Source organism: Acinetobacter lactucae (assembly GCF_013122135.1).
Lineage (GTDB): Bacteria > Pseudomonadota > Gammaproteobacteria > Pseudomonadales > Moraxellaceae > Acinetobacter > Acinetobacter lactucae.
This window is the reverse complement of record NZ_CP053391.1, coordinates 3,805,973-3,921,315: the sequence shown is the minus strand read 5'-3', so window position 1 is coordinate 3,921,315 and position 115,343 is coordinate 3,805,973. Positions and strand designations below refer to the sequence as shown.

Below are 115,343 nucleotides of genomic sequence, written 5' to 3'. Positions count from 1 at the left end.
CACCACGAGCCTTTAAAATAGGAAGGATGCCATATTTTTGATAGCCAATATTTAAAGTTGTGGTGGCTTGTTCCTCTTTTTTGGCACAACCACTTAACATCATCACTCCTGCAAGGCTGGCCGCGATGACTGAATATTTTGCCCATGAAGTGGTGTTGAAAAGTGCCATGAGATTTCGTGCTCCCCGAAAGAGAAAAAGAAAAAATAATTGGATGAGCAGATACCCTAAAGGGATTTTTATTTCAGAAAAAATAAGTATTCGGTCTTTATTTATGCGAAAAAAAGCTAAACACAATAGGTAATAAACTTAGGTGAAAAAATGGATTTATTTATTAGAAATATATTTAATAAATTTTGAGTAAGTTGATGTAAATAAAATAAAAAAAATATTAAAACACTAAAAATAAAAATTTAAAAAAAGTACAACCATAAATTAATCGTATTTATGGATGTACTTTTTTAACTAAGCTTATCTGAAATAAGAATATCTTAAAAAGAGCAAAGGCTAGGGAAGCAGTTTCTTAAAGACTAAAGAATTCCTTTGGTAGTTATAAAGCGCCTGACGAGCATTTGGTAAGTCATCAACACTCACCTGATGAAAACCATGTTCTAAAAACCAATGAGCAGTACGCGTTGTTAAAACAAATAATTGACGAATACCTTGTTCTTTGGCTTTTTCTTCAAGGAATTGCAAAATCTGGCTACCACGATTCGATTTACGATAACTTGGGTGTACTGCGACGCAGGCAATTTCTGCGGAACGTGTTTCATTAAATTCGGTCGGAATTGGATAAAGGGCGGCACACGCTAGAATTGTACCATCGCGTTCAATAACAGCGAACTGGCTAATTTCTTGCTCTAAACGTTCACGTGAGCGATACACCAAGATACCTTCTTCTTCTAGCGGACGTAATAAATTCATTAAACCGCCCACATCTTGAATGTTGGCCATGCGAACTTCTTCATAATGCGCATCGGTAATCATGGTACCAACACCATCACGTGTGAACAGCTCTTCAATTAGTGCACCATCATAAGCATAAGAAATGAGATGAACACGGTGTACGCCTGATAAAGACGCTTTTTTTGCTTGTTGCAGATGTAAAGTGAGTGTTGGGCTAATGGTTTGGTATTGTTGAATATAGTAGTCCAGTTGATGGGGGCTTAATTCACGTAATATTTGCTCATCTTCGTTCAGCAGCCCTTGTTGCTCACCTAGAAAAATGAGTTTATCTGCTTTTAAGTAAGTTGCGGTTTTAGTTGCGACTTCTTCCGCCCGCAAGTTAAATACTTCGCCTGTAGTGGAATAACCTGTTGGGCCTAATAGCACAATATTATGGTTATCGAGGTGTCGCTCAATTGCATCGGTATCAATAGAGCGAACTTCACCTGTAAGCTGGAAATCCATGCCCTCACGAATGCCATAAGGTTTAGCAGTCACAAAATTACCTGAGACCACATCTATTCGAGCACCGTACATGGGAGAGTTTGCCAAACCCATAGAAAGCAATGCTTCAATTTCTAGGCGAATAGAACCTACTGCACTCATGACGCAGCTTAAAGATTCACGTGTAGTAATACGGCTGTTGTCATAAAAAGGAGTTTCAATTCCTTTCTCTTTAAGATTTTGATTAATTTGCGGACGTGCGCCATGCACAAGAATTAAGCGAATACCTAGAGAATGCAATAAAGCAATATCATGAATGATATGTTCAAAATTAGGATGACGAACTGCTTCGCCGCCAAACATTAAGACAAAAGTTTTATCGCGATGCGCATTAATGTAGGGTGCTGAGTGTCGAAACCAGTGTACATAATGCTGGGTGTTATTATGCGACTTACTTTCAGGCTTACTTGGCATACCGATCTCGAATCAACAGCAAAAAGATATAAAGATGATTCTAAACAAAAAAGATTAAAGCCGCATGTTTTAGATAAAAAAACACCCAAATCTAAGTTTGGATGTTTAAAGAGTTCTAGAATTAGTGAACAACTCTAATGATTTTATGGCTCTGTTCATTTACCAGTACATAATTTCCGTTCACTTTGTACCATTTTTGATAGCGACCCGGTTTAGTCAATTTTTGATGTTGGCGATAGTCAATCACGTAACGTGAGTGTTGATATTCATGCGGTACAACCTGACCCACTCGCCATTCATTACGATGGTCATCTTTTTTAATCACTTTAACTGTTTTTACTTCATGGTTTTGATAGTTGCCATGGTGATTATGATCGTTAGGTGCTGCCATTGCTGTCGTTGCAACTAAACCTGTAAGTGAAAGAACAATTGCTGTTGTTAATTTTTTCATTATGAACCTCGAGTGATGAATTAAATTTCAATAACTAAAGGTTAGTGAACAATTGCAGATAAATCGTGGAGGCCAAGAAGAATAAATGTGAAAACCTAATATGAAATAAGAAGAAATTAAGAGAATACTTAATATGAAAATATAAAAAGTTTTTATTTTTAAAATAGATAAGACATAAAAAAAGGATAAAACTCGAAGGCTTTATCCTTTTTATTCAGCGATAGCGAGGTTCTATCGCTTTAAAAACCACGAATACTTACAATGCTATTAGAATCTGTGTCGACTAAAATATAGTCATTGTTAATTTTGTACCATTGCTGATTACGGCCCGGTTTAGGCAAGTTGCTGTCTTTATAGTCGACTTTATAACCATTGCCACGATAGTGCTGTGGCATAACATAACCCGGCTGCCAGCGATGTTGTTTTAAGCGTTCAAAGCCACGCTCTTCGCGCATACGGCGTTCATCACGGATACGATCATCATCATGATCACGTCCAAATCCTGGCCCACGATCATTCCACTCACCGCGTGGTCCTCCGCCTTTAGGACCTTTAGGGCCATGGCCTCGGTCAAAAGGGGGGGCAGCAAAGCTTGCCATACTGGTGGTCAGTACGGTTATGCATAGGGCTAAGATGGTGAACAACTTTTTCATGATGCATCCTCGTTTACATCTGATGTCTCTCATGTTGAATACTCTACGCGCAAAATGCAGAGAAACTGTGAAGATCATTTAATGGTTCAATTAAAATTACGGATAGATCAAGAGTTTTTATCAATCGTAAAAAAGGCTTGTATATAACTTTTCAGGTATAGGCAAGCCAGATTTGATGATTGGCCGTAATTTAATTTAGCTTTTCATCTTTAACTTTTTAATCCTGTGCATCAATACTCTGACCATTGAGCGCCAAGCTGTCTTCACCCATTAAATAGAGGTAGGCAGGCAAGATTGACTCAGGTGTAGGTAGTGTCTTCGGATCTTCTTGTGGGTAGGCTTTCGCACGCATTGCAGTACGTGTTGCGCCTGGATTAATACAGTTAAAGCGGATATTTGGATAAGTATTCTCTGCTGCAAAAATTTTGCTTACTGCTTCAATTGCAATTTTGGAGACAGAATATGCGCCCCACAAAGCACGTGCTTCACGGCCTACACCTGAACTGGTAAACACGACAGAGGCGTTTTCTGACTTTTGCAAAAGTGGTAATAAGGCTTGAGTGAGAGCAAAAGGCGCGCGTAAGTTAACTGCCATCACGTCATCCCATACTTCTGTAGGATAATGCGCCAGCTCCACACGCTCACCTAAAATACCCGCATTATGCAAAATACCGTCTAAACGTCCAAACTGCTTTTCGAGCGTATCGACTAAAAAGTCATAATCACGATCAGAGGCACTTGAAAGTTGTAGCGGTAAAATCGCGGGTTGAGGTGCACCTAGACTCTCAATTTCATCATAAATCACTTCAAGTTTATTTAAGGTTCTACCATGCAGGACAACGGTTGCACCATGTAGGGCATAACTTAGAGCCGCAGCTCGCCCAATTCCATCACCAGCACCAGTGATTAAAATAACACGATCTTTGAGTAGATCCGGACGAGGTTGATATTCTGAATATTTCATTGGTAAACCTCCTTCTTTTTATATTGATAAAACGAGTAACCGTTAAAAAAGTGTATAAAACTCTGATGTTAACTTATCATACGCTGATTTTCCTGTAGAGCAGGAAGCTTTTGACGTAACATATCGTGTAATTCTGTCACCGTATTTACAATCGAATCAGCCTGCCATGCAGCGAGATCATCACGGTGCTCAATAGGTAGATAGCCGTACGCAGCTAAAATAGTGTACATATTGGCATTGTGACCAGCATCGATATCGCGTGGATGGTCACCCACATAGATAATCTCATTTGCTGGGATATTTAACTGTTTAGCTGCCAAATACATAGGTTCTGGGTCTGGTTTTGTTTTACTGACATCTTCAGGACATACTAAAACCGCACAGCGTTCAGTCAGATTTAACTTTTCTAAAAGAGATTCACTTAATCCGCGTGGTTTATTGGTCACAATACCCCACGGGATTTGCGCAGCTTCTAACTCTTCTAGAAGTGGATACATACCTTCAAACAGATCTGTATCAACCACAATATTATTGCCGTAAATATCTAAAAAGTTTTGACGATGTCCCAAGAAAATTGGATTGGCCACATCCAGCTCTGGATAGACCAATTTCACCATCGCACGCGCACCTTCAGACACCTGAGTGCGAATTAAGTCTGCATCAACCACAGGACGTCTTTCATCACGGCACATTTGCTGAATAATACGAATGAAATCCGCAGCTGTATCGATAAGCGTACCGTCTAAATCAAATAAAACAGCTTTCATCATGCACCTGTATTAATCGTATGAACCATATAGTTAACGTCAACATTTGGCGCTAACCAGTAATGCTTGGTCAGTGGGTTGTAATGTAGTCCAGTCATTTCTTTTAACGTAAGGCCTGCATTACGAATATCATGTGCCATTTCAGATGGTCGAATAAATTTATGATAATCATGTGTACCTTTTGGCAACATGCGTAGTACGTACTCTGCGCCAATAATGGCAAATAAATAAGATTTTGGGTTACGGTTAATGGTCGAGAAGAACACATGGCCACCTGGTTTAACCAGAGCCTGACACGCTTTTACAATAGATGCCGGATCTGGAACGTGTTCCATCATTTCCATACAAGTCACCACGTCATATTGGCCTGCTTGTTCTTGTGCTAATTCTTCAACAGGAATTTGACGATATTCAATATTTTGAACATTCTCTTGCTGAGCATGTAAACGTCCAACAGCTAGAGGTGCTTCACCCATATCGATGCCGAGTACATCTGCGCCACGACGTGCCATACTTTCGGCCAAAATACCGCCACCACAGCCGACATCAAGTACTTTTTTACCAGCAAGACCGCCTACACGTTCATCAATCCAGTTTAAACGTAGTGGATTGATTTGATGAAGTGGGCGAAATTCAGAATGTTGATCCCACCATTTGGCAGCAAGTGCTTCAAACTTTGCGATTTCTTGTAAATCAACATTCAATTGCGACATGGTGCTACCTCTAAACTTGAGTTATCTTTTTGGATGTAGTTCGCCGTTAGTGTAGCGATTATTGGGAAAAAAGCGATAAACCCAATAAAAAACTTCACAGAAGCAAAACGAATTTAGCATATTTGTTTTATATTTAGAGCATAAGCTAATGCATAACAACTTAGAGGAAAAGCTGTAGCAATGAAAAAATTGGTTTTGGGTGGTTTGAGTGCAGCAATTATGGCCGTATCGGGTAGTGCAATGGCAGCAGATTTTGTTGCTGGTAAAGACTACACCGTGATTGCCAATCCAAGCAAAGTGGAAGTTCCGGGGAAAATCGAAGTTCGAGAGTTCTTTTGGTATGGCTGTCCGCACTGTTTTAAACTTGAACCGCATATGCAAACGTGGTTAAAACAGATTCCTAAAGATGTGCGTTTTGTACGTACACCTGCTGCAATGAATAAAATGTGGGAACAAGGGGCGCGTACATATTATACCTCTGAGGCATTAGGTGTACGTAAACGCACGCATTTACCACTATTCCATGCGATTCAGGTGAACGGTCAACAAATTTTTGATCAGGCTTCTGCTGCGAAGTTCTTTACTCGTTATGGCGTACCTGAGCAGAAATTTAATAGTACTTACAACTCATTTGCTGTGACGGCAAAAGTTGCCGAGTCAAATAAACTTGCTCAACAGTACCAATTAACAGGTGTACCTGCAGTTGTTGTGAATGGTAAATATGTTGTGCAGGGTGAAGATGGTAAAGTCACTCAAGTTCTTAATTATTTAATTGAGAAAGAACGTAAAGCAAAATAAGTTGTTTAGGCTTTACTTCAAAAAAAATGGGCTTCATGTGAAGCCCATTTTTATATTTAATTTATCGTTAATTATCACGAAATAATTCAATTAATTTTGCTGATTTTCATCTTCAATCTGAAAATTTAAAACATCAAAATTAGCTGTTTGAGTCGGCAGTGATAATGCCTGATTAATATATAAATTAATTAATTTTTGGCGAGAACCAATCGAACGCTGGTAATAGGTAGAATTTAAAAGCAGTGATGCACCATAAGTCAGTGACCAGATATAAGACAAATAGTCACGAATCGACATATCATAATTCAATGATTTTAAATAATTTTCGGTAATATCTTTAATTGCTAAAATACGCTGTTGGCGAATTTCATAAAGCTCTTCGAAAAGATGCTTCAACTTAGACTCTGTCATCGTCAGATTTTCTTCAAGTTGATGCAATAGAATCGTTTTCCCTGGTGCAAGTAAATGATGAAGCATGTAATGAGGAGCATATTCTTTGAAATCTGTATTATATTTTTTAGAAATTTCTAAAATTTGCTTTTCATTTTGAATAATGAGCTCAAGTAGAAGCTCATTTTTACTTCTAAAATGCTTATAAAGTGTGCCTTTAGCAATATCTAGCTCGGCCACTAACTCATCTAGAGTAATTTCCTGATTGTTTTCTAATAACAACTTTTCTGCCACGCTCAGAATTTTTTCTTTACGCATCAAAAACTGTGTATGACGATCAAGATTCATAGGTATTCCCACACCAGTTTGGCCTAACTAATAGTTTACTTCCTGTAAAAAAGAAAAAGACTTTTCTCGAAATTTTTAGCCTTTTTCTTTCTCTCTTTACGTATTACCACATAACCTGTTTTTTGTCATTTGCCGCTTCTATCGTTCCCAGTTTGCAATCCCTCTAAACAGTAAACGAACTTGTGTAGAAGCATTTTCAATAAAGGCTATTTGTTGCAGCTTGAGCTGTTCACCTTGATATTGTTTCGATAGGTTGAGCCACGTCATTGCCCATGTAAATGACATATTAGTCAAAATGGTAGATAAGACATTTAAGTCTTGAGGATTTTGAATATGTTTAAAATTTTCGAGTTTAGTAAGATCAGTTGTTAGATCTTCAATCAGAAATTCAATTTCTCTGGCAATTGCTGCACGAACCGTTTCTGAGCCTCCCCAACGTTCAGCAATCATAAATTGCCATTGCTTAGGGCTATGATTTACTGCCTGCACAAATAGCTCAATACTGGTTTGGGTTTTAGCAGATTTATGTTGTAAGTAACTTTGTCCAAGTTGATGTAAAACACTTTTTAAATGTAGGGCAACTTGATCGACCAATTCCTTGCCGAGCTCATCCATGTCCTGAAAATGGCGGTAGAACGCTGTCGGTACTAAACCTACTTCACGTGCAACTTCACGCAAACTGATACTACTGAACGAACGCCCAGACGTGCTTAGATGTAAGGCTGCATCGAGAAGTGCCTGACGACTTTGCTGTTTTCGTTCATCCCGTATCGACATTAAAAGAACCTATTTAAACCGTGAGCCAAAGTCTAACAAAAAAGAGCAAACTTTCATAAAAAAAATAGTGAACAAGTGTTGACTGAGTGAACGGTTATAAATATAGTGTACATATGTTCACTATACGAACATGTGTTCACTCAAATAAATAGCCAGATACAAAAGAGGAACGTATGAACGCAACACTTAGTTATCAGCCACATTGGGTTCGAGAAGATTTCGTTGATTTTGTCTTGCAGAAAATTAACGTGACTTGGGCGTGGAAAAGGGTACTTGCAGAAGTTACTGCAGTTCAGCCACTGCATACCGATATGGTGCTCATTAGACTTAAACCAAATCGTAATTTTAATTTCGATCAAGTTCGAGCGGGTCAAAGTATTTTGCTGACTTTGCTCATCGATGGCGTTTACCAACAGCGTAGTTATTCAATTATTGAAGTGACTACTCAGGGTGAAATCGCTTTAGGTATTAAAGTACAAGGTTTGGTGTCTCGTGCAGCTCAACTATTACATGTGGGTGAGTGTGTTGAGATTTCACAACCACAAGGTGATTTTATTTTGCACCAAGGTCAGCATCCTGCGATTTTGATTGCGTCAGGAAGCGGTATAACTGCAATTTATTCACTCTTGCAGCAAGCTTTAAAACAGCAACTTGAACAAATTCATGTCATTTATTTTAATCGTGCGGAAATTTTTCATGCCGAATTAAAAGCTTTGGCAGAACAGCACCCACAGCTTCAATATCATTTTTTTAATACCACCGAGCAAAAGCAGCATTTAACTGAAAGTTTACTGCAAAAGCTGGTTCCAGATTTCGAGCAGACAGCAACTTATGTTTGTGGTCATCATGGCATGATGCAGCAAGCCAATGAAATTTATGCACAAAAAGGTGCTCAGTCGCAGCTTCATCAAGAGTATTTTCAGCCACTTCAAGTGACTGGTACACATGCAGCACAGCCTGTTATTTTCCGCCGTGCTCAACACGAGTTTTTAGCTGAAACAAATTTACTGAGCAGTGCAGAGCAAGCTGGTTTACGCCCACAACATGGTTGCCGTATGGGTGTCTGTAATAAATGCAGCTGTACCAAGGTAAGCGGAGTTACTCAAAACCTGTTAACTGGTGAAATTGAAGATCAACCGAACCGCCCAATTAAACTATGCGTGAGCCAGGCATTAAGCCCAGTCACAATTGATCTATAAAAAGAATTAAAGAGGATTAACCTTATGAATATGGCATTAGAATTTTCTACTGTTTCTAAATCTGCTCATTTAACACCTGAACAGACTGAAGAGTTTGGCCGCCGTGTTGAGCAGATTCGTCAAGACGTTATGCAAAGTCTTGGTGAGCAAGATGCAAAATATATCTACAAAGTACGTAATTTTGTTCGCTACACCGAAATCGCATCGCGTGGCATGTTGATGTTTGGTGGTTGGATTCCGCCAGTCTGGCTACTAGGCACAGGCTTATTAGGTATTTCTAAAATTGTAGAAAACATGGAACTTGGTCATAACGTCATGCACGGTCAGTTTGACTGGTTAAATGAACCAAGCCTGAACGGTAATACTTACGATTGGGATACCATTGCCTCTGGCGATGACTGGCGTGAAACACATAACTATGTGCACCACACCTATACCAATATTGTCGGTAAAGATCATGATGTTGGTTATGGTATTTTGCGAGTAAGTGATCAACAGAAGTGGGAACCTCGCCACCTGTTTAATATTCCCCTCGGTCTACAGTTAATGTTTTTCTTTGAGTGGTATGTAGGCGTGCAAAACTTACATCTTGAAGATGCATTAGTTTATAAAACCAAGAGCTGGAAACAGGTGTGGAAAGATTCGGCTAAAGTCCGTAAAAAAGCCACACGCCAAGTTTTAAAAGACTATGTGTTTTTCCCTGTGATCTCTGGCCCTATGTTTTTACCGGTTTTTGCAGGAAATGTAGTTGCGAATATTATTCGTAACTTGTGGTCATCTGCGGTGATTTTTAATGGTCACTTTACTGAAGATGCAGAAACGTTTGAGCCTGATAATACCGATACTGAAACCAAGGCAGAGTGGTACTTACGCCAGATTCGTGGTTCAAGTAACTTTAGTGGTACAGAATGGCTGCATTTTATGAGTGGTAACTTAAGCCATCAAATTGAACACCATTTATTTCCAGATATGCCAGCTAATCGTTATAAAGAAGTAGCACCGAAAATTAAGGCACTTTGTGCAGAATATGGCATTAATTACAATGAAGCGAACTTTATGCGCCAGTTCTGGAGTGTATGGGTACGTTTAGCGAAATGTTCACTGCCAAACCATACCACTGGAAAAGTGATGCAGACATTAGAAAAGTTAAAAGCAAAATTTAAATTTGCATAATCTCAGTTAATTCAAAATAGCTCCTTTTTAGGGGCTATTTTTATTTTTGAGTTATGAAACTTGCAGACTTACATTTGAAAGTAGGGAATAAACTCAACCTGTCAAAATCCTTTGCTATACTATGCCCAAGTTCGTATTTAAGAGAAGTTAGGAAGGATTATGCGTATTGACCAACGTGCATTAGACCAATTACGTGAAGTGAAAATTACACGAAACTACACCCGTTATGCTGAAGGTTCTGTGCTGGTCGAATTTGGTCACACCAAAGTCCTTTGTACTGCAAGCATTGATAACTCAGTGCCACGCTTTTTAAAAGGCCAAGGCCAAGGCTGGGTAACGGCAGAATATGGCATGTTACCGCGTTCAACACATTCACGTTGTGACCGTGAAGCGGCTCGTGGTAAACAAACTGGTCGTACTCAAGAAATCCAACGTTTGATTGGCCGTAGCTTACGTGCAATGGTTGATTTGAAAAAGCTTGGTGAAAACACGATTACCATCGACTGTGACGTGATTCAGGCTGATGGTGGTACGCGTACTGCTTCAATCACTGGTGCTGCTGTAGCATTAGTTGATGCGATGAATGTTTTATTGTCTCAAAAGAAAATTAAGCATGATCCGCTTAAAGGGTTGGTTGCTGCAATTTCTGTCGGTATGTATCAAGATGAAGTGTTGCTTGATCTTTGCTATGAAGAAGACTCGAACTGTCAAACTGACTTAAATGTAGTAATGACACAAGCGGGCGAGTTTATTGAAATTCAAGGTACTGCCGAAGACAAACCGTTTACCCGTGCTCAAAGCAATGCCATGTTAGAGATGGCTGAAAAAGGGATTGCCGAGCTCATTAAAAAGCAACAAGAAGCTTTAGGCTGGTAATTTTACGCTTTCTAAAAAACGCATCTTCGGATGCGTTTTTTTATGCCTTCATCAAATCGACATAAAAACATCACTTGCCTGTCACTTTAACACTTTATTAGTAGTTCGCATTTAAACCGTTTGGAAAAAACCAATGCGAAAACTTTCACTTTTATTAATTACTTCTTTAGCACTCATGCTCAGTGCTTGTAACGATGATAATGACTCAGATAATTCATCGCCAACAACACCGCCCACCAGTAATTGCAAAATGCACTGTGCACCATAATAAGAACTCAGGATAGAACTAATGAACCGTCGCGAATTTCTTTTAAACTCTACAAAAACCATGTTTGGGACAGCTGCTTTAGCGAGTTTCCCGCTGAGTATTCAAAAAGCTTTAGCTATTGATGCCAAAGTTGAAAGTGGAACTATTCAAGATGTTAAACACATCGTGATTTTGACTCAGGAAAACCGTTCTTTCGATAATTATTTCGGAACATTAAAAGGTGTACGTGGTTTTGGTGATCGTTTTACGATTCCAATGACGGAAAGCCGAAAGGTTTGGGAACAATATGATGCGAATAAAAAGAAAGTATTGCCTTACCATTTAGATAGTCGTTTAGGAAATGCTCAGCGTGTTTCAGGTACACCTCACTCATGGTCTGATGGCCAAGCAGCTTGGGACAATGGTCGTATGAGTGATTGGGTCGCTTATAAAAAACCACAGTCGATGGGCTACTATAAAAAACAAGAAGTCGAATATCAATTTGCCTTAGCCAACGCTTTTACGATTTGTGATGCTTACCACTGTGCTATGCATGCTGGGACTAACCCAAACCGTAAGTTTATTTGGACTGGAACTAATGGTCCTACAGGTGCAGGTGTTGCAAGTGTTGTAAATGAATTTGATGGGATTGGGGTATCAACAGAAGGTTATGAGTGGACAACGTATCCTGAGCGCTTACAGCAAGCTGGCGTAACATGGAAAGTTTATCAAAATATGCCAGATAACTTTACCGATAACCCGTTAGCTGGCTTCAAACAGTATCGCCGTGCAAATGAGCAATCTGGTCAACCTGTCAGTAACGACACACTAACGTGTCCAGCATATGACGAAAAGATTGATGCGACTCAACCACTTTACAAAGGTATTGCCAATACCATGCCGGACGGTGGTTTTTTAGGAACTTTTAAAGCTGATATCGCACAAGGTAAATTACCGCAGGTGAGTTGGTTAGTTGCTCCCGCAACTTACAGTGAACATCCGGGGCCATCTAGTCCTGTACAAGGTGCTTGGTATATTCAGGAAGTATTAAATGCATTAACTGAAAACCCTGAGCTGTGGAGCCAAACCGTTTTATTGGTGAACTTCGATGAAAATGACGGTTTCTTTGACCATGTCCCTTCACCAAGTGCACCGTCTAAAGATGTAAACGGTGTTGTATATGGAAAAACGACTTTAAACGATCAGCAAGTGTCTTATGAGTACTTTAACCATCCAGCAGTAGTGACTTCAAAATCTCAACCTAAGCCAGATGGTCGAGTGTATGGACCAGGCGTACGCGTTCCCATGTATGTGATTTCGCCGTGGAGCCGTGGAGGATGGGTAAATTCTCAAGTCTTTGACCATACCTCTATTTTACAGTTCTTGGAAAAACGCTTTGGTGTGCAAGAACCTAACATTAGCCCTTACCGCCGTGCTGTATGTGGTGATTTAACGACGGCATTTAATTTTAAAACACCGAATGTTCTGCCTGTTGCTGAACTAGATGGGAAGAAAACCAAAGCCGAAGCCGATGCGATTCGTGTTGCTCAAGCTTTATTGCCACAAGTTCCTGTTCCGAGCCAGCAGCAATTTCCTCAGCAGGAAATGGGAATTAGGCCATCACGTGCTTTGCCATATATTTTGCACACCAGTGCCAAAGTCGATACCACTCAAAAAACGATTAAGCTGATGTTCTCTAATACAGGTAAACAAGCAGCCGTTTTCCATGTCTATAACCGATTAGATCTTACGGCAATTCCACGTCGTTATATGGTTGAAGCGGGTAAACAGCTTGATGATGTATGGAATACTGCAAATGGACAGTACGATTTATGGGTACTTGGACCAAATGGTTTCCACCGTGCGTTTAAAGGCGATTTGAGTCAAGTTAACCAAACTCAAGCATTACCGGAAATTAGAGTGTGTGTGGAAGAGTGTGATGCGAATTTGTATTTAAAAGTGCGTCATGATGGTAATAAGTCAGTCAAGCTCAACGTCGAAGCAAATGCTTATCTTCCAAACAAGACATGGACGATAGAAACCAATAGTTCTGAAAAAGAACTGGTTTGGGATATGTCTGAATTTGGTGGTTGGTATGACTTCACTGTGACTTTAGCTGATGATGCTACGTTTAGTCGTCGTTTTGCAGGACGCATTGAAACTCAAGAAGATTCAATTTCTGATCCTTATATGGGTTATCTAGAGTCTTAGGTTGGTAAGTTATTTCCCTTAATGTAGGTATTGAAATTTATTCCTCATTAACTGGTGCTAAAAGTCATCTGCAACCTGTCTATAATCTATAAGGATCTTATTTTTGCAACAAAATAGGATAGAGGATGAAAGTGGGCAGGTTTTGCAGATGACAATGCCTTTGGTTACTTTGGGCAAAACCAAAGTAACAGAATGGGCTGTTGGCAAAAAATTCTAAGCGATAAGACTCTGTCGCGTAGGAAAAGAGATATCCATGTCACGATAGTAAATAAAGGGAGTTATGCTGTTGATATAAAATACTATGTGGGAAGATGCTGTCGTATAGATGAATAATAAAAATAAAGGCTTACCTTTTGTAACAGAATCTCCTAAGCCTGGTCATATTTATCTTTTACATTGAAACCCTAAATTTTTAAAGTAATGGGGAAAATTTATGCTACAAGGTTTTATTGTATTATTAGCAGTAGTGACATTTGTTTTAATGGCTGCCGATCCACGTGATGGTGGGGCACAAGCGACTCAGTCAGCGTGGCAAAAAACACAAGCGGCAGACATGACCAAGTCGCAAAAAAATACCAATAATGACGCAGATTTTATCTAAGCATTAAAACGCATAGATAAATCAACTGCTCTAACATCTTTAGTCAGAACGCCCATAGAAATATAGTCAACGCCAGTAGTGGCAACTTCACGCAAGTTTTCAATGGTGATATTGCCAGAGGCTTCGAGTTTACAGCGGCCCGCCACATGTTTTACAGCATCAATCATTTGCTGTTGACTGAAGTTATCGAGCATAACAATATCTGCACCAGCTTCAAGTGCTTGGTTTAATTCATCCCAAGTTTCAACTTCGACTTCAACCGGTTTGCCGGGCGCAATTTGGTGTGCTTTGGCAATTGCTTGAGCAATACCGCCCGCTGCCATAATATGGTTTTCTTTAATTAAGAACGCATCAAATAAACCAAGACGATGGTTTTGTCCACCGCCAATAGCCACAGCATATTTTTGTGCAATACGTAAGCCCGGTAGGGTTTTACGTGTATCGAGAAGTTTTGTATTTAAACCTTCAAGATGCTGAACATATTCAGCAGTTTTTGTTGCAACAGCAGATAAAGTTTGAATAAAGTTTAAAGCAGGGCGCTCTACTGTTAGTAAGCTACGTGCAGAACCAGCAAGCTTTAAAAAGGCTTCGTTTGCAGCAACACGTTCACCTTCTTGTTTTAGCCAAGTCACTTGAACAGTATTGTCATAAGCTGAGATGAGTGCATTAACCCACGGTTGTCCAGCTAAGACCATATCTTCGCGGCTAATAATGGTTGCCGTGGCTTGCTCATCTTCAGGTGTGAGCATAGCGGTAATGTCACCGTCCCCAATATCTTCTTGTAATGCTTGTTGAATATTGATTTGAATTGATTGTTCAAGCAAAGACTGAGGTATGCTCATACGGTTTCCATTTTGTCGATGACCCTAAAACTTGCGATATATTAGCACCGTCGACCTGAAAAATAAGCTGTTTTATGAGATTAATCGCGATAAACAATCGCATTTACTACTTTGAAAAGCACATAACTGTTTTAAACTAAAACAATTGGCAAGCAATTTATTGGCGTCTCAATGAAGCAAATCACAGCGTATGAAGTTATAGATGGACAATTAAAAGGGGCGAGACAAATCCCTTCTCCAAATTTTAACCAGCGTCCGACTGGCACCGAAATTCAAATGATTGTGGTTCATAATATTAGTTTGCCACCGTCTCAGTTTGGAGGTGGCTATATTGAGCAGTTTTTTCAAAACAAGTTAGATTGGTCAGTTCATCCTTATTTTCAGACTATTGAAGGCATGCAAGTTTCTACACATCTGTTAATTTTACGAACAGGTGAAGTTCTGCAGTTTGTTAACTTTAACGAGAGAGCATGGCATGCAGGGCGTTCAAGTTATTTAGCTAAAGTTGAATGCAATGATTATTCAATTGGTATAGAACTTGAAGGAAGTGATGATTTACCTTTTGAAGACATACAATATGAAGTGCTAACTGACGTTGTTACTGCAATTCGCCAAGCTTATCCAGAAATTAAAAACCATATTGCAGGGCATTCAGATGTTGCTCCTGGCCGAAAAACTGATCCAGGCCCTTATTTTAAATGGCAGCACTTTAGACAATTGTTAGCTCAGAAAAAAACTTGAGTTTGTTCATCATTTCACAACGAAAAGATTTTCTAGTTTCATTACAATAGCGTCTTTCGAATATAGCTGTAGGTGAGTGCGATGGCATTGTGGCGATCGACTTTTATTGTCAGTGCAATGACGATGTTGTCACGAGTGTTAGGGCTCGTGCGTGACGTCGTATTGCTCAACGTGTTTGGTGCAGGTAAAGATTTTGATACCTTCGTCGTCGCTTTTCGTATTCCCAACTTCTTTCGACGACTATTTGCCGAAGGCGCCTTTTCTCAGGCCTTTATCCCAGTCTTAACTGAATATAAAACGGGTCGAGCACACGCTGAAGTACAGATCTTAATTAGTCGGGTATTTGGCTGTTTGCTAACAGTTATGACCTTACTCACTTTTGTGGCTATGGTTTTAGCACCTGCAATCATCTATATGTACGCACCGGGCTTCCACAGTGATCCAGAAAAGTTTGATTTAGCCGTCAGCATGTTCCGTTTGACTATTCCATATCTAATGTTTATGTCGCTCACGGCTTTTGCTAGCAGCATCTTAAATAGTTATGGTTCGTTTGCCTCACCAGCTTTTTCACCAGTTTTGTTAAATGTAGCGATGATCGCAGGAGCGTGGTGGCTTACGCCGTATATGGCTGAGCCAATCAAAGCACTAGGCTGGTCAGTTGTTGCGGCTGGGGTATTACAGTTAGCGATACAAATTCCTGAATTGTGGCGTAAAAACCTACTGATTCCACCTAAAGTTGATTTTAAACATGAGGGTGTAGAGCGTATTTTAAAATTAATGCTTCCAGCATTATTTGGTGTATCTGTGACTCAGATTAACCTATTGCTAAATACGATTTGGGCATCTTTCATGCAAGATGGTTCAGTGTCTTGGCTCTACAGTGCTGAGCGTATGACTGAGTTACCTTTAGGTTTAATTGGTGTTGCGATTGGTACAGTAATTTTGCCTTCACTTTCTGCCCGTCATGCAGAGCAGGATCAAGCAAAGTTCCGCGGCATGATCGACTGGGCTGCAAAAGTCATTGTATTGGTAGGGGTGCCGGCAAGTATTGCTTTATTTATGCTTTCAACACCGATTATTCAAGCATTATTCCAGCGTGGTGAGTTTGATCTACGTGATACACAAATGACAGCTCTAGCATTGCAATGTATGAGTGCTGGTGTAATTTCTTTCATGCTTATTAAAGTATTTGCACCCGGTTTCTATGCACAACAAGACACAAAAACACCAGTGCGTGTAGGTTTAATGTCAGTTGCAGCTAATGCGATTTTAAACGTTGTATTTATCGGCTTCTTTAAGCTTATTGATTGGCATGCAGAACATATGGCACTTGCACTAGCATCTTCAGGTTCAGCGTTAGTAAATGCCGGTTTACTCTACTTCTATTTGCATAAGCGTAATATTTTCCGATTTGGTCCGCATTGGAAGAAATTAGGACTTCAATATGGTTTAGCGAACCTTGCTATGATTGTAGCGCTTTGGTTTGGGCTCAATTGGTATAACGGAGAGCTTTCACAGTGGTTACGTGTTGCCGAAGTCGTAGGGCTGTGTTTAGTTGGGATAATTGCTTACCTGATCGGTTTAATCCTTACGGGTTTTCGACCTAGAGATTTAAAACACTAAAAATAAAAAAGCGATCTTAAAATGATCGCTTTTTTTATACTAATACATTTATTTTGGCAAAACTTGCAGCAGTTCAATATCGAAAATTAAAGTGCTATTCGGACCAATCGTGTCACCTGCACCAACTTCACCGTAAGCGAGATTTGCGGGGATAAAGAAACGAGTTTTACCACCTTCTTTCATGGTTTGCAGACCTTCAGTCCAGCCTGCAATCACTTGGCTGAGCTGAAACTCAACTGGATGATTACGTGCGATTGAGCTGTCAAACACAGTTCCGTCGAGTAAACGACCTTCATAATTTACTTTAACACGTGATACAGCTTTCGGTTTTTTACCTGTACCTTCTTTTAATACTTGGTATTGGAGACCTGATTTAGTCGTGATTACACCCGATTTTTTTGCATTATCAGCAAGAAATGCAGCACCTGCTTGAGCATTTTGTTGACCTACTTTTTGAAATTCAACAAGCTGCTTAGCTTCTAAAGTTTTTTTATAATCATTAATCGCTTTCGCCATTTCTTCGTCAGTTAAGCGTGCGGTTTTGTTCTGAGCACCTTCTTGTAAGCCTTGGTAAAAAATATCAAGATTTAAATCTGTTAATGCTTCAGTATTATTACGGCCCATTAAATAGCCATAGCTATAGCTAAATTGTTCTTTCGCCGGGCTTTTATTTGTAATAGGTGCAGCAGCAAAAACAGATAAACTCATCGTTGATGTTGCAATAATTAAACCGATTTTTTTCATGCCGTTTTCCAAAAAAAAGGAGAGTACTGTTTTACTCTCCTGAATGTTTTTATTTCACTGAAATGAGTTCTACATCAAAAATCAGTGTACTGTTTGCTGGAATACCAGGAAGTTCCTGAGGGCCATAAGCAAGATTAGATGGGATAAAGAACGTTGCTTTACCACCTTCTTTCATCAGTTGAAGTCCTTCAGTCCAGCCGGGAATCACTTGATTGAGTGGGAACTCAACTGGTTCACCGCGCTTATAAGAACTATCGAAAACCTGTCCATTAATTAAACGGCCTTCGTAATGTACTTTAACCATAGACTGCGCAGTTGGTTGTTTACCTGTGCCTTCTTTAGTGATGATATACTGCAAGCCAGATGCTGTAGTTTTTACACCAGCTTTTGTTTTATTTTCTGCAAGGAATTGAACATCTGCAGATTCAGACGCTGCTCCAGCGGCTTGCTGTGGTTTATTTTGTTGTTGCATTTTTTGCTGCAATTCTTTTTCATAAGCAGCAACAGCAGCTTTTAACTCTTCTTGAGTATAAGCACTTGGTTGCTTATTACGAGCATCATGAATCCCTTTCACAAATGATTTTGTGTCTAGTTCAGGTGGAGTTTGCTGAGCAACTTCGTACCCAAGAACATAACTGATTTTTTCAATTGGAGAGGCATTTTTATTTGCTTTGCTTCCGACTTCTGTGGTCGGATGTTGGCTTGCATAATAAACTGGTACAAGTGCAGCACCGCCTAAAACTACAGCGACAGCAATGGGTAAGGCTTTACTCATAAAAGGTTCCAAAAATAATCATTTGAGTCTAAAAAGGCTGCTTTTGATCTTAGCATGCTTAAGCATAGAATGTTTAAGAAAAAAAACGAGTGGTTTTTTATATATTTTAGTTAGTTTTAGTTGGAATAAACTTAAAAAATCTTAAATAAAAAACCGGATCATTTGATCCGGTTCTCTTATCACTTTTCGGTTAATCTTCTTTTTGTGCTTTATAAGCATAGGCATAGTTATAGCCATAACCATAGCCCGCGCTCGCACGTTGAATATCGTTAAGGATAAAGCCGTTGACTTTAACACCTGCTTGTTCAAAGCGATTAAGCGTTAATTCAAGCTCTTTCATTTGCGACTTAGCATAACGTGCAACAATTAAGTTCACACCAGTATATTGTGAAATAATAATACCATCGGTTACTGCAAGTACTGGTGGAGTATCGATAATGATGTGGTCATATTGACCTTGGAGCTGTTCAAGTAGTTCTTTAAATTGATTAGAACTTAAGATCTCAGAAGGATTTGTTGGGCTTTTACCACGAGTAATCACATCAAGGTTAGCAACTTGAGTTTTGTGTAATACTTTTTGTAGATCAGCTTGTCCACTTAACAATTCAGAAAGACCCGGTTTCACATCAACGTCGAAGTATTTATGCATATAACCACGGCGCATATCGGCATCAATGAGTAGTACGCGTTTATCACCTTGAGCGAAAATAGTTGCAAGATTGGTCGAAATAAACGATTTACCCACTTCTGGAGAAGGGCCAGCAATCATAATGATATTATTTTTTGCATTTGCTAAAGCAAAGTGAATCGCGGTACGGATACTACGTAAGCTTTCAATTGCAATATCATCACTATTTTTAACTGCAAGAATAGGAATACTCTTCTTTTTCTTTAAAATCTTAATGCGACTTTCTTGAATTGGAGAACGTGGAACCGTTGCATAAACTGGTAAATCCAGTTCATTTTCAATTTGGCCAGAATCTTTAATTCCTGTACGTAACATATTACGTAATAAGGCAATTAATGTTCCTATAAAACCGCCTAAGAATAAAGATAAAATAAGGATTTGTAACTTTTTAGGTTTAATCGGTTCAATTGGTTCAACTGCAGTGTCTACAATACGAACGTTACCAATTTCACCCGCTTTCGCAATACGCAGTTGTTGGTAAGAATTCAATAATGCAGTGTAGAGTTGTGTTTTAACCTCAACCTCACGATAAAGCTGTAAGTATTGGCGTTGTACATCTGGCAGTTGTTTTAATGTACTGTTTAACTCACCAATTTGCTTATTAATCGCACTCAATTGGCCATTAATTTCGCGCATTGCTGGGTGCTCAGCAGTATATTTTGCAGCCATTTCAGCTTGTTTTTGTTCAAGTTCAGCTTTTTTAGTTTCTAAAGTGATACTTTGAGTTAAATACAGCTCAGATTCTTTGGTAACATCAACAGTGTTATATTGTTGACGGAACTTGTTAAATTGACGTTCTGCATCGTCCAGTTGCTTTTTCAAATCTGGAAGCTGTTCATCCAAAAACTTTAAAGTCTGAGCAGACTCGGCTGAACGACGTTCAATATTTTGTGCACTATAGGTTGCCAAAATTGCATTTAAAACTTTAGTAATATGCTCTTTGTCTTGACCTTGATAGTTTAAACCTAAAACACCAGTAAGTTTACCACGTTCTGCCACTGAATAGTTTGAGCTAATTGCATTTACAGCAGCAGGTACAGATAGATTGGTAATATTATAAGTGGCATCAAATTGATCTTTGGTGAAGATAGCAACTTTCCAAGTACCATGGGGACCCACAAATTGATTCGCCTGATTAATTGGTATAGTTAATATAGTCTCATCAGTACTAGGGTCAGTTAAATGTAAAGACTGTTTGTCGAAATTAAGGTGTAAAGTTCTATCTAGATAATAAGTTGGAATTTCAAATTGGCGGATCTCAAAGCTTTTAAGTCCATCCTTAAAAAGGATAGATTTTTTATTATATTCACTTTTATATTCAGTATCACTTAATAAACGATGGATAAGCGTATTTTCTGTACTTGAAACTTGTATATTGAGATGTAAGTCTTTAATGACCGATCCTAAAACTAAACGTGACTTTAAAATCTCAATTTCTGCTTGAGCTGGTGATTTTTGCTCAATCATTTGTGATAAATCGCCTAAAAGAGCAGCAGAAGCCCCTTTGCTGTCTTCAACTTGAACCAAAGCATCAACCGAATAAGTATCAGGCGTTACACGTAAATAGAGTAGTGCACATACAAGGCTTAAAATAATGCAGAGGGCAATAAGTTTCCACTGAGCTATCAGGGAAAAAAATAATTCCTTTAGATCAATTGTATCTTCGGTATTAGTATTTTGGTTCATAAGCTTAAAATCTGAATGTTAAATATAAGGTTTCCAGTCATCAACACATTGCTGTATGAGTTGGCAAGTTTCATCAAAAATAGTTTGATCATGTTGATATGGATCTGGCACATTTTTGTTTTGCCAATGTCCTAAGCGATAGGTTTTACCTTTTGCAAAGGGCCAAGTTTGCTCAATATGTTTTTGCTGGTTGTGACTCATGACTAAAATCAGGTCAGCTCTTTTGATATGTTCTGCACTAAGTTTACGTGCAACATGAGGCTCCATATCAATGCCTAATCGTTGCATACAAAGTCGAGCTTTTTCATCAGCTTGATGACCAATAAGCCCTGAAATACCTGCTGACTCAATATTTAATTGGGGATATTGCTGTTTAAGGAAATACTCAGCCATTGGGCTTCGGCAGATATTTCCAATGCAGACCACCAAAATATTCTTAAATTGCATAATATTATTGTCCCAATCGATCTATATTATATAAAGCGCTTGAGAATGGAATAATTTGATTAACAACACGTTGCCAACGAGTCAAGCCAGTCGCATCAACATATACAATATCATTACTACGTAATTTAAACTGATTGGCTAATCCGAAATCACCAATACTCATTAAATTTAAATGATAAAGCTCAGTTGTATGGTCATTTGGATTGGTACGTAAAACATAAATACGACTAGCACTAGCAGATAAAGGATTTAGACCCAAGCTTTCACCTAGAGCATCACTTAGCGTCATACCCTGATCACGCATTGGTAAAGCTTGATTCTTGCCAGATTCACCCATGACATAAATTTTCTGGTTTTCTCGGGTACTGACATAGATTGTGTCATTTGGTTGTACTAAAAGTTTATGTAACGAATAACCCGCTTTTTCTAACTCAATCGTATTTAAGTTATATGTAATGCCATTACGAATGAGTTGAACGTAGGTATTGTCACCTTTATCGGTTACTCCTCCAGCAAGACCTAAAGCTGTGTATACACTTACTGGTTGATCGCTTAAGTAGAACTGACCACCTTTAAGTACGCTGCCTTGAACAGAAAAGCGTTGTCCCTCATAAGATAGTACGCGTACTATCACATCAGGATTTTTTAAAAAACGGGCCAGTTGGCTGTGAAGTTCACGGTTCACTTGAGAAAGAGTTTTGCCAGCTGCTTTATAACGCCCAACTAGAGGAAACTGGATGTAACCAGTTTGGTCGATTGGATAACCACTTGCTTGTACAGATTGTTCATTATTAACGTTGTTTACAGGTGGAGTAATTTCAGGATATGCCCAAAGTTGAATAGAAAGAACGTCTCCAGGGCTTAAACGATATATGGGTTGTTGGCTCTTAAAAAGAGTTGCATAGTCACGTTGATAGTCAACCTGTGCGGGCTGTATTGCGGGCAGAGTTTCTTGTGAAATTTTAACCACATTAACCGTAGTTCCAAGGTCGGTTTTATAAACGCCTTCACTTGGAACATCATAAGTTTGTAAACCAGAAGTAACTGCACAACTAGCAGCACTTAAACTTAAGGCAAGAACAGAAAAAAACTGGCAATACTTCACACGCGACCCTTTGTGTATTTATCTTTAATTGATATTGTCCACTGCATAGTAACAAGTGTCTATTAAACGCAGGCTGAACAGATTCTAGCTGAAAAGAAATGAAAAAACATCGAAAAATCGTATAGCTTTGTATGTTTAGTTTATCTGAATGGCTTATTTAGACTATGGTCATTGATCAGAAATATTAAAAATGTACTCTTTTAGCTAAACTAATAAATTGTACTTATAAGTACTGTAAACACATTTATACAATTGGTGTTCGGCGCTAACTTAAAATCTGATATAGTACGCTGCAATGTAAGTGCCAAAAGCATGATTTATTAGATATAAACTCTAAGGAAAAAGGCTCGTTTATATGCAAATTGCCAATTTAAAAATAGCAATTATTGGGTTGGGCTATGTAGGCTTGCCATTGGCAGTTGAGTTTGGCAAAAAAGTACCTGTAGTTGGTTTTGATATTTATCAAAAACGTATTGATGAGCTCAAAAACGGTAAAGATCATACTTTAGAAGTATCAACACAAGAATTACAACAGGCGTTGCAATTAAGTTATTCTGCTGATTTGGGTGATCTAAAAGACAGTAATTTTTTTATTGTTACCGTTCCAACACCAATTGATGATTTTAAACAACCAGATCTCACACCTTTAATCAAAGCATCGACCAGTATTGGCCAAGTGCTTAAAAAGGGGGATGTAGTAGTATATGAATCCACTGTATATCCAGGCGCAACCGAAGAAGTATGTATTCCGGTTTTGGAAAAAGTTTCAGGTTTAAAATTTAATCAGGACTTTTTTGCAGGTTATAGTCCAGAACGAATTAATCCTGGTGATAAGTTGCACCGTGTAACTAATATTCTAAAAATTACTTCCGGGTCGACTCCTGAGGTGGCTGATTATGTTGATGAGGTCTATAACCTGATTATTGAAGCAGGAACTCACAAGGCACCAAATATAAAAGTAGCAGAAGCTGCTAAAGTGATTGAAAATACCCAGCGTGATGTCAATATTGCTCTTATTAACGAATTAGCACTTATTTTTAATAAGTTAGGTATAGATACGGAAGATGTATTGAAAGCTGCAGGGACGAAATGGAATTTTTTGCCATTTCGACCAGGGTTGGTAGGCGGACACTGTATTGGCGTTGATCCTTATTATTTAACCCATAAGGCTCAATCTATTGGATTGCATCCGGAAATTATTTTAGCAGCTCGTCGCTTAAATGATCGTATGGGAGAATATGTGGCGACGCAACTCATTAAAGAAATGGTAAAGCGTCGAATTCAAGTAGTTGGTGCCCGCATTTTAGTAATGGGGCTCAGCTTTAAAGAAAACTGTCCAGATATTCGTAATACAAAAATTATTGACTTTATTAAAGCCCTTAAAGAATACGACTTAGATTTAGATATTTGTGATCCTTGGGTAGATGATACAGAAGTCCAACACGAATATGGTTTAGCACCAGTTAAAGAATTGAAGCAAGGTGTGTATGATGCGGTCGTTATTGCAGTCGCTCATGATCAGTTTAAAGCAATGACTGCGCAAGAGTTTCACGCATTAGGTAAAGCCAATCATGTACTTTATGATTTGAAATATGTATTAGATCAACAAGAATCATCTATACGGTTATAAGGAATTAGTTCAGGTGAAAAGAGTTTTATTGGTATTTGGAACAAGACCAGAAGCAATAAAAATGGCGCCATTAGCCTTAAAATTACAGCAAAATATTGAAGACTTCGAAACTAAAGTTTGTGTAACTGGTCAACATCGCCAAATGCTAGATCAAGTTTTAGAGCTCTTTAATTTAGAACCAGATTTTGATTTAAACTTAATGAAACCTGGACAAACATTATCTGATGTAACTTCTGGCGTTTTAAAAGGTTTAGAACAAGTTTTTGAGCAATGGTTACCAGACGTAATTCTTGTTCATGGAGATACAGCAACGACTTTTGCTGCTTCATTAGCAGGCTATTACCATAAAATTAAGATTGGTCACGTTGAAGCTGGTCTGCGAACAGGTGATCTTTATTCGCCGTGGCCTGAAGAAGCAAATCGTCAGCTTACAGGGGTTTTAGCAAACTATCATTTTGCACCTACAATATCTTCTTATGATAATTTAATAAAAGAGAATGTGAATCCTGAAACTATTATTGTGACTGGGAACACAGTTATTGATGCGCTTTTGCAAGTGAAAAATAAAGTTGAACAAGATCAAGAGTTAGTTCAAAAGTTTGAGCAAGAATTTAAATTTCTTGATAAAAGTAAAAAGCTAGTTTTAGTTACAGGTCATAGACGTGAAAATTTTGGTCAAGGTTTTTTAAATATTTGCACTGCATTAGCTAATCTTGCAAAAAAATATAGTGATATCCAAATTGTATATCCAGTTCATTTGAACCCTAATGTACAAAAACCTGTAAATGAGTTGCTATCAGGTATAGATAATATCTTTTTAATTCAACCCCAAGATTATTTGCCATTTGTGTATTTAATGAACCGTAGTTATCTCATCTTAACTGACTCAGGGGGGATTCAAGAAGAGGCTCCTTCTCTTGGAAAACCTGTCTTGGTTATGCGTGATACTACTGAACGACCAGAAGCTGTTGATGCAGGGACTGTGCGTTTAGTTGGTACTGATGTGAGTACAATTGAAAAATCAGTATCGGAGTTATTAGAAAATACCTCAGTATATAATGCTATGGCTGCTGCACATAATCCTTACGGCGATGGCACTTCTTGTCAGCAAATTATTGATTTCTTAAGAAGAAGTTAATTTTTTTATTATTTTATTTTAATTTAAAGTATTGAATATGAATAAGTCATTTAAACATATCTGTGTTATAGGTTTAGGTTATATTGGTTTACCAACAGCAGCAACTTTTGCAGCACATGGAATAAAAGTTACTGGTGTGGATGTTAATCAACATGCCGTAGATATGATTAACCAAGGAAAAGTGCACATTGTTGAACCTGACTTAGATGCGTTAGTGCGTGATGTGGTTGCACAAGGTAAGTTATCTGCTCAAACTACTCCATTAGAAGCTGATGCATATATAGTTGCAGTTCCTACTCCTTTTAAAGATGACTATCAACCTGATTTAAAATATATTGAAGCAGCTTCTAAAGCCTTAGCTCCTTTTTTGAAAAAAGGTAATCTCGTTATTCTTGAGTCTACCTCACCTGTAGAAGCAACCGAACAAATGTCAGCTTGGTTGAGCGAAGCTCGCCCCGACTTAAGTTTTCCTCAACAAAAAGGTGAAGAGGCAGATATTTTAGTAGCGCACTGCCCAGAACGAGTATTACCAGGTAAGGTTTTGCAAGAACTGATTAGCAATGACCGTATTATCGGTGGTATGACGCCGCGCTGTTCAAAAGCAGCTTGTGAGCTATACAAAACCTTTGTGAAAGGTGAGTGTATAGAAACAAATGCGCGTACTGCAGAAATGTGTAAATTAACAGAAAACTCTTTCCGAGATGTTAATATTGCCTTTGCAAATGAGCTTTCTATTATTTGTGATAAGTTAGATATTAATGTTTGGGAGTTAATCTCTCTCGCAAATCGTCATCCTCGGGTAAATATTTTACAACCAGGCCCTGGTGTAGGCGGACACTGTATTGCTGTTGATCCATGGTTTATTGTTGCTAAAACACCAGAGCAAGCGCGGTTGATTCGTACCGCACGTGAAGTAAATGATGCAAAACCTGAATGGGTTATCGATCAAGTTAAAATTAAAATTGCTGAATTTTTACAAGCGAATCCAACTAAGACTATTCAAGATGTAACGATTGCTTGCTATGGCTTGGCTTTTAAACCTGATATTGATGATCTTCGTGAGAGTCCAGCATTAGAGATCACTAAGAAATTGGCAGAACAAGGTTTAAATATTCTTGCAGTAGAACCGAATATCAATGAACTCCCAAGCCAGCTGCCTTCAAATATTAAACTGATTTCTGTTGAAGAGCATCAGCAAGCAGATATCCATTTAATTTTGGTCGATCATAAGCAATTTAAAAATATGGACTTCACTTTTTCTTACATTGTAGATACGAAAGGTATTTTATAAATGTATAACCTATTCAAATTTTTTTTTAGACTAGGTGATTACTATCGAGGCCTAAAATTATTTTTGTTAATTAATTTATGTGGTGGTATCTGTAAAGGAGTTCCCAAAGTTGGGAAAAATGTCATTTTCAAATATCCTCCACATAAAGGAATTAAGTTTGGTAAAAAATGCGACATAGGTTCTTTTATACAATTTGATGTACCGCCAGGTGGTGTACTAGAAATTGGAGATAACCTTAAACTAACGAATACAATAAATATTGCTGTGTCCAATAAAGTAAGAATAGGAAATAATGTACTTATTGCTGAAGGGGTTTCAATTAGAGACTCACAGCATAATTACTTAAACTCGGAAGAGTTAATATCACAGCAAGGTTTAGAGGTTGGTGAAATAGAAATAAAGGATGATGTGTGGATTGGTAAAAATAGTATGATTTTACTCAATACGGTCATTCATACAGGATGTGTTATTGGTGCTAGCTCTATAGTAAAAAGCAAAACAACAGATAATTACAGTGTATATGCTGGTCTTCCTTTGAAAAAAATTAAGGAAAGGACTAACAGATGAGAATTTTTATAAAGTTAATGAGCAGCGGCATTCTTGTTCAAGCATTGATGTTGTTGTCGACTTTAGTTTTTTCTCGTATTTATTTGGTGGATGATTTTGGTGAGCTTGCATTTTATGCAAGCTTTGGATCAATAATGGCAATTATAGGTGGATTGCGTTTTGATTATATTTTATTAAAAGAAAGTATATGGGATAAAGTTGGAGCATATTTTTTATCTAATATTTCGAGTTTTTTTTCTAATTTAATCATTTTTTTGTTTTTCTTTATTATTCAATATTTCTTTCATTTATTAAATTATAACTTATTTATTTTATTTTTATTTGGTTTTGGTTTTAGTCTTTTTAATAATCTCACACAATTTTTTGTGGCCCAAAAAAAATATAATTATTTTATAACTTTGAGATTTATACAAGTAATAACAGTATTTGTTATTGCTGCTTTAGCTTACGTTTCCCCATATGAATTAAAAGGATTGTTATGGGCTTATGGTGGGTCTCAATTTTTATTAGGATTAATGGGCTTCGTCTTTGTCTTAAAAAACAAATCGGTTGAGATTAATTTAGTATCTCTCCATAAGTTTTATAAAGAAAATATTTCTGAAGCTGCAAAAAACTCTTTAATAAGTTTCATGCAGTATAGTACACCCCTTATTCCGGTATTTGTTGGCGGTATGTTCTATGATAAAAAAATAATAGGGGCTTATTTTGTATTCTCTCAAATGATAAGTGCTCCTTTAAATGTAATAAGACGAAATTTACTTATATATTTCAATGGGGAATTTTCTTCCAAAGAAAAATTTTATAACGCTTTTTATAAAGTGTTTTCTCTAACCCGCTTTGTACTCTTTTTAAGTATTTTATCTGTCGTATTATTAATAACTTATTTCTTTAAAGATGAGTTAACAATTTTAGTTCTGGGAAGCCAGTGGTCGCCTTACGCTTATTTGTTGTTGCCTTTAGTATTTTATTTTGTTTTTGACAGCCTCTTACAACCTTTCACAACACTTTTGCCACTATGGAATAAAGTGAATATTTCTTTATTATACGAAGGGTGTAGATTCATCCTATTGGTAATTGTACTTCCAGTATTAATTCATATTTTTAAATTCGATTTTGTTATTTTTCTAACAATCTATATTTTTATTATGTTATGCGTTTATCTGATGATTTTTTATAAAATTTTTAGTCTTCCTTCAAGTTTGGGAGAGAAACTGGAGGCATCTAATGAAAATTAATAAAGAAACAATCATTATCGGTGGAATACCAAATCCAATTGGTGGAGTAACTACTTTCTTGAGTAGATTAATTAAGGCTTACTCTCAATATGTTGTAATGCTTTTTGACTTATATCCAAGTGAAGATAAAAAAATCCCTAAGAATTTTTCTGGTCATTATAAGTTAGCTAAAAATAAAATTATCGCTATTTTTCTGGTTTTTTTAGCTCAATTAAAATATAGAAATAAGAATTTTTTCTTTAATTTTTCCTCTGGGAATAGTTTGGTATTTTTTATTTTTCTACCAAAGATAAATAACGAATGGTCTTTAATGCTACATCATGGTCATTTGACGAGTGGATTACCCAAATTTTTATTAAAATTTATTTTGAATAAATTTGATACTATTTATACTTTAAGTGCTCGACAAGCAGATTTTTATAAAAGTATTAATCCTCAATATTCTTTAATTAGTGAAAGTTCGTATGTGCCTGCCAGTCTAGTAGATATAGATGAATCTGAAAAGTTACCTTTAAATATAGTAACAGATTCTAAACTTAAGGTTGTGGTTGGGTCAGGCTTTCCACGAGCACTTTATCAACATCATCTATTAATTGATTTGATTAATAAAAATCAAAATGCTTACTTATTTCTTTTTCTTTATGGTGAAGGTGAATTAAAACATCAACTTTTAAATTTAAATCATCCAAGAATTAAAGTGTTTATTGATAAGGAAGAGGATATTTTTAATTATTATCTTTCAAATGCAGATTTGTATGTTCGCCCTACTTTGGAAGACAGCTTCGGAATAGCCTGTGCTGATGCTATAGAATTTGGAGTTCCTGTAATTGCTTCAGATGTGTGTAAAAGGTACTCAGGTGTGCAAGTGTATAATACTGAAGAGTTTCTTTTTCTTAAAAGCAGAAATGTATTGGAGAAAGAGTAGATGTTTTATTATTATATATTTACTTTAGTTGCTAGTTGGCTATATTTTTTTAATAGGAAGGCTGGCTATTATATATTGCTTTTAGGCGTACCACTATTTTTATTAACTCTTCCTACTACAGGTTTAGATTATGATTATTATAAAGAATCATATGATAATGCTACCTTTATAAGTACGTTTCCATTTTTTGAAAGTATATCATCTTTAACAGCAGAACCTTTATATGTATGGTACACTTCTGTTATATCGGTACTTTCTCAATTAGAATTTCCTGCCTTTTTAGCATTAAATTTTATTTTTTCAGCTTTTTTATTTTCTTTTGCTCTTTCAAAGTTTCCAAATGATCTGAAAAAGTATTTTTTCCTTTTTATTCTACCAATTATTATACCTACCCTTTTTTACTTTTCTCCTCGCTCATCTATATCATTTGCATTTATATTGATTGGTTTTTTTAAACTATGCCATGATAGGAAAAATTTAGGTATCTTATTTTTATTTATTGGTTTCTCTTTCCATACACAATATTTTTTAATTGGGTTGTATATTTTAGTCTTATATTTTTTAAGTTCTAAAAAAGATTTGTTAAATATAAATAATATTGTATTAATAAATTTTGTATTGGCTTTATTACTGTTTTTATTTCTTCACTTTATTTCCTTTTTTGAAAACATTGTAGCTACAGTATTTTCTTTTCTTCCTAGTGCTTCAGTTGCATTGGCTAAATTACACTACGTATCTGATGAAGATGGTGGCGGTGGAGGGGGTTTTAGATTAACAGGATTATTGTCAGTATTGATTTATCCTGCTATTTTATTTTATTTCTTAAGGACTATTAAATTAAATAATTATCCAGTTAACACAAAGTTTTTGTTTTGTTTAGTGGGTGTTGTTTTTTTTGGCATAGCCGTTAATATTGCCTTTATTAGCGAACCACATGTAGCTGGGCGTTTATCGAGATTTAGTGATTATTTTTGTATGGGTTTTTTAATTCCATATGTTTTATATGTTAATAAACATTATTTAAGTATCAAGATTATATCATTAGTAATGTGTTTATTAACTCCTATTTTATTTAAAACTTTATATATTGGTGCATTTGAGATTTTCTAATGAAACAAATTCTTCAAGATATGGCAAATGGTGGTACGACTGTAACAGAAGCTCCTGTACCCCAATGTTCCAAAGGTCATTTACTTATTTCCACAACAACTTCGCTTATTTCTGCTGGAACAGAACGTATGTTAGTGGGCTTTGGTAAAGCTTCTTTAATTGATAAAGCTCGCCAACAACCTGAAAAAGTGAAAATGGTGCTTGAAAAAGTACAAACTGATGGACTGTTAACTACTTATGATGCGGTTAAATCAAAATTAGCTCAACCTTTAGCACTTGGTTACTGTAATGTAGGTGTTGTGCATGAAGTAGGTGCGGGAGTTGATGATTTTCAAGTAGGTGATCGTGTCGTTTCAAATGGTCCACATGCTGATATGGTAAAAGTACCTAAAAACCTTTGTGCCAAAATTCCAGATAATGTAAGCGATGAATCTGCTTCATTTGCTGTAGTTGCTAGCATTGGTTTACAAGGTATTCGTCTTGCTCAGCCTACCTTAGGCGAGAGTTTCGTAGTAACTGGTGCTGGTTTGATTGGTTTGTTAACCATTCAAATGTTAAGAGCTAATGGTTGTCGTGTTCTTGCGATTGACTTTGATCAAAGTAAACTTGAGCTAGCAAAACAATTTGGTGCAGAAGTATGTAATCCGGGTAAAGGTGAAGATCCGGTTGCTGTTGGTTTGGCATTCAGTCGTGGTGTTGGTGTGGATGGGGTCATTATTACCGCTTCAACTAAGGTAAGTGATCCTGTTATTCAAGCAGCTCGTATGAGCCGAAAGCGTGGCCGTATTATTCTAGTTGGTGTAACAGGTTTAGAGTTAAACCGTGCTGATTTTTATGAAAAAGAACTTAGTTTTCAAGTTTCTTGTTCATATGGTCCAGGTCGTTACGATACTGAATATGAAGACAAGGGTAATGACTATCCACTCGGCTTTGTGCGTTGGACTGAGCAACGCAACTTTGTTGCCGTTTTGGATATGATGGCTGCAGGTACCTTAAATGTAGAGCCTTTAATTACACAGCGTTTTGAATTTGAAGACGCACCCAAAGCTTATGAAGCATTGACGGAAGACAAATCAGGTCTGGGTTTGTTGCTTAAATATAACTCTCCAGTTGAAACTCGTTTAGAAAAACGAGTGGTTTTACGCCCAATTTCTATTGAGCCAAAGAATGCTGTTGTTGGTTTTATTGGTGCGGGTAATTATGCTTCTCGTATCTTGATTCCTGCTTTCAAAAAAGCATCTTCTCAATTACATACCATCGTAACTTCTGGTGGCATTAATGGGGTTATTCATGGAGAAAAAACAGGATTTGCCGAAGCTTCGACAGATCTGGATGGTTTATTAAATAATAAAGATATTAATACCGTCGCGATTGCGACACGTCATAATAGCCATGCTTACTTTGTTGAAAAAGTTTTATCAGCAGGTAAGAATGTTTTTGTTGAAAAGCCATTGGCTCTGACTGTCGAAGAAATTGAAAAAATTGAAGCGGTCTACAATCAAAATATCCAGAATAATCAATATGCACGAGTCATGGTGGGCTTCAACCGTCGTTTCTCACCACAAGTGCAAAAAATGAAAACTTTGCTGGATACAGTGAAAGAGCCGAAAAGCTTTATCATGACCATGAATGCAGGTGCGATACCAGCAGATCATTGGACACAAGATAATGCAGTTGGTGGAGGACGAATTATTGGGGAAGCATGTCACTTTATCGACTTGATGCGCTTCCTAGCAGGTTCAAAAATTGTTTCTATTCAGGCTCGACGTATGGGCGAAACTGATGCAGTACAGGTTCTAGAAGATAAGGCTTCAATTACGCTTGGTTTTGAAGATGGGTCATTTGGCACGATTTTCTACTTGGCAAATGGCGCTTCAAGCTTCCCTAAAGAGCGTGTAGAAGTCTTTACAGCAGGTCGAGTATTACAACTAGATAATTTCAGAAAGCTAAAAGCATTTGGCTGGCCTGGATTTAACAAGATGAATCTGTGGCGTCAAGATAAAGGTCAAGATGCTTGTGCTGCAGTCTTTGTAGACAGTATTCGAGATGGAAAAGAAGCACCAATTCCTGCCGATGAAATTTTTGAAGTTGCTAGAGTGACCATTCAGGTTGCCGAAATTTTAAGAGCACAAACATGAGTTTAGTCATTAAAGGTCAAACAGCGCTTGCATTAGGGCTGTTTAATTTGTTCAGAGTGTTTAAATATCGTGTGGGCGTAAAAACAGGTTTAAACCCTGTACAAAAGCTGTCTGCACAATTGCCAACGGGTTGCTTCTTTAGTCAGCGTGTTGCCACTGAAGCAAAGACGACTGTACCCGTAAACCCAACTTTAACAGCTTTTGGATACCTCAAGTATCCAGTGGCTGGACAGCTTCCCAATTGGTTCTATAGCCCTTTAACTCAGCATACTTTTCAAAATACAGAAAAGGCGTGGTATCAAATTCCAGATTTTGATGGAAATGTTGGTGATATTAAAGGCATCTGGGAGGCTTCTCGTTTTGACTGGCTAATCGACCTTGCACTACACGAGCGTCAAGTGAGAGATGGGCAAGCATTGCTTCAGCTTGATTTATGGTTGAATGATTGGTGTGAGAAGAACCCTGCTTATTTTGGGCCGAATTGGAAATGTGGGCAGGAAGCATCCATCCGTGTCATGCATATCATTACTGCACTCATCGGTTTAGAGCAAGAGCAGCATCCGCATGACAATGTCTGTGCATTTATCGAGGCACATTTAAAGCGTATTGAACCTACAATTGATTATGCGATTGCTCAGGATAATAATCATGGCACCTCTGAGGCTGCTGCACTTTATATAGGTGGAGCCTTCTTAAATGCAAATAAACCTTTGCCACAATATAAAAAATGGCAAGCTTTAGGCGAAAAATGGTTAGCTAATAGGGCAAACAAGCTTATCATGCAAGATGGCGGCTTTAGCCAATATTCAATTAATTATCATCGAGTGATGTTAGATTCTTATTGTTTAGCTGAAATAGTTCGCCGAAAATTAGTATTAAAGCCTTTTTCAGAACAGTTATATCGTCAATTGCAGAAAGCGACAGACTGGTTATATGTATTAACTCAAGCTGATGGAGATGTGCCCAATTTAGGTGCAAATGATGGTGCGCGACTCCTTCCAGTAAGTCAGACCGATTATCGTGATTTTAGACCAACAGTTCAGTTGGCAAGTACCTTATTCCATCAACATAGTTATTATCAAGATTTAGGAACTTATGATCAAAGTTTAAATTTTTTTCATATACATAAATTGGAAAAAGAAAACTTTAAATTACCTTCACGAAATCAAATTTTTAATGAAAGTGGTTTAATTACCTCTGAAAAAGATAATTTCTTTATTGCTTTTAAGTTGCCGAAATTTAAATTCCGTCCAAGTCAGTGTGATGGACTGCATTTAGATGTTTGGTTTAAAGGTCAGAATATACTAAGAGATGGTGGTACCTATAGTTATAATTCCTCACCAGAAGACTTAGAATATTTCTCTGGCGTTGCTAGCCACAATACAGTTGAGTTTGATAAACACCAACAAATGCCACGCTTAAGCCGCTTCTTGTTTGGTGCTTGGCTGACTCCAAAAAATTTAACTTATAAACCATATGAGTTTGGCTGTGGCTACCAAGACTATTGGCAGTGTGAACATCACCGTAAAGTTTTATTAACAGATAATCAAATAGAAGTAGTAGATAATATTTCTGGTTTTCAGCAACAAGCTATTTTACGTTGGCGTTTACAACCAGATCACTGGGTATTAAACAATAATATTTTAACCAATGGAAAAGTTGAGATAATTTTAGAAGCTGAGCATTCTATTTCTATTCATCTCACAGAGGGTGAAGAGTCGAGATATTATTATCAAAAGACTAAATTGCCTGTTCTGGAAATTACAGCGATACAACCGACTACGATTTTTACCGTAATTAAAGATATAACATGAAGATTCTATATTTCCATCAACATTTTTCTACACCAAAAGGGTCAGCTGGGATTCGTTCTTATGCCATGGCTCAATCATTGATACGTAATGGACATCAAGTCACTATGGTCTGCGGTTCTTTTGGTGCTGGTCAGACTGGTTTAACTCAACCTTTTAGTAAAGGGGTACGTCGGGGAGTAGTGGATGGTATAGATATTATTGAATTTGAATTGCCTTATTCAAATAGTTTATCGTTTTTAAAGCGAATTCTAATTTTTTTAAGTTTTGCATTTAAATCAATTAAAGTCGCTCTGACTGAGCAATATGATATTGTTTTTGCAACCACTACCCCTTTAACAGCAGGTATCCCAGGTATTTTTGCTAAATGGTTACGTCGGAAACCTTTTGTTTTTGAGGTGCGTGACTTATGGCCTGAGCTTCCGAAAGCTATGGGTGTAATAAAAAATCCTATTGTGTTATGGATGATGTCAGTACTTGAGTGGACTTCTTATCATTCTGCTGATCGTTTAGTTGGCTTATCACCTGGAATCGTGGATGGTATAATCAAACGGGGTATTGCACCTGAAAAAGTTGCCTCTATTCCTAATGGATGTGATTTAGATATTTTTGCTTCTGAACACCAACCATGGCGCCCAGCAGGTGTGAAAGAAACTGACTTGATGGCAATTTTTACAGGGACGCATGGCTTGGCAAATGGCTTGAATGCTGTGTTAGATGCAGCTGTAGAGTTGAAAGCCCGCCAAAGAACAGATATTAAACTTGTTCTTGTCGGTGATGGCATGCAGAAAAAAGCATTAATTGAACGAGCAGAAAAGCTTCAATTGGATAATGTAGTTTTTCATGATCCTGTTAACAAAGCAAAGTTAGCGGGTCTTATGTCAAGTGCAGATATTGGTTTGCAAATTTTAGCGAATGTCCCTGCTTTTTATTATGGTACATCTCCTAATAAATTCTTTGACTATATTTCTGCAGGTTTACCAGTTCTAAATAACTATCCAGGTTGGTTAGCTGAGTTAATTACAAAGGAACAATGCGGATTTGCTGTTCCTCCTGAAAATTCAAAAGCCTTTGCTGATGCATTGGAACAAGCTGCCGATCAACGTGAGCAGCTCAATCAGATGGGTAAAAATGGCCAGCAAGTGGCTAAAGAACAGTTTAACCGCTCCATTCTTTCTCAAAAGTTCTCTGACTGGGTAACAGGAGCATAATATGCTAAAGCGTTTATTGGATATTGTTATTGCTTCTATTGCCCTTACTTTACTCTCACCACTATATTTCTATGTTGCATATAAGGTGAAAAAAAATTTAGGCTCACCTGTATTGTTTCGCCAAGTTCGCCCTGGCTTACACGGGAAGCCTTTTGAAATGATTAAGTTTCGAACTATGAAAGATGCAACAGATGTACAGGGTAATCCTTTACCAGATAGTGAGCGCCTAACGCCATTTGGTAAAATGCTTCGTTCTACTAGTCTGGATGAAATGCCTGAGCTGTGGAATGTAATTAAAGGTGATATGAGTATTGTAGGTCCAAGGCCCTTATTGATGGAGTACTTGCCACTTTATAATAAAGAACAAGCAAAGCGTCATGATGTACGTCCAGGAATGACTGGCCACGCGCAAGTGAATGGACGTAATGCTATTGGCTGGGAAGAAAAATTTAAACTTGATACGTGGTACGTTGAAAATAGATCGCTTTGGTTAGACTTTAAAATAATGCTGCAAACCGTTAAAAAAGTAATTGCTAAAGATGATATTAATGAAGCGGGTGAGGCGACGATGACGAAGTTTACAGGTTCAAAGTCGGAAGCAGATAAATGAATAATCAGGTCTATGCTATTTATGGTGCTTCGGGCTGTGGCCGTAGTTTGATGCCAGTTGCAAGACAACAGCTTCAACGTCAGGGTATTTCAGCTGAAATTTATTTTATTGATGATAGTTTACAAGAAGAAAAATTAGTAAATGGCCATAGAGCTTTAAACTATCAATCTTTTAAATCAATAGATTGCTCTTATAAATACGTATTAATTGCGATTGCGAATAGTCAGATTCGTGAAAAAATCGCAAATCAATTGGTTGTTGATGGTATTAAACTTTGGTCCATACAAGCTGATAACACAGTAATTATGGATAACGTAGAAATTAGTGAAGGCGCAGCTCTAAGTCCTTTTGTTTCAATTACATCAAACATAAAAATTGGTAAATGTTTTCATGCTAATTTATACAGCTATGTTGAGCATGATTGTGTGATTGGTGACTATGTGACTTTTGCCCCTGGCGTTAAATGCAATGGTAATATTCACATTGAAGATCATGCATATATTGGTGCTGGAGCAGTTATTAAACAAGGCACACCTGATAACCCTTTAATAATTGGTGAAGGTGCTATTGTTGGAATGGGCGCTGTAGTGACTAAAAGCGTGCCAGCGGGTGTAACTGTTGTAGGTAATCCTGCAAGAATTTTAGAAAGAAAGTAAGTAAGAAATATTTTATTAGGAAGTTAAAATGTTAAACACTGCATTTGAACCATGGCCAAGTTTTACAATAGAAGAAGCTGACGCAGTCAAAAATGTATTACTATCAAATAAGGTAAATTATTGGACCGGTCAAGAGTGTAGAATTTTTGAAAAAGAATTCGCTGAGTTTTCTGGTACAAAATATGCGGTTGCTTTAGCAAATGGTACCGTGGCTCTAGATGTCGCATTAAAAGCTTTAGATATTGGCGCGGGTGATGATGTTATTGTGACGTCTCGTACTTTTTTAGCTTCAGCAAGTTCGATTGTAACAGCTGGCGCTAATCCTGTTTTTGCAGATGTCGAATTAGATTCTCAAAATATTTCACGTCGTACGATTGAGGCTGTACTTACACCAAATACTAAAGCCATTATTTGTGTACATTTAGCTGGTTGGATGTGTGATATGGATCCGATTATGCAACTTGCTGCCGAGCGCGGTATATATGTTATTGAAGACTGCGCCCAAGCTCATGGAGCAAAATATAAAGGTAAAGCAGCGGGCTCTATTGGTCATATTGCGGCATGGTCATTTTGCCAAGACAAAATTATGACAACTGGTGGTGAGGGTGGTATGGTCACCACGAATGATGAAACGCTTTGGAAAAAAATGTGGTCTTATAAAGATCATGGTAAAAGTTACGACAGTATTTATAATAAACAGCACCCACCAGGTTTCCGTTGGTTACATGACTCATTCGGAACTAACTGGCGTATGATGGAAATGCAAGCAGTGATTGGTCGAATTCAGCTAACTCGTATGGCTGAATGGACTAAAAAACGTACTGAAAATGCAGAAAAGATTTTAAAAGCCTTTAACGGCTCTCCTTTCTTTAGTGTTCATACTCCCTCTGTAGATTATGTCCATGCATATTATAAATGCTATGTCCAAGTGAATTTAGAAGCCTTGCCAGATGGTTGGTCACGAGATCGTATTATGCAAGAAATTAACTCTCAGGAAGTGCCTTGTTTTAGTGGGTCTTGTTCTGAAGTTTATTTAGAGCATGCATTTGATGGTACACCATGGCGTCCAGAAAAGCGTCTAGAAAATGCACAGAAATTAGGTGAAACCAGTTTAATGTTTTTGGTTCATCCGACTTTGAGTCAAGACAGTATAGAAAAAACGATTCTTGCAATTAATGCTGTTAATAGAGCTTTACAATCATAAAAAATGTGAAGCTATGCACATAGCTTTCTTTTGAATTATGATCTGACTTAAAGTTATGTAACCGCTGCGTAAATTTTATTTCTACTTATATAAGAAATGAGTATAAATATCGCACGGTTACTAGAACGATTAGAAGAGTATTGTGAAAAAGATTATTTATCAGTTTGCGTCAGCTCCTCGGCTTACAAAACAATGTTTTTTGGTTCTTATCGACCTGTTCGCTTTTCCTGTTATTTTGTGGCTATGTTATGCCATTCGATTATTTGATTTAGGTGCTGAGGTTATTCCAGGCATCAACTATGGTGTGGCATTTGTTACAATTTTAGCCATCCTAAGCTTAATGCTAACTGGAGTTTACCGGTTTATTGTCCGTACTTTTAATGAAGCCTTTATTGCTAAATTAGCGATTGCGGTTACATTGATGGTCATCGTTTTATATGGCATGAATGCTTTTTCACCTGCATTTGTTCCGACTTCAATTCCATTAATGTTCGGCTTCTTAATGTTTGGTTGGGTGTGGTGTAGTCGTGCATTTATTCGTTTTATCGTAAAAGCTACGTTACAAACTGGTGAAGAGCGTAAACGAATTGCGATTTACGGTGCTGGTGATGCAGGTCAGCAAATTGCAGCTGTGCTTTATCGTTCTGGTAATCATTTACCCGTTTTTTTCATTGACGATAATGCATCTTTACAAGACCATATGGTTGGCGGTTTAAAAGTATTATCTTTAGGAAAAGCTTTACAACGTTTTGAAAAATATAAAACTGATGAAATTTTGCTAGCATTACCTTCAGTAGGCCGTGTGCGTAAAACTGAAATTATTCAACAGCTAGAACCTGCACATCTTAAAATTACTGAGCTTCCTGGCCTTACACAACTTGTTGATGGTGAACTGAAAGTTGCAGATATTCGTGAAGTAGACATTATTGACTTACTGGGACGTGATCCTGTACCTCCTATAGATCATTTACTTGCAAAAAATATCCATAATAAGATCGTTATGGTCACTGGTGCGGGTGGTTCTATTGGTTCTGAGTTATGCCGTCAAATAATTAAAAATCAGCCTAAGATGTTGATTATCTATGAAATTACAGAGTTTGCGCTTTATAGTATAGATAAAGAATTACGTTTAGCAGCTCAATGTGAAATTGTTCCTATTTTAGGTACAGTGCAAGATCAACAGAAATTAGAACGTATTATCGAGCAATATGGTGTTCAGACCGTTTACCATGCTGCTGCTTATAAACATGTACCTTTAGTTGAGTGTAACCCAATTGCAGGATTAAAGAACAATGCGATTGGTACTGCGAATAGTCTAAATGCAGCTGTGAAAAAAGGTGTGGAGACATTCGTTCTCATCTCGACCGATAAAGCAGTACGTCCCACCAATGTCATGGGTGCATCAAAACGTATGGCAGAACTTTACTGCCAAGCCATGGCTGAAGCCCAAAAACAGACCCAAATTAGTATCGTGCGTTTTGGTAATGTATTAGGGTCTTCTGGCTCAGTAGTGCCGTTATTTAAACAGCAAATTGCCAAAGGTGGTCCAATTACTGTGACTCATCCTGAAGTAACACGTTACTTCATGACTATTCCTGAAGCATCTCAGTTAGTTATTCAAGCTGGTGCATTAGGTAGAGGCGGTGATGTGTTTTTACTTGATATGGGTGAACCTGTCCGTATTCAGGACTTAGCTCGCCAAATGATTTCTTTAAGTGGTTTAACTGTGCGTGAACAAGGTTCAATGCAAGGGGATATCGAAATTCATTATAGTGGATTGCGTCCAGGTGAGAAACTTTACGAAGAATTATTAATTGATCAAGAAAATACTGAATATACCGAGCATAGTAGAATTCTTCGATCTTTTGAGAAATTCTACCCTCTTACAGAAATTCAAGAAGTCTTTGATCGAGTGAATAATATGACTGCTGTCCAGCAAGATATTGATTGGGCGCTATGTCAACTTGAACACTATGTTGATGGTTATAAACGTAGTAAAGATATTATGGTTAATTAGAGAGTAAAGGTGTGATTAAAAAGGCAGTTTTACCTGTAGCTGGATTAGGTACACGTTTTTTACCGGCAAGTAAGTCAATTCCTAAAGAAATGGTCACAGTAGTTGATCGTCCTGCGATTGAATATGTAGTGCGTGAAGCTGTAGAAGCAGGAATTGAGCAAATTATTCTGGTAACGCACTCATCTAAAGCATCAATTGAAAATTATTTTGATCGAAACTTTGAACTTGAAACGACTTTAGAGCAGAAGAAAAAGTTTGATCTGCTTGATGAGATTACTCAAATTATCCCACCTCATATAAGTGTAGTGAGTATAAGACAGCCTCAACCTTTGGGTTTGGGGCATGCTGTTTTATGCGCAAAAAGTATTATTGGTCAAGATGATTTTGCTGTGTTGTTACCTGATGTATTGGTTAAAGACAACTCGGGACAAAATAATCTATCGCGCATGATTTCTCGTTATGAAGTGAGTCAAGCTGCTCAAATCATGGTTGAAGCAGTACCGGATCATTTAGTAGATCAATATGGGATTGTTGATGTAAAACAGAGCCCGGCTGAGGGTGAAAGTATTGTCATGCAGGGTATTGTCGAAAAGCCTGCTGTCGGCTCTGCACCTTCTAATTTATCTGTAGTCGGACGTTATATTTTACCTGCTAAGATTATGCAGCTTCTAGAGAATACGCCGAAAGGAGCGGGCAATGAAATTCAGTTAACTGATGCTATTGCGATGCTTCAAAGTACAGACATAGTGGAAGCCTATCGGATGCAAGGTCAAACTTTTGACTGTGGCAGTAAAATTGGTTATTTGAAAGCTGTACTACATTATGGCGTTGCACACCCTAAATTGGGATTAGAATTTAAACATCTGATTCAAGAACTTAAACTATAAATTTTTGTAGCTCTGCTTAAGTATTTGTAAAAACTGCTGAATATGGTAGCAGAGCAGTATATTCTTTTCTTGGAAAAGGAATAGAAATCTATAAATCAGGTGTGCAATGAAAATCGCAGTATTTGGAACAACGTTACATGCCGGTGTTATGGCGGCATTATTAGCTGAATATGGTAACCAAATTTATTGGTGTACCTGTGTAAGTTGTGAAGAAGATATTTCTGTCCTTACGTATCAAGATCAAGAAGTAAATAATTATTTAAATAAACAAAGAAAAGCTGGTTTTTTAAAAGAAAGTGCTTTTTCCGAGATTCCTTTAGATATTGAAGTATATTTATTTTGTTTTAGTCCCACACAAATTGAACTTGCTTTAAAAACCGTACAAAAACTGAGTGAGCGACCAATTGTTCATCCTAGATTAATGATTAATGGTTCAACTTTTGGTTTACACGGTACAGAAAAAGTAAAACAGCATTTGCCAAAAGATGAATGGGTTTACTTTCCTGATGTGATTCAGGAGGGTAATGCTATCAATAGTGTATTGAATGTAAAACATGTCATTATTGGTGTTGAATCTAGGGATGCAAGTGAAACCATGCAAGAGCTATTGCGTCCATTTTTCCAATTTAGCTATCAATATTTATTTATGCCAATTTTAGATGCGGAGTTTACCAAACTTAGTATCTCGGGTATGTTGGCGACCCGCATTAGTTATATGAATGACTTAGCTATGGTTGCCGAAAAGTTAGGTATTGATATTGCGAATGTAAAGCATGGTATTGCTGCTGATACACGAATTGGTGCTGCATATTTATCGCCTGGTGTAGGATTTGGTGGTGAGAATTTTTCACATGATATTTTAACGCTTTCAAGTACTGTATCTGAAACTGGAACAAAAAGTCGTCTTTTAGAGCAGGTTTGGGCGATTAATGAGCAGCAGAAAGAGATTTTATTCCGTAAGTTATGGAATTATTATCACTGTAGTCTAAATGGTAAAACGGTTGCGATTTGGGGTGCTTCTTTTAAAGAAAATACTTCAAATATACATAACTCACCGATTCATATTTTATTGGCGGCGTTATGGGCACAAGGCGTAATAGTGCGCCTGCACGATCCTCAAGCTTTAGATGAAATAGCTGCCACTTACGGGCCTAGGGAAGATTTAATTTTATGCACTGATCAATATGAGGCTGCACAAGATGCTCATGCATTGTGCCTCGTCACGGCATGGAAGCAATATTGGAGCCCTGACTTTAAGCAACTACAACAGTTAATGAAACATCCGTTAATTTTAGATGGACGTAATATTTATGATCCAGCATATGTAAAAGCGAAAGGCTTTGCTTATGAAGGAGTAGGTCGCTTATGAGTAAATCAATTGAGCAATTTCCGAAGGAATTAGTCTCGCCTCTAGCTCATCTTCAAACTTTAGGTGAAGAAAACTCAAAATTACATATCAAAGAGTTATTTGCTTTAGAGCCAGATCGTTTTCATAATTACTCAGTAAAGTTTGATCAATTATTTTTTGATTATAGTAAGCACCGAGTAACTAAGGATATTTTAGAACAGTTAGTAGCTCTTGCGAAGAATAAAAATTTAACCCAATGGATTAATCGTCTTTTTTCACAAGATAAAATTAACTGTACCGAACAACGTGAAGCAATGCACTGGGCATTGCGTTTACCAGCTGACTATTCAAAGTTTCCAGATTTAACAGAACAGGTTCATAGTCAGTTAGAACGTATGTATGCCTTAGTGGAAAAAATCCATGCAGGGCAATATCGTGGTGCTACTGGTGAAGTGATCCAAGATGTCGTCAATATTGGAGTGGGTGGTTCTGATTTAGGACCACAAATGGTGACTCATGCGTTATCTGATTTTAAGGTGAAAACGGCTAAGCCCCTTAACACTCATTTTGTTTCAACGATGGATGGTAGTCAGCTATCAGAACTGCTCCATCAGCTTCGCCCAGAAACAACTTTATTTATTATTTCTTCAAAATCTTTTGGAACGATTGATACCTTATCAAATGCCCAAACAGTGCGTCAGTGGTTAGAAAAAACGTTAGGAAAGCATGCTCGTGTATTAAAAAGCCATTTTATTGGAGTGTCCACAAAAGCTGACAAAATGTCTGAATGGGGTATTGCACCTGAAAATCAATTATTGCTGTGGGATTGGGTAGGTGGCCGCTATTCACTATGGTCTTGTATTGGTTTGCCTATTGCTTTGACGATTGGTGTTGACGGGTTTAAGCAACTTTTAGCAGGGGCTCACGCCGTCGATGAGCATTTTCAAAATACAAGTTTTGATCAAAATATTCCTGTTTTAATGGCATTATTAGGAATTTGGAATAATAATTTTTTAAATATTCAGACACACGCAGTCTTGCCTTATGATGGACGTTTAAAATATTTTGCTGCTTATTTACAACAGTTAGAAATGGAATCTAACGGTAAGTCGGTGCAGCGCAATGGTCAAAAAGTTGAGCTGGATACTTGCCCAATCGTGTGGGGTGAAGTTGGTCCAAATGCTCAGCATGCGTTCTATCAATTGCTACATCAAGGCTCCCAAGCAGTCAGTTGTGATTTTATTGCACCAATTCAACGTTATAATGCAGACCACTTTACCTATGCTGAAAACGCAGATGCCTTAGTTGAGCAACATCATCTTGCTCTCTCTAATTGCTTGGCGCAATCACGCTTATTGGCTTTCGGTAATGAAGCTTTGGATTCAACTGAATTAGAAAAATTGCCAATTTATAAGCAATATGAAGGTAATCAACCCAGTTCTACATTATTATTAGATGAACTAAACCCGTATAATTTAGGAATGCTGATCGCTTTATATGAACATAAAGTATTTGTTCAGTCTGTGATTTGGAATATTAACCCGTTTGATCAATGGGGGGTTGAAAAGGGCAAACAGATCGCTGATCAGTTACTTCCGATTTTAAATGGCATTCAAAGTGATTTTTCAAAACTTGATGCCTCGACACGGGGGTTAATTAAAATATTGTTAGGAAAGGTAGATGGCTAAAATTCTAGTCACTGGTGGTGCTGGTTACATTGGTTCACATACTTGTGTTGAGCTTTTGCAAGCTGGTCACGAAGTTATTGTTTTTGATAATCTTTCGAATAGTTCGGAAGAATCGTTAGATAGAGTTCAGGACATAACCCAAAAAAGCTTGATTTTTGTGCAGGGTGATATTCGTAATGCAAGTGAGTTGGATCGTGTATTTCAAGAGCATACTATTGATGCGGTTATTCATTTTGCAGGTTTAAAAGCAGTTGGTGAGAGTCAGGAAAAACCGCTGATCTACTTTGATAACAATATTACTGGTAGCATCCAATTAGTTAAATCAATGGAAAAAGCTGGTGTTTATACGCTTGTATTTAGCTCTTCTGCTGCCGTATATGATGAAGCCAATATATCTCCATTAAATGAAAACATGCCAACGGGTATGCCCAGTAATAACTATGGCTATACCAAACTGATTGTTGAGCAATTATTGCAAAAGCTTTCAATAGTTAATTCTGAATGGTCAATTGCATTGCTGCGTTATTTTAATCCTGTAGGTGCACATAAAAGTGGACGTATTGGGGAAGACCCACAGGGTATTCCGAATAATTTAATGCCTTATGTCACCCAAGTCGCTGTTGGTCGCCGTAAAAAACTATCTATTTATGGTAATGACTATGAAACTGTGGATGGTACTGGTGTACGTGACTATATCCATGTGGTCGATTTAGCGAATGCGCACTTATGTGCCTTAAATAACCGTTTGCAAGCAAAAGGCTGTCGTGTATGGAATATCGGTACGGGCAATGGTTCTTCAGTACTGCAAGTTAAAGACACCTTTGAAAAAGTTAATGGAATGCCTATAGCTTTTGAATTTGTACCACGCCGAGCAGGCGATGTAGCCACATCTTTTGCAGACAATCGTCGTGCAGTTGCTGAGTTGGGTTGGCAGCCGCAATACGGTTTAGAAGATATGCTCGCTGATAGTTGGAATTGGCAGAAGCAGAATCCTAATGGCTATAACTAAATAAATAACAATAAAAAAGGAGCAAATTGCTCCTTTTTTATTTCTGATTAGCTTTGAATCAATCCAGTCAATTCATTTACATAGTGTTGCATAGGTTGAGCTTGGCGGTCTGCACGGCTTTCAATATTGAGTCGTAATAACGGTTCAGTATTTGAAGCACGGACGTTAAAACGCCATGCGCCAAAGTCGAGGCTTACACCATCGGTACGGTCAATTTGTGGATTCTGATCGGCATAAAAATCGAAAATCTTTTGAATAGTGGTTTGTGTATCAGCTACTTTAAAGTTGATTTCACCACTACAAGGAAACTTGGTAATCATATTTTCAACAAGTGTTGAGAGAGATTGTCCTGTTTCAGAGATTAGGGCAACGGTGAGTAACCACGGAATCATACCGCTGTCGCAGTAAGCAAAGTCACGGAAATAGTGATGTGCACTCATTTCTCCGCCATATACCGCATTGTGTTCACGCATGACATCTTTAATGAATGCATGACCAGATTTTGACTGTACGGCAATGCCTTTGTATTCATCGACGATATCAAATGTGTTCCATACTAAACGTGGGTCATGCACAATTTTCTCGCCTGACTGTTTAATCAAGAAAGCTTGAGCCAATAGACCAACAATATAGTAGCCTTCAATGAACTGGCCTTTTTCATCGAACAAGAAACAGCGGTCAAAATCGCCATCCCATGCAATTCCCATATCGGCTTTATGTTCAATTACAGCATTTCGAGTACTGTCACGGTTTTCAATTAAAATTGGGTTAGGAATCCCATTTGGGAACGTGCCATCTGCTTCATGATGAATTTTAATAAATTCAACAGGTACGTTAAGTGCTTTAAATTTTTCTTCAATGGCATCAATTACGTGACCAGCTGCACCATTACCTGCGTTTACCACCAATTTAAGGGGGCGGATTTTTGCAGGCTCGATATAGGTAATTAAATGATCAACGAACTCGGGCAAAATATTATAACTTTGCGTTGTACCTTTTTGGCTAACTTCTTCAAAATTATTAGTTTCTGCTAAAGCCTGAATTTCTTTTAGACCTGTATCTGCACTAATTGGACGAGCATTTTCTCGAACCAATTTCATACCGTTATAATCCATTGGGTTATGACTAGCAGTAACTTCAATTCCACCTTGTACATCTAAATGGAAAGCGGCGAAGTAAACTTCTTCAGTACCCGTCATGCCTAAGTCAAGCACATTCACACCCGCATCATTTAAACCGCGGATGGTTGCTTGTTTTAAAGACTCACTGCTTAGACGAATATCACAACCTACAACCACGGTCTTTGGTTTATAGATTTGTCCGTATGCACGGCCAATTTTATAGGCAATTTCTTCATTCAATTCGGTGCCGAGTTTGCCTCGGATATCATAGGCTTTAAAACAAGTTAAAGTAGTCATTATTCAGTTCAATACAAATCATTTAAGTTTTGGGCATTATTATACATTTATCAATAAATGATTATGTTTATTGTTTTATGTTCAAATTTTTCACTTCATTTCTGTAAGTCATATTTAAGTTTATAAGAAAGTATTTTTAAGACTTTAGTCTAATAAGAAAATTTTTAGATTAGAAAGAGCTTGATTTTACTTAGCACTATTGGTCTTACCAATTATAGTGATTATTTAATGATTGATCTTGCCAATGTCTGTGTTTATGATGCGGTCTGTGGTTTAAGGAAAACATTTGCACTTAATTTTTAATTGGTCATACCAATTGTGTTAAATGTTTAAGAATTTAAGGTACAAAAATTCGCCCCGGCATTTCAAGGAGATGACAATGCTCAATATGTGGCAACAACTTTATGACCCTTTAAATAATATTTGGCTGTCCAGTGCGGTTGCATTAATCCCGATTATTTTCTTCTTTTTGGCATTGGCTGTTTTTCGTTTAAAAGGCAGTATCGCGGGTACGGGCACAGTTATTATTGCATTACTGATTGCACTATTTTTCTATCAAATGCCGGGTCAAATGGCCTTTGCGTCAATCATTTACGGTTTCTTCTACGGTCTATGGCCAATTTCATGGATCATTATTGGGGCAGTTTTTCTATACAAGATTTCGGTAAAAACAGGCCAGTTTGAAGTTATCCGCTCAAGCATTCTATCTATTACCGAAGACCAACGTTTGCAAATGTTACTCGTTGGTTTTGCATTTGGTACTTTCCTTGAAGGGGCTGCGGGCTTTGGTGCTCCTGTCGCAATTACCGCTGCACTACTTGTCGGTTTAGGGTTTAAGCCACTTTACGCTGCTGGTTTATGTTTAATTGTAAATACAGCACCAGTTGCATTCGGTGCAATGGGTATTCCAATTATTGTGGCAGGGCAGGTTTCCGGTGTAGACACTATGGAAATTAGCCAGATGGTGGGTCGTCAGTTGCCATTTTTAACCATTATTGTGCTGTTCTGGATTATGGCGATTATGGATGGCTGGCGTGGTGTTAAAGAAACTTGGCCTGCGGTAGTTGTCGGTGGTGGTGCTTTTGCGATTGCCCAGTATCTCACCTCTAACTTTATTGGCCCTGAGTTACCAGACATTACCGCAGCAATTGCATCATTGGTGAGCTTAACTTTACTGTTCCGTGTTTGGAAACCAAAACATATTTTCCGTTTTGAACCTGAAGCGGGTCAGACTTTGACTCAGCAACCTACCACGATTCAACGTTATAGCATTGGCAAAATTGTGAAGGCATGGTCTCCATTTGCCATCTTAACCGTGATGGTGACGATCTGGAGTGTTAAGCCATTTAAAGCATTATTTGCAAAAGATGGTGCTCTTGAACATTGGATTTTTAAACTTGAAGTACCGTATTTGCATAAATTGGTCGAAAAAATGCCACCAATTGTGGCAGAGATGAAGCCATACGAAGCGATTTATAAGTTTGACTGGTTCTCTGCAACAGGTACTGCAATTTTTATTGCCGCAATCATCACTGCTATTTTCTTAAAAATGAAAGCAAGTGAGGCAGTTACAACCTTTGGTGAAACACTCAATGAGTTGAAAACACCGATTTACTCGATTGGTATGGTGTTAGCGTTTGCTTTTATTGCGAACTATTCAGGTTTATCTGCAACTTTGGCTTTGGCTCTATCGCATACGGGTCATGCGTTTACTTTCTTCTCGCCATTTTTGGGGTGGCTTGGTGTGTTCCTTACGGGATCAGATACCTCTTCAAATGCTCTGTTCTCGGCACTACAGGCGACTACGGCTCAGCAAATTGGTATTCCAGAAGTGTTGCTTGTAGCTGCGAATACCAGCGGTGGTGTAACAGGTAAGATGATTTCTCCACAATCGATTGCCATTGCTTGTGCAGCGGTAGGCTTAGTTGGAAAAGAATCTGACTTGTTCCGTTTCACGGTAAAACATAGCATCATATTCACTGTCTTTGTTGGCATCATTATTACGGTTCAGGCTTATCTGGTTCCGTGGATGATTCCATAACTCTAGTGAAGGAAACGCAATGAGAATCTCCGATCAAGTGGTCATGAAATTGCAGGCATTAATTGAAGAGCGTCACATGAAAAAAGGTGACCGTTTGCCTGCCGAGCGCCAGCTTGCAACAAGCTTAGGAGTTTCTCGTCCTTCTTTGCGTGAAGCGATTCAACAGCTCAATAGTCAAGGGGTGCTCAGTAGCCGCCGTGGCGATGGGACTTATATTCAACAGTTGCCTGAACAGTGGCCACAGCAATTGATTGTGAACCCAATTAGTAACTTGATTGAAGAAGATCCGCTGTACCGTTTTGATGTGCAAGAGGCGCGGTTATTACTTGAAGGCGGCACTGCTTGGTATGCCGCATTACGCTCAACGCCTGAAGACCGTGCCAAAATTCATCATTATTTTAATGAAATTAGTCGCCACCAAAATGCGGGTGACTCAGCACAGGCTGCGGTGGCGGATGCTGAATTCCACTTAGCGATTGCTGAAGCATCTCACAATGTGGTGCTGATTCAAATGATGCGTAGCCTGTTTGATTTACTGCAATACAACGTCTTGTTAGGACGTAAGAAAGTTTATAACGACCCCGTGAATGGTGATTTGCTGAGCGAGCAGCATTTTCAGGTGATGGATGCTATTGATCGTAAAGATCCCGAGGCCGCACGCCAAGCTGTCTGCGGTCATATTGAATTTGTGATTAATCATGTGCGTTCTCTGGATGAAGATGAAGCTCGCCAGAAACGTGCAAATCGTTTAAATAGAGTTGATTCAAAATGATTATTTCTTCTGGCAATGATTACCGTGCTGCGGCACAGCGTCGCTTACCTCCATTTTTATTTCACTACATTGATGGTGGAGCGTATTCGGAATATACCTTAAAGCGTAACGTACAAGACTTGTCAGAAATTGCATTGCGTCAACGTGTGCTGAATGACATGTCAGCGTTAAGTTTAGAGACAAAACTGTTTAATGAAACTTTGTCGATGCCGGTTGCGTTGGCACCAGTTGGTCTAACAGGTATGTATGCACGCCGTGGTGAAGTGCAAGCTGCGATGGCAGCCGATAAAAAGGGCATTCCATTTACGCTTTCAACGGTTTCTGTCTGTCCGATTGAAGAAGTTGCACCTGCAATTAATCGCCCGATGTGGTTTCAGCTTTATGTGTTACGTGACCGCGGTTTTATGCGTAATGCTTTGGAGCGTGCAAAAGCGGCAGGCTGTTCAACACTGGTGTTTACTGTAGATATGCCTGTGCCAGGGGCGCGTTACCGTGATGCTCATTCCGGTATGAGTGGACCAAATGCAGCGATGCGTCGTTATATGCAGTCTGTGTTCCATCCGCACTGGTCATGGAATGTGGGCTTAATGGGGCGTCCGCACGACTTGGGCAATATTTCTAAATATTTAGGTAAACCAACTGGACTTGAAGACTATATCGGCTGGTTAGGCTCAAACTTTGACCCATCAATTTCATGGAAAGACCTTGAGTGGATTCGTGAGTTTTGGGATGGCCCAATGGTGATTAAGGGTATTTTAGACCCTGAAGATGCCAAAGATGCTGTGCGTTTTGGTGCAGATGGCATTGTGGTATCGAATCACGGTGGTCGTCAGTTAGATGGTGTGATGTCTTCTGCTCGTGCATTACCTGCAATTGCTGATGCGGTAAAAGGTGATTTGGCGATTTTGGCTGACTCAGGCATTCGTAATGGTTTAGATGTGGTGCGGATGTTGGCGCTCGGTGCGGATACAATTTTACTTGGCCGTGCATTTGTTTATGCCTTAGCAGCAGCAGGTGGGCAAGGTGTGTCGAACTTACTTGATTTGATTGATAAAGAAATGCGTGTTGCGATGACGCTCACGGGTGCTAAGTCTATTTCGGATATTAATGCGGATTGTTTAGTACAGGCGATTAAACAAGGACTTTAAAACATAGTAAGTGAAGCAGTAAGCACAGCCTCAAAATTTGGTGATTTGCTGATGTTTTACGTATAGGCATTTGTCACTTTTGAAAGGTCAAAAGTAACCAAAAACCTTTTGTTGAGTAAACCGTACTTCCTTGTACGGTTGCTCAACAGGCGGCATCCCTGCCGCCAATGCGTCGCCAATTTGCATTAAATCTAATACCTAGAGATTAGCTGCTGGTGCTAAGCGTCAATGAGCTGCTTACATCGAAGTTTTCCCTGTAAGACTACGTCGTGTTGCTCTAAATTTAAAAAAACTATGTGGTATGGATGACCAAAAGGAAACCATCATGCAAACATCTTCTCCTCAAGCAGTGATCGAACGCTTACAAAATATTGTAGGGCGTTCTCATGTTTTGACCGACGATCAAAGCACGCGTCAATACCGTCAAGGCCGCCGTTTTGGGGAGGGGAAAGTGCTTGCTGTAGTGGTGCCAGGGAGCTTGCTAGAACAATGGCAGGTGCTTCAAGCTGCCATTGATGCAGATTGTATTGTTATTATGCAGGCGGCAAATACAGGACTCACCGGTGGTTCAACGCCATATGGCGATGACTATGACCGTCCTGTTTTAGTCATGAGTACGCGTCGCTTAAAGGGCATACAAGTTATTCATGATGGTAAGCAAGTGATTTGTTTACCGGGTGCAACCTTAGATAATTTAGAGCAAATTTTAAAAGGTTATGACCGCGAGCCGCATTCGGTGATTGGTTCATCTTGTATTGGTGCATCGGTACTGGGTGGTGTGTGTAATAACTCTGGGGGGGCCTTGGTGCGCCGTGGTCCTGCGTACACTGAACTGGCGTTATATGCTCAGGTCAATGCTGCTGGTCAATTAGAACTGGTGAACCATTTAGGCGTAAATTTAGGCTCGACACCCGAAGAAATTTTGACTCGTTTAGAGAAGCAGCAATACCAAGCCGTAGATATTTTAGATGATAGTGAAAAGCAGGCATCAGATCATCGCTATGCCCACGATGTGACGCAAGTGGATGAGGATACGCCTGCTCGTTTTAATGCAGATCCGTCACGTTTGTTTGAGGCTTCTGGGTCGGCAGGTAAAGTCTGTGTATTTGCGGTACGTCTTGATACTTATGAAAAAGTAGAGAGCAATGTCTTTTATATAGGTACTAATGATGCCGATGATTTAACGGCCATTCGTCGTTACTTACTGACCTCACTACCAAGCTTGCCGATTGCAGGTGAATATATCCACCGAGATGCTTATTTAATTGGTGAAAAGTACGGAAAAGACACGTTCTTGTTTATTGAAAAATTTGGCACAGCCAATGTTCCTAAAGCTTTTGCGACGAAAGATAAAGTCGATGGCTTCTTAGAACGATTTAAAATTAAAGGCTTAACAGACCATATTTTACAGGCGATTACCTTCTTTTTACCGAGTCATTTGCCTAAGCGTATGACCGAATACCGGGATCGTTATGAGCACCATTTAGTTTTACGTGTCGAAAATAATTCAAAAGCACAAACTGAGCAGTTTTTAAAAGAATATTTTGCAGTGCATCCGTCAGGCAGCTATTTCGTATGTAGCGAAGAGGAAGGGCGAAAAGCATTCTTACACCGTTTTGCGATTGCAGGAGCGGCTATTCGTTATCGTGATACACATCGTAGTGAAGTGGAAGATATTGTGGCGCTTGATATTGCGTTACGTCGTAATGACCGCGAATGGGTAGAGCAACTGCCAGCCGAGATGGAAAAGAAAATTCTCCATAAACTCTATTATGGGCATTTCTTTTGCCATGTTTTCCATCAGGACTATATTCTTAAAAATGGCCATGACCCATTAGAAATGGAACATCAAATGTGGAAATTACTCGATGCGCGCCGTGCTGAATATCCGGCAGAGCATAATGTTGGGCATCTCTATATTGCTAAACCTGCATTGGCCAATTTCTACCAAAAACTCGACCCAACCAATAGCTTTAATGTGGGTATTGGACATACCTCAAAACTGAAATATTGGGGTAAAGCTAAATCTTAACCTCGATAAATAAAAAAAGGCGCCGAAGCGCCTTTTTTAATGGATGATTTATGCTGCTTCTGTTGATTTAGCAAGTACTTCTGCAACTGCTTTTGCAACAGTGTAAACATTATTCATGTTTAAACCCGCCACACAAATACGACCACTACGTACTAAGTAGATTGCATATTCTTCACGCAAGATATCAACTTGCTCAGCAGTTAGACCAGTGTAGCTGAACATACCTTTTTGGTTTACAAGGTAGCTAAATTCACGGTCTGGTAATGCTTTAGTGAGTTCATCTTTTAAGATGCTACGCATTTTAATAATACGCTCACGCATCTCTTTCACTTCACCTTGCCATTGTTGGTTAAGTTCAGCGTCATTTAACACTTCATCAACTAACCAAGCGCCTGTTGTAGGAGGGCTAGAGTAAATACGGCGTACAGTCGCTTTTAACTGACCGAATGTGCACTGAGCAGCTTCTGCATCGTCACAAACGAAAGTTAAGCCGCCAACGCGCTCGCCATATAAAGAGAAGATTTTAGAGAACGAGTTGCTCACAATGAAGTTTAGACCAGCTTGGTCTAAAGCACGGATTGCATACGCATCTTCTTCCATACCGTCACCAAAACCTTGGTAAGCGATGTCTAGGAATGGAATAAGGTTACGGTCTTTTAATACTGCAATCACTTGATCCCATTGCGCTGGGTTTAAGTCAGCACCCGTTGGGTTGTGGCAGCATGGGTGTAACAACACAATGCTTTGCTCAGGCAAAGTTTTAAGCGTAGACAACATACCGTCAAAATCTACACCACGAGTTTCGTTATCGAAATATGGGTAGAAATGAGTCTTGATACCAGCGCCATTGAAAATCGCAACGTGGTTATCCCAAGTTGGTTGGCTTACCCAAACATCTGAATTTGGGAAATAAGTTTTTAAGAAATCTGCACCAACTTTCAATGCACCTGAACCACCAAGCGTTTGGATGGTTACAGCACGGCCCGCTTTAACTGCTGGGCTGTTTGCGCCAAATAAAAGTGCTTGAATTGCTTCACGGTAAGGTTTGAAGCCTTCCATTGGCAAATAAAGTTTGGTTTTACCGTTTTTAGGCTCAATACGCTTTTGCGCTTCAATAATGGTCTCTAACTGAGGAACAATACTGTCTTCGTTATAGTAAAGACCAATACTCAAGTTTACTTTTTCAGAACGAGTATCAGCATTGAACTGTTCCATTAAAGAGAGAATTGGATCGCCTGCGTATGGGGGGATATGTTGAAACATCAAAAAAGTCCTTTCATTCAACAATATGCATAGTGTTTGGTTTTTTCTGTCTCGAAAAATACGCCACAACTATGTCGATGCTCAATAATGTATCAATAAAGCTACCGTGAAGCACCTTATAATTTCACTAATATCGATATTTTCTCGATGAAAATGATAAAAAGATTTAAAAGAAATTACGGTAAATAGATATTAATTTATAACTCATGATCTCATTCAAGCAGATTGTCTACAATCTTACTGTAATACATTGGTTGTAGACTAAAGTTTGAAACAAAAGATTAGAGGCCGAAAAGCAACTGAAAAAGCGCTATAAATCCGTAGATAAATTGATAGTAAGTTGCTGTTTTATAAATACTAATTGGCAAGTGGTTTAATGGTCTAAATATAAGGTGAGATAACAGGACGAACGATAAAAATTGACCTGATGCGTTCTGTAAAGTGTCAACAATCACCTTGATTTTTTTCATTCATACCGCTATAAAACTCATAATTGATTAAAAATTGTCGACAATATGCAAGATTTGACCTTCGCACCAGAGCCTCTACAAAGTCAGGGAAGAACACTGACCGAGAATGTATTTAAACAAATACAGACGGCGATTGTTTTGGGTCAAATTCCGGCAGGTAGCAAAATTTCTGAACCTGAACTGGCACGTACTTATGGCATCAGCCGCGGGCCTTTGCGTGAGGCGATTCATCGCCTTGAAGGGCAACGTTTGGTTGAGCGTACTGCACATGTGGGCGCGCGCGTGGTTTCGCTGTCACTGCAACAATTTAAAGAGCTTTACCAGATTCGTGCGTCTTTAGAAGGTTTGGCTTGCAAACTTGCTGCACAGCATATTGATAAAAAGCAAATTTTGGCGTTACGTGATGTATTGCGTATGCATGCCGAAGATGAAAACTTTAAAGCAGGTAAAGGATATTACTTGCAAGAAGGGCAGGACGATTTTCACTACTGCATTATCAAAAGTAGTGGCAATAAAACCCTAGAAAAAATGCTATGTGATGAGCTTTATCACCTCATCCGTATGTACCGAATTCAGTTTTCAAACACGCCTGATCGACCGAGCAAAGCTTGGGACGAACATATCCGTATTTTAGATGCAATTGCAGAAGGCGATGGTGAACTTGCCGAGCTGCTGATGCATCGACATATAAATGCTTCTTACAAAATTATTGAGCAAACACTGCTACAAGCACAAGGAGAACATAACAATGGCTAAACAATCCGCAGGTCAGCTATTTCGCGATGCAGTAGCCCAAGAAAAGCCATTACAAGTGGTTGGAACCATTAACGCCAATCATGCACTTTTGGCAAAACGTGCAGGTTATAAAGCGATTTACTTATCAGGTGGTGGTGTAGCCGCTGGTTCTTTAGGTTTACCTGATTTGGGAATTAGTAACCTTGATGATGTGTTGACAGACGTGCGCCGTATTACCGATGTATGTGATCTTCCATTATTGGTTGATGCTGACACAGGTTTTGGTGCTTCTGCATTTAACATTGCTCGTACTACAAAAGCGCTCGTCAAGTTTGGTGCTGCGGCAATGCACATTGAAGACCAAGTGGGCGCAAAACGTTGTGGTCACCGTCCGAACAAAGCCATTGTGACTCAAGAAGAAATGGTTGACCGTATTAAAGCAGCGGTTGATGCGCGTGGTGATGACAGCTTCGTGATTATGGCACGTACCGATGCATTGGCAGTAGATGGTTTACAAGCTGCAATTGATCGTGCGGGTGCCTACATTGAAGCGGGTGCAGACATGTTGTTCCCTGAGGCAATTACCGAGCTTGATATGTACAAGCAATTTGCTCAGAAGACTGGCGCACCAATTTTGGCAAACATTACCGAGTTTGGTTCTACACCACTGTTTACTACTGAAGAGTTGGCATCTGCCGATGTAAGCCTTGCGCTTTATCCGCTTTCTGCTTTCCGTGCCATGAACAAGGCAGCCGAAACTGTGTATGAAACCTTGCGTAAAGAAGGCACACAAAAGAATGTGATTGATATTATGCAAACGCGTAAAGAGTTATATGAACGCATCAACTACTATGCGTTTGAAGACTACTTAGACAACGCTTTTGCTAAAAAGAAATAAACCAACCCTCTTTAAAAAGAAGGGGAAGCGATGGTCTTGGCTAGCGTGAGGGCGGCATGGATGCCGCTACGTTGGACTGCGATATAGGGATATATCGTCAGACCAACAAGGATTTTTGCTTACTTTTCATCCGTGAAAAGTAAGGCGAACGGCAGGTTAATCCAAAAATTGGATGAGAACTCGGCAAGACGCTGTCGCGTTTTTATCCAAGTAAAAATTGAACAAACAACAAATTCTGGTTGATATAAAGGATGATTCTATGAGCTCAAATGAAACAACAACAGGCTTCAAACCAAAAAAATCAGTTGCACTTAGCGGACAAGTTGCAGGCAACACAGCACTTTGTACCGTAGGACGTAGCGGTAACGACTTACACTATCGTGGCTATGACATTCTTGACCTTGCAGCGGGTAGCCAGTTTGAAGAAGTTGCGCACTTGCTCGTACATGGCAAACTACCAAACAAAGCTGAACTCAAAGCCTATAAAGCAAAATTAAAAGCACTTCGTGGCTTACCAGCAGCACTGAAAAATGCACTTGAACAACTTCCTCCGTCTGCACACCCTATGGACGTAATGCGTACAGGTGTTTCAGTGCTAGGTTGTTTAACGCCAGAACACGAAGACCACAATGAAGCTGGCGCAAAAGACATTGCTGATAAATTAATGGCAAGCTTAGGTTCAATGCTGCTTTATTGGTACCACTTCAGCAACAATGGTCGTCGTATTGAAGTTGAAACAGATGACGACTCAATTGCAGCGCATTTCTTGCACTTACTTCATGGCGAAAAACCATCTGAAGAATGGATTCAAGCAATGCACACATCTCTTATTTTGTATGCTGAGCACGAGTTCAACGCATCTACATTTACCTCACGTGTGGTTGCAGGTACAGGCTCTGACATGTACTCGGCAATTACAGGCGGTATTGGTGCGCTTCGTGGACCTAAGCACGGTGGTGCGAACGAAGTTGCATTCGTCATTCAACAACGTTACGACAACGCAGACGAAGCAGAGGCTGACATCCGTAAACGTGTTGAAAATAAAGAAGTCGTGATTGGTTTTGGTCACCCTGTATATACAGTTTCTGACCCACGTAACGAAGTGATCAAGAAAGTGGCGCATGACTTAGCAGAAGCGCAAGAGAACACCAAAATGTACCTTATCGCTGAGCGTTTAGAAGCAGTGATGAAAGAAGTGAAAAACATGTTCCCGAACCTCGACTGGTTCAGTGCGGTGAGCTATCACTTAATGGGTGTTCCAACAGCAATGTTCACACCATTATTCGTGATTGCACGTACAGCAGGCTGGTCAGCACACGTGATTGAACAACGCCAAGACGGCAAAATCATTCGTCCAAGTGCGAACTACACAGGCCCTGAAAACCTCGAATTTAAACCATTGGCGGAGCGTGGTTAATGAACACAAAATACCGTAAACCGCTGGCAGGTACCCAGCTTGAATATTACGATGTGCGTCAAGCCGTTGAAGATATTCAGCCAGGCGCATACGAAAAACTGCCTTACACCTCTAAAGTACTCGCAGAGCAATTGGTACGCCGTGCCGATGCCGAGAACTTAACTGCCTATTTAACGCAGTTGATTGAACGTCGTCAGGACTTGGACTTTCCTTGGTATCCTGCGCGCGTGGTGTGTCATGACATCTTGGGCCAAACTGCATTGGTTGACCTTGCAGGCTTGCGTGATGCGATTGCTGACAAAGGCGGCGATCCATCTAAAGTTAACCCAGTTGTGCCAACACAGCTCATTGTCGACCACTCTTTAGCAGTGGAATACGGTGGTGCTGACCCAGACGCTTTTGCAAAAAACCGTGCTGTTGAAGACCGTCGTAACGAAGACCGTTTCCACTTTATTGAGTGGACTAAAACAGCATTTAAAAATGTCGATGTGATCCCTGCGGGGAACGGCATTATGCACCAGATTAACCTAGAGAAAATGTCTCCAGTGATTCAGGCGCGTGATGGCGTAGCATTCCCTGACACATGCGTCGGTACAGATTCACACACACCGCATACAGACGCTTTAGGCGTAATTTCTGTGGGTGTGGGTGGCTTAGAAGCTGAAAACGTAATGTTAGGCCGAGCATCTTGGATGCGTCTGCCAGACATTATTGGTGTTGAGTTTGTAGGTCAGCGTCAGGCAGGCATTACTGCAACAGATATCGTACTTGCTCTAACTGAATTCTTGCGTAAAGAACGCGTTGTTGGTGCATACCTTGAGTTCTTTGGTGAAGGTGCTGACAGCATGTCTGTGGGCGACCGTGCAACCATTTCGAACATGACACCAGAATATGGCGCTACAGCTGCGATGTTCTACATCGACCAAAACACGATTGACTACTTACGCCTAACAGGCCGTGAAGATGCTCAAGTGGCATTGGTTGAACAGTACGCAAAAGAAATTGGCCTTTGGGCATCTGACATGACCAAAGCAGAGTACCCACGTGTACTTCGTTTTGACCTATCGACAGTCACACGTAACATTGCTGGTCCATCAAACCCACATGCACGTGTTTCAACTGCGGATCTAAAAGAAAAGGGTATTGCGGGTGTTGTTGAAAACCGTTCTGATGGTTTAATGCCTGATGGCGCGATTATTATTGCTGCAATTACTTCATGTACCAATACCTCTAACCCGCGTAACACTGTGGCGGCAGGTTTGTTGGCACGTAAGGCAAATGAACTTGGTTTAGTTCGTAAACCTTGGGTGAAATCATCATTTGCACCGGGTTCAAAAGCGGCTGCACTTTACCTTGAAGAAGCAGGCGTTCTAAAAGACTTAGAGCAACTAGGTTTTGGTATTGTGGCTTACGCTTGTACGACGTGTAACGGTATGTCGGGTGCGTTAGATCCAGCTATTCAGCAAGAAATTATTGATCGTGACTTGTACGCAACAGCAGTACTGTCTGGTAACCGTAACTTCGATGGTCGTATCCATCCATATGCAAAACAAGCGTTCTTGGCATCTCCACCGCTTGTTGTGGCGTATGCAATTGCGGGTACGATTCGTTTTGACATCGAAAAAGATGCTTTAGGTCATGACAAAGAAGGTAACCCGATTTACCTCAAAGACATCTGGCCATCTGACGCTGAAATTGATGCCTTAGTTAAAGAAGCCGTGAAGCCTGAACAGTTCCGTAAAGTCTACATTCCAATGTTTGACTTAGGCGAAGTTGAGCAAGCGAAGAGCCCACTTTACGACTGGCGTCCGCAAAGTACTTACATCCGCCGTCCACCCTATTGGGAAGGAGCGTTGGCTGCACCACGTACTTTGGCGAACATGCGCCCGCTTGCAATTTTGGGTGACAACATCACCACCGACCACTTGTCGCCTTCAAATGCGATTTTGATGGACTCGGCTGCGGGTGAATACCTGCACAAAATGGGCGTACCAGAAGAAGACTTCAACTCATACGCAACGCACCGTGGTGACCATTTGACTGCACAGCGTGCAACATTTGCCAACCCGAAACTCTATAACGAAATGGTGGTCCGTTCAGACGGTACCATTAAGCAAGGTTCAAAAGCGCGCGTAGAGCCAGAAGGCGAAGTGATGCGTATGTGGGAAGCGATTGAAACCTACATGAACCGTAAGCAACCGTTAATTATTATTGCGGGTGCTGACTACGGTCAGGGTTCAAGCCGTGACTGGGCTGCAAAAGGTGTACGCCTTGCAGGTGTTGAAGCGATTGTGGCAGAAGGTTTTGAGCGTATTCACCGTACCAACTTGGTGGGTATGGGCGTGTTACCACTTGAGTTTAAACCGGGTGTAAACCGCAAGACTTTAAAACTAGATGGTACAGAGCTTTATAGCGTGATTGGTAATATTGCGCCGCGTTCGACTTTAACTTTGGTTATTGAACGTGCCACAGCGGATGGTAAAGAAGAGATTGTTGAAGTGCCTGTGACTTGCCGTTTAGATACAGAAGAAGAAGTTTCTGTATATGAAGCGGGTGGTGTATTACAGCGTTTTGCGCAAGACTTTTTAGAAGGCCAAGTGGCTTAATATTTAGTCTATAACTGTTTGAAATTTATTCTAAAATACCCTATCTTAATGATGGGGTTTTTAATATTGATATTTTACTATGAAAAATATGTTTAAGCAGTACAATTATTTTTATACACCTGAGCAATATAAAGATATTTGGGAAAATGCATTATTTGTTTTTGATACAAACACTTTATTAAACTTATATCGTTATCAAGAAGACACAAAAAATGAGTTTTTACAGGTTCTTGATAAAATATCAAATAGAATATGGATACCTCACCATGTTGCTTTAGAATTTCAAAGAAATAGATTAGAAGTTATTTGTGAACAAAAAACATTATTTTCAAAAACCAAAAATGCTTTAAATTCTACCTCAAAAAATTTAAATTCTGAATTAGAAAAATTACAGTTAAGAAAAAGACATTCTCTAATAAAAATAGATGAATTCGTTGAAAAAATTGATACTTTAATTAAAGATTTTAATAATAGTTTAGATAATTTAAAGTCGAATCAACAACATTTGTCTCATCAAGATAGTTTAAAAGAAAAATTAGAATTATTATTTGAAAATAAGGTAGGTAATCCACCTCAAGATCAAAAGGAGTTGGATGACTTATATAAAATTGCAGAGAGTAGATATAAAAATAAAATACCACCTGGATATTTGGATGAAAGTAAAGTTGATATATGTGTTGATTCAAATTTAACTTATAAAAAAAAGTTTGGTGATTATATTGTTTGGCATCAAATATTAGAATATACAAAACAAAATCCTAATATTAAAGATGTTATTTTTATTACAAATGATTTAAAAGAAGATTGGTGGAAAAAATATGATGCATCAGGAGAAAAATTTAATCAACCACGACCAGAACTGATTGATGAAGCATTAAATGTGGGAGAGATTATAAATTTTGTGATGTATGATTCTGAAAAATTTCTTAGCTACGCTTCAGATTATTTAGATGTTAAAGTATCTGATAATGCTGTTAAAGAAGTTAGAGATACAACTGAAATTTATAATCAAAATATAATAAAATTAAATTCTTACGTGGCAAAAGATAATAAAGAAGATTCTTATGATACTTTAAGGAAAGCTATTGCTTTTGCAAAAGTCAGAAAATTTGAAAATAGTACAAATTATAAAATATATAGGAATGGAAGAGTTTCTGAATTTGCTACAGAAATTTTGACATGTCCAGAGTGTGATCTAGATACAATGATTTTTGATGAGTCCAGTTCTACAGGTTATAGATGTACTTATTGTAAAAATGAAGAGTCCGATGAAATAGGGGCTTTATGTTCTATGTGTGGTGCCCTATGGCCTAAGTCAGAAATTTTAAATTTTAATAAGACAATTGAAGGACACGCTGAATATGTTTGTCCACATTGCAGATATGAACCTGAATATACTTTAGAGTAATAGTATCTTATTTAGCAGAAAAATAAGAATATAAAAAAAAGCCCGACATCCTGTCGGGCTTTTTCGTATTTGGTTGCTAGATATGACTCCTGTCGTATCTCACGATCCTGATGCATGAACCTATTATTGTTGTTTTATGTTCCGGAACATCCTGTTCCTGTATGAACTCATCATAGAAAAAAAGCAGGGGACAGCCAATCCGCTAAATCCCTAAAACTGTGTAAGATAAATCGTACAAATAACATTTTTTGCATTTATGCCATCATCATCGGGCGAAATGGACAATTGACATTCACTTTAAGTGGGTTATATTCCTGTTTAATATATATACGATTATAGGAATGTAATCATGGTAACAGCTGGCGAAAAACCCGGAACAGGCTTCTATTTCTGTGCTCAGTGCGGACATAGAGTGTTTTTAGAAATTAACACCGACCCTTTACCACCTTGCACGAAATGCTACTGCACGCAATTTAAACGTTAAGAATGAAATAATATTTGCGTTCGCATTTAACAAAAAGCCCTGTCACCCGATGGGGCTTTTTGTTAATTTAAAAATAAGACTTACATAACAAGACCCGCGATGGGCATGAAAAAGGAAACCGTTATGGAAACAATATTGGGTTTATGTATTGGCGTAGGCTTGAGCGCTGCCTGCGGTTTTCGGGTGTTTGTGCCGCTACTGGTCATGAGCATTGCAACCATGATGGGATGGTTTGAGCCATCGAAAGGTTTTGAATGGTTAGCTCTGCCATCGGTGTGTTTGGCTTTAGGCGTGGCAACGGTGTGTGAAGTCGCAGCTTACTATATTCCGTGGGTCGATAATGCTCTAGACACAGTTGCAACCCCTGCGGCTATGATTGCGGGTACGCTAGCGACAATGGCGGTGAGTAGTGGAGAAATGTCTCAGTTTGCTAGTTGGGCGGCAGCGATTATTGTCGGTGGTGGTACGGCTGGTGTGGTGCAAATGAGTACCGTTGCTGCACGCGGTGTTTCAACTGCAACCACAGGTGGCTTGGGTAATTTTGTTGTTGCAACAGGTGAATGGATTGGAGCAATCTTACTTTCAGTTTCGGCCATGTTAGTGCCTGCACTTGTTGCCGTAGTGGTGCTGATTGCGGTTATTTTAGCGGTACGTTGGATACGCCATAAAAAGCATGAACAGGCGCATAGTCCTCTATAGGTTTAGCCTAAATATATTTTTAAATAGCAATAAAAAAAGCCCAACGTCCTGTTGGGCTTTTTCGTATTTGGGTACTAGATATGACTCCTGTCGTATCTCACGATCCTGGTGCTTGAACCTATTATTGTTGTTTTGTGTTCCGGAACATCCTGTTCCTGTATGAGTTCATATTAGGAAAAAAGAAGGATGTCGCCAATCCGCAAAATCCCTAAAAGTTTGTAGGTTAAAACGTACATTAAAAATGTGGTGTAGGGCATTTTGTAGTTACAACAGGGGCGAATATAAGGGGCTTACTTTTATACCTAATCATTTAAGATGTTGAGAAGAATAAGAGTTGTTATTGATAACAATATGTTATGTTTAAGTTTGGTTGTAAAAAGAACAATTTTATCGGGAGTAATAAATAAATGACCGTTATGTTGGTAAAACCTCATTTAAGATTTAAAGAGAGTTATAACAACTATATTAATGAATTAGCAGATGAAGATCGTCATCCTTTGACAACGGAGTTTGACCATACAAATTTTGAATCATTTTTGAATAAACTGAGAGATTATGAAAAAGGGGAATCCCTAGAAGAAGGGCATGTTCCTAACATTACATATTGGTTAGTAGATGGTAATGAAATTATTGGCGCGTCTAACTTACGACTTAAACTCAATGAACAGATTGAATATTGTGGTGGGCATATTGGTTTAGGTATTCGTCCCTCTAAGCGTGGACAGAATTTTGGCTCGAAATTGTTAGAACTTACAATTCAGGAGGCATGGAAGTTAGGCTTAACAGAATTACATATACATTGTTATAAAACTAATTTAGCTTCTGCAAAAACCATTCAAGCAAACAACGGCCGTCTTCATTCTGAAATTACTGTTGATCAAGTAGTTCAACGGTATGTGGTGAATAAAACACTATAAGAATTTTCTTTGAGGTTGTTTTTAGCGCAAATAAAAAAAGCCCAACATCCTGTTGAGCTTTTTCGTATTTGGGTACTAGATATGACTCCTGTCGTATCTCACGATCCTGATGCATGAACCTATTATTGTTGTTTTATGTTCCGGAACATCCTGTTCCTGTATGAGTTCATATTAGGAAAAAATTGGTAAGTCGCCAATCCGCAAAATCCTCAAATGTTTGTAAGATAAAACGTACAAGATCGCCTTTTATATATCTCATTTTGAATTCAACTTAGGCCTCTGTGCCACAACAGACTTTAATCTTTTGCGCTGATTTAAAGTACAAAACCATTGCAACACAGAGATAAAGGGGGCTAAGCCAAATGCTTAACCCATACTACTTTTGTCACACCGCTGCATGACGCTGAAAAAAGTAGGGGCAAAGTCCCGTGGGAGAACAGGACTTTGCAAACTGACATGTTCTAGGCGTTGCATCAGCTTGGGTGAGTAGGTTTGTTCAAGTCGCTGGTAAATACATTCACAACTGGTTTTGCTGTGCCCACCCGACAGGCAAATTTTTTCAAACTCCTGTTGAGTGTGTAAGTTACAGCCCGAAATACCCAAGCTCGCTAGAACCAAACATAAAGCCAAAATAGGTTTATAAATTGTCATATTATTCTCATAATGATTTATATCTATGAGTAGGATAAAAATATAATTGGTTTTAAGGTTTAAAATAATTTTAGGTAATAATTAATCCTCCCATAAATTTAGGAAAATAAAATAATTAAAATTTTAAAATAAAAAATAGTTTATAAATTTAAAAAATCAGGCAATAGAAAACCTAAATTTTAAATAAATAAAATAGTTAAATAAGTGAGGAAGTAAGTTTAAAAAATGTCATGGTCAACTCCTTATAATTTATGGAGCTCTACCACCAGATTACCGCGAATTAATTTATGGTGGTAGAACGAAAGGGGGTTGACAGACTGGACTCGTAGAACCAGCACGCACGGGGCGTCCCCCTCCCGTCCTACCGCAAAGAAAAGGGGACGCAAGGGTCTAACGAATTATAGTAGAACTATAATCCGCTACGAGTTACGGTCTGTCAAAACCGTCTGGCAATGTAGGCCAGCAACGAGATAATAATCGGTGATTTTAATTACGTCAATTTAATATTTAAAATATTTTTTATTTAATAATAAAACTAAATGTATTTTTAAAATAATGGAATTAATGTTTATATTTAATTAGAAAAAATAAATAATAAAATAATTGTGCATGCAGTTTTATTAATAATAGTAATTCATCATCTTATAAGTAAAATATTATAGAGATAGCTGCCTTTATTCTAAACTTTTAAGCATTTCTTTCGCATCCGAATCGCCTGCATCGGCAGCTTGCTGAAACCATTTCTTTGCCAGTTGTAGGTTTTTCGGCGTGCCTTCACCATTTAAATACATCTGGGCCAAGTTGTACTGAGCATCGCTTTCATTGTGCTCGGCCGCTTTGGTGTACCACTTAAGGGCTTGCTCATCGCTTTGAGCGACGCCGCGACCTTTTTTATATAGATGAGCTAAATTATATTCTGCGGGTGGATAGCCTTGCTCGGCAGCACGACTATACCATTCAAACGCCTGCCCATAATCTTGCGCAGTTCCTTCACCTCTGTCGTATAACACCCCTAAGTTATATTGCGCTTTGGCATGGCCCTTATCCGCAGCTTTAGCAAAATATTCAAAAGCGTGTTTCATGTCTTTTTCCACGCCTGTACCCGTGAAATACATCATTCCTAAACTATATTTTGCCCCCACGCTTCCATTTTGGTCAGCAGCAGTTAACCATTTAAAAGCTTGTTCATAGTTTTTAACAACACCTTGTTCACCAGTTAAAAGCATGATGCCAAGATGATATTGCGCAATCGGTTGTCCTTGCTGTGCACGATATTGAATATCGGCCACACTCGGTTCCGCAAATGCTGAAGAATGAAATGAGAAAATCACTGTAAATATATAAAAAGCAGACTTTTTTATTTTCATATCTCATCCTGAATTTTATTAATTTGAATATTTATTTTTCTTGCTATCTGTTTGATTATGCATGAAAAATATTAAATGTATCTGGTTGGTTTATAGGGCTTTAAAATGATCTGATTTTACAGTTTAAATACCTATTTAATAACAAATTAACGTAAAACAGCATATTTAGACTAGTTACATTTTGAAAATGAGTATAGATAGACAGATTAGTCTTTTTTTAATTAAAATGCGGTCTAAATATAAGTTTGATTGATAATAAAAATGCAGATGAGTGTGTCGAGTATATTGGAGCGTTTAGGCCTTGTTTCACAAAATCGCGCTGTTCATATCCAATTCTCAAATCAGTCTTTAAATCAGCAAGTCTTCTTGCAACGCATTGAGGGCGAACATACCCTCAACCAAGGTAGCGTTGCTGAGTTGCTGTGTCTGTCGACGAACGCGCATATTGCATTAAAACAATTTATTGGCTGTCAGGTTGCTGTCGATCAGGTCACTGACACAGGCCATTTTTTTAGAACGACAGGTATTATTACCGAAGCCAGCCAAGGGCAAAGCGACGGCTCACTCACTATTTATAATTTAAGCTTAAAAGACCCAACAGCACTTTGGCATAAACGCCGTAATAGCCGCGTGTTTATGAACAAAAGCGTGCGAGATATTAGCGAAATTCTGTTTAAAGAATGGCAGGGGAAAAGTCCTTTATTTGCCTCAAGCTTAACGCTCGACACATCTGGTTTAAGCAAAGACTACGATGTGCGTCCATTTGTGATGCAGTCAAATGAAAGTGATTATGACTTTTTAACCCGTTTGTGGCGTAGTGAAGGCATTAACTGGCTGGTCGATGAATCACAACTTTTTGTTGCTGACCCGAATGCGTCCATTCAGCCACAAGTCTTGCGCTTAATTGACGATAACCAAAATTATCAGGCGCTTGACCGTCGTAGCCTACGTTATCAACGCAGCAGCGCGACAGAACAGTTCGATACCATTACCCAAGTTAAAGCTGAGCGCCGCTTACAACCGACCTCTGTTCATGTGCAACGCTGGCAAGCCGATGCCCTACAACAAGAAGAAGGCAGTGGCAGTGTTCAAGGCACACAAAAGCACAGCGAACACTATGACAATGCCAGCCTGAACCTTGAAGATGCATGGCACGTCAGCCCCGCTTGGATGCAAGACTTAAACGGTGAAGACCAAGCGACAGCATCGGGCAATAGCCAGATCGAACAGTTAAACCAACATATTAATGCTTACCATCACCTGAGCTCTAAACAGTTTACGGTTTCGGGCAACGTCCGCGATGCACAAGTGGGTTACTGGTTTGAGCTGAATGACCATCCCGAACTCGACCAGCATGACAGTGCTGATAAAGAGTTCTTAATCTTAAGCAAGCACTACTATAACCAGAATAATTTACCGAAAGAATTACAACAGCAACTTGAGCACTTATTACCAAAAGACAAGCTTAAGGCAGCTCAACTCGATAGCCAAAACCCTGAGCAGCGCCACTATGCTGAGCTGAACGTGGTTCGTCGCAACATTAAAGCGGTGCCTGAATATAACCCACTAGAGCACCGACCAGCAGCTTACCCGCAGCGCGCTAGAGTGGTTGGATTAGAGGGTGAAAGCATTCATGTCGATCAGTGGGGACGCATTAAAGTCCGCTTCTTGTTTACCCGAACTGACGACCATAGTCATGATGGTGGAGCGGGAAGTAACGACAATGACACCGACTCGGCTTGGGTCGATGTACTCACCCCGTGGGCAGGTGCGGGTTATGGCGCACGCTTCTTGCCACGTGTCGGTGAGATCGTGGTGATCGATTTCTTTGACGGCAATATTGATCGCCCGTTTGTGGTGGGCCGTATTCATGAAGCTGAACGCCACCCAACGCAATTCGACCAGAAAGGGCAGTTACCCGAGACTAAAAAACTGAGTGGCATTCGCTCAGAAGAAGTCGACGGCAAAGGCTTTAACCAGCTACGTTTTGATGACACCACAGGCCAGATCAGTGCCCAGCTACAGAGTAGCCATGCAGCCAGTCAGCTCAACTTGGGTAACTTAAGCCATCCAAAAGACAAAGCGGAAAGTGACGGTCGTGGTGAGGGTTTCGAACTCAGAACAGACCAGTGGGGTGCAGTCAGAGCAGGCAGTGGCTTACTCATTACCACTCATAAACAGGACCAAGCTCAAGGTGTACACCTAGACGCGGCTGAGGCTAAACAGCAAATCGAAGGAGGCCTTAGCAATGCCAAGGCACTTAGTGAAGTCGCTAAAAATCAGCAAACTGACCCGTTAGAAAATTTAGAAAACCTAAAAACCTTTATTGAAAAACTTGAGCAGCAAGACAACGCAAAAGCCAAAACCTTTAAAGAGGCAATTATGCTGCTGGCGAGCCCAAATAGCATCGCGCTGAGCAGTAACGAAGACATTCACTTAAGCGCAGATGGGCAGCTAAACCAAACTGCTGGAGACAGCATTAACCTGTCTACTCAAAAGAACTTGATTGCACATGCCCAAAATAAAATTAGCCTTTTTGCAGCTCAAGAAGGGGCAAGACTCTATGCAGGCAAAGGCAAAGTTGAAATACAAGCACAAGGTGACGGAGCAGACTTAATTGCCCGTAAAGCTGTGCAGGTGATTTCGACTGAAGACAAAATCGAAGCGACCGCAGCCAAAGAAATTGTACTCACCGCAGGCGGCTCTCAAGTCAAAATTACTGGTTCGGGCATTTTTATGACCACAGGCGGTAAGTTTGAGGTGAAAGCTGGCCAGCATTTGTTTATGGGGGGCGGGAGTGTGAATAGTTCACTACCGTATTTACCTGAACAAGGAAAACAAAAATATGGTGTATGGTTTGATGTAATGGATAAACAAGGAAATAAACTGAAACCTGGCACGGAATATATTATTTTTGACGAAAATGATAAAGAAATTGAGCGCGGTAAGTTAGATCGAACTGGCTTAGTTAAGTTGGAAACAGAAGAGCCGAATAAGCAATATAAAATACATGTGGTGATAAACGATGGGTACTGAAGCACAAGCTTATGCTGATTTAGTTCGGACAACAATGGGAACGGTTAATCCTGTGCCAGCGATTGTACCAGTTAAACTTACAGTTTATACTCAAAGTTTTACAGCATTTATTGGTGGGGCTGCTGATAAATATCCTTTTATATATGGAGATGTAAAACTACCAGGTGTGGGAGATTCTTTAGGGCCTACAGAAATTGTTGGTAATTATGCAAAAAATTTTAATACGGGAAATACAAAAAATTTAAAACAATATTATGGCTATGAGGAGGCTTATAATAATAGAAAAGTAACTATTCCTGTAGCTTCAGGTAAAAGAAATGCTTTTAAAGATATTCTTGAGGTTTATACGAAAAATCCACAAACTCAAATTAATATTATAGGTCATAGTTTGGGTGGCTGGAATTCATCTGGTTTAGTTACAGAACTGAACAAAGCAGGGGTACCAGTCAATTTATTAATTACTATTGACCCTGTTGGAGTTTTATTATCAAAAACTACTCCTCCAAATATATTAGCGACTCCAGCAGTAAGAGCCCAAATTTATTTACTAGCACCACAACCTGTTGCAAATAATTGGATAAATGTTTTTTGTAAACCAAATAATAATGTTGTCAACGATATAAAGAATACGGTGGGATGGGAAGGCTATAAACCAAAATGGAAAGGGTATCATCCTAGCCCTACGAGTTATACAACAGATGATGCAATTGCTGATGCTGGAGGGCAATGGGATAGTTATCCAAAAGAACACAGCAATACATTTCATGAAACTAAATTTAGTCACGCTTGGTTTAGCAAAATGATGCGTGAAACAATACCTAGTATATCTAAATCACCCGAGCAAATATTGCAAACCGAATTAAAAAAGGTTCAAGTAAAATGAAATTTTTATCATGTATATGGATATTTTTATTATTTGGTTGTACTTCTAAAAATATAGATTATCAATCTACCGATATTAATTTTGGAAAATTTAAATATTTCCAATCTATGTATAGTGGAGAAAAAACATACCAAGGTTTTGTCACAAGCTCTTCTTCTTTAAAAGAAATTTCTGAAAAAAATGCATTTCCTATTTCTAAGCTAAATTGTTTGGAAAATCAGTTTATAGTAAGAGGTGGAGTAGACTTAGATTCAGAAGAAATTAATAATCAATTATATAAATATATGGCACATGTCGAAATATGTAAAAATGATGATTGTTCAGTCGATATTAAAAAAGCAAAAATTGATACTGAATGCAGAATTGAATTAAGAAAAAATTACTCAAATGATGCTTATCAATCAAATAAAGCAAAGTTGACGAATGCTAATTTTGAATAAAATCAATTTGTTGATGCTAAAGTTGATCTATAATTTATTAAGTTGAGAACTAGAAATGTAATAAACCCGCCAAAGCGGGTTTATTTATTTACATGTTCAGGTAGTTTGGACCACCGCCGTCTTCAGGTGTTACCCATGTTATGTTTTGAGATGGGTCTTTAATATCACAGGTCTTACAGTGAACATAGTTCGCTGCGTTAATAGTAAAAAGGGAGTCTTTCTAATGAAATTTAATAAATTGGCTATAATACTTTTAACTTTGAGTCTTTGTGGCTGTAGTAAGGATTATAATATTGAACCAAATAAGCTTCCGATAGCACATATTGGAAAAGAATATAATCAGACATTAAAAATTACTGGTGGAAGAGTGATACCACAGTCTTTTGAAGTAAAAGATAATTTTCCAAGTGATATGAATATCTCTATTGAGCCAATAGATCAAAATGAAGCGGATGCTTATAATAATTTAAAAATTTCTGGAGTTCCAAAACATAAGGGAACTTTTACGATTCATATGTATGCTGGTTTTTATGCTAGTGGGGATGGGAAGTTAGATAAGACCTATGAATTTGTAGTTAAAGAATAAAAGATATTTTTAATAAGAAGTAGATATGAAAAAGAATTTATTAATTACCGTACTAATTTCAATTTTCATCATACAGTCTTTATTAAATTATTACTTCTGGAACCGTACAAAAACACCCGAAATTCATGTTTTAGAAAAACCTTTAAAGATATATTCGTTTGAAGGTAAATATTCGAAAAATAGCACTTTGCCAGAATATTATATTTTACCAGAAGGTACTGTTTTATATGATGATAGTGACTCTTTAAACAGAAGAGTTATGGTATATTTCAACTTGCAAGGTGTTGATTTTAAGTTTGAAGAGCAAGATCCTGAAATATCTAAACAACCAAGTGAAGTACGTTCTATTAGAAGTACAGAGCTAAGTGATATTTTAAAAACTATTCCTTTAACTAAGAAAGATATTTATTTAATTATTAAATATGATGACAGCATAAATGATTCTGTACGCTCTATTTTGTTTAAAAAATACAAAATTGATCCTTCAGAATATGAAAAATAATAAAATAATTCATATGCATACAAGCTTAAAATTAAGGAAGTTCAGAGAAGCGTAGTTGATTACGCTTCTTCGGTCATAAGAAATAATTTTAAGCAGCTTGAATTGCTTCTCCACAAAGAGAAACAGTTTCTTGTTTGCGTTGGTGTAAGTACCAAAACTGCTCCGCAATGGTTTTTGGATGTACCGTGTAGCTTTTATCTTCTGTACCCGGCGTCCCATCAACGAAACCATTCACAATCACTTGGCTCACATAAACATTTGAGTCAGCGAGACTATGAGCAAGTAAGTTGGTGGTTTTATATTGGGCGGCGGCAGTAGTTGCTAATGATGAATATTCTTTGGCAACTAAATCGATACCCACTGCATCGAAAGCGAAAATCCCATTTGTCGATAAAATACTACCGTGGTTCTTTTCTAAATCACCTAGGCAAGCTTGTACCGTCGCGATATAGCTCGAAACGCGAATATGAAAGCTTTTGGTGAGCTCTAGTGGAGGGGTTTCTAAGATATTGCCTTCAATATCATGGAAGGCATTCCAGTGAATATTTTTAATCTCTCCGAATTGATCTTTAATACGATTAATAAGATTTGGTATATCTTCAAGAACAGCTAAATCACATGTAAAAGCGTAAGCTTCAATACCTTGTGTTTTAAGTTCTAAAATGGCTTTTTCGAGTTTCTCAGCATTACGTGCCACTAACCCGATTTTATAGCCTTCTTTACCAAACTTATGTGCTACGGCTTTGGAAATACCTGTTCCATAACCAAAAATTATAATATTGTTGTTCATTATAAAGTTCCAAAAAACCAATCATTTGGTTAGAAATAGTTTATAATATGTTTTTATAATGTATTCAAGCGCAAAAGTTATCTCTGAAAATAATATGATAAGAATAAACTAAAAAATCTTAGAAGTAGCAATGAAGAAGTTGCGTTTGAATGAGCCAGTTGGCTAAATGTCTGCTGATGAAAGAACTTCCAATTTAGTTTACAAGTTTTTTCTTGGTAAAATAAACCGAAAAATACAAATAAAGTGGAATTTAAATATAACTAATTATAGGTAAATGGGAATAAATTCTTTTAAATTTGCCTAATGGCGTAAAAATTCCCAAAAATTTTAAAAATTAGCTTTTCTTAGAAAAACAATCCCGCAGGGTGCTGGCTAAACTATATCTCAAGGGTGTGATAGGGATCGAAAAGAGTAGCATGCACCAAAACGTATAACGTTAGTGTGTACTCACCCAAAAGGTCTCGATTCGGCTTAGGACGCTATAGATCAAAAGTTTATAGGCATAAGGTTCTAACTTACAAAGTTATAATTGTTGAAGTAAACCATAGATGTTTTCCCTTGACACCCTAAAAAATTCTCTATAATAAAAATAATACTTTGCAAAAATATAATATATTAATAAGCCTTATCTTTCTGCGCTACCTCCTGACATTCAAATCTCATCATATGAAGCCTGTGATGTCTGTCTCTCGAAAAATAGTACCAGCGACTTTACAGATTTTAGGCTAGATCACTATTTTTATTTACGATGTGATCAGCCAAAATTGTTTATATAATAATCTTATTATCATAATAACGAGCTGAATAATATGGAGAATAAAAATCAGTGTCGGCAATGCGCCGTTTGTGGAAAGAGCTTTCCCTTAAAAGATCTGGTGTCTGGTGAAGTCATCCGTAACGTGATTAGCGACGAAATTTTAAAAGACTATCCAGATTGGAATTACTCAAACTTTATTTGTCGGGCCGATCTGGCCGATTATCGAATTAAATATGTGCAGTCTCTATTACGGTCAGAAAAGGGTGAGTTATCTAATTTAGAAAATGAAGTTATTGGTAGTATGCAACGCCATGAGTTGATTAGCCGAAATACCGAATCAGATTTTGATCAAAATTGGACATTTGGAGAAAAGCTAGCAGATAAGATCGCAACCTTTGGTGGTAGTTGGGCTTTCCTGATTTGTTTTGCTTTATTTTTGACAGGTTGGATTATTTTAAACACGGTGGTGATGGTCGTACGTCCTGTTGACCCTTATCCCTTTATTTTGCTGAATTTAGTGTTGTCATGTTTAGCTGCAATTCAAGCGCCTATTATTATGATGAGTCAGAATCGCCAAGAAGCTAAAGATCGGCTGCGTTCCCAACATGATTATCAAATTAATTTAAAAGCTGAGCTTGAAATTCGCCATTTGCATGAAAAAATGGATCACCTTTTGTCGCATCAGTGGGAAAGGCTTGCACATATTCAAGAAATTCAGCTTGATCTTTTGGCTGAAATGAATAAAAAACGATAAAGTTTTTCCGAGTTTCACGTGGAACATGAGTAGAGTGCTATAGATTATTTTGCGGTAGATCTGAAATTTCTTTATGATTTGCCGCCATGCTCCATTGCTGTTTCTACGACCATGCCTTTAAACGACAATTTTGTTTACGCTCCGCCACAAGATCCGCTTTCAATTTTATTTGAAGATGACGATTTGGTTGTGGTTGATAAACCTGCGGGCCTGTTGTCGGTCATGGGACGTTTACCTGAGCATCATGACAGTGCTTATTTACGGGTGTTAGAAAAGTTCCCTTTGGCTAAAGTCACCCATCGTTTAGATATGGCAACATCAGGCTTGCTTATGTTTGCTAAGCATCGCGATGCAGAAGTGGCGGTAAGTAAAATGTTTCAGGCCAGAACAGTCAAAAAACATTATATTGCTTTGGTACAAGGCCAAGTCGCAGAAGAGGGCAGCGTTGAAGTTCCACTCATTACCGACTGGGAAAATCGTCCAAGACAAATTGTACATTTTGAGTTAGGCAAACATGCCAAAACCTTATTTCAGCCCTTGGTTTATGATGAAAAAACAGATCAAAGTCGAGTATTACTTGAACCAGTAACAGGGCGTTCACATCAGTTACGTGTGCACATGATGCATATTGGTCATCCGATTATGGGGGATAAGCTTTATCATCCTGAGCCTAAACGTTTTCACTTAAACCGCATGGCCTTACATGCTGCATATTTGGCTTTCCAGCATCCATTAAATGGAACGGATGTGGCGATTGAATCAGAGGTGCCTTTTTAAAATTTATATACAATTAAAAATTTAATTTGATGCAATTGGGAACGGAATATATACCCAAACTGCAATAAAAGTCGGGTATTCTTGATGTCGAATAATATTAATACTGCGACAACAACAAGGATCACTTTATGACTCGTGACTACGAACAATTTCCAGATGACGATAACGGCAACGTACTTTGGCAAATGGCTGAAGATGGGGATGATTTAACCGAGCTGCATGAAATTGAATTTTCTATTGCTTTTCAAGATCAGAAAAATGCAGAGCAATGCGCACTCTATTTGCTTTACCAAGAACAAAAAGTTTCGCTTTTCCAAGATGATTCTGTTGAGCCAAATGAATGGGTGATTACCATCTTTGTCAACATGGAACCTGAGTACTCAGATATTGTTGATTTAGAGCAATGGTTTGCCAGTATCGCTGAGAAATTTCAAGGCGAATATGATGGATGGGGCTGTATGGCTTATGTCTTCGAGGAAGGCGAAGACGAAGATGACCTGTTGCAGTAAGGTCTAAAATAAAGAGTAGGAGATAAATATGAACTTATCTCAAAAACAAATTGCAGTACGGTTTTTAGAGCTTGCCGCAGCTGGTGAAGTTGATGAAGCCTATAGCAATTACACTGCGCCGAACTTCAAGCATCACAACCCTTATTTTGCAGGTGATGCGACTTCTTTGAAGGAAGGTATGCGTGAAAGTGCAATTGAAACTCCTAACAAAGTCTTTGATGTTCAACATGTCATTGAAGAGGGTGATTTGGTTGCTGTGCATTCAAAACTTGAAATGCAAATGAACGGCTTAACCACCTTAGCCGTCGTTCATATTTGTCGTTTTGAAAAGGGTAAAATTGCTGAGTTTTGGGATATCGGTCAAGTGCAGCCCGACCCTCTCATCAATGAAAATAGTATGTTTTAATGAAAAGCCCGAAATAATTCGGGCTTTTTTATTTATGTATGAATTAAAACTTCCATTGTGCCGAGATTGAAGCATTAAGTGGTTCACCTGGTTGAACCCACAAATCGCTATAGCTTGAAACATAGTAAATTTTATCAAACAGGTTGTTCACATTGAGCTGATAGCGTAAACGGTCAGATGGGGCATAGTAGCCATTTAAATTGACCAATGTATAACTCGGTAAATTAAAGCCATTATCAAGGTTATGTCCGCTGCGCTCGCCAACATAGGTGAGGTTAGCTCCTACACCTGCTTTTCTCGGACCTTCTTGTAGAAATTCATAATTAGTACTTACAGCACCTTGGTGTTTTGGAACATTGCTCAGACGGGCGCCTTTTGCCAAGTCTTGGTCTTTTTCGATTTGAGCATCGGTATAACTATAGTTAGCATTGACGAACCAGCGATCATTGATCTGGCTATTTAAGTCAAACTCAATCCCTTTACTACTCACTTCACCTGCTGCGGTTTGAAAATTACTGTCGATTGGATCGGTTGTCAGTACATTCTGTTTTTTCATTTTAAACAAAGCGAGACTCAGCACACTTTGGTCGTTTATTTTATATTTGGTACCAACTTCATAGCTTTCGCCTTTTTCAGGGGCAAAAGTCTGACCATTTCGGTTCATACCACTATTCATGGCAAATGAGCGGCCATAGTTGGTATAAAAAGCCCATTGCTCAGAAGCTTTAAAATTTACTCCGAAACGCGGACTATTTTGATGAAGGGTCTGGTTGCTTTCAGTCTGGGTCAGGTGATTCTTAAAATCTTGTTCGACCTGATCAAAACGGTTGCCGAAAAGCACACTCCACTGATCATTGAAAAAGATCTGATCTTGTAGATTAAGTGCAAAGTAACGCTGCTGTTCTTTGGTGTTGGTAAACGGTGCTAAGTTTGGTAAATATTTGCCATATTCAGGTTGGTAAATATCAATTGTGTTTGGTGAGCCTGTACTGTGGTTGCGACGAAGTTGGTTTTGCTTATAGTCGAGTTGACCAAGCTCGGTTGAAAGTAAAATTTCATGACGAGCCCATGATGTATCAACCTTGCCAAGTAACTCTGTCTGAGCCAGCACATCTTCACTCGTATAATCACGATAGCGGCGTTGGCGCTCTAAAGTATGACCATCGGCCTGCATACGTCGTGGTTCGGTTGAAAAGCCGATCATTTGAGCGTCTTTATAACTGACCGCACTATTCAGTTTCCAGTCAGGGTTAAATTCATGATTAAGACGTAACTGGTAAAAGTAGTCTTTTACTTTCATATCGCCGTCATCAGGCTCGCCTGTAAAGGTTTCTGGGTCCATCACAAACTGATGATTGACTGTGCTTACCCCGCGGTCAAAGGTTCCTTTGTGCTCTGTAAATTCACTGTCAAAGTCGAGTTGCGTTTGGTCAGAAATTTTCCATGTGAGCTGTGGTGAAAAGAACCAGCGTTCACTGCTGACATGATCACGAAAGCTTTGATTATCTTCATGAACCACTGCTACACGATAGGCCAGTTCATCGTTAATTGGGGAGGTGTGTTCTAGACTTATTCGATATTGTTCTTGAGTATTGGCACGTAGGTTAACTTCACTTTCGCTTTCCCACTGTGGTTTTTTACTGTTGAGGTTAAGCAAACCTCCTGTTTCTCCGCGGCCATATAAAGCCGCCATTGGCCCTTTTAAAAACTCTAAAGATTCAATATTTACGACATCTTTTGGAGCGCTAATCCCTCGGTTGACACTCAAGCCGTTACGGATCATAGAGGCACCTAAGTTGGGATCGGTACTAAAACCACGGAAAGAGTAATTATCCCAAAAGCCGCCACCAAAACTGTTTTGATGAAAAACCCCACTCACCAAGCTTAATGCGTCATCAATCCGTTGAACGTCTTGTTGTTCCATTATTTGTTTAGAAAGATAAGCACGGTTAAAAGGGACATCTAAAACATCGTGAGTAAATTTAGTCGCCGAGCTATTTTGGCTCACATCTTCTCGGGTGCTTTCAGCCTGAACACGTATGGTCTCAAGTACCGTTGATGTTTCTTCTCCCCAAGTGAGTGTTGATATAAAAGAAAGACCCAACGAAGACAACAATCCTAATTTGTGTCGCATAAATCATCAGCCATAAAAGACAAAAGGAAATAAATGTAATAGTATAACGTTACATTATTTTATTGATTACCGCTATGCCTATAGAAAAAAATATTGAACGTTTACAGTCGATTGATGCATTGCGTGGTTTGGTTATCATCATTATGTTGCTCGACCATGTAAGGGAAACTTTCTATTTACATAAACAAGTTATCGATCCAATGGACGTAACAGTAACAGAACCGGCTTTATTTGGCAGTCGATTATTGGCACATATTTGCGCTCCAGTTTTTGTACTTTTAACCGGAATTTCCGCTTTTTTATTTCAATCAAAAAAACAAGATTTACAGCAAACGCGTGCTTTTCTACTAAAACGTGGCTTATTTTTGATTGTGCTAGAACTTACGCTTGTGAATTTTGCATGGACAGCGACTTTTCCACCTGAAGTCATTTATTTACAGGTGATTTGGGCAATTGGTATTAGCATGGTGGTGCTAGCGTGCTGTGTGAGTTTACCGTTACCAGTCATTGCGGGCGCAGGGTTGGTGATTGTTTTTGGGCACAATTTATTAGATTCAGTACACTTCTCACAAGGCGTCTTACAAAATATATGGTTCGTTTTACATGATCGTGGCTGGCTTGAGTTTGCGGGCATAAAACTTCGTACAAGTTATCCCGTTTTACCTTGGATTGGTGTGATTTTACTGGGCTATGCTTTAGGTCAGTTCTTTAGCTCAAAATATACTGCAAAGCAAAGAACCCGCGCTTTACTCAGTATTGGTTTAGCAAGTATCGGATTATTTGTTTTACTGCGTTTTATCAATGTCTATGGTGACCAGCCATGGCAACATTTTGAGTCATTACAACTGACGTTAATGAGCTTTTTTAACCTCACTAAGTATCCACCATCTTTATTATTTATTTTGCTAAATGTTGGAATTGGCTTGCTAGTGCTCGTTGCTTTTGAACGTATGCAGCAATACTCGTTTTTAAAGCCATTGGTCGTATTTGGTTCGGTGCCGATGTTCTTTTATTTATTGCACTTATATGTGTTGAAACTGATGTATGTTTTCGCACTCAGTGTCTGGGGAGCTAACTATGGAAATTATTTGTCGTTGGACCATGTGTGGATGCTGTGGCTAATTACGATTGCGCTGTCTTTTGCACTCTATCCAGCGGTTACATGGTTCTCGAAATTTAAACATCAAAATAAACATATTTCGATTTTAAAATATTTCTAATTCAGGAATGTGAGTAAAGCGAGTTTAGAGAGAACTCGCTTTACTTGCTTACGTCTAGATATAGGGTTTCTTTCACTTCTTCCATGACGACATAACTGTGTGAAGATGCGGAAGCAGGAAGTTTCTTTAGGAGATCTCCCAATAAGCGGCGGTATGCGCTCATTTCTTTTAAGCGCGCTTTTACAAGGTAGTCAAACTCACCTGAAATAAGATGACATTCGAGCACTTCAGGAATCTCAACGAGGTCTCTGGCCACTTGGTCAAATACATCGCCAGATTTGGCAGATAACTTAATTTCTAAAAAGACCAGTAGGTTACGGTCTACGTAAGCTGGGTTTAGACGGGCGTAATAACCCATGATAATACCATCGCGCTCAAGGCGTTTTACACGCTCTGAACAGGGGGTGGTAGACAGGTTGACTCTCGATGCCAATTCACTAATCGCAATTCGTCCTTCGCGCTGCAAAATGTCCAGAATCATGCGATCTATACGATCTAAGGGGCGCATAGATATTTCCTCTTTTTTTAAAATTCTCGCGAGAAAAACATAAATTTACCTAGATTATACCCTGAAAAATAGTGAAATAAACTATTGAAGCAGAAATATACTAGTGAAATAAACTGGTGTGCGTGAGGGAATGGAAATGCGCGTAATTGTATTAGGTAGCGGCGTTATCGGAGTGGCAAGTGCCTATTATCTAGCTCAACAAGGAGCTGAGGTCACTGTTCTTGACCGTCAGGCAGGTCCTGCTGAAGAAACAAGCTTTGGTAATGCAGGTCAAATTTCGCCAGGGTATTCGACCCCTTGGGCAGCACCAGGAATCCCTTTTAAAGCTGTGAAGTGGATGTTCCAACACCACGCACCGCTTGCCATTAATTTAGATGGCAGCATGTGGCAGTTACAGTGGATGGCGCAAATGCTAAAAAACTGTAATCCACAAAGTTATGCTGTGAACAAAGAACGTATGATGCGCGTGGCTGAATACAGCCGTGATTGTTTACGTGAGTTAAGAAAAGATACAGGTATTAACTACGAAAACCGCGCGAAGGGGACTTTGCAGTTATTCCGCAAAGAAGCACAAATGGAAGCGGTTCAACGCGACATTAGCGTGCTTGAAGAGTGCGGCGTAAGCTACGAATTATTAAATGGCAACGAACTTGGTCGTGTAGAACCAGCGTTGGCAAATGCGCAAGATAAACTCGTTGGTGGTTTGCATTTACCAAATGACGAGACAGGTGACTGTTATTTATTTACCAATGCTTTAGCTCAAATTGCTAAAGAGTTGGGTGTTAACTTCCAGTTCAACCAAAACGTAGAAAAATTGATTGTTGAAGGCGATGAAATTAAGGGCGTTCAGGTCAATGGTAAGGTCTTAACTGCAGATCGTTATGTCCTAGCGTTTGGTAGCTATTCACGTGATTTCTTGAAACCACTTGATCTACAGTTGCCTGTATATCCTGTGAAAGGTTATTCGTTGACGATTCCAATTGTTGACCCTGCTTTTGCTCCGCAATCTACAGTGCTTGATGAAACCTACAAAATTGCGATTACTCGTTTTGACCAACGTATTCGCGTAGGTGGTATGGCAGAGTTAAGCGGTTTCAATTTAGGTTTAAATGAAGACCGCCGTGCAACCTTGCAAATGGTGACTCAAGACTTATTCCCGGGCGGCGATATGGCACAGGCGTCTTTCTGGACTGGTCTACGTCCAATGACTCCAGACAGTACCCCAATTATTGGTGCAACTCGCTTTAAAAATCTGTTCTTGAATACAGGTCACGGTACTTTAGGTTGGACCATGGCGTGTGGTTCAGGAAAATTAATTAGTGACATCGTATTGAATCATAAGACTGATATCAGTACCGATGGTCTTTCAATTCAGCGTTATTCACACGCGCATGCTGCATAACGGGCGTTAGGAATTAATTATGCCTCGTCCTATTACCGCAGTGATCCACCGTCAAGCCTTACAAAATAACTTGGCAGTGGTACGCAAGGCTATGCCAAACAGTAAGGTCTTTGCCGTTGTAAAAGCCAATGCTTATGGACACGGAATTGAACGTGTTTATGAAGCATTTAAAGCAGCAGATGGCTTTGCTTTACTTGATCTTGATGAAGCAAAACGAATTCGTGCTCTAGGTTGGACAGGTCCAATTTTGTTGCTCGAAGGGATTTTTTCTCCTCAAGACTTATTTGATTGTGTGCAGTATCAACTCAGTTTCACTATTCATAGTGAAGCGCAAATCGAGTGGGTAGAAAAGCATCCTTATCCAGCCCAATTTGATGTTTGCCTAAAAATGAACAGTGGTATGAACCGTCTTGGTTTTAAACCACAACACTATGTTCAGGCGTGGGAACGTTTGAACAATTTGGCGAACGTATCCAAGATTACGCACATGATGCATTTTTCAGATGCAGATGGTGATCGTTTCGGCCAGCAAGGTATCGATTATCAAATCACTGCATTTGAAGAAATTATTAAAGATTTACCGGGTGAAAGGTCGATAAGTAATAGCGCGGCAATTCTGCGCTATCAAGACCAGCTCAAATCAGACTATGCACGTAGCGGCATCATGCTCTATGGCAGCTCGCCAGACTACCCGACGCATAGTATTGCGGACTGGGGCTTACAACCGACCATGAGCTTACGCAGTGAAATTATTTCCGTTCAGCATTTAGAACCGAATGAAAGCGTAGGTTATGGCTCAAACTTTGTCGCAGAGCAGCCCATGACGATTGGGATTGTCGCTTGTGGCTATGCCGATGGTTATCAGCGTATTTCACCAACAGGAACGCCTGTTTTAGTGGACTCTGTTCGCACTCGCACAATTGGCCGTGTCAGCATGGATATGTTGGCAGTCGATTTAACGGGCATTGAGAGTGCCAAAGTCGGCAGTGAAGTCGTGCTTTGGGGTCAATCAAGTACAGGCATCGTTTTACCTATTGATGATGTCGCAGTTTCATCTGGTACGGTGGGCTATGAACTGATGTGTGCTGTCACCGCCCGTGTTCAATTTATTAATCAGGTATAAGGAAATCCGAATGTCTAATTCAGATATACAAAAGATTAACACTAACGAAGTCATGAGTGCCGTGACTGTTTTTAACAAAGTGGTTTATCTGTCAGGTCAGGTACCTAAAAATACCGAACAAGACGTGGCAGGTCAAACTCGTGAAATTCTTGCAACGATTGATGAACTTTTGGCATTAGCCAATACAGATAAATCTCGTTTGCTCTCTGCACAGCTCTATTTAAAAAATCTTTCTGACTTTTCAACTGTAAATGCAATTTGGGTTGACTGGTTAAAAGGGTGTGTTGCTCCATCGCGTGCCACAATTCAGGCCGATTTGGTCAATCCAGATTGGTTAATTGAAATTGCCGTGACGGCAGCACAAAAGTAATTCGTTTTTACTCCAAAAATGATGATGTATCTAACAGAAGGAAGATAGATACGGTTTAACCAGTCATTTTTGGTGAACAGATTCAGTGACCTATGGCATACGGTTCGATTTACGCTATAGGTTGCTGATCTTAACAAAGGAATTCAAAAAGGAATTTTAATATGACAACGGCTCGTCATTCAGATACAGACAATTCTCCTGATCATCTGCAACGAAAACTGTCTAACCGTCATTTACAACTGATTGCTATTGGCGGTGCAATTGGAACCGGCCTATTTATGGGTTCGGGCAAAACTATCTCCCTCGCAGGTCCTTCAATTCTTTTAATCTATATGATTATTGGAGGAATGTTCTTTTTCTTAATGCGTGCAATGGGCGAGTTGCTCCTTGCAAATCTGCATTACAAATCTTTTGTTGATATGGCTCATGACCTGATCGGACCTTGGGCTGGTTATTATTTGGGCTGGACCTATTGGTTAGGTTGGGTGCTGGTCGGTATTGCGGACCTTTCAGCGGTCATTAACTATTTGAGCTTCTGGTTGCCCGATGGTGCAAGTTTCTCACCAATACAGCAGGCCATGATTAGTGCTGGCTGTGTATTGTTTGTGATGGGTCTTAACCTACTTACAGTACGCCTATTTGGTGAAATCGAATTCTGGTTTGCACTCATTAAGATTTTGGCAATTATTGGCCTGATCGGAGTGGGTGGCTATATGATTTTCAGCCATTTCCAAGCCCCGCAAGGCGCTGTTGCCAGCATTAGTAATGTTTGGTCACACGGCGGTTTATTCCCGAAAGGTACAGAAGGCTTCTTGGCAGGATTCCAGATTGCCGTATTTGCTTTTGTCGGGGTTGAATTGGTCGGCACAACAGCTGCTGAAACTAAAGATCCCCAAAAGAACTTACCGAAAGCAATTAACGCGATTCCGGTACGTATTATTTTGTTCTATGTGTTGGCACTCTTTATTGTGATGTCAGTAACGCCTTGGGATCACATTCGTGCAGACAAAAGTCCATTTGTTGAGTTGTTCTTAAATGCGGGTATTCCGGTTTCTGCAATCATCATGAACTTGGTGGTGCTATCTTCGGTGATGTCTTCTATGAACAGCGGTGTGTTTTCAACTAGCCGTATGTTGTTTGGATTATCAAAAGATGGCCAGGCACCTGGAGCATTTGGACGCTTATCAAAACGCGCAGTTCCTTCAAATGGTTTGATTTTCTCTTGTACGTTTATCATGGGCGGGGCGGTACTTCAGTACTTTGTTCCAAACACCATGGAAGCATTTACTTTGGCAAGTTCACTCTGTGTGATTCTATTCATTAGTGTCTGGAGTCTCATTATGGTGTGCTATTTGCGCTACCGTAAATTACGTCCTGAATTACATGAAAAATCAACATTCAAAATGCCGGGTGGCGTTTGGATGAGTTATGTTGTTTTGGCATTCATGCTTTTCACTTTAGTCATCTTGGCATTAGAGCCAGATACTTTAAAGGCTTTATATGTCAGTCCAGTATGGTTGGTTATTTTAGGCGTCACATATCATGTGCTCTATAAACCACGCATGAAAAAGCTAGGACGTGAACTCGTCAACGATCATTAAGTTTTAATTAAAAAGCCAATCCATCATGATTGGCTTTTTTTATTTTTATTGGATTTTTTATCGGAATAATATTGTTTATTTTTGGATCAATAGAGCAATTTGGAGGGTGTTGGCAAAGTACTTTTAGGATGATCACATGCTACACTTCGGCTAATCTGGAGTACCCAGATCGATTAATTAAAATTGCCGTGAAGGCAGTACATAAATAATGTGACTTAAAAAAAATCAGGACAAACGATTTATCAATTAAGGAAAAAATATACTTGAACATCTTGTCCTGAGGTATAGACTCAGCAACCCACGATATACGGTTCGTTTTTCTCCCTATAGGTTGCTGATTCTAATTAAGCAAAATATAAAAAGGACTTCTAATATGACAATGGTTCATCATTCTGATGAGGCAAGCTCCCCTGATCATTTACAACGGAAATTAAATAATCGCCATCTACAAATGATTGCAATTGGTGGTGCAATTGGAACCGGCTTATTTATGGGCTCGGGCAAAACCATCTCCCTCGCAGGTCCTTCAATCCTCGTTATCTACATGATAATTGGTGGCATGTTCTTTTTTCTGATGCGTGCATTGGGTGAACTACTGCTTGCTAACTTACATTACAAATCATTTGTCGATATGGCTTATGATTTGATCGGACCATGGGCTGGCTATTATATAGGCTGGACTTATTGGTTAGGCTGGGTACTGGTCGGTATTGCTGATTTGTCTGCGGTCATTAACTATTTAAGTTTCTGGTTGCCCGAAGGCGCCAGTTTCTCACCCATGCAACAAGCCATGATTAGTTCAGGCTGTGTACTATTCATTTTAGGGCTTAACTTGCTTACCGTTAAGCTATTTGGTGAAGTTGAATTTTGGTTTGCGCTGATTAAGATTTTGGCGATTATTGGCTTGATTGGAGTGGGCGGCTACATGATCCTCACACATTTCCAAGCTCCTCACGGTGATGTTGTGAGCATCAGTAATGTCTGGTCTCATGGCGGTATCTTTCCAAAAGGTGTAAGCGGATTTTTGGCAGGTTTTCAGATTGCCGTGTTTGCCTTCATTGGCGTTGAACTGATTGGTACAACTGCTGCTGAAACGAAAGATCCGCAAACGAATCTGCCAAAAGCGATTAATGCTATTCCGTTGCGTATTATCCTGTTCTATGTGTTGGCGCTCTTTGTCGTAATGTCAGTGACACCTTGGAATCATATCCGTGCAGATAAAAGCCCGTTTGTTGAGTTGTTCTTAAATGCCGGTATTCCGATTTCAGCCATCATTATGAACTTGGTAGTACTGTCTTCGGTGATGTCTTCAATGAATAGCGGTGTGTTTTCAACCAGTCGTATGCTGTTCGGTTTGTCGCAAGATGGTCAGGCACCAAGTGCCTTGGGACGTTTATCAAAACGTGCAGTGCCATCAAATGGTTTAATCTTCTCATGTATTTTCATTATGGGCGGGGCAGTGCTTCAGTACTTTGTTCCAAACACCATGGAAGCATTTACTCTGGCAAGTTCACTCTGTGTCATTTTATTTATTAGCGTCTGGATTTTGATCATGGCGTGCTATTTACGTTATCGTAAAACGCGTCCTGAGCTTCATGCAGCATCAACCTTTAAAATGCCGGGTGGTGTGCTAATGGCGTATGTTGTGATTGCATTCTTCTTGTTTACTTTGGTGATTTTGGCGCTCGAGCCAGATACATTAAAAGCGGTATATGTGAGTCCACTATGGTTAGTGGTTTTAAGCGTAACTTATTTTGTGTTCTATAAGCCACGTATAAGAAAATTGGGTCAAGAAACTTTTGATTAATGATTCATAGTTTCAAAAAAGCCAATCATCAGTGATTGGCTTTTTTATTTGATATTTAATCAACTAACAAATGTTGGTATTTATCGGCTTGTTTGCGTAAATAATCCCAAACTAACTTAATGTATGGTTCATGTTGTAAATCAATAAAGGTCAGCATCCAAAACGTGTGGGTAAAGCGAACTTGTTCAGCTAAAAGGGTTTCAAGCTCAGATTTATCCTCTGCTAGAAATTTGGGTAATATGGCTAAACCTACACCTGCACTTTCCGAGTGATTCTTTTTTCATGCGCGGGCCTACTCATTGGCATACTCGATAGTGGCTAGGTAATTGAACACTTTGTTCATAGGTGAACAGAGCTAGTGCAAAAACCTAGTTACCACAGAACTAAGTATCATCTTCCAGACGGGTAATGCCCCCATCAAGCGTTTTGCCCCCATTCACTCTACAACATCCTACCTAGATAAGTGAGTACGGGAATATTTATTAATTTAAAATAACATGTGTTGCGATAATTATTGGAAGCTGATAGATTTATCATAACAACTGTTTTTTTAAAGGATAATGTTATGCATGTTCTTGCAATAGGAGGTGCAGGCGTAATGGGGCGCGCTGCGCTGTATGCAGTACGAGATTTTCCCGAAGTTGACCAAATTACGATTGCTGATATTAACTTATCAGCAGCAAACTCAGCGGCAAAAGACATCGGTACTAAAGCCGTTCCCATGAAACTAGACATCATGGACGAGGAAGCCTTGGCTCGTGCTATAGGCACTGCCGATGTAGTGCTTAACACGTCAGGTCCTTTTTTCCGGTTTGGTCTCCATGTGCTTAAGGCGACAATTGCGGCTGGCCGTCCATATTTTGATATTTGTGACGATGCTGAGCCCACACTGGACATGCTCAAGCTCGACCATCAGGCACGTGAAAGTGGTACTGTCGCCGTAGTTGGAATTGGGGCTAGTCCAGGGTTAACCAACTTGTTGGCTGTCAAGGCATATAGAGAGCTTGATTCTGTCGACCGTCTGATCACTGGCTGGAACGTCGACGGTAAGATTGCTGAGGAAGAATTTAAACAGAAAAAGGAGCAAACTCCTGCAGCTTTTGTGCATTGGCTAGAGCAGTTAACTGGTAGTATTCCTGTTTTTTCGCATGGTAAGCCACAGTATCGAAAACCGCTTGAACCTGTGCTAGTGAACTATCCTGGTCTTGGGAAACGAAAACTGTATCGTGTTGGCCACCCTGAGGCGATAACACTCGGATATAACTTCACCGAACTTACCGAAGCACCAAACCTTATGGTGTTGGGTACAGAAGTACGTATTTTTTTAGAGTCTCTGGCCAAAAAAGTGGACAAGGGTGAACTAACTGTTGATGAGGCTGCTGATTGTCTTGCACAGCAACGTGTTGCTGGAATAATCAGCCTAGGAGGGTTTTTACGCATTTTTCTTGGCAAGCTACAGCGTCAGATAGATTTACCTGAGGCATTTGCCTTGGCTGAAGGGCATAAGAACGGTAAACCCTCTACTGTGGCGTGTGCAGTAATGTCTCTTCCTACTTTCGATTTGGGGGCTTGTACAGGTATACCAATGGCAGTGGCTTTGCGCCTTTATCTAGATAAAAAAATCAGTCAACCGGGTGTTCATGCTCCAGAAACCATTATTGATCCCGATGACTTCTTTAAGGCCTTTCTGCCTTATTGTCGAGTACCTTTTATACCGACTTCTATTGAAGAGTTGTTAGAGGTTCGGCGAAGCTAGAACGGAGATTGTGTCATACAAGTGAAACACAAAACAGATGCAATTTGACCTCGAAGGAGAGGAGAACAGTGAATAACTGAAGGGTGAAGGGTTATACACGTTTTTCATATGTTTCCTTTTTCATCGCGGTGTCTTCTCAATGAATTTCATGGCTTGTCCTATTTTTGCTAGGAAAAGGGCAAGCGATTCCTATACTACAGCTATCACATCAACTAAGGTTGATGCCCGACAAGCCCTAGAAAGTTTTTCTATCTACTATAAAATTTCGTCGTAAATCCATATTACTATTCAATTTTTTAAACTATTAACAATAGATAGATACCGATATTTAATTTTAAAAACAGTTGTTGTGATAATTAAAAATAAATGATAGGTTGATCAAACAATAAGCGGTTGGAAAGGCCTTATCCTAATTCTTGCCCTCAATTAAGCCAATTGCTATTCAAAAAGATCATGACGATGCAAATAATGGAGAGCGCAATGTCCAAATCACTTAATCCTAACTCAGAAGCTGCTTCAGTAGATGTCGTTATCGTTGGTGCCGGTTTTGCCGGTTTGAGCGCAGCAGAGCGACTAGTGTCCCTAGGAAAATCTGTCTTGGTTGTAGAAGGTCGTGATCGTGTCGGTGGTCGTTCCTTATCCGGCGAAGTTGCAGGCGTCAAAGTCGACCTTGGCGCCACATGGGTATCACCAAAACACACAGCGATTAATGATCTTGCCAAGAGAATGGGATGCACCACAACCAGCCAGTTTAACGAAGGCAAAAACCTTCTGTGGATGAAAGGGTGCCGCCATACTTACAAAGGTTCAGTTCCTAAAGCCTCGCTTTTGACCATACTCGATACAGCTAGGATTTTGAAGGCCGTGGAGAAACTGATCGCCAAAATTGACGTCGATGCACCCTGGAACACCCCTGGTGCTGACCAGCTTGATTCGATTTCTTTTGGCGAGTGGCTCGACAAGAAGCATGCACTAAGTGGCACCCGAGCAATGATGGCCGTTATTAGCAAAGTTCAATGGGGCTGTAGTCCAGGGGATGTTTCTCTATTGCACGCATTACGCTATATCCGCGCAGCAGGTAGCATTGACCATATGTTGGACGTTGAAGGTGGGCAACAACAAGATCGGATAACTGAAACCACTCAAGAGATCGCCTTACGCCTTGCTTCTCACCTCGGTGACAGAGTGATTGTTGATACTCCTGTTCGACGAATCAGCCAAGATGACAATGGAGTAACGGTCTTTACAGACACCAAAGTGATTAACGCCAAATATGCCATTGTTACCACTGCCCCCGCTCATCGTGCCAATATTGAGTTTGAGCCAATGCTACCTAACAAAGCCGTAGGCTTAACAAAGTCTTGGCATATGGGTGTGCTCAGTAAGGCTTTTATCGCCTATGAAAAGCCTTTCTGGCGTGCTAATGGTTTATCAGGAGAAGGGGTCACGGATACCGGAACAGTATTTATCACATTTGATGTTTCGCCTGACAATAACGGACCTGGCATTCTAATGGCCTTCTGTGATCCAAGAGTGTTTGACCGATTCAGTCCCGAGATTCGACGCAACCGAGTAATCCAGCAACTTAACGACCTATATGGTCCTGAAGCTTGTAATCCCATTGATTATGTTGATCATTGCTGGGGTGAAGAGTCATTCGCACCAGGTGGTCCCAATCCTGCGGTAGCTCCCTACGCAACAGTGACCCATGGTAGTGCTCTTATCGAACCTCATATGAGAATCTATTGGGCAGGAACGGAAACCGCTGGCGAATGGGCCGGCACTATGAATGGCGCGGTACTAACCGGCCAACGCACTGCAGAGCGAGTCGCTTCATTGATTTCTGGAACCGCTGGTTAAAAGCGAGTGAGAACTTATCAATACCGCCTCATTAGACTAATCTGGCCATATGGATATAAATATGGCCAGCTAGATCTCAAGTCTGAAGGTAGTATTCATCAGTGTTTGGACGGTTTCATCCAAGCTAGTGAAAGCTGGATAAAATTGTCCTGCCATCAATCCCGACTCATTGATGGCAATTTACAGAAAACACTCTTCAATCTGAATTTTTCTTATGGAAAATAATGACGAAATAGTTATGGAAAATACCAAAATCCTTATTTTCCTAGCCGCTGATTTTTTTACTTATACTGACTGCTGCGGTTTATGGCTGGAAGTTTTTCAAAAAGAAAAACACTCTCCTTGGGCTTGAATGCTGGATTGTTGCAATCTCTACTATTTACGACTTCTTCCACATCCCTAGTGACGATGAACAACATACAATTTTCTATATTGCAGCTCTTTCAACTTGGGCTCTGATTGTGGTGGTCTTGTACTACGCTTACTGTGCTTGAACGCTCTAAATACACAAACAGACTGTACTAATAAGGCTAATTATCAAGTGTTAAGAGCTTGTGATTCTAGAATGATTAACAACTCAGGAGAGCAGGATATTTTTTACTAAGATTTTATGGGATGGTTTGCTTGATCATGCCATCCTAAGTAGTCAGCCTATCCGCAAAAATTACTGAAAGTAACTGATCAATTAAGACGTTGGCGAGGGTTCAACAGATCAACTATTAGTTCAGCTTTCAACTTTGCTTATTCCATGCTGCTTTTTGAAAAATAGGCTTATTGTTGTTTATATGGGCTTATTAAAGTGATCACTGCATCAAGCAATGCCTGACCTTGTTTACCAGAAAAACGCTGCGGTTCTAAAGGCAGCATCAGCATCCAACCATCACTAATAGCAGAGATCTGATCAGCAAGAATCTCAGCAGGAATATCATCTCTGACTACTCCAGTCTCTTGCCCTTTTTCAAGCCTAGATGCCAATACTTTTTTAAATTGGGAATAACGCCTGCGAATAATAGTGGAGAACGCTGACTCATGTCTAGCATGGGCAAAGAGCTGAAATAGCGCCGACCACAACTCAGGATTATCCGCTTTAGACCTATCAAGCCAGCCCTGAAGCATGCCAAATATATCTGTGCTATGCTCTCCTGCATCCAATAGGATATCAAATTCATCAAATAGGCACTTCGTCACCTCTACGACCATTTCTTCTTTATTCGCAAAATTATAAGTTACAGCCCCTGTTGTACAGCCAGCATGCTGAGCCACCTTTCGAATGGAGGTACCAGCATAACCTTCGCTAGCTATGACAGATATGGCTGATTTGAGTAGCTCGGCTCGTTTTGCCTCCCTATCTTCTACAGGTCTTCCTCTACGAGTCATTTTTGCAGAAGTAGAAACTTTTTTAGAACGAGACGGTGAATCCTTCATAAAATCTGGCAACTCATCATTTGACTATTATAAAAAAACAACTGTTATTATAGACTAACAGTCACTTAAAGATATGCACTATCGATTTGGCAGAAATCAAGTATCTATAGCTCAGACCACTGTAAACCGTGACAGTAATTTCTGACATGCTATAAAAAGTATACATTACGTCGATACGATTTAGACAAATCAATCCTAAGCGGTGATAAACCTACACTCAGTAAGCATTATCATCTAGACCAAACTTTGCGCCTATTTGAAGAGATTTGTGTTGTGCGAGCAGCCCATTTGCTCAAATGTTTTAAAAAACTTTCTAATAGGTATTTAAATCTCTAATCAACTAACAAATGTTGGTATTTATCGGCTTGTTTGCGTAAATAATCCCAAACTAACTTAATGCGCGGTTCATGCTGTAAATCAACAAAGGTCAGCATCCAAAACGTGTGGGTAAAGCGAACTTGCTGCTCCAATACTTCTTCAAGTTCAGGTTTATCATCTGCCAAAAACTTGGGCAAAATCGCAAGTCCTGCGCCAGCACTCACCGCAATTTGTTGGGCCAAAATACTGCTGCTACGGAAGTTGGCATTCAACTTTAAAGGTAAACGTTCTAGACAGTACAACTCAGGGCTATACACCAGATCATCAATATAGTTCACAAAGCGATGTTGGGTTAAATCTTCTAAACCGCGAATAGGTGGGTTCTGAGCCAGATAATTTTGGCTACCATAAATTTTTAAACAATAGTCTGATAACCGCGTAATGATATATGGCCCAGAAGTGGGACGGTCAATTGACACCACAATATCTGCTTCACGGTGGGAGAGCTTAATCATTTTCGGTACTGGAATCAGGTCGATGGTGAGCAATGGATATTGAATAGAGAACTCAGCCAGTAAACGGGCTAAAAATGCAGTGCCAAAACCTTCAGGTGTGCCAATTCGCACACGACCTTGCAAAGGTTGATGTGGTTTCTCAATTTGTAAGAAAGCTTGTTCCATTTGCTCAACTCGAGGAACCAGTGCCATCCCTTCGAGTGTTAGCTCATAACCCGTCGCTTCACGTTTAAACAACGTTGTACCCAAAGCAAGTTCTAGTGCCTGAATCCGTCTAGCCACCGTACTGTGCTCGACACCAATAATCCGCGCAGCATTGGTTAGGGTTTTAGTCCGAGCTAAAACCAGAAAAAAATGTAGATGATCCCAATCCACTTTCATTTTTGTTGTCATCCTTGTGCATATTTGCACAACAATCGTGCATGAATTTCCGTTGGTGGTCAAAGTTTTCTTTGCTAGTCTCAATTGAAACTGGAATAAAGAAAATACGATTAAAAAGTATTTTCTAATAATTGAACACAATAAAAATATGGCCTACGGAGAGGTTATGAACACAATCCAAAAAATCGAATTGGAAACCGCTAAATTACTCATTAACGGAAATTTTATCGAATCTGAAACGCAGGAATGGCAAGACATTGTTAATCCTGCGACTCAGGAAGTGATTGGTCGCGTACCATTTGCAACGGTTAAAGAAGTTGACGCTGCTATTCAAGCTGCACAAGATGCTTTTGCTTCTTGGCGTCAAACCCCAATTCAGGCACGTATGCGCATCATGCTTAAGTTACAAGACTTAATCCGTGCCAATATGAAAGAAATTGCACAAGTACTAACGGCTGAACAAGGCAAAACCTTGGCAGATGCGGAAGGCGATATTCAACGTGGTCTAGAAGTGGTTGAACATGCGTGTTCGATCGGTACCTTACAAATGGGTGAATATGTTGAAGGTGTTGCACGTGGTGTAGACACGTATACCTTGCAACAACCTTTGGGTGTCTGTGCGGGTATTACGCCGTTTAACTTCCCTGCCATGATTCCGCTTTGGATGTTCCCAATGGCAATTGTGTGCGGCAATACGTTTGTTTTAAAACCATCAGAACAAGACCCGTTATCAACTATGATGCTGGTTGAGCTTGCGATTCAAGCAGGCATTCCAGCGGGCGTACTCAACGTTGTGCATGGCGGCAAAGAAGTGGTTGATCGTTTGTGTACACATAAAGACATTAAAGCGATTTCGTTTGTAGGTTCAACAGCAGTCGGCACTCATGTTTATAACCTTGCAGGACAACATGGTAAACGTGTGCAGTCTATGATGGGTGCAAAAAACCATGTAGTTGTTATGCCTGATGCCAATAAAGAGCAAACTTTAAATGCTCTAGTCGGTGCAGCGTTTGGTGCAGCAGGGCAACGTTGTATGGCATTGTCTGTTGCAGTCATGGTTGGCGACAGCAAACAGTGGATTCAAGAGTTAGTCGAAAAAGCGAAAACCTTAAAAGTAAACGCAGGCCATGAACCAAATACTGACATTGGGCCAGTGATTTCAAAACGTGCTAAAGCGCGAGTGCTTGACTTAATTAATAGCGGTGTTGAGCAAGGGGCAGAGTTGCTGCTCGATGGTCGTGATGTTCAAGTACAAGGCTATGAGTCTGGTAACTTTGTCGGCGCGACGATTTTTAGCGGCGTAAATACCGACATGCGTATTTATAAAGAAGAAATCTTTGGTCCAGTTCTTTCAATTATTTGTGTAGACACACTTGATGAAGCCATTGCGCTTATAAATGCCAATCCATTTGGTAACGGTGTAGGTCTATTTACACAAAGCGGTGCGATTGCACGTACTTTCCAAAACTTAATTGATATTGGTCAAGTCGGTATCAACATTCCAATTCCTGTGCCAGTGCCTTTCTTTAGTTTTACCGGTTCAAGAGGTTCGAAACTGGGTGATTTGGGACCATACGGCAAACAAGCTGTGCAGTTCTATACTCAGACCAAAACCATTACCAGTCGCTGGTTTGAAGATAGCCATGAAGTTGGCGGTGTAAATACAACAATTAGTTTACGTTAAGGGGATCACGGATGAATATCGCCTTTATCGGTCTAGGTAATATGGGCGGCAGAATGGCCCAAAACCTACTCAAAGCCGGAATCAACGTTTATGGTTATGACCTCAGTGAAGTTGCTATTCAGCACTTCGCCGAGGCAGGTGGTGTGGTATGTGACAGCCCGCAGGCAGCAGCAAAACAAGCTGATGTGGTCATTAGTATGTTGCCTGCGGCAAAGCACGTTAAAGAAGTTTACTTGGGTGAAAATGGTGTATTGGAAGTGCTAAAAGCAGGTAGCTTATGCATTGATAGCAGTACCATTGACCCACAAACCATTAAAGACATTGCTACTGTTGCACCTAACAAAAATATTAAAATCTGTGATGCACCCGTCTCTGGTGGAACCATTGGAGCCCAAGCAGGAACTCTAACCTTTATGGTGGGTGCCGATGATCAAACCTTTAATGAAGTAAAACCTGTGCTTAGCCACATGGGTAAAAATATTGTTCATTGTGGTGATGTTGGAGCAGGTCAAATTGCCAAAATCTGCAATAACCTGATTTTGGGTATTTCAATGGCAGCGGTGGCCGAAGGTATGGCACTTGGTGTGAAACTCGGCATCGACCCCCAAGCATTGGCCGGCGTCATTAACACCTCAAGCGGTCGTTGCTGGAGCTCGGATGTATGTAACCCGTGGCCGCATATTAATGAAAATGCACCAGCATCTCGAGGTTATCAAGATGGCTTTGCGACTCAGCTGATGCTGAAAGATTTAGGTCTTGCTGTCGAGGCCGCAGGCCAAGTTAAACAGCCAGTCATATTAGGTGGCATGGTGCAGCAGCTCTATCAGCAAATGTGCATGCGTGGTAATGCCAATCTCGATTTTTCGAGCATTATTCAGCAATACCTGCCACAAGAGGCATAACGGTAAAGCCAAAGGATGGCTTTAAACAAATTAAACCCTGTCGTGAATAACAACAAATCCGAACTGAGGGAAAAGATATGATGGATTATCAAAATGCTGCACAGACTTTCGATTTGGAAAGCACTGCAAAACAGATGTTATCAGGTTCATTTGATGCCTTAAATGCTTGTTATGAATGCTGTGATCGACACGCAGAGGGCGACAAAATTGCGCTGTATTGGCAAGGAAAAGACGGACGAAAAGAGCAATATACCTTCCGTGAATTAAAAGAATGGTCGAGTCAATTTGCAAACTTTCTAAAATCACAAGGTGTAAAAGCGGGTGACCGTATTTCAGGGCTATTACCAAGAACACCCGAATTGATTGTGACTATTTTTGCAGCTTGGCGCATAGGTGCAGTCTATCAACCACTATTTACTGCGTTTGGTCCAAAAGCGATTGAGCACCGTATTCAGCTTGCACAAAGTAAGCTGGTGGTGACTGATATGGGCAACCGTAGCAAGCTTGATGAAATTGAAAATTGCCCTCCAATTGTGACGGTGGCCGATGCACAAGGTACTCCGCTTAAAGCAGGTGATTTTAACTTTTGGAATGAAGTGAAGCAGCAGTCCGATCAATGTGATCTGGTCATGCGTAGCATCCAAGATCCATTTTTACTCATGTTTACTTCAGGGACTACAGGCCCTGCTAAACCATTAGAAGTGCCTTTAAAAGCACTGATTGCCTTTGGTCGATATATGCAAGATGCCATTGGTTTAACCGAAGAAGATTCATTCTGGAATATTGCCGATCCGGGTTGGGCGTATGGTCTGTACTACGCGATTACGGGGCCGCTATTCTTGGGTCACACTACTTTGTTCTATGAAGGTGGTTTCAGCACAGATAGTCTATGCCAAATTGTAAAAGATTATAAAATTAACAATTTGGCAGGTGCACCAACGGCTTACCGCATGATGATGGCAGCTGACCCAGCACAAATGGCACCGTTAAAAGGTCAGTTCCGTGTGGTGAGCAGTGCAGGCGAGCCACTCAACCCAGAAGTAATTCGCTGGTTTAAACAAGTGCTTGATGCTCCGATTTATGACCACTATGGGCAAACTGAAGTCGGCATGGTGGTGTGTAATCATCATGGTTTAAAACATGAAATTCATGCCGGTTCAGCAGGCTTCCCAAGTCCGGGCTATCGCGTTGCGATTGTCAATGAACAAGGTGAAGAGCTTCCAGCCGACACCCCAGGAATTTTAGCAGTCGATATTAGCCAGTCTCCAATGATGTGGTTCGGCGGCTATAAAGAAAGCCGTAAATCACCTTTCGTTGGTCATTACTATTTAACTGGCGACACTGCCGAGCTTCATGCCGATGGCAGCATGAGCTTTGTGGGTCGTAGTGATGATGTAATCACCACATCGGGCTATCGTATTGGGCCTTTCGATGTAGAAAGTGCATTACTCGAACACGACGCTGTGGTTGAAGCAGCAGTGATTGGAGTGCCTGACCCAGACCGTACCGAAATCGTTAAAGCATTCGTGATTTTAGCCGCAGATGCTCAACCTTCTGAGACACTTGCTGAGCAACTCAGCCAATTTGTTAAAAGACGACTTTCTGCACATGCGTACCCACGTTTAGTTGAATTTGTGAGTGAATTACCTAAAACTCCAAGTGGCAAAATTCAGCGCTTTTTATTGCGTAATCAAGAAATTGCTAAACAACAAGCTAAAGCAGGGTAAAGGAAATAATAATGCAATTTACCGAAGAACAATTACTCATTCGTGATATGGCGAAAAGTTTCGCCCAAGAACAAATCAAACTCAATGCAAGTGATTGGGACCGAGACGGGACATTCCCGAAAGACACATTGGCTCAAATGGGTCAACTCGGTTTTATGGGTATGCTTGTTTCAGAGCAATGGGGTGGTTCTGACACGGGTAACTTAGCCTATGTACTGGCACTCGAAGAAGTTGCGGCAGCCGATGGTGCAACTTCGACCATCATGAGCGTACACAACTCGGTTGGCTGTGTACCTATTTTAAAATTTGGTACCGATGAGCAAAAAGAGCGCTTTTTAAAGCCTTTGGCACAAGGTGAAATGATCGGTGCTTTTGCTTTAACTGAACCACATACTGGCTCAGATGCGGGAGCTATTAAAACCCGTGCAGTAAAAGATGGCGATGACTACATTTTAAATGGTGCCAAGCAATTTATTACCTCTGGTGATAATGCCGGTGTCATTATTGTATTTGCAGTGACCGATCCAAGTGCAGGCAAAAAGGGTATTAGCGCATTTTTAGTCCCACGCGAGACACTGGGTTATGAAGTGATTCGTGTTGAAGAAAAACTGGGTCTGCATGCTTCAGATACGTGTCAGATTGCTCTGACAGATGTACGCATCCATAAAAGCCTCATGCTAGGTAAAGAAGGCGAAGGCTTGAAAATCGCACTTGCCAATTTAGAAGGTGGACGTATTGGTATTGCTGCACAAGCAGTTGGTTTAGCACGTGCGGCGCTCGAAGAAGCAACCCGTTATGCCAAAGAGCGTATTACTTTTGGAAAACCAATTTTTGAGCATCAAACCATCGCGTTTCGCCTTGCTAGTATGGCAACTGAAATTGAAGCAGCGAGACAACTGGTTCACTACGCTGCGCGTTTAAAAGAAGCAGGTCAACCGTGTTTGAATGAAGCTTCAATGGCCAAGCTATTTGCTTCAGAAATGACTGAGCGAGTGTGCTCGAGCGCGCTACAAGTGTTTGGTGGCTATGGCTACCTGAGAGACTTCCCAATTGAGCGTATCTATCGTGATGCCCGTATTTGCCAAATTTACGAAGGCACCAGTGATATTCAACGTTTAGTCATCGCACGTAGTCTATAAAATCAGAACAAGGAATAAATAATGCAGTGGCAAAGTATTTTATTAGAAAAGCGTAATGGGGTTGGATTGATTACATTAAATCGCCCTCAAGCGCTCAATGCTTTAAACAGCGAATTAATTAGTGAAATTAATCAGGCATTAGATCAGCTCGAAAAAGACCGTGAAATTGGTTGCATCGTATTGGCAGGTTCTGAAAAAGCTTTTGCCGCAGGCGCAGACATTAAAGAAATGGCTGATTTAGCATTTCCTGATATTTACTTTGATGACTTTTTTCATCTTGCAGACCGTATCGCACAGCGCCGTAAACCTCTAATTGCTGCGGTCAGCGGCTATGCATTAGGTGGTGGCTGTGAATTAGCACTCATGTGTGACTTTATCTATTGTGCTGATAACGCCAAGTTTGGTTTGCCTGAAGTGACTTTAGGCGTGATTCCGGGTATTGGTGGCACACAACGCTTAACTCATGCCATTGGTAAAGCCAAAGCAATGGAAATGTGTTTTACCGCTCGTCAAATGGGTGCTGTAGAAGCAGAGCAAAGTGGTTTGGTTGCACGTGTGTTTACTAAAGAAGAATTACTTGAACAAACCTTGCAAGCAGCAGAAAAAATCGCAGCACGCTCTTTAACTGCAAACATGATGCTTAAAGAAACCATTAACCGCGCTTTTGAAGTGAATCTGACTGAAGGTTTACGTTTTGAAAGACGTATGTTCCATTCAATATTTGCAACATCTGACCAAAAAGAAGGAATGCAGGCTTTCGTTGAAAAACGGCAGGCAAATTTTAAAAATCAATAAGAGATCAATAAAATGAATACAGAAAATCACTTAATGATTGAGCAACAAGGTAAGTTGGGCATTATTACCTTAGACCGTGTGACTCATCTCAATGCACTGTCGCTAGATATGATTAAAAGTATTGGTGCCCAATTAGAACTTTGGCGAAATGATGCGGATGTTCAGGCAATCTTAATCAAATCAAATAGCCCAAAAGCCTTTTGTGCAGGTGGAGATATTCGCTATCTCTACGACAGCTATAAAAATGGCACAGCCGATTATAAAGGCTACTTTAGCGCCGAATATAAAATGCTAAATACACTGCGTGAATATACAAAGCCAATCATCGTTGTACTTGATGGCTATGTCTTAGGTGGTGGTTTTGGTTTGGCTCAGGCGTGTCACATTGTGGTGAGCAGTGAAAAATCCAGATTTGCCATGCCTGAGACAGCGATTGGTTTTTTCCCAGACGTCGGGGCAACGCATTTCTTGTCTCGCCTTGATGATATCGGCGTTTATATGGCAATTACGGGAGAGCAGATTAGCAGTAGCGATGCACTCTACCTCGATTTAATTGACTACCATGTGCCAAGCGAGCAGTTACAAGCTTTACAGGATGCTCTTGTTGAAGCACCAAGTTTAAGCAAAGAGGGAATTGAACATATCATTACCCGATTTATTACTCGCCCGGCTGAAAGTGAATTAAAACAATTGGCGGAAGGCATTCGTAAACACTTCGGATATCAGCATTTAGATGAAATCGAGCAAAGTCTTGAAAATGAACAAGATGAAAGCTTAAAGACGTGGGCAAGCAAGATGCTCAGCATTTTGCAGCAGCGCTCGTTTATAGCCAAACAAACCAGTTTGAAACTGCAACATTTAGGCCGTGGGCTTTCTTTACCGCAGTGTATGCAGCTTGAACGTGATTTACAGGATATCTGGTTTGAGCATGGTGACTTTATTGAGGGTGTTCGTGCTCTCATTGTGGATAAAGACAAACAACCACAGTGGCAAGAACGTAATTCGAAATTTGAGCCAATTTTAGAAAAATTGAGCTAAACCGTATTACGTAATCCTAAAAAGCTTAAGGAGATAAAGCGAGACCTGAAAATGCTTATGGTCAGGGTTGGTCATAAGCATAAAAAAGATAAAACAAGAAAATCTAAAAAGGACATTACGATGCAATCAATACATGGAAACGGTTCAAATACTAAAAAGTCGTCACATCGATTAGCAGGCATCTCTAGCATGGTCGGCACTACCATTGAGTGGTATGACTTTTTTATTTACGGTGCGGCGGCAGCGCTCATTTTCAATAAGCTATTTTTCCCAAATCTGGATGCACTTACCGGCGTGCTTGCTGCATTTGCAACTTATGCCGTTGGATTTATTGGAAGACCGTTAGGCGGCTTAGTCTTTGGTCACTTTGGTGACAAAATTGGCCGTAAATCGATGTTGCTACTGACCTTGATGCTCATGGGCATCCCAACTGTACTGATTGGCTTATTACCGACTTACGAATCAATTGGTTATTGGGCTGCGATTGGTTTGGTTGTCTTGCGATTCATTCAAGGTATGGCAATGGGCGGTGAATGGGGTGGTGCCGTACTGATGGCCGTTGAACATGCGCCCGAAGGCGGTAAAGGGTTCTGGGGAAGCCTGCCTCAAGCTAGTACAGGTGGTGGTTTAATGCTAGCCTCAATCGCGTTGGGTCTGGTGTCGTTATTACCTGAAGAAGCACTGTTTAGTTGGGGTTGGCGTTTACCATTTCTTGCTAGCATTATTTTACTGGCAGTGGGTTGGTATATTCGTGTAAAAGTGCCTGAGTCACCAGATTTTGAAAAAGTAAAACAGCAGTCTGAAGAAGTCAAAGTTCCTGCTTTACAGGTTTTTAAAAACCATCCAAAGCAACTCATCACCATTATTTTGGCTCGCGCAGCCGAGAACGCATGGTTCTATATTGCCTCAACATTTACATTAGCTTATACCACTGCACAACTTGGAATCCCACGCCAAGACATTTTATTTGCCACCATTTGCGGTGCAGCCGTCATTTTATTTATGACGCCGTTATGTGGACATTTGTCGGATAAAGTCGGCCAACGCAATATATTTATGTTTGGCCTATGCATACTGGCACTTTACTGCTACCCATTTTTTACCATGCTCAATACAAAAGATCCGGTATTAGTGTGGACAGCAATTGTTTTGGCTATTGGTGTTGTATTCCCAATTATGTATGCACCGCAAGCTCAGCTTTTTGCACGTCAATTTCCTGCGGAAATCCGCTATAGTGGAATTTCAATTTCGGTACAGTTGGCTGGCGTACTAGGTGGTGGTTTGGCACCGATGATTGCTACTAAACTGTTGAGTGTGGGGCAGGGCAATCCATATCTAATTATGCTTTATATTGGAAGTATGGCTGTAGTTGCAATTATATCGACGTCATTTATGCCGCGCGATTGGAGGGCTAAAACGGATGAGGCTTATCATAAGAAAGAGGAATTAAATTTGAAAACCAAAATTACTGAGCAGTCTTAATATTAAGTTTGAATTTTCAAATAAAGAAAGCCCTAATCTTTTGACTAGGGCCTTTTAAATTTGGAGCGGGAAACGAGATTCGGGCTTAAGACCTTAATCTTTGCAATGTCAACAATATTCTTAGACTTTAATTTAAAAAATTACACTTCAATTAAACATGCAAACATCGAATAACCATCAATAACCATGGGTGGGCCTGCACGATGAGCACGAAAACCCGCAGCACGTAATAACCGCTCTACCCCAAGAGGTGAAGTGGTAATAAGTTGTTTGGCGCCTTGTTTTCTTGCAAAGTTGATCGCTTCTTGCAGAATAGCAATAGAGACGGGGGATGACACTGCGTGGCTAGCAGAAGAAGGTGGGTTTGAGAAATCCATGGCTGAAAATCTTGATAACTCCCAAATTTTAGGTGAGCAAGGAATAGGCATTCCATTAAGTAATTGAGGAAATATTTCACCAAGTAAATAAGGTTGAGTAGTCGGTAGTAATCTGGCACAACCAATAATATTGAACTCTTCATCTTGAGCGACGACATACGCGGTATCAACTTTGTCAAACTGATCTAGTTCTTCATGATTTGGACAGTTCAACTCCCAACCTAAATACTCAACAAACACCCTATAGCGGTAATTTTTAAATTTAGTATATAGGCCTTCTGAAAAATTATTTTGAAATCCAGCAATAACATTCATTACAAGTGCTTCCACTTATTTTTCAAGTGACTTTACTGAACAGCTGGGAGGGCGGTAACTGTAAGAATTTACAGGTTTCTAAGAGAAATATGGAGTTAATTTAGCCATTGTTCGGGTTGTATTGATTTGGGTATAAATGAACTGTTCCCAGAACAAAGTATCAATTTTCTTTTTGATTAGTGTGTCAGTCAGAGCACATCCAATATCTGTACCATGTAGATCAACAATCATGATATTACTTCGAGGTAGGCCAATACGTTTTATGCTCGTGATGCCATTGTATTCAATAAATTCCCAGTCCCATCCAGTACTTAAAGCTGGGGTCAGTGAGGTTGCCCACTCAGTAAAACCATAATGTAGAGTTTGACAATCTTGCATTTGCGTTGATTCAACAATAGATATGAGATGGTGGAGTGGATAGTTCATAAGCTGGTTTTCATTCATTCGAATAAAACCATCTGTTGATATTGATAAATGAGAGGGGACGGTGACCATGCTACCTGTTCAAATGACTTGAATTGGGGTTCAATGGATAAATAGCATAAATTATTGCCAATAAAATACTGTTATCTTTAACAGGTTAACTGGTGGCAGATTGCATGCAACATTAAGCTATTCTTGAGAGTAGGGTTTATTTAAGTGGAAATTAAGAATTTTTCCTTCTTAATAGGAAAACCATGTATTTTTATATTATAAACAAAATGTTTTATACATATTATAGATAGTGTCTAGTTCATTGATTGAAGAATAATTGTAATAAAATCATATAATTTTTTAATTTTTAAAGATTGCTAATTTCTCTTATGATTAGTGTAGAATAATATGGGAATCAGGAGATAATAAAAATATTATTTAATTAAATTAATAAGAATATGCAAATTAGATTAAGTAATAGGCTTATTTTGTAAGCCAAAAATAATCATTTTTTTGGAATAAAATGTGCCCTATAAAATTTAATATTTAAAGCATAATCTGCGCATGCAATATAACAACCTTACAAAGCTTTCTGAAACTATTTTACCCGAATAATTTAAAACCCTCTCAGGCTAAAAAATGTTGTTAATTGGATTATGAATTCACAATATGCAACTGCGTAAAAATAATTTATGTGCGAGGACTAATGCGGGAAAATGGAAAGTTGGCAAGAAGATCTACTATCGGCATCTCTGATCGTACAAAATGAATATCAATTGTTTGAAATCGTTAAATCCACAGCTTTAAAGCTCGGATTTGATTATTGTGCGTATGGTATGCAATCGCCTTTGTCTATTGCCGAACCAAAAACAATTATGTTGAATAATTATCCACAAGAATGGCAGAAACGCTATGTGGAACAGCAATATATAAAGGTAGATCCAACCGTGCAGCATTGTATGGTGTCACTTCAACCTCTTATATGGTCGAGCCAATCTGCGAAGACACAAGAACAAAAAGAGTTCTGGGAAGAAGCAAGTTCTTATGGCCTAAATGTCGGTTGGGCACAGTCAAGCCGCGACTTTATTGGTACTAGAGGAATGTTAACTCTGGCAAGATCCAGTGAGCAATTGTCAGAAAAAGAGCAGAAAGCTCAATATACGAATATGTATTGGTTGACCCAAACAGTACACTCCAGTATTGCTAAAATTGTAAATGACACAGAATTTGCTCAGTTTAATCTTTATTTAACTCATCGTGAAAAAGAGGTATTACGTTGGACTGCTGAGGGTAAAACATCAGCAGAGATTGCACAGATTATTGGAGTTACTGAAAGAACAGTAAATTTTCATCTTTGTAACGCAATGCAGAAGTTAAATGTGAATAATAAAATTTCAGCTGCTATTCGAGCTGTAATGTTAGGGATTTTATAGAATTATATATAAATATTTGAAAAATTTAATATTAGATTAATTGGGGTATTTTAATTTTGTATTTAAAGTTAAGTTGAATTAATTAAAATAAAATTTCATAGAAAGATTATGTAAAAATTTTTATTTTAAAAAGTATAAGTTAAATTAAAATTAATTTTTATTTCAATATTAAAATTAATATAAAATAATGTGTTTCTCCATTTAATATCTTGGTGGAAACTTTTAGAGTTTGTTGAATATCGTTGAAATACAAGACAAAATTAGCTTTGTGTCTAATTCAATTGGTTGAATTTAAAATATAAAAATAATTTTTGAAAATTCTTAGATGTCTTAATTTTTAATAAATAAAAAAGCAACCTGTAAACCCTTACAGGTGTAATAATAAATATTTGAACTTAAAATATAATGTGAATTTGTATTTTAAATAAAAAATTATATTCATTTTTATTAAAAGCCCTGAAGAGAAATGTAATTTCTAAGTTAGTGAGTTTTAAGGGTGCATTATAATTAATCGGAGTAAGTTATGGCTGTAATGGATACGGATAATATCATTGCAACATTGGAATCCCACGCAAATTTAAATGGAAGTAAGCTTGCTTTCGAATATTTAGGGCGTCAAACGGGTGGTATTCAGTCTCTTACATATAAAGATTTGAATGCGCGGGTTCAACATCAAGCTCAAGTATTAATGAATCTCGTAGACAGCGGTGATCGTGCTGTGTTGTTGTTCGAGCCTGGGCTAGATTTTATTGTATCGTTCTTTGCCTGTCTAAAAGCCAAAATTATCGCAGTACCAGTCAGTTTGCCGTTTAATCGTAATGGTTTTTCTAATATTTTGAATATTATGAATGACTGTGAGCCAAAGATAGTACTCACAACCAAAAAGATTCTTGAGATCTCAGGCCTGATCACCTTAAAAGCGCAAAATGAAAGTTTAATATTGCATGCCGTTGATGCCAAATTGCAACGTGACTTGGTAGAAAAAGATTTCCCGCATATTGATGAAGAAGATGTTTGCTTCCTTCAATACACTTCGGGGTCAACAGGATGGCCTAAAGGAGTAATCGTTACCCATAAAAATATTATGGCAAATGAAGTCATGATTGCTGAAGCTTTTGGTACACAACCTCAAGATATTGGTTTTACATGGCTACCTGTTTATCACGATATGGGACTGATTGGCTCAGTTTTACAAAGTGTTTATGTGGGTCTGACTTGCTATGTCATGTCACCGCTAGACTTTATTCGTAAACCCCTAAAATGGCTGCAATTTATCAGTGAAAAAGGTGTAACGATTACTGGTGGGCCAAACTTTGCCTATGAATTATGTCTGCATCGCATTTCTGATGAGCAGGCGGCATCACTTGATCTGAGTCGTTTACGTGTGTTGTTCAATGGTGCTGAGCCAATTAAGGCTCACGTCATGCAACGCTTCATGGAGAAGTTTAATACCCAGTCCAAACTGAGAATAGATAGTTTCTTGCCATGTTATGGCTTGGCTGAAGTTACGCTCTTGGTCAGCGGTGTGACTGGTCCTCTCCATGCAATTTCAATTGATCGTGACAAGTTAAATGCGAATTTGGTGGAAGCCAGCCAAGATCAGACCGCTGTGCAAGTGGTGAGCTGTGGCAAGATCTCACCATATATTGATTGCCGTATTGTTAATCCTCATACCCATAAAGAAGTAGCGGCCCATGAAGCCGGTGAAATCTGGTTAGCCGGTGAGAGCGTTACAGCAGGTTACTGGCAGAAGCCAGAGGTCAATCAAGAAACCTTTGCGGCAACGATCATTAATGATGTGGGTGAGCCGAGTCAAGTGCATTACTTGAGAACTGGCGATATGGGTTTTGTCAAAGACGGAGATCTATATGTGACTGGCCGCCTTAAGGATGTAATTATCATCCGTGGCAAAAACTATTACCCACAAGATATCGAGTGCTCTGTCGAAACGGCGCATCCTGCTGTTCGTAAAGGCTGTGTTGCAGCAGTAAATGTTGCTGATTCTGAGGGTGTTACGGTTGTACTTGAGATCAAGAAGAGGTCACTTGATAAGACTCTCAATTTTGAAGCCATCAGAACTCAGGTCAAGGAACAAGTGACAGCTGATATTGGCTTACCTGTCGACAGTGTCTATTTGCTGCATCAAGGCCGAATTAACAAAACTACTAGCGGCAAAATCAGAAGAAGAAAAATTAAAGAGCAGATCGAACGTGGTCAATTGGTTTGTTTAACCCATCCAAACCGTAGAACGGTGATTGCTCGAAACTATGTCAAAAACGGCTTAGAAGTCATCCGTGATCGTGAGCAGCGGGGGCAACTGATTCGTTATAGCTCCAATCTACTCAACTCAATGATCAAGGAACGTGAAGTACGCACGCTGATTTTTAATCGCCTGAAAAGTGCTTTGTTTTAACCCTTACCCTCTAATCATTTGAGTGAAAATCCATGTCACTTACGTCCAATTTGCGGCAGTTTCAATCTGCTGCTCGTCTGGAGCAAATTTTAGGCTCCGTACACGATACTAATAACGATTTTTCTTGGTCTGCTGCTATCGAGCGTGATGAGAAGGAGCAATATCCTCAGCGTGCTGTTGATTTTCTGAATGCTGTGGGGATGAACCGCTTCTATGTACCTTCAGAGCTCGGTGGTCGCATGGAAATTGGGGAAGAGTTGCTGTATCTGCATCGTGTGTTGGCACGACGTGATCTAACAATCAATTCGACCTATAGCACGAATGCATGGTCTGTAATCGTATGGATCGGTGGTAATGCTAATCAATGCCAAAACATTGCTAGTCGAATTTTAAGTGGTGCCGCACCAGCGCTGGCTTATAGTGAGAAAGCGCATGGTGCCGATCTGTTATCTAGTGAAGTGACTGCACAAGCTACCGAGAGCAAGTATGTTTTAAATGGTGAAAAATGGTCAATTAATCGCGCCACTTTAGGAGACTCTTTAAGTCTGATCGCTAAAACATCGAACGAACGTGGACCACGTAGTTTGAGCGCATTCTGGCTTGATAAGCGTCATATGGCTTCTAAAGGAACATATAGTCTGAACCGCCTGCCAACAGTGGGCATGCGTGGTTTAGATATTAGTGGTATTGGCTTTAACAACGCTGAAATTCACAAAGATGCTTTGATCGGTGAAGAAGGCCAAGGGTTGGAACTTGGACTCAAAACTCTACAGGTAACGCGTGCATATTGCAGTAGTTTTTCGCTGGGAGCCGGCGATACGATGCTACGTATTGCGACCGAGTTCGCGATCGAACGCGAGTTATATAACAAAAAAGTGATTAGCATTCCTTTGGTGCGTGAGCAACTCGCTACAGCATATGCCTATTTGTTAGCGGCTGAGGTGTTATCACTCGTTGGTGCACGTGGATTACACGTTTGTATTAATCAGTTCAGTACATGGTCACCAATCGTCAAAGTACTGGTGCCTGAATATGTAGAGTCACTTGCCAAGATCACGTCTTCAGTACTTGGGTCACGTTTCTTCTTAAGAAATGCTTATGCTGATGGAATGTATCAGAAAGCATTCAGAGACCATCTGATTGTTAGTGTTTTTGACGGTAGTAGCACCGTCTGTCTAGACAGTCTGAGTTTTCAGCTCAAATCTGCCAATAAAGGTCGTAGCAAAAAAGCTGACCATCTTAACCAAGCCGAAGCTAAAGCACGCTATCGCCAGTTGTATGACTTACAAGTGGAGACAGACGCTATTGATTTCCGTGAACTTGAGATTTTCAACCGTGATGGTGACTTAGTGATGGAGTCGCTGGGGACGATCATCGAGATGCTCAATGATTCCGAGGCCACCGTGGGGTTGTCTGCTGAAACGCTATCCACACTACGTGAGCGTGTAGACCAGCTTATGGTTGAACAGCGTACATTAGATCAAAAAATTCAGGATTACTTTTCAAATTCTGAGCAAAGCAAAGAGTTTGAAACGTTGCGTTTTAGTCTCGCCCGAGGCTACGCCGAGCTGTTTGCCCGCATTGCTGTGCTGGGTTTCTGGGTCTTTAACCGCCCTAGTCTAAGACCTGTTTTACAGGATGGATCATGGCTGATCATTTTCCTAAATACTGCTGAAGGGCAGACATCTCCTCCTATCACGTCATTACGTGAAAACACATTGGTAGATTTACTAGACCGAATTTCAACCAACCATATGTTATCTGTCATCGATTTTGCATTGGCACCACGTGATGCCAAACCGGTTAAAAAGGAGATTACCCCATGAATAAAGATAAGGCTTACTGGAGCGCAACTATTCGTACGTTAGTGGCCAAAGAAATGCGTGTAGAGCCTGAGACGATTGATCTAGAGCAAAAATTTACCAGTTATGGTCTTGATTCGATCGTTGCTTTGTCTGTGTCTGGGGACTTAGAAGATCTGACAAAACTGGAACTTGAGCCGACACTGCTATGGGATTATCCAACAATCAATGCGTTGGCTGAATATCTGGTTTCTGAGTTGCAACAGGGAGTTGCTTCATGAATAACATAGCAAGCCTAGAACCAAAAATTCTGTCGCGTCATGCGATTTCTGCAGAACAGCTTGGTATTTGGTATATCCAGCGTCTTGAGCCAACTTGCAGTGCCTACAATATGGTGGTGGCTTTTGATGTGAAGGTCAACCAGCCATTAGGCAACAAGCCGATGGAGATTTTGGAAGCAGTGTTACATGATTATCCGTTACTACGTGTAAGCATGCCTGCCAATGATCAGGGCATCGAGCAAATCATCTGGGATCGTGTATATCCTAATATCATTCTCTCTGATGCTCGTCATGTTGAAGCTTCTGATTTGACGAAATTAGTCGAACAGGATACCAAGCAACCATTTGACCTAACTCAGCCACCGTTGTGGCGTATTCATTGTTATGAGCGCGGTCAGAATCACTATGTGATTGCAGTTGTGATTCATCATGCCTTAATGGATTTCTGGTCGATTGGTCTGTTGCTGCGCGATGTCTGCAAGCGTTTTGGACTGGTAACAGACTCAAATGTAGTGAACGGAATCGAGTTCGCTCAATATGCAGATAAGCAGAAGAGCAACGTGATCGGTGATGCTGATGAAAGCTTACTGTTTTGGAAAAATGCGTTAAAGCATGCTCCACATGTGCATAGCATTCCACTTGATTACCCACGTCCAGCTGTGCAACAACATAAAGGTAGCTCGGTAATTTTCCGTGTACCTGAGTCAGTATCGTCTGGTCTTGTAAACTTAGCGAAAGATTATGAAATTACCTTGTTCGGTCTTGTATTATCGGGCTTCTATATCCTGCTGAACAAACTATCGAATGAAAATAATCTAGTCGTTGCCACAGCAGTAGCAGGTCGACTTGAACGCTCTTTGCGCAATGCACTAGGGCAGTTTGTCAATACAATTGCTCTTAACATAGACATCGATGCTGATCAGACTTTACGTCAATTTACACAACAGGTGCAGGAACAATTAAAACAGAGTCTTAAACATCAAAAAGTTGCTTTTTCCAGAGTGGTTGAAGCTGTTTCACCAAAGCGTGATGGCAGTATCAACCCATTAGCTCAGGTTGGAATGTTCTGGGAACGTCTAGGTGGTTTGGATGAGTTTAAAGAATTACTCTTACCAATCCAGAATCCAGCTACTTTAGCTGGTCAAGACCTTACGCTAGCAGGCTTTCCGGTTCGCCAACAAGAAGGCCAACTAGATATTATGCTAGAAATGGGGGGTGAATATCAGGGTGAATTGGTTGGTGTACTGAAATACAACTCTGAAATATTTTCTGCGGAGTCTGCCGAGAATATGGTGCAACTACTGCAAGTTGTACTATCGGAAATGGTGGCTCATCCTGAACGTAAGATTGTTGAGTTAGATATCGCACCTGATTATGCGAATGGTATTCAGCTAGGCTATCTACGTGGTCAGGTGACTGACTATCCTCGACATGATCTACTGGGAATGATTCTAAAGCAGATCGATGAGCGTGGTCACAATCATGCTATGACCTCTATAGATCATGCTGTCAGCTATCATGAGTTAGGCCAGCATATCGCTGGGATTGCTGAATATTTACGTGCACATGGTATTACCAAGGGGGATCGTGTAGGTCTGATGGTAGACCGCACTGTGCTATTGCCCGCAGCAGTCCTCGGAATCTGGGCGGCAGGAGCAGCATATGTACCGTTGGATCCTAGTTTCCCAAGAGAACGTCTGCATAACATCGTAGAAGATGCTGAACCTAAAGTCATCTTGACCCAAACTGACTTGATGGATGCTCTTACAGTCTCTGTACCACGTCTAGATATCAATCAAGCTGGTGTTGTGCCCCTTGAGCAAGTACGTGAGACGCTTGCCTTTGGTGATACCGCTTATGTGATGTACACCTCGGGCTCGACAGGTAAGCCTAAAGGCGTGCGTATTGGGCATCCTTCAATAGCTAATTTCTTGTTGTCTGTGAACGATAGGCTGCAAGCAACTGCTGATATGCAGTTATTAGCCATCACTACTTATGCATTTGATATTTCGGTTGTTGAACTATTGATTCCGCTGATGTACGGCGGTGTGGTGCATGTGTGCCCACGTGAGATATCTCTAGATGGTAACCTGCTGGTTGAGTATATGCAGGCGAAGTCAATCAATGTTATGCAGGCAACGCCGTCCTCTTGGAAAATGCTCTTGGACAGTGAGTGGAAAGGTATCCCATATCTAACTGCACTTAGCGGAGGCGAAGCGCTAGATCCTGTACTCGCAGAAAAACTGCTGGGCAAAGTCAGCTGTCTTTGGAATGTCTATGGTCCGACCGAGACGACTGTGTGGTCCAGTGCAGCCCACATCACCGATGCCAAATATATTGATTTAGGCGAACCAATGGCGAACACCCAGCTTTATGTTCTTGATGAACAGCAGCGATTGGTTCCACGAGGCGTTATGGGGGAGCTGTGGATTGGAGGCGATGGTCTTGCAGTCGATTACTGGCATCGACCTGAGTTGACAGATGCACAATTTAGAACTTTACCATCCCTACCAAATGCTGGTCGACTCTATCGCACTGGAGATAAAGTCTGTCTGCGAATGGATGGACGTTTGACTCATCACGGACGTCTGGATTTTCAGGTCAAAATCCGTGGATTCCGTATTGAGCTAGGCGAAATTGAGAATGTCCTCAAACAGATCGATGGTATTACAGATGCCGTAGTCTTGGTTAAGACCACAGCCGACAACGATCAGAAGCTGGTGGTTTATGTGACTGGACATGACATTGAAATGGCTGGTTTAAAAAAGACTCTGCAAATCCATCTTCCGGCTTATATGGTGCCAAGTACGTTTATCCGATTGGATGAGTTTCCAATGACGGCTAACAATAAGTTAGATCGTAAAGCATTCCCTGAGCCAGTGTTTGAGCAGAGCAACGATTATGTTGCTCCACGCGATTCGATTGAAATCGAGTTATGTACTACCTTTGAGCAGATTTTGTCAGTCAAGCGAGTTGGTATACATGATGATTTCTTTGAATTAGGTGGGCATTCATTACTGGCTGTGAAACTTGTCAATCATCTCAAGAAGGTATTTGGTACCGAATTATCAGTTGCTTTACTTGCACAGTACTCAACTGTTGAGAGTTTGGGGGAGATCATCCGTGAAAATAAAGAAATCAAACCTTCAATCGTAATCGAACTGCGCCGCGGAACTTATGAACAGCCGCTATGGCTCTTCCATCCGATTGGTGGCAGTACCTTCTGTTATATGGAACTCTCGCGTCATCTCAACCCGAACCGTACTTTACGTGCTATTCAATCTCCTGGTCTGATTGAAGCAGATGCTGCTGAAGTGGCGATTGAAGAAATGGCGACACTCTATATTGCTGAAATGCAAAAGATGCAGCCTCAAGGGCCTTATTTCCTCGGTGGTTGGTGTTTTGGCGGTGCGATTGCATACGAGATCAGTCGTCAGTTGCGTCAAATGGGGCAGCAGGTCACAGGGATCGTCATGATCGATACTCGTGCTCCAATTCCAGAGAATGTGCCTGAAGATGCTGATGATGCCATGCTTTTGTCTTGGTTTGCTCGTGATTTGGCTGTGCCTTATGGCAAAAAGCTGACGATATCAGCGCAATACTTGCGTGAATTGAGCCCAGATCACATGTTTGATCATGTGCTTAAAGAAGCTAAGGCCATCAATGTCATACCTCTGGATGCTAACCCATCAGATTTCCGACTTTACTTTGATACCTATTTGGCGAATGGCGTCGCACTACAGACCTATTTCCCAGAGCCTGAAGATTTTCCAATCCTCTTGGTTAAAGCCAAAGATGAGTCTGAAGATTTTGGGGAAAGTCTCGGCTGGGATCATTTGATCAAAGATACGCTTACACAAGTGGATCTACCTGGTGACCATTCATCGATTATGTTCGCTGAGAATGTTGCGGCTGTGGCCAAGACAATTGATCAGATGTATCCAATTCCTGCATAAAAAATATAAGAAGGTAGAACCACTATGGTGACCATAGAACATGCTTTCCTCATACCGGCCGAGATTGATAAGGTTTTTAAATATCTTGCAAACCCGGGCAATGATGCAAGCTGGCAATTGTCATGTAAGCATTCAGAGCTACTCGACACTACTCCGCGTGTGGGCAGTAAGTATGAACTCAATTTGAGCTTTGCTAGTCGAGTGTTGGCCTTTAAAGGTGAAATTACACATCTGGTACCGAACGAATTGTATGCCTTCCAAGTGTTAGAAGGACCGTTTTATTACAAAGGTACTTATCGCTTCAAACCGCATCCAGAAGGTACATGGATTGAATGGTTGTTTGAGGCAGAGCCGGGCGGCTTTTTTGGTGTATTTCCTAATGCACTGCTAAAAAAAATGGTTCTTGCCCAGTTCAAGAAAGATCTTGCTAATCTTCAGGCGCTGGCTCAGAAGGGTGGAACCTATGAGGCAGTGAGTACGCAAACGCAAGAGATTGAAGAGCCATCGGTAGAGGTCAAAAAAACATCGCAGGAGATAGAAGAACCATCGCCAGAGATCAAAAAACCATTACAGGAGATCGAAAAACCACTTCAAAAGACTCATCTGGTGATGGAGCAATATGCGCGTTGGATTCTCAGACATCGCCGTATTGTACTGACAGTGGTCATGCTCTTGACGATTGCCTTGGCATACCTTGCATCTGGCGTAAAAATTATTATTGATCCAGGCGCACTTGCACCGAATGGGCATCCTTATATCACCTCGACTAAGTTGATCGAAAAAAAATTCGGCTCCAAGTATATGGTCGTGATCGGTATTACACCGAAGCAAGGTGATATTTATCAGCCGCAAGTGTTGGAAAAAGTCAAACGTATTACCGAAGAAGTGGACAACGCCCCCGGCGTTGTTCGGTCCACTATGATGAGTTTGGCTGCACGTCAAGCGAAAGGAATCATGGCTAATTCGGAAGGGTTCGATGCCAAGAAATTATTGCCGACCAGTTCTGTAACTCAGGATGATATCGATCAACTGAAAAAAGTGTTGGCAATGAATCCAACTTATATGAATTCGGTGGTGTCCAAAGATCAAAGAACTGCTGCGATTTTGCTTGAGCTTGAGGAAAGTCCAGAGGGCTTCCAGAAGATGATGGCTCCGATCAACAAAATTGTAGAAAGCGAACAATCTAAAGATATGACGCTCAGTGTCGGTGGTAATCCTGTCTATCTAGATAAAGCTGAAGATTATTCTAAACGTATCAATATTTTGTTCCCAATTGCTGTACTGGTGATTGGATTGTTGCACTTTGAAGCATTCCGCAGTAAGCAGGGTTTGATTCTGCCACTCGTTACAGCTTTACTTGCTGTGGCATGGGGTATGGGTATGATGGGGCTGTTCAAACAGCCGATGGATATCTTTAACTCGCCTACACCAATTCTGATTCTCGCCATTGCAGCAGGGCACGCCGTGCAGTTGCTCAAGCGTTACTATGAAGATTTTGATCGTCTGATTGCCCAAGGTATGGAGCCTAAAGCTGCCAATAGCGAAGCCGTGGTGCAGTCTATGGTTCGTGTTGGTCCAGTTATGGTGCTGGCTGGCGGTATTGCGGCGGCTGGATTCTTCTCTTTGTTGACATTCAATATCCCAACTATCCGTTCATTCGGTATTTTTACTGGAATTGGGATCACCAGCACGCTGATCATTGAGATGACTTTTATTCCGGCACTGCGCTCAATGTTGCCACCGCCTTCGGTTACCAAGGTCAAACGCAAAGGGCTACCGATCTGGGATTGGATTCCAAATCGTATTGGCGATGCCATTTTGTCAGTTCGTCCACGAATGATATTAATGACTGCAATTGCGACAATTGGTGTCTTTCTTGCGATCGGCACTAGCCGTATTGTGGTAGATAACGATAGTCGGAATTTCTTCTCTCGTGATCTTCCGATGCAGCAGGATGACAGGTTCTTGAATCAGTCACTTGGTGGCACAAACAGCCTTTATATTATGGTCGATACGAAGGTTCGTGACGGTATTGAAAACCCAGAGATCCTAAAAGCGATTGATAATACAGAGAAGTTCGCGAATTCAATTCCAGAGGTTGGTAAAACCATCTCTATTGTGGACTATATCAAAAGAATGAATCAGGCAATGAATGCCGATCAGCCACAGGCATTTCAGGTTCCTGCAACCAAAGATGTTGTTGCTCAATATCTGCTGTTGTATTCAATGTCTGGTGAGCCGACTGATTTTGAATCCTACATTGATACGACTCAACGCTATGCCAAGATCATGATTCTTATGAAAACGGGCAGCAACCACCGTATCAAAGAAATCCTTGAGTCGCTAAAAACGTATATGGCGGCTCAATTGGGTGACAAGGCTGTAGTGAGTTTTGGTGGTGACGTGACGCAAACCATTGCTTTGACTGAAACAATGGTTCACGGCAAACTCATGAACATTCTACAAATTTCATTTGCCGTATTCTTTATTTCAGCACTGGTCTTCCGTTCGATTTCAGCTGGACTGATTGTTCTGACACCACTTTTGTTCTCAATTCTTGCCATCTTTGGCGTGATGGGCTGGCTCGATATTCCACTTAATATTCCGAATTCCCTTATCTCAGCCATGGCTGTGGGTATCGGTGCGGATTACGCAATTTACTTCCTCTATCGTTTGCGTGAAATCTTGCACGAAGAAGGGGGCGATATCAAAGATGCTATTCGTAAAACCTTAAGTACTGCGGGTAAGGCCTCTCTTTTTGTCGCGACTGCGGTTGCTGGTGGGTATGGCGTATTGTCCTTATCGCAGGGCTTTCACGTACATCAATGGCTAGCGATGTTTATTGTGATTGCAATGCTTTTCAGTGTGTTTGCAACCTTAATTATGGTACCTGTAATGATTCTAATATTAAAACCTCGTTTCATCTTTTCCTCAAATAAGAAGAGCATTCCTGTTGCACAAACTGTCGTGACAAGCCTTTTGTTGGGTATGGCACTCACTTTTTCATTGCCTAAAACATCTCATGCAGACGAAGTTCAAGACATTGTTAATCGTAGTGATGATGCCTCTAAGTTCTTGTCTTCAAGTGCTAGCGCCAAATTTATTTTGACTTCTAAAAATGGTGAGCAACGCGTACGTTTGACTAAAAATATGACCAAGCTAGCTGGAAACACTCAGAACAATATGCGTTTGACCGAGTTCATCTCGCCTGCAGATGTACAAGGCACCACGACGCTATTGATTGAGAACTCAAAAGGCAGTGATAGCATGTTTGTCTATTTGCCTGCATTGAAAAAAGTACGCCGTCTTGCATCAGCGAATAAGGGCGATGCTTTTATTGGTACGGACTTTAGTTATGGTGATGTCCTTGGCTATAAGCTAAGCGACTGGAAGTACACGAAACTTGCAGATGGCAAATTTAATGGCAAAGATTGTTACATGATCGAAGCAACACCAATCAATAATACGGTGAAAAGTGACTTTGGTTATAGCAAACGTCGCATGTGCATACTCAAAGACAACTTTGTTACAGCAACCATCGATATCTGGGATACAGCAGGCAAACCGTTAAAGCATATTGAGTTCACGGATATCCGTCCTTACGGCAAAGTGAAACCAAGATGGCAGGCCATGAAATCTATGGCGAAAAATCTGCAAACTCAGCATATGACACAAGTTATCGTCAATGATTTTGTCGCAGAAAAAACCTTATCGGATAAGCTTTTCTCACCGCAGAGTCTTGAAAAATGACGCAAGGTGCCTATTGGGTATTTGCATGCTGCAGTAGCTTTATGCTACTGCAGCATGCTTATGCAGATGACAGCGAAATTAGTTTTGTGAGCCAGAACTCAGCCAGACTCGATGTATGGTCATCAGATCGTGATTTAAGTTCGTTAAAAAACATTGGACAAGCAAGTTTCTGGTCCAATGGTACGCTCAAGTTTAATCCAGAGTTTAAGATCCATTACGACATAAATATTGGAGACGAAACGGACCATACTGTAAATCCAGATCATACAAGCAAGGTGAATCGTAACTTACGTGAGTTATACGCCTCATATAACTGGGATCAGACGTTTTATCTCGACATTGGTCGCCAGATTGTAGTCTGGGGGCGAGCTGATGGAATTAATCCAACGGATAATCTATCGCCACGCGACTATACGCGGTTGGTGCCAGATGATACAGATCAGCGTCTTGGAAATGATGCTCTCAAATTGACGTATATTCCTGAATCGGGGACC

General features: G+C 39.8%; 96 protein-coding genes and 3 pseudogenes (2 of these 99 running past the window's edge). 70 read left to right on the top strand and 29 right to left on the bottom strand.

Features of this window, described 5'->3' with window-relative positions:
• From HLV59_RS18310 to ubiG, 7 genes are all read right to left on the bottom strand, one after another.
• Nucleotides 1-169 carry the beginning of a sulfonate ABC transporter substrate-binding protein gene (locus HLV59_RS18310; RefSeq protein ID WP_171430541.1) on the bottom strand. Its footprint begins 800 nt before the window's first position, so 169 of the gene's 969 nt are visible here — the first part of the coding sequence; its start codon is at nucleotides 167-169; its stop codon lies off the left edge, out of view.
• Nucleotides 170-505: 336 nt separating this feature from the next.
• The gene (gene argA, locus HLV59_RS18305) at nucleotides 506-1,861 is read right to left on the bottom strand and encodes an amino-acid N-acetyltransferase (protein ID WP_031947001.1); all 1,356 of its coding nucleotides are present in this window, start codon (nucleotides 1,859-1,861) and stop codon (nucleotides 506-508) included.
• 121 nt (nucleotides 1,862-1,982) lie between these two features.
• Entirely contained in the window at nucleotides 1,983-2,312 is a 330-nt protein-coding gene (locus HLV59_RS18300; RefSeq protein WP_031947002.1) for an RcnB family protein, read from the bottom strand.
• A 239-nt stretch (nucleotides 2,313-2,551) separates the two neighbouring features.
• A complete protein-coding gene (locus HLV59_RS18295) occupies nucleotides 2,552-2,965 on the bottom strand; it encodes an RcnB family protein (protein ID WP_216606745.1) in 414 nt (137 codons plus the stop codon).
• A 217-nt stretch (nucleotides 2,966-3,182) separates the two neighbouring features.
• Nucleotides 3,183-3,929, bottom strand: a complete 747-nt coding sequence (locus tag HLV59_RS18290) for a YciK family oxidoreductase (RefSeq protein ID WP_009387635.1) — start codon at nucleotides 3,927-3,929, stop codon at nucleotides 3,183-3,185.
• A 68-nt stretch (nucleotides 3,930-3,997) separates the two neighbouring features.
• A complete protein-coding gene (locus HLV59_RS18285) occupies nucleotides 3,998-4,699 on the bottom strand; it encodes an HAD family hydrolase (RefSeq protein WP_171430540.1) in 702 nt (233 codons plus the stop codon).
• Nucleotides 4,696-5,409: a bifunctional 2-polyprenyl-6-hydroxyphenol methylase/3-demethylubiquinol 3-O-methyltransferase UbiG gene (ubiG, locus tag HLV59_RS18280; RefSeq protein ID WP_171430539.1), complete on the bottom strand. Its 714-nt coding sequence runs from the start codon at nucleotides 5,407-5,409 to the stop codon at nucleotides 4,696-4,698. The genes HLV59_RS18285 and ubiG overlap by 4 nt, the downstream gene beginning before the upstream one ends.
• 180 nt (nucleotides 5,410-5,589) lie before the next feature.
• Between ubiG and HLV59_RS18275 the strand changes: the two genes are divergently transcribed.
• Nucleotides 5,590-6,207, top strand: a complete 618-nt coding sequence (locus HLV59_RS18275; RefSeq protein ID WP_016142593.1) for a thiol:disulfide interchange protein DsbA/DsbL — start codon at nucleotides 5,590-5,592, stop codon at nucleotides 6,205-6,207.
• 90 nt (nucleotides 6,208-6,297) lie between these two features.
• Here the strand turns inward: HLV59_RS18275 and HLV59_RS18270 are convergent, their stop codons facing one another.
• Together HLV59_RS18270 and HLV59_RS18265 are read right to left on the bottom strand one after the other, a co-directional pair.
• A complete protein-coding gene (locus HLV59_RS18270; protein WP_002120773.1) occupies nucleotides 6,298-6,945 on the bottom strand; it encodes a TetR/AcrR family transcriptional regulator in 648 nt (215 codons plus the stop codon).
• Between the two features lie 138 nt (nucleotides 6,946-7,083).
• The gene (locus HLV59_RS18265) at nucleotides 7,084-7,722 is read right to left on the bottom strand and encodes a TetR family transcriptional regulator (RefSeq protein WP_000027531.1); all 639 of its coding nucleotides are present in this window, start codon (nucleotides 7,720-7,722) and stop codon (nucleotides 7,084-7,086) included.
• 173 nt (nucleotides 7,723-7,895) lie between these two features.
• Here HLV59_RS18265 and HLV59_RS18260 point away from each other — a divergent pair, with 173 nt between their 5' ends.
• The 6 genes from HLV59_RS18260 to HLV59_RS18240 all read left to right on the top strand — a co-directional run bounded on the left by HLV59_RS18260 (nucleotide 7,896) and on the right by HLV59_RS18240 (nucleotide 14,029).
• The gene (locus HLV59_RS18260) at nucleotides 7,896-8,921 is read left to right on the top strand and encodes a ferredoxin reductase (RefSeq protein WP_171430538.1); all 1,026 of its coding nucleotides are present in this window, start codon (nucleotides 7,896-7,898) and stop codon (nucleotides 8,919-8,921) included.
• A gap of 30 nt (nucleotides 8,922-8,951) precedes the next feature.
• Entirely contained in the window at nucleotides 8,952-10,094 is a 1,143-nt protein-coding gene (locus tag HLV59_RS18255) for a fatty acid desaturase family protein (protein ID WP_078221350.1), read from the top strand.
• A gap of 159 nt (nucleotides 10,095-10,253) precedes the next feature.
• Entirely contained in the window at nucleotides 10,254-10,970 is a 717-nt protein-coding gene (gene rph, locus HLV59_RS18250) for a ribonuclease PH (RefSeq protein WP_002120794.1), read from the top strand.
• A 133-nt stretch (nucleotides 10,971-11,103) separates the two neighbouring features.
• Nucleotides 11,104-11,238, top strand: coding sequence for a hypothetical protein (locus HLV59_RS18795; protein WP_255787789.1), 135 nt, complete (start codon nucleotides 11,104-11,106; stop codon nucleotides 11,236-11,238).
• A gap of 21 nt (nucleotides 11,239-11,259) precedes the next feature.
• Complete coding sequence (locus HLV59_RS18245) at nucleotides 11,260-13,428, top strand: phosphocholine-specific phospholipase C (RefSeq protein WP_171430537.1); 2,169 nt, start codon at nucleotides 11,260-11,262, stop codon at nucleotides 13,426-13,428.
• 433 nt (nucleotides 13,429-13,861) lie between these two features.
• On the top strand, nucleotides 13,862-14,029 hold the full coding sequence (locus HLV59_RS18240) for an ABZJ_00068 family colistin stress protein (protein WP_000938938.1): 168 nt from the start codon (nucleotides 13,862-13,864) through the stop codon (nucleotides 14,027-14,029).
• On the opposite strand, the gene nadC is transcribed toward HLV59_RS18240, so the two are convergent.
• Nucleotides 14,026-14,871, bottom strand: a complete 846-nt coding sequence (gene nadC / locus HLV59_RS18235; RefSeq protein WP_005804819.1) for a carboxylating nicotinate-nucleotide diphosphorylase — start codon at nucleotides 14,869-14,871, stop codon at nucleotides 14,026-14,028. The genes HLV59_RS18240 and nadC overlap by 4 nt on opposite strands.
• 171 nt (nucleotides 14,872-15,042) lie before the next feature.
• On the opposite strand from nadC, the gene ampD reads away from it, so the two are divergent.
• Both ampD and murJ read left to right on the top strand, forming a co-directional pair.
• Nucleotides 15,043-15,612: a 1,6-anhydro-N-acetylmuramyl-L-alanine amidase AmpD gene (ampD, locus tag HLV59_RS18230; protein ID WP_039765932.1), complete on the top strand. Its 570-nt coding sequence runs from the start codon at nucleotides 15,043-15,045 to the stop codon at nucleotides 15,610-15,612.
• 72 nt (nucleotides 15,613-15,684) lie between these two features.
• Nucleotides 15,685-17,235, top strand: a complete 1,551-nt coding sequence (murJ, locus tag HLV59_RS18225; RefSeq protein WP_171430536.1) for a murein biosynthesis integral membrane protein MurJ — start codon at nucleotides 15,685-15,687, stop codon at nucleotides 17,233-17,235.
• 48 nt (nucleotides 17,236-17,283) lie between these two features.
• On the opposite strand, the gene HLV59_RS18220 is transcribed toward murJ, so the two are convergent.
• The 5 genes from HLV59_RS18220 to HLV59_RS18200 form a co-directional block, all read right to left on the bottom strand.
• Nucleotides 17,284-17,979, bottom strand: a complete 696-nt coding sequence (locus HLV59_RS18220; protein ID WP_216606744.1) for an FKBP-type peptidyl-prolyl cis-trans isomerase — start codon at nucleotides 17,977-17,979, stop codon at nucleotides 17,284-17,286.
• Nucleotides 17,980-18,028: 49 nt separating this feature from the next.
• A complete protein-coding gene (locus tag HLV59_RS18215) occupies nucleotides 18,029-18,754 on the bottom strand; it encodes an FKBP-type peptidyl-prolyl cis-trans isomerase (RefSeq protein WP_171430534.1) in 726 nt (241 codons plus the stop codon).
• Between the two features lie 190 nt (nucleotides 18,755-18,944).
• Nucleotides 18,945-21,128: a polysaccharide biosynthesis tyrosine autokinase gene (locus HLV59_RS18210; protein ID WP_171430533.1), complete on the bottom strand. Its 2,184-nt coding sequence runs from the start codon at nucleotides 21,126-21,128 to the stop codon at nucleotides 18,945-18,947.
• An 18-nt stretch (nucleotides 21,129-21,146) separates the two neighbouring features.
• Nucleotides 21,147-21,575 (bottom strand): low molecular weight protein-tyrosine-phosphatase, encoded by a 429-nt coding sequence (locus HLV59_RS18205; protein ID WP_171430532.1) that lies wholly within the window; start codon nucleotides 21,573-21,575, stop codon nucleotides 21,147-21,149.
• Between the two features lie 4 nt (nucleotides 21,576-21,579).
• Nucleotides 21,580-22,680 carry a polysaccharide biosynthesis/export family protein gene (locus HLV59_RS18200; protein ID WP_171430531.1) on the bottom strand — a complete coding sequence of 367 codons (1,101 nt, stop codon included), beginning with the start codon at nucleotides 22,678-22,680 and terminating at the stop codon, nucleotides 21,580-21,582.
• Nucleotides 22,681-23,035: 355 nt separating this feature from the next.
• Between HLV59_RS18200 and tviB the strand changes: the two genes are divergently transcribed.
• From tviB to galE, 18 genes are all read left to right on the top strand, one after another.
• Complete coding sequence (tviB, locus tag HLV59_RS18195) at nucleotides 23,036-24,310, top strand: Vi polysaccharide biosynthesis UDP-N-acetylglucosamine C-6 dehydrogenase TviB (RefSeq protein ID WP_068530681.1); 1,275 nt, start codon at nucleotides 23,036-23,038, stop codon at nucleotides 24,308-24,310.
• Nucleotides 24,311-24,323: 13 nt separating this feature from the next.
• Nucleotides 24,324-25,448, top strand: a complete 1,125-nt coding sequence (gene wecB, locus HLV59_RS18190) for a non-hydrolyzing UDP-N-acetylglucosamine 2-epimerase (RefSeq protein WP_171430530.1) — start codon at nucleotides 24,324-24,326, stop codon at nucleotides 25,446-25,448.
• Nucleotides 25,449-25,485: 37 nt separating this feature from the next.
• Nucleotides 25,486-26,739, top strand: coding sequence for a UDP-N-acetyl-D-mannosamine dehydrogenase (gene wecC, locus HLV59_RS18185; protein WP_171430529.1), 1,254 nt, complete (start codon nucleotides 25,486-25,488; stop codon nucleotides 26,737-26,739).
• Nucleotides 26,740-27,306, top strand: coding sequence for an acyltransferase (locus tag HLV59_RS18180; RefSeq protein ID WP_171430528.1), 567 nt, complete (start codon nucleotides 26,740-26,742; stop codon nucleotides 27,304-27,306).
• The gene (locus HLV59_RS18175; protein WP_171430527.1) at nucleotides 27,303-28,541 is read left to right on the top strand and encodes a lipopolysaccharide biosynthesis protein; all 1,239 of its coding nucleotides are present in this window, start codon (nucleotides 27,303-27,305) and stop codon (nucleotides 28,539-28,541) included. Before HLV59_RS18180 ends, HLV59_RS18175 begins: the two co-directional genes overlap by 4 nt.
• Nucleotides 28,531-29,466, top strand: coding sequence for a glycosyltransferase (locus HLV59_RS18170; RefSeq protein WP_171430526.1), 936 nt, complete (start codon nucleotides 28,531-28,533; stop codon nucleotides 29,464-29,466). The genes HLV59_RS18175 and HLV59_RS18170 overlap by 11 nt, the downstream gene beginning before the upstream one ends.
• Nucleotides 29,467-30,576 carry an EpsG family protein gene (locus HLV59_RS18165; protein ID WP_171430525.1) on the top strand — a complete coding sequence of 370 codons (1,110 nt, stop codon included), beginning with the start codon at nucleotides 29,467-29,469 and terminating at the stop codon, nucleotides 30,574-30,576. It begins immediately after the preceding gene.
• Nucleotides 30,576-32,714 (top strand): bi-domain-containing oxidoreductase, encoded by a 2,139-nt coding sequence (locus HLV59_RS18160; RefSeq protein ID WP_171430524.1) that lies wholly within the window; start codon nucleotides 30,576-30,578, stop codon nucleotides 32,712-32,714. Before HLV59_RS18165 ends, HLV59_RS18160 begins: the two co-directional genes overlap by 1 nt.
• Nucleotides 32,711-34,528, top strand: a complete 1,818-nt coding sequence (locus tag HLV59_RS18155) for a heparinase II/III domain-containing protein (RefSeq protein ID WP_171430523.1) — start codon at nucleotides 32,711-32,713, stop codon at nucleotides 34,526-34,528. The genes HLV59_RS18160 and HLV59_RS18155 overlap by 4 nt, the downstream gene beginning before the upstream one ends.
• Nucleotides 34,525-35,736: a glycosyltransferase family 4 protein gene (locus HLV59_RS18150; protein ID WP_171430522.1), complete on the top strand. Its 1,212-nt coding sequence runs from the start codon at nucleotides 34,525-34,527 to the stop codon at nucleotides 35,734-35,736. Before HLV59_RS18155 ends, HLV59_RS18150 begins: the two co-directional genes overlap by 4 nt.
• A 1-nt stretch (nucleotide 35,737) precedes the next feature.
• Entirely contained in the window at nucleotides 35,738-36,346 is a 609-nt protein-coding gene (locus tag HLV59_RS18145) for a sugar transferase (RefSeq protein ID WP_171430521.1), read from the top strand.
• On the top strand, nucleotides 36,343-37,002 hold the full coding sequence (locus HLV59_RS18140) for an acetyltransferase (protein ID WP_068612743.1): 660 nt from the start codon (nucleotides 36,343-36,345) through the stop codon (nucleotides 37,000-37,002). Before HLV59_RS18145 ends, HLV59_RS18140 begins: the two co-directional genes overlap by 4 nt.
• 28 nt (nucleotides 37,003-37,030) lie before the next feature.
• Nucleotides 37,031-38,206 carry a DegT/DnrJ/EryC1/StrS family aminotransferase gene (locus tag HLV59_RS18135; protein ID WP_171430520.1) on the top strand — a complete coding sequence of 392 codons (1,176 nt, stop codon included), beginning with the start codon at nucleotides 37,031-37,033 and terminating at the stop codon, nucleotides 38,204-38,206.
• A gap of 142 nt (nucleotides 38,207-38,348) precedes the next feature.
• Nucleotides 38,349-40,223 carry a nucleoside-diphosphate sugar epimerase/dehydratase gene (locus HLV59_RS18130; protein WP_171430519.1) on the top strand — a complete coding sequence of 625 codons (1,875 nt, stop codon included), beginning with the start codon at nucleotides 38,349-38,351 and terminating at the stop codon, nucleotides 40,221-40,223.
• Between the two features lie 11 nt (nucleotides 40,224-40,234).
• Nucleotides 40,235-41,110, top strand: a complete 876-nt coding sequence (galU, locus tag HLV59_RS18125; RefSeq protein ID WP_171430518.1) for a UTP--glucose-1-phosphate uridylyltransferase GalU — start codon at nucleotides 40,235-40,237, stop codon at nucleotides 41,108-41,110.
• A 106-nt stretch (nucleotides 41,111-41,216) separates the two neighbouring features.
• Nucleotides 41,217-42,479 (top strand): nucleotide sugar dehydrogenase, encoded by a 1,263-nt coding sequence (locus HLV59_RS18120; RefSeq protein WP_171430517.1) that lies wholly within the window; start codon nucleotides 41,217-41,219, stop codon nucleotides 42,477-42,479.
• Entirely contained in the window at nucleotides 42,476-44,146 is a 1,671-nt protein-coding gene (gene pgi / locus HLV59_RS18115) for a glucose-6-phosphate isomerase (RefSeq protein WP_171430516.1), read from the top strand. Before HLV59_RS18120 ends, pgi begins: the two co-directional genes overlap by 4 nt.
• Complete coding sequence (galE, locus tag HLV59_RS18110) at nucleotides 44,139-45,155, top strand: UDP-glucose 4-epimerase GalE (protein ID WP_171430515.1); 1,017 nt, start codon at nucleotides 44,139-44,141, stop codon at nucleotides 45,153-45,155. The genes pgi and galE overlap by 8 nt, the downstream gene beginning before the upstream one ends.
• 47 nt (nucleotides 45,156-45,202) lie before the next feature.
• Here galE and HLV59_RS18105 read toward each other — a convergent pair whose 3' ends face one another.
• A complete protein-coding gene (locus HLV59_RS18105; RefSeq protein ID WP_171430514.1) occupies nucleotides 45,203-46,573 on the bottom strand; it encodes a phosphohexomutase domain-containing protein in 1,371 nt (456 codons plus the stop codon).
• A 373-nt stretch (nucleotides 46,574-46,946) separates the two neighbouring features.
• Between HLV59_RS18105 and lldP the strand changes: the two genes are divergently transcribed.
• The 4 genes from lldP to dld all read left to right on the top strand — a co-directional run bounded on the left by lldP (nucleotide 46,947) and on the right by dld (nucleotide 52,566).
• The gene (gene lldP, locus HLV59_RS18100; protein ID WP_171430513.1) at nucleotides 46,947-48,614 is read left to right on the top strand and encodes an L-lactate permease; all 1,668 of its coding nucleotides are present in this window, start codon (nucleotides 46,947-46,949) and stop codon (nucleotides 48,612-48,614) included.
• 37 nt (nucleotides 48,615-48,651) lie between these two features.
• Nucleotides 48,652-49,386, top strand: coding sequence for a transcriptional regulator LldR (gene lldR / locus HLV59_RS18095; protein ID WP_014208064.1), 735 nt, complete (start codon nucleotides 48,652-48,654; stop codon nucleotides 49,384-49,386).
• A complete protein-coding gene (gene lldD / locus HLV59_RS18090; RefSeq protein WP_083040549.1) occupies nucleotides 49,383-50,534 on the top strand; it encodes an FMN-dependent L-lactate dehydrogenase LldD in 1,152 nt (383 codons plus the stop codon). The genes lldR and lldD overlap by 4 nt, the downstream gene beginning before the upstream one ends.
• Before the next feature lie 325 nt (nucleotides 50,535-50,859).
• Complete coding sequence (gene dld, locus HLV59_RS18085; protein ID WP_171430512.1) at nucleotides 50,860-52,566, top strand: D-lactate dehydrogenase; 1,707 nt, start codon at nucleotides 50,860-50,862, stop codon at nucleotides 52,564-52,566.
• A gap of 48 nt (nucleotides 52,567-52,614) precedes the next feature.
• Here dld and HLV59_RS18080 read toward each other — a convergent pair whose 3' ends face one another.
• The gene (locus HLV59_RS18080) at nucleotides 52,615-53,829 is read right to left on the bottom strand and encodes an amino acid aminotransferase (RefSeq protein ID WP_171430511.1); all 1,215 of its coding nucleotides are present in this window, start codon (nucleotides 53,827-53,829) and stop codon (nucleotides 52,615-52,617) included.
• 344 nt (nucleotides 53,830-54,173) lie between these two features.
• A pseudogene (locus HLV59_RS18075) lies at nucleotides 54,174-54,299 on the bottom strand (hypothetical protein); the annotation flags it as partial.
• A 45-nt stretch (nucleotides 54,300-54,344) separates the two neighbouring features.
• Here HLV59_RS18075 and HLV59_RS18070 point away from each other — a divergent pair.
• The 8 genes from HLV59_RS18070 (at nucleotide 54,345) to HLV59_RS18035 (ending at nucleotide 63,463) form a co-directional block, all read left to right on the top strand.
• Complete coding sequence (locus HLV59_RS18070; RefSeq protein WP_001153627.1) at nucleotides 54,345-55,055, top strand: GntR family transcriptional regulator; 711 nt, start codon at nucleotides 54,345-54,347, stop codon at nucleotides 55,053-55,055.
• The gene (prpB, locus tag HLV59_RS18065; protein WP_171430510.1) at nucleotides 55,048-55,932 is read left to right on the top strand and encodes a methylisocitrate lyase; all 885 of its coding nucleotides are present in this window, start codon (nucleotides 55,048-55,050) and stop codon (nucleotides 55,930-55,932) included. The genes HLV59_RS18070 and prpB overlap by 8 nt, the downstream gene beginning before the upstream one ends.
• 259 nt (nucleotides 55,933-56,191) lie before the next feature.
• On the top strand, nucleotides 56,192-57,349 hold the full coding sequence (gene prpC / locus HLV59_RS18060) for a bifunctional 2-methylcitrate synthase/citrate synthase (protein ID WP_171430509.1): 1,158 nt from the start codon (nucleotides 56,192-56,194) through the stop codon (nucleotides 57,347-57,349).
• Nucleotides 57,349-59,955, top strand: coding sequence for a Fe/S-dependent 2-methylisocitrate dehydratase AcnD (acnD, locus tag HLV59_RS18055; protein WP_171430508.1), 2,607 nt, complete (start codon nucleotides 57,349-57,351; stop codon nucleotides 59,953-59,955). The genes prpC and acnD overlap by 1 nt, the downstream gene beginning before the upstream one ends.
• A gap of 79 nt (nucleotides 59,956-60,034) precedes the next feature.
• Nucleotides 60,035-61,363 (top strand): PIN-like domain-containing protein, encoded by a 1,329-nt coding sequence (locus HLV59_RS18050; RefSeq protein WP_171430507.1) that lies wholly within the window; start codon nucleotides 60,035-60,037, stop codon nucleotides 61,361-61,363.
• Nucleotides 61,364-61,712: 349 nt separating this feature from the next.
• On the top strand, nucleotides 61,713-61,847 hold the full coding sequence (locus HLV59_RS18585; protein ID WP_001983336.1) for a zinc ribbon-containing protein: 135 nt from the start codon (nucleotides 61,713-61,715) through the stop codon (nucleotides 61,845-61,847).
• A gap of 123 nt (nucleotides 61,848-61,970) precedes the next feature.
• Complete coding sequence (locus HLV59_RS18040) at nucleotides 61,971-62,546, top strand: DUF4126 domain-containing protein (RefSeq protein ID WP_171430506.1); 576 nt, start codon at nucleotides 61,971-61,973, stop codon at nucleotides 62,544-62,546.
• A gap of 407 nt (nucleotides 62,547-62,953) precedes the next feature.
• Nucleotides 62,954-63,463: a GNAT family N-acetyltransferase gene (locus HLV59_RS18035; RefSeq protein WP_171430505.1), complete on the top strand. Its 510-nt coding sequence runs from the start codon at nucleotides 62,954-62,956 to the stop codon at nucleotides 63,461-63,463.
• A gap of 366 nt (nucleotides 63,464-63,829) precedes the next feature.
• Here the strand turns inward: HLV59_RS18035 and HLV59_RS18030 are convergent, their stop codons facing one another.
• Nucleotides 63,830-64,114, bottom strand: coding sequence for a hypothetical protein (locus HLV59_RS18030; protein ID WP_171430504.1), 285 nt, complete (start codon nucleotides 64,112-64,114; stop codon nucleotides 63,830-63,832).
• Nucleotides 64,115-64,788: 674 nt separating this feature from the next.
• The gene (locus tag HLV59_RS18025; RefSeq protein WP_171430503.1) at nucleotides 64,789-65,481 is read right to left on the bottom strand and encodes a tetratricopeptide repeat protein; all 693 of its coding nucleotides are present in this window, start codon (nucleotides 65,479-65,481) and stop codon (nucleotides 64,789-64,791) included.
• A gap of 261 nt (nucleotides 65,482-65,742) precedes the next feature.
• Between HLV59_RS18025 and HLV59_RS18020 the strand changes: the two genes are divergently transcribed.
• The 3 genes from HLV59_RS18020 to HLV59_RS18010 are packed head-to-tail and all read left to right on the top strand — an operon-like array spanning nucleotide 65,743 to nucleotide 69,840.
• The gene (locus tag HLV59_RS18020; RefSeq protein WP_171430502.1) at nucleotides 65,743-68,517 is read left to right on the top strand and encodes a type VI secretion system Vgr family protein; all 2,775 of its coding nucleotides are present in this window, start codon (nucleotides 65,743-65,745) and stop codon (nucleotides 68,515-68,517) included.
• Entirely contained in the window at nucleotides 68,507-69,400 is an 894-nt protein-coding gene (locus tag HLV59_RS18750; RefSeq protein ID WP_228721988.1) for a hypothetical protein, read from the top strand. The genes HLV59_RS18020 and HLV59_RS18750 overlap by 11 nt, the downstream gene beginning before the upstream one ends.
• The gene (locus HLV59_RS18010; RefSeq protein WP_068564465.1) at nucleotides 69,397-69,840 is read left to right on the top strand and encodes a hypothetical protein; all 444 of its coding nucleotides are present in this window, start codon (nucleotides 69,397-69,399) and stop codon (nucleotides 69,838-69,840) included. The genes HLV59_RS18750 and HLV59_RS18010 overlap by 4 nt, the downstream gene beginning before the upstream one ends.
• Nucleotides 69,841-69,928: 88 nt before the next feature.
• Here the strand turns inward: HLV59_RS18010 and HLV59_RS18840 are convergent.
• Nucleotides 69,929-70,048 (bottom strand): annotated as a pseudogene (locus HLV59_RS18840) (4Fe-4S dicluster domain-containing protein); the annotation flags it as partial.
• Between the two features lie 15 nt (nucleotides 70,049-70,063).
• On the opposite strand from HLV59_RS18840, the gene HLV59_RS18000 reads away from it, so the two are divergent.
• Together HLV59_RS18000 and HLV59_RS17995 are read left to right on the top strand one after the other, a co-directional pair.
• Entirely contained in the window at nucleotides 70,064-70,426 is a 363-nt protein-coding gene (locus tag HLV59_RS18000; protein WP_171430501.1) for a hypothetical protein, read from the top strand.
• A 25-nt stretch (nucleotides 70,427-70,451) separates the two neighbouring features.
• Complete coding sequence (locus HLV59_RS17995; RefSeq protein WP_171430500.1) at nucleotides 70,452-70,928, top strand: hypothetical protein; 477 nt, start codon at nucleotides 70,452-70,454, stop codon at nucleotides 70,926-70,928.
• An 88-nt stretch (nucleotides 70,929-71,016) separates the two neighbouring features.
• Here HLV59_RS17995 and HLV59_RS17990 read toward each other — a convergent pair whose 3' ends face one another.
• Nucleotides 71,017-71,718, bottom strand: coding sequence for an SDR family NAD(P)-dependent oxidoreductase (locus HLV59_RS17990; RefSeq protein ID WP_171430499.1), 702 nt, complete (start codon nucleotides 71,716-71,718; stop codon nucleotides 71,017-71,019).
• Between the two features lie 809 nt (nucleotides 71,719-72,527).
• Between HLV59_RS17990 and HLV59_RS17985 the strand changes: the two genes are divergently transcribed.
• The 4 genes from HLV59_RS17985 (at nucleotide 72,528) to HLV59_RS17970 (ending at nucleotide 74,921) form a co-directional block, all read left to right on the top strand.
• On the top strand, nucleotides 72,528-73,229 hold the full coding sequence (locus HLV59_RS17985; protein ID WP_016144001.1) for a DUF1003 domain-containing protein: 702 nt from the start codon (nucleotides 72,528-72,530) through the stop codon (nucleotides 73,227-73,229).
• Nucleotides 73,230-73,340: 111 nt separating this feature from the next.
• Nucleotides 73,341-74,006 (top strand): RluA family pseudouridine synthase, encoded by a 666-nt coding sequence (locus HLV59_RS17980; RefSeq protein WP_061874743.1) that lies wholly within the window; start codon nucleotides 73,341-73,343, stop codon nucleotides 74,004-74,006.
• A gap of 128 nt (nucleotides 74,007-74,134) precedes the next feature.
• Nucleotides 74,135-74,515, top strand: coding sequence for a ribonuclease E inhibitor RraB (locus HLV59_RS17975; protein ID WP_016144003.1), 381 nt, complete (start codon nucleotides 74,135-74,137; stop codon nucleotides 74,513-74,515).
• Nucleotides 74,516-74,543: 28 nt separating this feature from the next.
• A complete protein-coding gene (locus tag HLV59_RS17970) occupies nucleotides 74,544-74,921 on the top strand; it encodes a nuclear transport factor 2 family protein (protein ID WP_163120035.1) in 378 nt (125 codons plus the stop codon).
• A 43-nt stretch (nucleotides 74,922-74,964) separates the two neighbouring features.
• On the opposite strand, the gene HLV59_RS17965 is transcribed toward HLV59_RS17970, so the two are convergent.
• Entirely contained in the window at nucleotides 74,965-77,055 is a 2,091-nt protein-coding gene (locus HLV59_RS17965; protein WP_216606743.1) for a TonB-dependent receptor, read from the bottom strand.
• Nucleotides 77,056-77,129: 74 nt separating this feature from the next.
• Here HLV59_RS17965 and HLV59_RS17960 point away from each other — a divergent pair, with 74 nt between their 5' ends.
• Entirely contained in the window at nucleotides 77,130-78,275 is a 1,146-nt protein-coding gene (locus HLV59_RS17960) for a DUF1624 domain-containing protein (RefSeq protein WP_171430498.1), read from the top strand.
• A gap of 40 nt (nucleotides 78,276-78,315) precedes the next feature.
• On the opposite strand, the gene HLV59_RS17955 is transcribed toward HLV59_RS17960, so the two are convergent.
• Complete coding sequence (locus HLV59_RS17955) at nucleotides 78,316-78,783, bottom strand: Lrp/AsnC ligand binding domain-containing protein (RefSeq protein ID WP_001247568.1); 468 nt, start codon at nucleotides 78,781-78,783, stop codon at nucleotides 78,316-78,318.
• 136 nt (nucleotides 78,784-78,919) lie between these two features.
• On the opposite strand from HLV59_RS17955, the gene HLV59_RS17950 reads away from it, so the two are divergent.
• From HLV59_RS17950 to HLV59_RS17930, 5 genes are all read left to right on the top strand, one after another.
• Entirely contained in the window at nucleotides 78,920-80,185 is a 1,266-nt protein-coding gene (locus HLV59_RS17950; protein WP_119685560.1) for a D-amino acid dehydrogenase, read from the top strand.
• A 19-nt stretch (nucleotides 80,186-80,204) separates the two neighbouring features.
• A complete protein-coding gene (alr, locus tag HLV59_RS17945; protein ID WP_171430497.1) occupies nucleotides 80,205-81,308 on the top strand; it encodes an alanine racemase in 1,104 nt (367 codons plus the stop codon).
• 10 nt (nucleotides 81,309-81,318) lie between these two features.
• Nucleotides 81,319-81,678, top strand: a complete 360-nt coding sequence (locus HLV59_RS17940) for a RidA family protein (protein WP_000071347.1) — start codon at nucleotides 81,319-81,321, stop codon at nucleotides 81,676-81,678.
• A 161-nt stretch (nucleotides 81,679-81,839) separates the two neighbouring features.
• Nucleotides 81,840-83,279, top strand: coding sequence for an amino acid permease (locus HLV59_RS17935; protein WP_031947069.1), 1,440 nt, complete (start codon nucleotides 81,840-81,842; stop codon nucleotides 83,277-83,279).
• Nucleotides 83,280-83,652: 373 nt separating this feature from the next.
• Nucleotides 83,653-85,086 carry an amino acid permease gene (locus tag HLV59_RS17930; RefSeq protein WP_171430496.1) on the top strand — a complete coding sequence of 478 codons (1,434 nt, stop codon included), beginning with the start codon at nucleotides 83,653-83,655 and terminating at the stop codon, nucleotides 85,084-85,086.
• 55 nt (nucleotides 85,087-85,141) lie between these two features.
• On the opposite strand, the pseudogene HLV59_RS17925 reads toward HLV59_RS17930, so the two are convergent.
• A pseudogene (locus HLV59_RS17925) lies at nucleotides 85,142-85,348 on the bottom strand (LysR family transcriptional regulator); the annotation flags it as partial.
• A 303-nt stretch (nucleotides 85,349-85,651) separates the two neighbouring features.
• Here HLV59_RS17925 and HLV59_RS17920 point away from each other — a divergent pair.
• Nucleotides 85,652-86,842 (top strand): saccharopine dehydrogenase family protein, encoded by a 1,191-nt coding sequence (locus HLV59_RS17920; RefSeq protein WP_081175604.1) that lies wholly within the window; start codon nucleotides 85,652-85,654, stop codon nucleotides 86,840-86,842.
• A gap of 480 nt (nucleotides 86,843-87,322) precedes the next feature.
• The gene (locus HLV59_RS17915; RefSeq protein WP_171430495.1) at nucleotides 87,323-88,702 is read left to right on the top strand and encodes a flavin monoamine oxidase family protein; all 1,380 of its coding nucleotides are present in this window, start codon (nucleotides 87,323-87,325) and stop codon (nucleotides 88,700-88,702) included.
• A 771-nt stretch (nucleotides 88,703-89,473) separates the two neighbouring features.
• Here HLV59_RS17915 and HLV59_RS17910 read toward each other — a convergent pair.
• On the bottom strand, nucleotides 89,474-90,127 hold the full coding sequence (locus tag HLV59_RS17910) for a TetR/AcrR family transcriptional regulator (RefSeq protein ID WP_171430494.1): 654 nt from the start codon (nucleotides 90,125-90,127) through the stop codon (nucleotides 89,474-89,476).
• A 332-nt stretch (nucleotides 90,128-90,459) separates the two neighbouring features.
• Complete coding sequence (locus tag HLV59_RS17905) at nucleotides 90,460-91,341, bottom strand: LysR family transcriptional regulator (RefSeq protein ID WP_016142532.1); 882 nt, start codon at nucleotides 91,339-91,341, stop codon at nucleotides 90,460-90,462.
• Between the two features lie 166 nt (nucleotides 91,342-91,507).
• On the opposite strand from HLV59_RS17905, the gene HLV59_RS17900 reads away from it, so the two are divergent.
• The 7 genes from HLV59_RS17900 (at nucleotide 91,508) to HLV59_RS17870 (ending at nucleotide 100,108) form a co-directional block, all read left to right on the top strand.
• The gene (locus HLV59_RS17900) at nucleotides 91,508-93,025 is read left to right on the top strand and encodes a CoA-acylating methylmalonate-semialdehyde dehydrogenase (RefSeq protein ID WP_061874748.1); all 1,518 of its coding nucleotides are present in this window, start codon (nucleotides 91,508-91,510) and stop codon (nucleotides 93,023-93,025) included.
• 11 nt (nucleotides 93,026-93,036) lie between these two features.
• The gene (gene mmsB / locus HLV59_RS17895) at nucleotides 93,037-93,927 is read left to right on the top strand and encodes a 3-hydroxyisobutyrate dehydrogenase (protein WP_171430493.1); all 891 of its coding nucleotides are present in this window, start codon (nucleotides 93,037-93,039) and stop codon (nucleotides 93,925-93,927) included.
• Between the two features lie 77 nt (nucleotides 93,928-94,004).
• Nucleotides 94,005-95,654, top strand: a complete 1,650-nt coding sequence (locus HLV59_RS17890; RefSeq protein ID WP_171430492.1) for an AMP-binding protein — start codon at nucleotides 94,005-94,007, stop codon at nucleotides 95,652-95,654.
• An 11-nt stretch (nucleotides 95,655-95,665) separates the two neighbouring features.
• Complete coding sequence (locus HLV59_RS17885) at nucleotides 95,666-96,793, top strand: acyl-CoA dehydrogenase family protein (RefSeq protein WP_171430491.1); 1,128 nt, start codon at nucleotides 95,666-95,668, stop codon at nucleotides 96,791-96,793.
• 21 nt (nucleotides 96,794-96,814) lie between these two features.
• On the top strand, nucleotides 96,815-97,588 hold the full coding sequence (locus HLV59_RS17880; RefSeq protein WP_171430490.1) for an enoyl-CoA hydratase: 774 nt from the start codon (nucleotides 96,815-96,817) through the stop codon (nucleotides 97,586-97,588).
• Nucleotides 97,589-97,600: 12 nt separating this feature from the next.
• Nucleotides 97,601-98,626 (top strand): enoyl-CoA hydratase/isomerase family protein, encoded by a 1,026-nt coding sequence (locus HLV59_RS17875; RefSeq protein WP_171430489.1) that lies wholly within the window; start codon nucleotides 97,601-97,603, stop codon nucleotides 98,624-98,626.
• Nucleotides 98,627-98,746: 120 nt separating this feature from the next.
• The gene (locus HLV59_RS17870; RefSeq protein WP_171430488.1) at nucleotides 98,747-100,108 is read left to right on the top strand and encodes an MFS transporter; all 1,362 of its coding nucleotides are present in this window, start codon (nucleotides 98,747-98,749) and stop codon (nucleotides 100,106-100,108) included.
• Nucleotides 100,109-100,248: 140 nt separating this feature from the next.
• Here the strand turns inward: HLV59_RS17870 and abaI are convergent, their stop codons facing one another.
• On the bottom strand, nucleotides 100,249-100,815 hold the full coding sequence (abaI, locus tag HLV59_RS17865) for an acyl-homoserine-lactone synthase AbaI (protein WP_171430487.1): 567 nt from the start codon (nucleotides 100,813-100,815) through the stop codon (nucleotides 100,249-100,251).
• A gap of 63 nt (nucleotides 100,816-100,878) precedes the next feature.
• Nucleotides 100,879-101,295 carry a DUF4902 domain-containing protein gene (locus tag HLV59_RS17860; RefSeq protein WP_171430486.1) on the bottom strand — a complete coding sequence of 139 codons (417 nt, stop codon included), beginning with the start codon at nucleotides 101,293-101,295 and terminating at the stop codon, nucleotides 100,879-100,881.
• A 635-nt stretch (nucleotides 101,296-101,930) separates the two neighbouring features.
• Between HLV59_RS17860 and abaR the strand changes: the two genes are divergently transcribed.
• The 7 genes from abaR to HLV59_RS17825 all read left to right on the top strand — a co-directional run.
• Nucleotides 101,931-102,647 carry a LuxR family transcriptional regulator AbaR gene (gene abaR, locus HLV59_RS17855; RefSeq protein ID WP_171430485.1) on the top strand — a complete coding sequence of 239 codons (717 nt, stop codon included), beginning with the start codon at nucleotides 101,931-101,933 and terminating at the stop codon, nucleotides 102,645-102,647.
• A gap of 523 nt (nucleotides 102,648-103,170) precedes the next feature.
• Complete coding sequence (locus HLV59_RS17850) at nucleotides 103,171-105,060, top strand: fatty acyl-AMP ligase (RefSeq protein ID WP_171430484.1); 1,890 nt, start codon at nucleotides 103,171-103,173, stop codon at nucleotides 105,058-105,060.
• Nucleotides 105,061-105,110: 50 nt separating this feature from the next.
• A complete protein-coding gene (locus HLV59_RS17845; protein WP_171430683.1) occupies nucleotides 105,111-106,886 on the top strand; it encodes an acyl-CoA dehydrogenase in 1,776 nt (591 codons plus the stop codon).
• Entirely contained in the window at nucleotides 106,883-107,143 is a 261-nt protein-coding gene (locus HLV59_RS17840) for an acyl carrier protein (protein WP_031947088.1), read from the top strand. Before HLV59_RS17845 ends, HLV59_RS17840 begins: the two co-directional genes overlap by 4 nt.
• Nucleotides 107,140-111,099 carry a non-ribosomal peptide synthetase gene (locus HLV59_RS17835; RefSeq protein ID WP_171430483.1) on the top strand — a complete coding sequence of 1,320 codons (3,960 nt, stop codon included), beginning with the start codon at nucleotides 107,140-107,142 and terminating at the stop codon, nucleotides 111,097-111,099. The genes HLV59_RS17840 and HLV59_RS17835 overlap by 4 nt, the downstream gene beginning before the upstream one ends.
• 24 nt (nucleotides 111,100-111,123) lie before the next feature.
• A complete protein-coding gene (locus HLV59_RS17830) occupies nucleotides 111,124-114,849 on the top strand; it encodes an outer membrane lipoprotein-sorting protein (protein WP_171430482.1) in 3,726 nt (1,241 codons plus the stop codon).
• Nucleotides 114,846-115,343, top strand: the start of a protein-coding gene (locus HLV59_RS17825) for a porin (RefSeq protein ID WP_171430481.1). It continues 777 nt past the right edge of the window; only the first 498 of its 1,275 coding nucleotides appear in the window; the start codon lies at nucleotides 114,846-114,848; its stop codon lies off the right edge, out of view. Before HLV59_RS17830 ends, HLV59_RS17825 begins: the two co-directional genes overlap by 4 nt.

Coding starts and splice junctions, on each gene's coding strand:
- argA (WP_031947001.1), bottom strand. CDS start 1,861: ATGCCAAGTAAGCCTGAAAGTAAGTCGCATAATAACACCCAGCATTAT.
- HLV59_RS18300 (WP_031947002.1), bottom strand. CDS start 2,312: ATGAAAAAATTAACAACAGCAATTGTTCTTTCACTTACAGGTTTAGTT.
- HLV59_RS18295 (WP_216606745.1), bottom strand. CDS start 2,965: ATGAAAAAGTTGTTCACCATCTTAGCCCTATGCATAACCGTACTGACC.
- HLV59_RS18290 (WP_009387635.1), bottom strand. CDS start 3,929: ATGAAATATTCAGAATATCAACCTCGTCCGGATCTACTCAAAGATCGT.
- HLV59_RS18285 (WP_171430540.1), bottom strand. CDS start 4,699: ATGATGAAAGCTGTTTTATTTGATTTAGACGGTACGCTTATCGATACA.
- ubiG (WP_171430539.1), bottom strand. CDS start 5,409: ATGTCGCAATTGAATGTTGATTTACAAGAAATCGCAAAGTTTGAAGCA.
- HLV59_RS18275 (WP_016142593.1), top strand. CDS start 5,590: ATGAAAAAATTGGTTTTGGGTGGTTTGAGTGCAGCAATTATGGCCGTA.
- HLV59_RS18270 (WP_002120773.1), bottom strand. CDS start 6,945: ATGAATCTTGATCGTCATACACAGTTTTTGATGCGTAAAGAAAAAATT.
- HLV59_RS18265 (WP_000027531.1), bottom strand. CDS start 7,722: ATGTCGATACGGGATGAACGAAAACAGCAAAGTCGTCAGGCACTTCTC.
- HLV59_RS18260 (WP_171430538.1), top strand. CDS start 7,896: ATGAACGCAACACTTAGTTATCAGCCACATTGGGTTCGAGAAGATTTC.
- HLV59_RS18255 (WP_078221350.1), top strand. CDS start 8,952: ATGGCATTAGAATTTTCTACTGTTTCTAAATCTGCTCATTTAACACCT.
- rph (WP_002120794.1), top strand. CDS start 10,254: ATGCGTATTGACCAACGTGCATTAGACCAATTACGTGAAGTGAAAATT.
- HLV59_RS18795 (WP_255787789.1), top strand. CDS start 11,104: ATGCGAAAACTTTCACTTTTATTAATTACTTCTTTAGCACTCATGCTC.
- HLV59_RS18245 (WP_171430537.1), top strand. CDS start 11,260: ATGAACCGTCGCGAATTTCTTTTAAACTCTACAAAAACCATGTTTGGG.
- HLV59_RS18240 (WP_000938938.1), top strand. CDS start 13,862: ATGCTACAAGGTTTTATTGTATTATTAGCAGTAGTGACATTTGTTTTA.
- nadC (WP_005804819.1), bottom strand. CDS start 14,871: ATGAGCATACCTCAGTCTTTGCTTGAACAATCAATTCAAATCAATATT.
- ampD (WP_039765932.1), top strand. CDS start 15,043: ATGAAGCAAATCACAGCGTATGAAGTTATAGATGGACAATTAAAAGGG.
- HLV59_RS18220 (WP_216606744.1), bottom strand. CDS start 17,979: ATGAAAAAAATCGGTTTAATTATTGCAACATCAACGATGAGTTTATCT.
- HLV59_RS18215 (WP_171430534.1), bottom strand. CDS start 18,754: ATGAGTAAAGCCTTACCCATTGCTGTCGCTGTAGTTTTAGGCGGTGCT.
- HLV59_RS18210 (WP_171430533.1), bottom strand. CDS start 21,128: ATGAACCAAAATACTAATACCGAAGATACAATTGATCTAAAGGAATTA.
- HLV59_RS18205 (WP_171430532.1), bottom strand. CDS start 21,575: ATGCAATTTAAGAATATTTTGGTGGTCTGCATTGGAAATATCTGCCGA.
- tviB (WP_068530681.1), top strand. CDS start 23,036: ATGCAAATTGCCAATTTAAAAATAGCAATTATTGGGTTGGGCTATGTA.
- wecC (WP_171430529.1), top strand. CDS start 25,486: ATGAATAAGTCATTTAAACATATCTGTGTTATAGGTTTAGGTTATATT.
- HLV59_RS18180 (WP_171430528.1), top strand. CDS start 26,740: ATGTATAACCTATTCAAATTTTTTTTTAGACTAGGTGATTACTATCGA.
- HLV59_RS18175 (WP_171430527.1), top strand. CDS start 27,303: ATGAGAATTTTTATAAAGTTAATGAGCAGCGGCATTCTTGTTCAAGCA.
- HLV59_RS18170 (WP_171430526.1), top strand. CDS start 28,531: ATGAAAATTAATAAAGAAACAATCATTATCGGTGGAATACCAAATCCA.
- HLV59_RS18165 (WP_171430525.1), top strand. CDS start 29,467: ATGTTTTATTATTATATATTTACTTTAGTTGCTAGTTGGCTATATTTT.
- HLV59_RS18160 (WP_171430524.1), top strand. CDS start 30,576: ATGAAACAAATTCTTCAAGATATGGCAAATGGTGGTACGACTGTAACA.
- HLV59_RS18155 (WP_171430523.1), top strand. CDS start 32,711: ATGAGTTTAGTCATTAAAGGTCAAACAGCGCTTGCATTAGGGCTGTTT.
- HLV59_RS18150 (WP_171430522.1), top strand. CDS start 34,525: ATGAAGATTCTATATTTCCATCAACATTTTTCTACACCAAAAGGGTCA.
- HLV59_RS18145 (WP_171430521.1), top strand. CDS start 35,738: ATGCTAAAGCGTTTATTGGATATTGTTATTGCTTCTATTGCCCTTACT.
- HLV59_RS18140 (WP_068612743.1), top strand. CDS start 36,343: ATGAATAATCAGGTCTATGCTATTTATGGTGCTTCGGGCTGTGGCCGT.
- HLV59_RS18135 (WP_171430520.1), top strand. CDS start 37,031: ATGTTAAACACTGCATTTGAACCATGGCCAAGTTTTACAATAGAAGAA.
- HLV59_RS18120 (WP_171430517.1), top strand. CDS start 41,217: ATGAAAATCGCAGTATTTGGAACAACGTTACATGCCGGTGTTATGGCG.
- pgi (WP_171430516.1), top strand. CDS start 42,476: ATGAGTAAATCAATTGAGCAATTTCCGAAGGAATTAGTCTCGCCTCTA.
- galE (WP_171430515.1), top strand. CDS start 44,139: ATGGCTAAAATTCTAGTCACTGGTGGTGCTGGTTACATTGGTTCACAT.
- HLV59_RS18105 (WP_171430514.1), bottom strand. CDS start 46,573: ATGACTACTTTAACTTGTTTTAAAGCCTATGATATCCGAGGCAAACTC.
- lldP (WP_171430513.1), top strand. CDS start 46,947: ATGACAATGCTCAATATGTGGCAACAACTTTATGACCCTTTAAATAAT.
- lldD (WP_083040549.1), top strand. CDS start 49,383: ATGATTATTTCTTCTGGCAATGATTACCGTGCTGCGGCACAGCGTCGC.
- dld (WP_171430512.1), top strand. CDS start 50,860: ATGCAAACATCTTCTCCTCAAGCAGTGATCGAACGCTTACAAAATATT.
- HLV59_RS18080 (WP_171430511.1), bottom strand. CDS start 53,829: ATGTTTCAACATATCCCCCCATACGCAGGCGATCCAATTCTCTCTTTA.
- HLV59_RS18070 (WP_001153627.1), top strand. CDS start 54,345: ATGCAAGATTTGACCTTCGCACCAGAGCCTCTACAAAGTCAGGGAAGA.
- prpB (WP_171430510.1), top strand. CDS start 55,048: ATGGCTAAACAATCCGCAGGTCAGCTATTTCGCGATGCAGTAGCCCAA.
- prpC (WP_171430509.1), top strand. CDS start 56,192: ATGAGCTCAAATGAAACAACAACAGGCTTCAAACCAAAAAAATCAGTT.
- acnD (WP_171430508.1), top strand. CDS start 57,349: ATGAACACAAAATACCGTAAACCGCTGGCAGGTACCCAGCTTGAATAT.
- HLV59_RS18050 (WP_171430507.1), top strand. CDS start 60,035: ATGAAAAATATGTTTAAGCAGTACAATTATTTTTATACACCTGAGCAA.
- HLV59_RS18585 (WP_001983336.1), top strand. CDS start 61,713: ATGGTAACAGCTGGCGAAAAACCCGGAACAGGCTTCTATTTCTGTGCT.
- HLV59_RS18040 (WP_171430506.1), top strand. CDS start 61,971: ATGGAAACAATATTGGGTTTATGTATTGGCGTAGGCTTGAGCGCTGCC.
- HLV59_RS18035 (WP_171430505.1), top strand. CDS start 62,954: ATGACCGTTATGTTGGTAAAACCTCATTTAAGATTTAAAGAGAGTTAT.
- HLV59_RS18030 (WP_171430504.1), bottom strand. CDS start 64,114: ATGACAATTTATAAACCTATTTTGGCTTTATGTTTGGTTCTAGCGAGC.
- HLV59_RS18025 (WP_171430503.1), bottom strand. CDS start 65,481: ATGAAAATAAAAAAGTCTGCTTTTTATATATTTACAGTGATTTTCTCA.
- HLV59_RS18020 (WP_171430502.1), top strand. CDS start 65,743: ATGCAGATGAGTGTGTCGAGTATATTGGAGCGTTTAGGCCTTGTTTCA.
- HLV59_RS18750 (WP_228721988.1), top strand. CDS start 68,507: ATGGGTACTGAAGCACAAGCTTATGCTGATTTAGTTCGGACAACAATG.
- HLV59_RS18010 (WP_068564465.1), top strand. CDS start 69,397: ATGAAATTTTTATCATGTATATGGATATTTTTATTATTTGGTTGTACT.
- HLV59_RS18000 (WP_171430501.1), top strand. CDS start 70,064: ATGAAATTTAATAAATTGGCTATAATACTTTTAACTTTGAGTCTTTGT.
- HLV59_RS17995 (WP_171430500.1), top strand. CDS start 70,452: ATGAAAAAGAATTTATTAATTACCGTACTAATTTCAATTTTCATCATA.
- HLV59_RS17990 (WP_171430499.1), bottom strand. CDS start 71,718: ATGAACAACAATATTATAATTTTTGGTTATGGAACAGGTATTTCCAAA.
- HLV59_RS17985 (WP_016144001.1), top strand. CDS start 72,528: ATGGAGAATAAAAATCAGTGTCGGCAATGCGCCGTTTGTGGAAAGAGC.
- HLV59_RS17980 (WP_061874743.1), top strand. CDS start 73,341: ATGCCTTTAAACGACAATTTTGTTTACGCTCCGCCACAAGATCCGCTT.
- HLV59_RS17975 (WP_016144003.1), top strand. CDS start 74,135: ATGACTCGTGACTACGAACAATTTCCAGATGACGATAACGGCAACGTA.
- HLV59_RS17970 (WP_163120035.1), top strand. CDS start 74,544: ATGAACTTATCTCAAAAACAAATTGCAGTACGGTTTTTAGAGCTTGCC.
- HLV59_RS17965 (WP_216606743.1), bottom strand. CDS start 77,055: ATGCGACACAAATTAGGATTGTTGTCTTCGTTGGGTCTTTCTTTTATA.
- HLV59_RS17960 (WP_171430498.1), top strand. CDS start 77,130: ATGCCTATAGAAAAAAATATTGAACGTTTACAGTCGATTGATGCATTG.
- HLV59_RS17955 (WP_001247568.1), bottom strand. CDS start 78,783: ATGCGCCCCTTAGATCGTATAGATCGCATGATTCTGGACATTTTGCAG.
- HLV59_RS17950 (WP_119685560.1), top strand. CDS start 78,920: ATGCGCGTAATTGTATTAGGTAGCGGCGTTATCGGAGTGGCAAGTGCC.
- alr (WP_171430497.1), top strand. CDS start 80,205: ATGCCTCGTCCTATTACCGCAGTGATCCACCGTCAAGCCTTACAAAAT.
- HLV59_RS17940 (WP_000071347.1), top strand. CDS start 81,319: ATGTCTAATTCAGATATACAAAAGATTAACACTAACGAAGTCATGAGT.
- HLV59_RS17935 (WP_031947069.1), top strand. CDS start 81,840: ATGACAACGGCTCGTCATTCAGATACAGACAATTCTCCTGATCATCTG.
- HLV59_RS17930 (WP_171430496.1), top strand. CDS start 83,653: ATGACAATGGTTCATCATTCTGATGAGGCAAGCTCCCCTGATCATTTA.
- HLV59_RS17920 (WP_081175604.1), top strand. CDS start 85,652: ATGCATGTTCTTGCAATAGGAGGTGCAGGCGTAATGGGGCGCGCTGCG.
- HLV59_RS17915 (WP_171430495.1), top strand. CDS start 87,323: ATGTCCAAATCACTTAATCCTAACTCAGAAGCTGCTTCAGTAGATGTC.
- HLV59_RS17910 (WP_171430494.1), bottom strand. CDS start 90,127: ATGAAGGATTCACCGTCTCGTTCTAAAAAAGTTTCTACTTCTGCAAAA.
- HLV59_RS17905 (WP_016142532.1), bottom strand. CDS start 91,341: ATGAAAGTGGATTGGGATCATCTACATTTTTTTCTGGTTTTAGCTCGG.
- HLV59_RS17900 (WP_061874748.1), top strand. CDS start 91,508: ATGAACACAATCCAAAAAATCGAATTGGAAACCGCTAAATTACTCATT.
- mmsB (WP_171430493.1), top strand. CDS start 93,037: ATGAATATCGCCTTTATCGGTCTAGGTAATATGGGCGGCAGAATGGCC.
- HLV59_RS17890 (WP_171430492.1), top strand. CDS start 94,005: ATGATGGATTATCAAAATGCTGCACAGACTTTCGATTTGGAAAGCACT.
- HLV59_RS17885 (WP_171430491.1), top strand. CDS start 95,666: ATGCAATTTACCGAAGAACAATTACTCATTCGTGATATGGCGAAAAGT.
- HLV59_RS17880 (WP_171430490.1), top strand. CDS start 96,815: ATGCAGTGGCAAAGTATTTTATTAGAAAAGCGTAATGGGGTTGGATTG.
- HLV59_RS17875 (WP_171430489.1), top strand. CDS start 97,601: ATGAATACAGAAAATCACTTAATGATTGAGCAACAAGGTAAGTTGGGC.
- HLV59_RS17870 (WP_171430488.1), top strand. CDS start 98,747: ATGCAATCAATACATGGAAACGGTTCAAATACTAAAAAGTCGTCACAT.
- HLV59_RS17860 (WP_171430486.1), bottom strand. CDS start 101,295: ATGGTCACCGTCCCCTCTCATTTATCAATATCAACAGATGGTTTTATT.
- abaR (WP_171430485.1), top strand. CDS start 101,931: ATGGAAAGTTGGCAAGAAGATCTACTATCGGCATCTCTGATCGTACAA.
- HLV59_RS17850 (WP_171430484.1), top strand. CDS start 103,171: ATGGCTGTAATGGATACGGATAATATCATTGCAACATTGGAATCCCAC.
- HLV59_RS17840 (WP_031947088.1), top strand. CDS start 106,883: ATGAATAAAGATAAGGCTTACTGGAGCGCAACTATTCGTACGTTAGTG.
- HLV59_RS17835 (WP_171430483.1), top strand. CDS start 107,140: ATGAATAACATAGCAAGCCTAGAACCAAAAATTCTGTCGCGTCATGCG.
- HLV59_RS17830 (WP_171430482.1), top strand. CDS start 111,124: ATGGTGACCATAGAACATGCTTTCCTCATACCGGCCGAGATTGATAAG.